Origin of the sequence: Paenibacillus naphthalenovorans, assembly GCF_900099895.1 — a bacterium.
GTDB lineage: Bacteria > Bacillota > Bacilli > Paenibacillales > NBRC-103111 > Paenibacillus_G > Paenibacillus_G naphthalenovorans.
Window position 1 is genome coordinate 1 of the sequence record NZ_FNDY01000006.1, and the last position, 115343, is coordinate 115343.

99 protein-coding genes, 3 pseudogenes and 1 other annotated feature (1 of these 103 running past the window's edge) are annotated in these 115343 nt (G+C 49.4%); of the genes and pseudogenes, 90 read left to right on the top strand and 12 right to left on the bottom strand.

Translation table 11 applies throughout. The features are described 5' to 3' along the window. Positions 1-89: 89 nt before the first annotated feature. The 9 genes and pseudogenes from BLT35_RS07815 to BLT35_RS07850 form a co-directional block, all read left to right on the top strand. A pseudogene (locus BLT35_RS07815) lies at positions 90-371 on the top strand (sigma-70 family RNA polymerase sigma factor); the annotation flags it as partial. Between the two features lie 402 nt (positions 372-773). Next, complete coding sequence (locus tag BLT35_RS07820) at positions 774-1253, top strand: DUF6530 family protein (RefSeq protein WP_054819366.1); 480 nt, start codon at positions 774-776, stop codon at positions 1251-1253. A gap of 2 nt (positions 1254-1255) precedes the next feature. Then, a pseudogene (locus tag BLT35_RS27510) lies at positions 1256-1404 on the top strand (MFS transporter); the annotation flags it as partial. After that, positions 1397-1750 (top strand): annotated as a pseudogene (locus BLT35_RS07825) (efflux RND transporter permease subunit); the annotation flags it as partial. The pseudogenes BLT35_RS27510 and BLT35_RS07825, both read left to right, overlap by 8 nt. A 423-nt stretch (positions 1751-2173) precedes the next feature. Continuing rightward, positions 2174-3448, top strand: a complete 1275-nt coding sequence (locus tag BLT35_RS07830) for a hypothetical protein (protein ID WP_074727472.1) — start codon at positions 2174-2176, stop codon at positions 3446-3448. Positions 3449-3525: 77 nt separating this feature from the next. Further along, entirely contained in the window at positions 3526-4251 is a 726-nt protein-coding gene (locus BLT35_RS07835) for an ABC transporter ATP-binding protein (protein ID WP_062409169.1), read from the top strand. After that, positions 4238-4990 carry an ABC transporter permease gene (locus BLT35_RS07840; RefSeq protein WP_074727473.1) on the top strand — a complete coding sequence of 251 codons (753 nt, stop codon included), beginning with the start codon at positions 4238-4240 and terminating at the stop codon, positions 4988-4990. Before BLT35_RS07835 ends, BLT35_RS07840 begins: the two co-directional genes overlap by 14 nt. A gap of 14 nt (positions 4991-5004) precedes the next feature. After that, the gene (locus BLT35_RS07845) at positions 5005-6438 is read left to right on the top strand and encodes a sensor histidine kinase (protein ID WP_074727474.1); all 1434 of its coding nucleotides are present in this window, start codon (positions 5005-5007) and stop codon (positions 6436-6438) included. Positions 6439-6455: 17 nt separating this feature from the next. Continuing rightward, positions 6456-7154: a response regulator transcription factor gene (locus tag BLT35_RS07850; protein ID WP_054819368.1), complete on the top strand. Its 699-nt coding sequence runs from the start codon at positions 6456-6458 to the stop codon at positions 7152-7154. A 94-nt stretch (positions 7155-7248) separates the two neighbouring features. Here the strand turns inward: BLT35_RS07850 and BLT35_RS07855 are convergent, their stop codons facing one another. After that, the gene (locus tag BLT35_RS07855) at positions 7249-7539 is read right to left on the bottom strand and encodes a DUF2178 domain-containing protein (RefSeq protein WP_235594124.1); all 291 of its coding nucleotides are present in this window, start codon (positions 7537-7539) and stop codon (positions 7249-7251) included. Beyond that, positions 7536-7763, bottom strand: a complete 228-nt coding sequence (locus BLT35_RS07860; RefSeq protein WP_062409165.1) for a helix-turn-helix transcriptional regulator — start codon at positions 7761-7763, stop codon at positions 7536-7538. Before BLT35_RS07860 ends, BLT35_RS07855 begins: the two co-directional genes overlap by 4 nt. A gap of 280 nt (positions 7764-8043) precedes the next feature. On the opposite strand from BLT35_RS07860, the gene BLT35_RS07865 reads away from it, so the two are divergent. Beyond that, on the top strand, positions 8044-8760 hold the full coding sequence (locus BLT35_RS07865; RefSeq protein WP_062409164.1) for a YebC/PmpR family DNA-binding transcriptional regulator: 717 nt from the start codon (positions 8044-8046) through the stop codon (positions 8758-8760). Between the two features lie 5 nt (positions 8761-8765). Here BLT35_RS07865 and BLT35_RS07870 read toward each other — a convergent pair whose 3' ends face one another. Then, positions 8766-10292: a GGDEF domain-containing protein gene (locus tag BLT35_RS07870; RefSeq protein ID WP_074727475.1), complete on the bottom strand. Its 1527-nt coding sequence runs from the start codon at positions 10290-10292 to the stop codon at positions 8766-8768. 631 nt (positions 10293-10923) lie between these two features. Between BLT35_RS07870 and BLT35_RS07875 the strand changes: the two genes are divergently transcribed. From BLT35_RS07875 to BLT35_RS07950, 16 genes are all read left to right on the top strand, one after another. Then, a complete protein-coding gene (locus BLT35_RS07875) occupies positions 10924-11934 on the top strand; it encodes an ABC transporter substrate-binding protein (protein WP_062409162.1) in 1011 nt (336 codons plus the stop codon). Further along, the gene (locus BLT35_RS07880) at positions 11927-12835 is read left to right on the top strand and encodes an aliphatic sulfonate ABC transporter substrate-binding protein (RefSeq protein WP_062409161.1); all 909 of its coding nucleotides are present in this window, start codon (positions 11927-11929) and stop codon (positions 12833-12835) included. Before BLT35_RS07875 ends, BLT35_RS07880 begins: the two co-directional genes overlap by 8 nt. Beyond that, complete coding sequence (locus BLT35_RS07885; RefSeq protein WP_054818773.1) at positions 12832-13977, top strand: LLM class flavin-dependent oxidoreductase; 1146 nt, start codon at positions 12832-12834, stop codon at positions 13975-13977. Before BLT35_RS07880 ends, BLT35_RS07885 begins: the two co-directional genes overlap by 4 nt. Before the next feature lie 33 nt (positions 13978-14010). After that, positions 14011-15003, top strand: a complete 993-nt coding sequence (locus BLT35_RS07890) for an ABC transporter substrate-binding protein (protein ID WP_074727476.1) — start codon at positions 14011-14013, stop codon at positions 15001-15003. A 331-nt stretch (positions 15004-15334) separates the two neighbouring features. Continuing rightward, positions 15335-16147 (top strand): alpha/beta hydrolase family protein, encoded by an 813-nt coding sequence (locus BLT35_RS07895; RefSeq protein WP_074727477.1) that lies wholly within the window; start codon positions 15335-15337, stop codon positions 16145-16147. 122 nt (positions 16148-16269) lie between these two features. Further along, entirely contained in the window at positions 16270-17868 is a 1599-nt protein-coding gene (locus BLT35_RS07900; RefSeq protein ID WP_074727478.1) for an FAD-dependent oxidoreductase, read from the top strand. Positions 17869-17873: 5 nt separating this feature from the next. Further along, positions 17874-18152: a 4Fe-4S dicluster domain-containing protein gene (locus BLT35_RS07905; RefSeq protein ID WP_235594348.1), complete on the top strand. Its 279-nt coding sequence runs from the start codon at positions 17874-17876 to the stop codon at positions 18150-18152. Positions 18153-18247: 95 nt separating this feature from the next. Beyond that, on the top strand, positions 18248-19102 hold the full coding sequence (locus tag BLT35_RS07910) for an ABC transporter ATP-binding protein (RefSeq protein WP_083351231.1): 855 nt from the start codon (positions 18248-18250) through the stop codon (positions 19100-19102). After that, the gene (locus BLT35_RS07915; protein WP_062409155.1) at positions 19092-19946 is read left to right on the top strand and encodes an ABC transporter permease; all 855 of its coding nucleotides are present in this window, start codon (positions 19092-19094) and stop codon (positions 19944-19946) included. Before BLT35_RS07910 ends, BLT35_RS07915 begins: the two co-directional genes overlap by 11 nt. Positions 19947-19967: 21 nt before the next feature. Next, entirely contained in the window at positions 19968-21026 is a 1059-nt protein-coding gene (locus BLT35_RS07920; protein ID WP_074727479.1) for an ABC transporter substrate-binding protein, read from the top strand. 265 nt (positions 21027-21291) lie between these two features. Next, positions 21292-22083 carry an IclR family transcriptional regulator gene (locus BLT35_RS07925; RefSeq protein WP_074727480.1) on the top strand — a complete coding sequence of 264 codons (792 nt, stop codon included), beginning with the start codon at positions 21292-21294 and terminating at the stop codon, positions 22081-22083. 190 nt (positions 22084-22273) lie between these two features. Beyond that, on the top strand, positions 22274-24676 hold the full coding sequence (locus tag BLT35_RS07930; RefSeq protein WP_074727481.1) for a xanthine dehydrogenase family protein molybdopterin-binding subunit: 2403 nt from the start codon (positions 22274-22276) through the stop codon (positions 24674-24676). Continuing rightward, positions 24663-25469 carry an N-acyl homoserine lactonase family protein gene (locus tag BLT35_RS07935; RefSeq protein WP_074727482.1) on the top strand — a complete coding sequence of 269 codons (807 nt, stop codon included), beginning with the start codon at positions 24663-24665 and terminating at the stop codon, positions 25467-25469. The genes BLT35_RS07930 and BLT35_RS07935 overlap by 14 nt, the downstream gene beginning before the upstream one ends. Positions 25470-25536: 67 nt before the next feature. Beyond that, positions 25537-26475, top strand: coding sequence for an FAD binding domain-containing protein (locus BLT35_RS07940; RefSeq protein ID WP_074727483.1), 939 nt, complete (start codon positions 25537-25539; stop codon positions 26473-26475). Next, on the top strand, positions 26476-26976 hold the full coding sequence (locus BLT35_RS07945) for a (2Fe-2S)-binding protein (protein ID WP_062409149.1): 501 nt from the start codon (positions 26476-26478) through the stop codon (positions 26974-26976). Between the two features lie 90 nt (positions 26977-27066). Continuing rightward, the gene (locus BLT35_RS07950; protein WP_074727484.1) at positions 27067-27285 is read left to right on the top strand and encodes a tautomerase family protein; all 219 of its coding nucleotides are present in this window, start codon (positions 27067-27069) and stop codon (positions 27283-27285) included. Positions 27286-27437: 152 nt separating this feature from the next. On the opposite strand, the gene BLT35_RS07955 is transcribed toward BLT35_RS07950, so the two are convergent. Further along, positions 27438-28604 carry an iron-containing alcohol dehydrogenase gene (locus BLT35_RS07955; protein ID WP_074727485.1) on the bottom strand — a complete coding sequence of 389 codons (1167 nt, stop codon included), beginning with the start codon at positions 28602-28604 and terminating at the stop codon, positions 27438-27440. Positions 28605-28991: 387 nt separating this feature from the next. Here BLT35_RS07955 and BLT35_RS07960 point away from each other — a divergent pair, with 387 nt between their 5' ends. The 22 genes from BLT35_RS07960 to BLT35_RS08065 all read left to right on the top strand — a co-directional run bounded on the left by BLT35_RS07960 (position 28992) and on the right by BLT35_RS08065 (position 56537). Then, a complete protein-coding gene (locus tag BLT35_RS07960; protein WP_074727486.1) occupies positions 28992-30344 on the top strand; it encodes an MmgE/PrpD family protein in 1353 nt (450 codons plus the stop codon). Positions 30345-30468: 124 nt separating this feature from the next. After that, positions 30469-32613 carry a hydantoinase/oxoprolinase family protein gene (locus BLT35_RS07965; protein ID WP_074727487.1) on the top strand — a complete coding sequence of 715 codons (2145 nt, stop codon included), beginning with the start codon at positions 30469-30471 and terminating at the stop codon, positions 32611-32613. Positions 32614-32615: 2 nt separating this feature from the next. Next, complete coding sequence (locus tag BLT35_RS07970) at positions 32616-34928, top strand: hydantoinase B/oxoprolinase family protein (RefSeq protein WP_074727488.1); 2313 nt, start codon at positions 32616-32618, stop codon at positions 34926-34928. A gap of 170 nt (positions 34929-35098) precedes the next feature. After that, positions 35099-36370, top strand: a complete 1272-nt coding sequence (locus BLT35_RS07975) for an ABC transporter substrate-binding protein (RefSeq protein WP_217634706.1) — start codon at positions 35099-35101, stop codon at positions 36368-36370. Positions 36371-36432: 62 nt separating this feature from the next. Continuing rightward, entirely contained in the window at positions 36433-37326 is an 894-nt protein-coding gene (locus BLT35_RS07980; RefSeq protein ID WP_201023556.1) for a branched-chain amino acid ABC transporter permease, read from the top strand. Further along, a complete protein-coding gene (locus BLT35_RS07985) occupies positions 37323-39152 on the top strand; it encodes a branched-chain amino acid ABC transporter ATP-binding protein/permease (protein ID WP_074727489.1) in 1830 nt (609 codons plus the stop codon). Before BLT35_RS07980 ends, BLT35_RS07985 begins: the two co-directional genes overlap by 4 nt. Then, a complete protein-coding gene (locus tag BLT35_RS07990) occupies positions 39145-39876 on the top strand; it encodes an ABC transporter ATP-binding protein (protein ID WP_074727490.1) in 732 nt (243 codons plus the stop codon). Before BLT35_RS07985 ends, BLT35_RS07990 begins: the two co-directional genes overlap by 8 nt. A gap of 13 nt (positions 39877-39889) precedes the next feature. After that, positions 39890-41077 carry an iron-containing alcohol dehydrogenase gene (locus BLT35_RS07995; RefSeq protein ID WP_074727491.1) on the top strand — a complete coding sequence of 396 codons (1188 nt, stop codon included), beginning with the start codon at positions 39890-39892 and terminating at the stop codon, positions 41075-41077. Positions 41078-41111: 34 nt separating this feature from the next. Further along, positions 41112-41912, top strand: a complete 801-nt coding sequence (locus BLT35_RS08000; protein WP_074727492.1) for an SDR family NAD(P)-dependent oxidoreductase — start codon at positions 41112-41114, stop codon at positions 41910-41912. Positions 41913-42052: 140 nt separating this feature from the next. Further along, positions 42053-42469, top strand: coding sequence for an acyl-CoA thioesterase (locus BLT35_RS08005; RefSeq protein ID WP_175471954.1), 417 nt, complete (start codon positions 42053-42055; stop codon positions 42467-42469). A gap of 23 nt (positions 42470-42492) precedes the next feature. Then, complete coding sequence (locus tag BLT35_RS08010; protein WP_054818802.1) at positions 42493-43095, top strand: TetR/AcrR family transcriptional regulator; 603 nt, start codon at positions 42493-42495, stop codon at positions 43093-43095. A 21-nt stretch (positions 43096-43116) separates the two neighbouring features. After that, complete coding sequence (locus tag BLT35_RS08015) at positions 43117-44079, top strand: thiamine pyrophosphate-dependent dehydrogenase E1 component subunit alpha (protein WP_074727493.1); 963 nt, start codon at positions 43117-43119, stop codon at positions 44077-44079. Positions 44080-44096: 17 nt separating this feature from the next. After that, entirely contained in the window at positions 44097-45095 is a 999-nt protein-coding gene (locus BLT35_RS08020; RefSeq protein WP_074727494.1) for an alpha-ketoacid dehydrogenase subunit beta, read from the top strand. 13 nt (positions 45096-45108) lie between these two features. Continuing rightward, positions 45109-46146, top strand: coding sequence for a 2-oxo acid dehydrogenase subunit E2 (locus BLT35_RS08025; protein ID WP_074727495.1), 1038 nt, complete (start codon positions 45109-45111; stop codon positions 46144-46146). Between the two features lie 11 nt (positions 46147-46157). Further along, on the top strand, positions 46158-47834 hold the full coding sequence (lpdA, locus tag BLT35_RS08030; RefSeq protein ID WP_074727496.1) for a dihydrolipoyl dehydrogenase: 1677 nt from the start codon (positions 46158-46160) through the stop codon (positions 47832-47834). A gap of 19 nt (positions 47835-47853) precedes the next feature. Then, the gene (locus BLT35_RS08035) at positions 47854-48639 is read left to right on the top strand and encodes an enoyl-CoA hydratase/isomerase family protein (RefSeq protein ID WP_074727497.1); all 786 of its coding nucleotides are present in this window, start codon (positions 47854-47856) and stop codon (positions 48637-48639) included. A gap of 20 nt (positions 48640-48659) precedes the next feature. Then, complete coding sequence (locus BLT35_RS08040; RefSeq protein WP_074727498.1) at positions 48660-50189, top strand: acyl-CoA synthetase; 1530 nt, start codon at positions 48660-48662, stop codon at positions 50187-50189. A gap of 17 nt (positions 50190-50206) precedes the next feature. Continuing rightward, positions 50207-51379: an acyl-CoA dehydrogenase family protein gene (locus BLT35_RS08045; protein ID WP_062409137.1), complete on the top strand. Its 1173-nt coding sequence runs from the start codon at positions 50207-50209 to the stop codon at positions 51377-51379. Between the two features lie 39 nt (positions 51380-51418). Further along, positions 51419-52186 (top strand): electron transfer flavoprotein subunit beta/FixA family protein, encoded by a 768-nt coding sequence (locus tag BLT35_RS08050; protein ID WP_054818805.1) that lies wholly within the window; start codon positions 51419-51421, stop codon positions 52184-52186. Positions 52187-52199: 13 nt separating this feature from the next. After that, positions 52200-53174: an electron transfer flavoprotein subunit alpha/FixB family protein gene (locus BLT35_RS08055; RefSeq protein ID WP_054818806.1), complete on the top strand. Its 975-nt coding sequence runs from the start codon at positions 52200-52202 to the stop codon at positions 53172-53174. Positions 53175-53246: 72 nt separating this feature from the next. Continuing rightward, complete coding sequence (locus BLT35_RS08060) at positions 53247-55277, top strand: (Fe-S)-binding protein (protein ID WP_074727564.1); 2031 nt, start codon at positions 53247-53249, stop codon at positions 55275-55277. A 72-nt stretch (positions 55278-55349) separates the two neighbouring features. Further along, positions 55350-56537 (top strand): acetyl-CoA C-acetyltransferase, encoded by a 1188-nt coding sequence (locus BLT35_RS08065; RefSeq protein WP_062409134.1) that lies wholly within the window; start codon positions 55350-55352, stop codon positions 56535-56537. Between the two features lie 198 nt (positions 56538-56735). Here BLT35_RS08065 and BLT35_RS08070 read toward each other — a convergent pair whose 3' ends face one another. After that, positions 56736-57806 carry a bifunctional 3-deoxy-7-phosphoheptulonate synthase/chorismate mutase gene (locus tag BLT35_RS08070; protein WP_074727499.1) on the bottom strand — a complete coding sequence of 357 codons (1071 nt, stop codon included), beginning with the start codon at positions 57804-57806 and terminating at the stop codon, positions 56736-56738. 54 nt (positions 57807-57860) lie between these two features. Further along, positions 57861-58108, bottom strand: a binding site (T-box leader). Between the two features lie 548 nt (positions 58109-58656). On the opposite strand from BLT35_RS08070, the gene BLT35_RS08080 reads away from it, so the two are divergent. Genes BLT35_RS08080 through BLT35_RS08095 form a run of 4 tightly spaced genes read left to right on the top strand, consistent with a single transcriptional unit; the run spans position 58657 to position 62154 of the window. Next, positions 58657-59391, top strand: coding sequence for a FadR/GntR family transcriptional regulator (locus BLT35_RS08080; RefSeq protein ID WP_062409132.1), 735 nt, complete (start codon positions 58657-58659; stop codon positions 59389-59391). A gap of 58 nt (positions 59392-59449) precedes the next feature. Further along, positions 59450-60439, top strand: a complete 990-nt coding sequence (locus tag BLT35_RS08085) for a 2-hydroxyacid dehydrogenase (RefSeq protein WP_062409131.1) — start codon at positions 59450-59452, stop codon at positions 60437-60439. Between the two features lie 34 nt (positions 60440-60473). After that, on the top strand, positions 60474-61352 hold the full coding sequence (locus BLT35_RS08090; protein WP_054818809.1) for a fumarylacetoacetate hydrolase family protein: 879 nt from the start codon (positions 60474-60476) through the stop codon (positions 61350-61352). Between the two features lie 16 nt (positions 61353-61368). Continuing rightward, entirely contained in the window at positions 61369-62154 is a 786-nt protein-coding gene (locus BLT35_RS08095; RefSeq protein WP_054818810.1) for an SDR family oxidoreductase, read from the top strand. 8 nt (positions 62155-62162) lie between these two features. On the opposite strand, the gene BLT35_RS08100 is transcribed toward BLT35_RS08095, so the two are convergent. Continuing rightward, on the bottom strand, positions 62163-62786 hold the full coding sequence (locus BLT35_RS08100; protein ID WP_074727500.1) for a FadR/GntR family transcriptional regulator: 624 nt from the start codon (positions 62784-62786) through the stop codon (positions 62163-62165). Positions 62787-62910: 124 nt separating this feature from the next. Here BLT35_RS08100 and BLT35_RS08105 point away from each other — a divergent pair, with 124 nt between their 5' ends. The 38 genes from BLT35_RS08105 (at position 62911) to BLT35_RS08290 (ending at position 107601) form a co-directional block, all read left to right on the top strand. Beyond that, positions 62911-63231, top strand: coding sequence for a UxaA family hydrolase (locus tag BLT35_RS08105; RefSeq protein ID WP_054818812.1), 321 nt, complete (start codon positions 62911-62913; stop codon positions 63229-63231). Next, on the top strand, positions 63221-64390 hold the full coding sequence (locus tag BLT35_RS08110) for a UxaA family hydrolase (RefSeq protein WP_074727501.1): 1170 nt from the start codon (positions 63221-63223) through the stop codon (positions 64388-64390). The genes BLT35_RS08105 and BLT35_RS08110 overlap by 11 nt, the downstream gene beginning before the upstream one ends. A 31-nt stretch (positions 64391-64421) precedes the next feature. After that, positions 64422-65435 (top strand): tripartite tricarboxylate transporter substrate binding protein, encoded by a 1014-nt coding sequence (locus BLT35_RS08115; protein WP_160327380.1) that lies wholly within the window; start codon positions 64422-64424, stop codon positions 65433-65435. Between the two features lie 73 nt (positions 65436-65508). Further along, positions 65509-65967: a tripartite tricarboxylate transporter TctB family protein gene (locus tag BLT35_RS08120; RefSeq protein WP_062409127.1), complete on the top strand. Its 459-nt coding sequence runs from the start codon at positions 65509-65511 to the stop codon at positions 65965-65967. 14 nt (positions 65968-65981) lie between these two features. Further along, positions 65982-67478: a tripartite tricarboxylate transporter permease gene (locus BLT35_RS08125; RefSeq protein ID WP_062409126.1), complete on the top strand. Its 1497-nt coding sequence runs from the start codon at positions 65982-65984 to the stop codon at positions 67476-67478. A gap of 26 nt (positions 67479-67504) precedes the next feature. Then, positions 67505-68785, top strand: coding sequence for a nickel pincer cofactor-dependent isomerase, group 22 (locus tag BLT35_RS08130; RefSeq protein WP_074727502.1), 1281 nt, complete (start codon positions 67505-67507; stop codon positions 68783-68785). Positions 68786-69058: 273 nt separating this feature from the next. Then, the gene (locus BLT35_RS08135) at positions 69059-70273 is read left to right on the top strand and encodes a CaiB/BaiF CoA transferase family protein (protein WP_062409124.1); all 1215 of its coding nucleotides are present in this window, start codon (positions 69059-69061) and stop codon (positions 70271-70273) included. Continuing rightward, complete coding sequence (locus BLT35_RS08140; RefSeq protein WP_074727503.1) at positions 70273-71058, top strand: enoyl-CoA hydratase-related protein; 786 nt, start codon at positions 70273-70275, stop codon at positions 71056-71058. Before BLT35_RS08135 ends, BLT35_RS08140 begins: the two co-directional genes overlap by 1 nt. 16 nt (positions 71059-71074) lie before the next feature. Beyond that, positions 71075-71485 carry a PaaI family thioesterase gene (locus tag BLT35_RS08145; RefSeq protein WP_074727504.1) on the top strand — a complete coding sequence of 137 codons (411 nt, stop codon included), beginning with the start codon at positions 71075-71077 and terminating at the stop codon, positions 71483-71485. 15 nt (positions 71486-71500) lie between these two features. After that, the gene (locus tag BLT35_RS08150) at positions 71501-72529 is read left to right on the top strand and encodes a tripartite tricarboxylate transporter substrate binding protein (RefSeq protein ID WP_074727505.1); all 1029 of its coding nucleotides are present in this window, start codon (positions 71501-71503) and stop codon (positions 72527-72529) included. A gap of 5 nt (positions 72530-72534) precedes the next feature. After that, the gene (locus tag BLT35_RS08155) at positions 72535-72978 is read left to right on the top strand and encodes a tripartite tricarboxylate transporter TctB family protein (protein WP_249929589.1); all 444 of its coding nucleotides are present in this window, start codon (positions 72535-72537) and stop codon (positions 72976-72978) included. Between the two features lie 21 nt (positions 72979-72999). Beyond that, a complete protein-coding gene (locus tag BLT35_RS08160; RefSeq protein ID WP_062409119.1) occupies positions 73000-74505 on the top strand; it encodes a tripartite tricarboxylate transporter permease in 1506 nt (501 codons plus the stop codon). 149 nt (positions 74506-74654) lie between these two features. Next, positions 74655-75329 carry a GntR family transcriptional regulator gene (locus tag BLT35_RS08165; RefSeq protein ID WP_062409118.1) on the top strand — a complete coding sequence of 225 codons (675 nt, stop codon included), beginning with the start codon at positions 74655-74657 and terminating at the stop codon, positions 75327-75329. A gap of 282 nt (positions 75330-75611) precedes the next feature. Beyond that, positions 75612-81212, top strand: a complete 5601-nt coding sequence (locus tag BLT35_RS08170; protein ID WP_074727506.1) for an S-layer homology domain-containing protein — start codon at positions 75612-75614, stop codon at positions 81210-81212. After that, on the top strand, positions 81209-82333 hold the full coding sequence (locus BLT35_RS08175; protein ID WP_062409115.1) for a HupE/UreJ family protein: 1125 nt from the start codon (positions 81209-81211) through the stop codon (positions 82331-82333). Before BLT35_RS08170 ends, BLT35_RS08175 begins: the two co-directional genes overlap by 4 nt. Before the next feature lie 232 nt (positions 82334-82565). Further along, a complete protein-coding gene (locus BLT35_RS08180; protein ID WP_235594345.1) occupies positions 82566-83243 on the top strand; it encodes a GntR family transcriptional regulator in 678 nt (225 codons plus the stop codon). A gap of 52 nt (positions 83244-83295) precedes the next feature. After that, positions 83296-84732 carry a gluconokinase gene (locus tag BLT35_RS08185; RefSeq protein WP_062409113.1) on the top strand — a complete coding sequence of 479 codons (1437 nt, stop codon included), beginning with the start codon at positions 83296-83298 and terminating at the stop codon, positions 84730-84732. A 20-nt stretch (positions 84733-84752) separates the two neighbouring features. Next, positions 84753-85688 (top strand): phosphoglycerate dehydrogenase, encoded by a 936-nt coding sequence (locus BLT35_RS08190; RefSeq protein ID WP_062409112.1) that lies wholly within the window; start codon positions 84753-84755, stop codon positions 85686-85688. A gap of 107 nt (positions 85689-85795) precedes the next feature. Beyond that, the gene (locus BLT35_RS08195; protein WP_137670237.1) at positions 85796-86803 is read left to right on the top strand and encodes a C4-dicarboxylate TRAP transporter substrate-binding protein; all 1008 of its coding nucleotides are present in this window, start codon (positions 85796-85798) and stop codon (positions 86801-86803) included. Positions 86804-86891: 88 nt separating this feature from the next. After that, a complete protein-coding gene (locus BLT35_RS08200) occupies positions 86892-87398 on the top strand; it encodes a TRAP transporter small permease (protein WP_074727508.1) in 507 nt (168 codons plus the stop codon). A 28-nt stretch (positions 87399-87426) separates the two neighbouring features. Beyond that, on the top strand, positions 87427-88710 hold the full coding sequence (locus tag BLT35_RS08205) for a TRAP transporter large permease (protein WP_062409110.1): 1284 nt from the start codon (positions 87427-87429) through the stop codon (positions 88708-88710). 34 nt (positions 88711-88744) lie between these two features. Next, positions 88745-89503 carry an SDR family NAD(P)-dependent oxidoreductase gene (locus tag BLT35_RS08210; RefSeq protein WP_062409109.1) on the top strand — a complete coding sequence of 253 codons (759 nt, stop codon included), beginning with the start codon at positions 88745-88747 and terminating at the stop codon, positions 89501-89503. Between the two features lie 174 nt (positions 89504-89677). Further along, positions 89678-90331, top strand: coding sequence for a GntR family transcriptional regulator (locus BLT35_RS08215; RefSeq protein WP_062409108.1), 654 nt, complete (start codon positions 89678-89680; stop codon positions 90329-90331). 445 nt (positions 90332-90776) lie between these two features. Continuing rightward, complete coding sequence (locus tag BLT35_RS08220) at positions 90777-91844, top strand: TRAP transporter substrate-binding protein (RefSeq protein ID WP_235594316.1); 1068 nt, start codon at positions 90777-90779, stop codon at positions 91842-91844. Between the two features lie 144 nt (positions 91845-91988). Then, positions 91989-92570 carry a TRAP transporter small permease gene (locus BLT35_RS08225; RefSeq protein ID WP_062409106.1) on the top strand — a complete coding sequence of 194 codons (582 nt, stop codon included), beginning with the start codon at positions 91989-91991 and terminating at the stop codon, positions 92568-92570. Further along, positions 92567-93847 carry a TRAP transporter large permease gene (locus tag BLT35_RS08230; RefSeq protein ID WP_062409105.1) on the top strand — a complete coding sequence of 427 codons (1281 nt, stop codon included), beginning with the start codon at positions 92567-92569 and terminating at the stop codon, positions 93845-93847. Before BLT35_RS08225 ends, BLT35_RS08230 begins: the two co-directional genes overlap by 4 nt. A gap of 58 nt (positions 93848-93905) precedes the next feature. Further along, the gene (locus BLT35_RS08235; RefSeq protein WP_062409104.1) at positions 93906-94916 is read left to right on the top strand and encodes a zinc-dependent alcohol dehydrogenase; all 1011 of its coding nucleotides are present in this window, start codon (positions 93906-93908) and stop codon (positions 94914-94916) included. A gap of 19 nt (positions 94917-94935) precedes the next feature. Further along, positions 94936-95697: an SDR family oxidoreductase gene (locus BLT35_RS08240; protein ID WP_062409103.1), complete on the top strand. Its 762-nt coding sequence runs from the start codon at positions 94936-94938 to the stop codon at positions 95695-95697. A 78-nt stretch (positions 95698-95775) separates the two neighbouring features. Beyond that, entirely contained in the window at positions 95776-97029 is a 1254-nt protein-coding gene (locus tag BLT35_RS08245; RefSeq protein ID WP_074727509.1) for an enolase C-terminal domain-like protein, read from the top strand. A 165-nt stretch (positions 97030-97194) separates the two neighbouring features. Next, on the top strand, positions 97195-98334 hold the full coding sequence (locus tag BLT35_RS08250) for a response regulator transcription factor (protein ID WP_074727510.1): 1140 nt from the start codon (positions 97195-97197) through the stop codon (positions 98332-98334). 11 nt (positions 98335-98345) lie between these two features. Next, a complete protein-coding gene (locus BLT35_RS08255; protein ID WP_074727565.1) occupies positions 98346-99341 on the top strand; it encodes a sugar-binding protein in 996 nt (331 codons plus the stop codon). 69 nt (positions 99342-99410) lie between these two features. Beyond that, positions 99411-100766, top strand: a complete 1356-nt coding sequence (locus BLT35_RS08260) for a sensor histidine kinase (RefSeq protein WP_175471956.1) — start codon at positions 99411-99413, stop codon at positions 100764-100766. A 171-nt stretch (positions 100767-100937) separates the two neighbouring features. Continuing rightward, positions 100938-101957 (top strand): D-ribose ABC transporter substrate-binding protein, encoded by a 1020-nt coding sequence (locus tag BLT35_RS08265; RefSeq protein WP_074727511.1) that lies wholly within the window; start codon positions 100938-100940, stop codon positions 101955-101957. 77 nt (positions 101958-102034) lie between these two features. After that, the gene (locus tag BLT35_RS08270; protein WP_074727566.1) at positions 102035-103555 is read left to right on the top strand and encodes a sugar ABC transporter ATP-binding protein; all 1521 of its coding nucleotides are present in this window, start codon (positions 102035-102037) and stop codon (positions 103553-103555) included. 20 nt (positions 103556-103575) lie between these two features. After that, the gene (locus BLT35_RS08275) at positions 103576-104607 is read left to right on the top strand and encodes an ABC transporter permease (RefSeq protein ID WP_062409096.1); all 1032 of its coding nucleotides are present in this window, start codon (positions 103576-103578) and stop codon (positions 104605-104607) included. 13 nt (positions 104608-104620) lie between these two features. Next, positions 104621-105586 carry a Gfo/Idh/MocA family protein gene (locus tag BLT35_RS08280; RefSeq protein ID WP_074727512.1) on the top strand — a complete coding sequence of 322 codons (966 nt, stop codon included), beginning with the start codon at positions 104621-104623 and terminating at the stop codon, positions 105584-105586. Between the two features lie 46 nt (positions 105587-105632). After that, positions 105633-106667: a zinc-dependent alcohol dehydrogenase gene (locus BLT35_RS08285; protein WP_062409094.1), complete on the top strand. Its 1035-nt coding sequence runs from the start codon at positions 105633-105635 to the stop codon at positions 106665-106667. A 58-nt stretch (positions 106668-106725) separates the two neighbouring features. Further along, complete coding sequence (locus BLT35_RS08290) at positions 106726-107601, top strand: SMP-30/gluconolactonase/LRE family protein (RefSeq protein ID WP_054819502.1); 876 nt, start codon at positions 106726-106728, stop codon at positions 107599-107601. Positions 107602-107668: 67 nt separating this feature from the next. Here BLT35_RS08290 and BLT35_RS08295 read toward each other — a convergent pair whose 3' ends face one another. The 6 genes from BLT35_RS08295 to BLT35_RS08320 form a co-directional block, all read right to left on the bottom strand. Next, on the bottom strand, positions 107669-109558 hold the full coding sequence (locus BLT35_RS08295; protein ID WP_074727513.1) for a sigma-54-dependent Fis family transcriptional regulator: 1890 nt from the start codon (positions 109556-109558) through the stop codon (positions 107669-107671). Between the two features lie 186 nt (positions 109559-109744). Next, positions 109745-110800 (bottom strand): 2,3-butanediol dehydrogenase, encoded by a 1056-nt coding sequence (locus tag BLT35_RS08300; protein ID WP_054819503.1) that lies wholly within the window; start codon positions 110798-110800, stop codon positions 109745-109747. Between the two features lie 37 nt (positions 110801-110837). Next, a complete protein-coding gene (gene lpdA / locus BLT35_RS08305; protein WP_074727514.1) occupies positions 110838-112217 on the bottom strand; it encodes a dihydrolipoyl dehydrogenase in 1380 nt (459 codons plus the stop codon). Between the two features lie 16 nt (positions 112218-112233). After that, complete coding sequence (locus BLT35_RS08310) at positions 112234-113466, bottom strand: dihydrolipoamide acetyltransferase family protein (protein WP_074727515.1); 1233 nt, start codon at positions 113464-113466, stop codon at positions 112234-112236. Between the two features lie 26 nt (positions 113467-113492). Next, positions 113493-114527, bottom strand: a complete 1035-nt coding sequence (locus BLT35_RS08315; RefSeq protein WP_054819504.1) for an alpha-ketoacid dehydrogenase subunit beta — start codon at positions 114525-114527, stop codon at positions 113493-113495. Positions 114528-114542: 15 nt separating this feature from the next. Next, positions 114543-115343: the 3' portion of a thiamine pyrophosphate-dependent dehydrogenase E1 component subunit alpha gene (locus tag BLT35_RS08320; RefSeq protein ID WP_074727568.1), read on the bottom strand. Its footprint extends 195 nt past the window's final position; the window shows 801 of its 996 coding nt (coding positions 196-996); the start codon falls outside the window, past its right edge; it ends in the stop codon at positions 114543-114545.

Sequence of the window (115343 nt, forward strand, 5' to 3'; positions counted from 1 at the left end):
TTACTTAAAAAACATATACACAACATATTAACACTGGGTGCATAATTTAAATTAACAGAGAACCATTATACTGATAACAAGTTAGTGTAAATGAAATTACATTGATTGACATTCTTGGCACAGAAACCGATGATGTCGTGGATAAAGTACAGTTGAAGATTGAAAAATCGAAAATTTACCGAAACCTCGATATATTGGATGAACGGGAGCGGGAAGTGGTTGTCGGCCGCTTCGGACTCGAGGCTGGAGGAGAGGAACGTACGCAGCGCGAAATTGCCAAGGAGTTGGGCATATCGCGTTCTTATGTATCGCGGATCGAGAAGCGGGCATTGATGAAGCTGTATCATGAGTTTTATAAACAGAAACGGTGAAGGAAGGGGTTGCCCTTCCTTTTAATGTTGCACTTATATATTGTCGCGAATTGAGAAGCAAGCGTTAATGAAGTTGATTACAAAGCGCGGATTCTCACCACAAAGCTGGTAGAAAGCGCCATCGATAAAGCGAGTCACCTTTCTCCGCTTACCAAGCGCTTATCGAGTTAAACTACGGTTGCGCGTCCATTTCTCAGGTTGATTCCGCTGTGTTCGATGCCTTATCCCAAGATTCCTATTTATTGCTGAGAAAGCTCATGTCCTGATACATGGGCTTTTTTCCCCTTTGGCCCAAATAACTGGTAACAGCCGAATACCGAATTGACTAAAGATAAAAAATGAAATACAATAAATTAGTGATTCAGTTAATTACTAATTTAGTAACAGAAAGAAGGAAACAAAATGAAAATTCCTACTACGTTAAAACATAAGCCTGTTGTCGTTTCTGAAAACTATGAGCAGGTTGACGGTCGACTTGCCGGAAATACAGATGCGAAAGGTCTTTCCTTGGGATTAGCTCAGTGGAACGATAGGGGAAAGGTCGATATTTCTGCGAAAGTATGGAGATATACAGGGGAAAAATGGTCGCGGCAATCCGAGGAGCTGCCTCTCCATCGCGTTCTTGATCTGTCTATTCTGATTTGCCGCTCCTTGGCGCATTTCCGCGAAGCCTACAGATACGAGCATCTATATGATCCGCATAATCCTGTCATCGACAGGGTTGGTCTGCAGGGGGATGCTATGACTGTGGCTGTTTGTACGGACAATGAAAAAATCAATGAAGATATCAAACTGTTCAGTCAAGCCCTGAGTGATGATGATGAGCTGATCGGTGAAAGGCTGCGCACGTTATCAAGAATGTTGAAGGAAATGGGGTATTAAAGCTGTTTTCCAATCCTTATGTTCGAACCATTACTCTTTCACGGGTATTGTTACAGTCGGAATTTGGATTCGAAACTATGCTGTTCTTCTTTATGTCACCCAGCTAACAAATAATAACCCGGTGTACGTATCGCTTATTTCAGTCGCCGAACACCATCACGCGCAACGAAGGCAGGATGGTCGTCGACATTAATGACGACATCACCACAAAAGATGTAGCGAAGGCATCCTCCGATCTTGAGGCAAAAATCGAAGACTTGGAGAAACCGGCGGACGTTGAAGTCAAATTCGGCGGCGTTACGGAACAGATCAACGAAACCTTTACCCAACTGGGTCTCGCGATGGCAGCCGCCGTTGCGATTATGTTCTCGCTCCCGTTTACGGTTATCGGTGGTCTTGTCGGACTTTTCGTCACGGGGGAGACGCTCAGTGTATCGGCCATGATGGGGGCGCTTATGCTGATCGGTATCGTAGTCACGAATGCTATCGTGCTGCTTTTGATCGTGCCTGTCGTTTATGAGTTCCTGATGAAACTCAGCGGCAAGAGTAAACGGAGATACCGTCTATCCATGGATGGCTCGGGTTAATTGTAAGGGAACAGGATGGATAAAGGGGAAAGTCTGTACTTTCTTGAAGTTCAATTTTTCGTGATTTACAGCCACTGCCAGTGGCTTTTTTTTGTTTGGCTACAAGTTCGGAGACTTACGTCTTATCCATTGAAATCGACATGTATCGTCTAATCGTTCCAGAAGCTTGTTCAGGGTGCGCTCGAGCGCCTACGGTTTGATATATTTTGCACCGGCATGAGTTTATAAATTGTTAATAGTTTCTTTAGAAGGATTCAATAAGCCCTGATTATAATGAAAGGTAAGGAAACGTTTCCCCAAGATGAAATAAAAGATAAATAAAGGAGATCCGAAATGAAACTTAGTAAAAATGCGATGACTGTCCTCTCATTTACGATCGGAGCGTGTGTCTTTATCTCCACAGCCTTTGCCGATATGGCGCTTGGCTCAGGCTATGACCGGTTTAAAGGTTCAATAAAAAATACCGCGGCGCAGATGGAGAAGGGATTGAACAACTACACCATCGAGGCGCTGTACACGCTGAAGGATAACGATCAAACCTTGCTTCAGGCTTCCCACTTCAATAAAATCGATAATGAAAAGCAAGTTTTTGAAAGCTCGGGTAAGATTCAAAAATCAAATGGCGAAACATCAACGGAATATTCGTATTCCGACCAGAAGCTTTCGATTTGGAAAAGCGGAACGGAAGACAAATATTATGTGACGGAATACCCCGACGATCTCAACAGGAAAATAGGGAACAGGTTTACCAATCCGTTTAACGAGAAGGGGGCGCCGGAGGTCGAAAAGATCGTTGACGCCATCGTCGGCACTTTGAAGGACTATGTGCAGGCTGAAGAAAGACCAGAGGGCGGACGAGTATACTCGGGAAGCTTGTCTGAGGCGCAGGTGCCTGCCGTAGTCAATGCCGTCTCTTCCTTCGGTATAAAGCAGTTTATCAGCTCCCAAAGCCGCGCGGATAAAAATTTGAAGCTGCCGGTTATTGATAGCGATGTTTTTGTTAAAAAGATTTCGGGCACGGCCGTTGAAAACAAAGCGGGATTATTGGAAAATGTAACGGGCGATGTGTTTCTTTCCGGGAAAGACAAAAACGGAGTCCAGCATAATTTATCGCTGAGCGTGGTTCTCAAGCTATCCGACATTGGAAATACGAAAATTACAAAGCCTGATCTGACAGGCGCAAACGTCGAGAAAGTGAGCCATTCCAGCGGATTTAGCAGCAAGTATGTGGGGAAATATAAAAATAACATCGTCCTCGAGAAAAACGGCAAATTCGTGAAAATCGGCGAGAGAATCCTTGAAATCACGAGCGTGGAAAATAATAAAGTGACGGGCAAATACTACGAAACTGTGAAGCCCGGATTCGAGTCCGACTATCCTGACAAATATAACTTTAATTTTGAATATAATCCGGACCAATCAAAGGCGATGTCCTTCTTTACTTATACCAATTCCAAAGGCGAGCAGGAAAACGGGCAGCTTCATCCGAGCAGCTCCGGTAAAATTTATCTCGACCTGAACATAGAAATCCTGGACGAAAACTCGTATAGATCCAATGCAAGTCACCCGTATTTCGACGGGGAATTTGACCGCGTATTTGAAGAGTAATCGAAAGGCTGTCCCTGAAGTGAACTTGAACTTCACTTCAGGGACAGCTATGTCATTTGTATTGGGGGATGTTATCTTTGACAAAAGCGATTGAAATCACAGACCTTACCAAAGTATATAAAAACGGCCGGGGAATCAGCGATTTGAATTTGGAAGTCGATCAAGGCGATATCTTCGGTTTTTTGGGACCAAACGGCGCGGGGAAGACGACCGCTATGAAAATGATGGCGGGACTCATGAAGCCGGACCGCGGCGACGTGAAGATTTTCGGCGCCAGCATTGTAGAGGACTATGTCAATGCGATGAAGCATGTGGGGTGTATTATCGAGACGGCGGAGTCGTATCCTTATTTAACGGCAAACGAAAACCTGAAGCTGTTTGCCAGGTTTTATCCGCAGGTGGACCAGCAAAGAATCGACGAATGTCTTGAAATCACCGGCATGTTAAAATATAAAAATGAAAAATCGAGAAAGTTCTCGCTTGGGATGAAACAAAGGCTTGGGGTAGCGGCAGCGATTCTTTCGAGGCCAAAGTTGTTAATATTGGACGAGCCCTTAAACGGACTTGATGTCGAGGGTATGCTGGATATGCGGAGGATGATCAAGCGGCTTGCCGAGGAAGAAGGAACCACGTTCTTTATTTCCAGCCACCTGATCCATGATGTCGAGCTGACCTGCACCCGGATCGGAGTGGTTTACGGCGGAAAGCTGGTCAATGTGGAATATACCCATAATATCCTTTCCAATTATTCGTCACTTGAAAATTATTTTGTTAGCGAGGTGGACCGGAATGGCAGGGTTTAAGGCTGCATTTATCAATGAAACCGTCAAGCTGTTGAAAAAGAAAAAAATGATTGCGGCCGCCACTTTATCCATTCTTGCCGTGGTGATCGGACAAGTTGCCGTTACGGCAATTAAGCATGGTCTTGGATTAAGAGTTGTAGGCAGCACCGAATTTCCTTTGGTGGTTCTATCGATGTTTTCTTATACGATCCTGCCTCTTTTTGCAACCTTTGTGGCCATCGATATGTTTAACGGCGAATTTTCGTCAAATACAATGAAAATCACGCTCACCAGGCCTGTTTCCAGATTCGGTGTATTCAGCGCGAAGGTTTTGAATTTAGCCGTGTTCATTGCTGTAAACCTGCTGTTTGTGATGATTCTTTCTTTGCTTGCCGGGTTTATATTTAATCCTTCGTCCGCCAGCCTGACGGGAATCGTAAGGGTCGTTTTGTCTTATGTCACAACGTTTTTTCCTGTTTTTGTATTTGGTCTTCTCGTGGTATTGCTGTCCAATATCCTTCGGGGCGGACTGGCGGTTTTTTTTCTCTCGATCATTATTTTTATCGGGTTTAACTTTTTAGGCATCGTTTTTTCCAATTTTTCGAGTTTCTTTATTACCTCCATGTTTGACTGGTATACGCTTTGGATTTCGGAAACGGTCAACGGTTTTAAAATTTTCCGCCAGATCCTGATCATGTCGGGCTGTGGTATAATGTTATTTACAGCGGGTTATTATTTGTTTGACCGCAAGGATATATAGAAAGGTATCTCCAAATGCAATTAACCAAACGCTTTTTTATGATGAATGCGCTGACCGTGCTGGTTTCCATTGCATTAACCGTTCTGGCTGTCATCATATTCGTTGCAGCTTATACGAAAGTGCTTGGTCCGGAAGCGGATATCGACGATTTCAAAAGGATCTTTGAAGTCCGATCAGGGATCGGCGAGATCAAGAGGGGGGCGCAGACCCTAGAGTTCGAACAACTGCTTGATAAATCCTATCAGCAGGAGCTGTCCGATCGGGTTAAGGCTTTGGGGGCGAATGCCGTTATTTTGAAAAACAGAGAGGTTGTATATACCACAAAAAAGTTTAATGCCATCGACATTGAAAAAAGCTTGATGTTGTCCGATAATATGCCCAATCTTGATACTTTGGAGCTGGAGGGCAAAACCTATATGTTTGCCAGAGCGGACTACAGCCTTCAATCGGGAGATAAGGGCGTTTTGCTGCTGCTTGCGCCGATCAAGCTGAAAACGGGCTTTTACCTGTTTCTCGGCATCTTTACGGTCAGCTTTTTTATTCTTTCTTTTTTGATCATGAACTTTTGGGTTTCCTACCGGTTCTCCCGCGGCATCATTACACCGATCGCCAGGCTGAGAGATGCCGCCGTTAAAATTAGTGAGGGCGATTTAAGCTTCGGGATTGCGGAGGAAGGCGAGGGAGAGGTCAGGGAACTGTGCAGGACGCTGGAGTTCATGAGGATTAAGCTGAAGGAGTCTGTTTATCTGCAGCAGAAATACGATGAAAACAGGAAATTTTTGATATCCAGCATCTCTCACGACTTAAAGACCCCTGTGACTTCCATTAAAGGATATATCGAAGGCATTATCGACGGGGTAGCCAACACACCGGACAAAATGGAGGAATACCTGGAAACGGCACGATCAAAGGCGATGCTGGTGAACGCCATGATTGACGATCTTCTTTTGTACTCCAAGCTGGATTTGAACCAAATCCCTTATCATTTTGAAAAAACAAATCTGGAGCAGTACTTCGAGGATTGCGTGTTTGACCATCGCTATGAATATGAAAAGGCGAATATCAAACTGGCGCTGATCAGTGAATTGAAGGAGCCCGTCTATGTGTTAATCGATAGGGAAAGGTTGAAACGGGTCATTCAAAACATTCTCGATAATTCTAGGAAGTATATGGAAAAGGTTAACGGACAGGTGGATATTATTTTAAGGGAAACCCGGACATCCGCTATCATAGAAATCAGAGACAATGGAAAAGGAATACCCGAGGTTGACCTTCCCCATATTTTTGAACGATTTTACCGTGCGGATCCGTCTAGAAAGAGTGTGGACGGCAGCGGCCTTGGGCTGGCTATTGCCAAACAAATTGTGGAAGGCCATGAAGGAAAGATCTGGGTCAGAAGCACTGTAGGAGAAGGAACCCGCATGATGATATCTCTGAAAAAGTATTAGCATTTTTGGAGGTTACGATGAAAAAAAAGATATTGATTGTTGAGGACGATCAAAGCATAGCCAATCTGCAAAAGGATTATCTGGTGCTGAGCGGCTTTTCCGTGAAGATCGTCAATAGCGGAACGGACGGTTTGAAAGCTCTGGAGGAGGAAACGTTTGACCTCATCATTCTGGATATTATGCTGCCGGGGATGGATGGATTCGAGGTTTTGAAAACGATCCGCGAGAAGGAGGATATTCCCGTGCTGCTGGTATCGGCCAGGGCGGAGGAAATTTATAAAATTAACGGTTTTGGCCTTGGCGCGGACGATTATATTACAAAACCCTTCAGCTCCGGCGAGCTGGTGGCCCGGGTTAACGCTCATCTAAACAAGTTTGAACGGATGAAAGAACGGTTCGGCCATGTTGACGAAGGCGGCAAGATCCGGGTCAGGGGGCTGGAGATCCAGAAGGAGGCCAGAAGGGTTTTTGTGAACGGGAAAGAAGTAACGTTGGCTCATAAGGAATTCGACCTGCTTCTGTTTCTTCTGCAAAATGCCAACCGGGTATTTGGCAAGGAAGAGCTGTTTGAACGGATTTGGGGGATGGATGCGCTTGGCGATGCGTCCACGGTTACGGTACACATCGCCCGGATCAGGGAGAAAATCGAGGAGAACCCGTCCAAGCCTCAATATATAGGTACGGTCTGGGGATCCGGGTACCGGTTTATAGTTTGACAAACGACGGTCCCCGCTTTAACAGGCGGCCTCCTCCCGCCCCCGCTGATTTTTGCCGGGCCGGTTTAATGGCTTGGCCGCAAATTCCCATATGCTAATACCGTCTTTTCAAACTTATTATCGTCATAGCATAAGACACGACAACGAATGCAAATAAACAAGTGAAGGCAAACGTATATTGTTCTCCATTTAGCGGCACGATCGTATTGATCATAAAAATAACCAAATAGCCTAACAAAAATGAAAAATAAACGACTATTCCTGCCATACCCAATATTTTATCCCCTCTTTCGTCTCCCCCTTCCTTTTTAATGAAATACGCTGAAAAGATGACCGCGGCAAGTCCGATAAAAGATAAAATGATACCGATAAGAGTAAACATCATGATTTCTCCTCGACTAATTCGTATTGAAAAACTTCCTGCAGCTCTTTATCAAAAACAAATGAAATCTCAAAGGCTAAAATCAGGGATGGATTATAGCGATTGGCTTCAATAGAAGCGATGGTTTGTCTCGAAACTCCGACTTTTTTGGCTAAATCTTGCTGTGTCCACTTTTTTTCAGCTCTTAGCACGTTTAGTTTATTATATAGTCTGCCGTTTTTCTGCATATTCGATTTATCGCCTCCTTTGGTGTATATGGTAATTTATTTTTGACATTTTGTAAACTATTTTTAACTTTTTACCTAAAGGCCTCCAATATCAAGAAGTGCGGGGGACGGTTTATATCCGACTGCCATCGGGTGGAATCATTCATTGGTATGGGGTTTCCACGATGTGAGAGCTTGTCCAGATATCGTTTTATTTAATATAATATAATTGAAGAGAGAATCCGTATGGCTTGTTTTGCTGCAAGCTGGAATAAAGTACAAAAAAGAAAGCAGGTAAAACATGGGGCGTAAGTGGAATAATATTAAAGAGAAAAAAGCGTCGAAGGATGCCAACACGAGCCGGGTCTATGCCAAATTCGGAATAGAGATTTATGTAGCGGCGAAAAAAGGGGAACCCGACCCGGAATCCAATCAAGCGTTAAAATTCGTGCTTGAGCGGGCCAAAACATACAATGTGCCGAAAGCCATAATCGACCGGGCCATCGAAAAGGCCAAAGGAAGCTCGGAGGACAATTATTCGGAGCTCCGTTATGAGGGATTCGGACCGAGCGGCGCCATGATTATCGTTGATACGCTTACGAATAACGTCAACCGCACTGCAGCGGACGTACGCTCGGCTTTTAATAAGAACGGCGGCAACATGGGAGTTAGTGGTTCTGTATCTTATATGTTTAGCCCGACGGCGGTTATCGGCGTTGAAGGGAAAACATCCGACGAAGTATTGGAGTTATTAATGGATGCCGATGTGGACGTTCGAGATATCACAGAAGAAGATGATTCCATTATCATCTATGCCGAGCCGGACCAGTTTCATGCCGTCCAAACCGCGCTTAAGCAGGCGGGCATTACGGAATTTACCGTGGCGGAACTGACCATGCTTGCGCAAAATTACGTGAATCTTGCACCAGACGAATTAGCGCAGTTCGAGAAACTGATCGATGCACTTGAAGATCTGGAGGATGTCCAGCGCGTTTATCACAATGTGGATGAAAAATAAGGCTTTCAAGCTTTGTTATACACGCTGAATGTATTTTTGCCGGTACGTTTTGCATGATAGAGCGCCTGATCTGCACAGTTATATAATTCGTCCGAGTCTTGAGCATGATCAGGAGCAAGAGCAATGCCGATAGATGCGGTAATGTTATACTCTTTTACGACATCCGCCCCTTTAATTTCGATGGGGCGCTTTAACTCTTGAATAATCTGAAGCGCAACTTTCGAGGCTGCATTTTCATCCATTACATGGTTAAGGATGATCACGAATTCGTCTCCTCCAAGACGTGCCGTGATATCGTTCGGATCATTAACAACGGAGCGGATTCTCCTGCCCACTTCTTTGAGAAAATAATCGCCCGCTTCGTGTCCAAGCGTATCGTTGATCTTTTTGAAATTATCAAGGTCTATGTGCAATAACCCTGTTTTTCTTCCTTTTTTCTTGTTTTTTTCAACGCTTGACATAAGCGAATTTTCGAAAACTGCGCGATTTGAAAGGCCCGTTAGCAAATCATGTGATGCCAGGTACATTGGTCTTGCAACCAGCCTTGTAATAATGTAGGAAATCATTAAGGCACAGGCGATGGTAGCAAATAGCTGAAGCAAGAAGATTTGATTATTTTGCTTTAGTTTGTTTTTTAAATCTTTTTCGTTGTAAACAATTTCAATAATGCGTTGATCCGTATGCTTAGCCATATCGGTTTCAAATTGAACGATATATGGGACATAGCGATAAGTGACAGGATCGCCATGTATCGTTCTTTTTACTTTTTGCACTATTTTATCATGGACCGCTTTGTTGAAGATTGGCCTGTTTTCGTCGGCGACCAGGAGCGACTTTCCATCTTCGCCTGATTTGCCGATGGCTTTTCCCGAGGTTGTATACACAGTGATGTCATTGATATAGCTGTATTTTTCTTTCAGTTTACTGCTGATTTCAAGGAAGTTAAAGCTCTTGAAAATCGGATTATTTTCTTGGTACAAGCCAAGTTCGATCAAATATTTATGGTCATGCGTGGGGACGTAGCTGTATTTTTTTAATTTGCCCGTATTGGTTTCCTGATCCAGGCCGTCCGCTACGAATTGGTTTCCTTTCAGCCTTTCTCTTAAGAGCTGTGCGAATGGACCCAAGGTGCCGTCTTTTTCTCTGAAATTCAATCCTACATCCTTGGTAAAACTGCTGTATAGGATCGTTTGCGTATCATCTATGATATAGATGTCCATCCCATCCAATTCATTTTTCAGTGCTTGGTAGTCCCATGATTCTACATTCGGGTTTTCCCGGTATTTGTTTAACAGCCGGTCTGAATAGTCGCTCATCTTTTTCTCGATATCGCTGTCCAGCATTTGAAATGCTTTGTCGGCGTCCGAGACAGCGTTGACGATGATGTCTTCAACCAAAGAGACCTCTCTCATGTAGCTTGTTATTAAATTATCCTTCCAGCGGTGTTGGTTCACTAACGACACACTGAGTGTCAATACAATACTGAAAAAGCCCATGATCATCATCAATTTAGTTTTGAAACCACGATGCACTGAATTACCTCCTATAGGATGTTCATGGCTGTCAAAAGAATAATTGGATAATTGAAGGTCTCCTTTGCTGAAAAGAGACCAGGAATGTTTTTACTGATTCATATATCGGTAAGTGCGCTGCATTTGTTTACAATTTTGTGGTGCGCTTATTCAGAAGGAATCGAACAAACCGTGTCCGGTAATGGGGTAGTGGATGCTTGATACTGGAAGGTTGTCTAATTTATTGACAGAAGTTCCAAGCAATAATTATAATCATAATACCAACTATATAAATAAGAAATATAGGATTGCTAACCATTCGTATGGAGGCCTCGTTGCCAGCAAACATTTGCTGACATCGAGGTTTAATTTTTTTAGCCGGAATGAAAATCGAAAAGGATGCGGCAACCACTGCCTCGGAACGGCAAATATAAGATGGGGTTTATAAGGAGGCTAAAAGCCCGATGGTATATATCCATTGGTATTCTTTCGGTATTTCTCGGACTGGGGACGATTTGAATCATGCGGAAAGCGACCAAAAGAAAGGAGGTGTCCGACAGAAAAGAGGTAGGGCATGTGCTCGTTCGGATCCGATCGGTTGATGTGCAATGACTGGGATCTGTATACAAGTAGAATTCAAGGAGGATACGTCATGTCCAGTAAAAAAACGACAGTCGAACGTATATCGATTACACGCTGTCCGGTTCCGACGGCAAGCAGCGTTGCGTTTGACCGCGGATTTCTGCAAAAGGAGCTTGCGAAAGCGGGGATTCTTGCCAGTGTGCTGCAGGATGAAAAGGATGCTGCCATGCACGGGGCACACTTTGACCACTCGCTTCCGTTCCTCGTCCGCGAAGGGGGCAACATTCCGGCTCTGTGGGCGCGCTCGACGGGACGTGACACACGGCTGGTGGCTCTTGTCTGGGTCGATGAGTACCAGACGATTCTTGCGCTCCCTGACGCCAATATTTCCGGACCTGCCGATTTGCGAGGACGCCGTATCGGTATCCCCCGTCACCGTTATTTAGAGATCGACTTCCGGGCAGCGCAGGCACTTCGGGGGTTCCACAGCGCACTGTGGCTAGCCGGACTCACGCTTGACGATGTCGAACCTGTCGATCTTGAGGCTCCCTCCGCCGGCCGCCGTGATTCCTGGGACACCGAGATCGACGCGCTTCGTCGCCGCGAGGTCGATGCCATCTTCGTAAAAGGCGCAACCGGTCTCCAGGCAGCCCGCACGTTGGATGTACGCGAGGTCGCAGATCTCGGGTTTCACCCGGACCCGCTTGTGCGGGTGAATAACGGTGTGCCACGAGCTGTGACGGTCGATGCGGAACTGATCGAGCACTCTGGTGTCGTTGAGCGCGTTCTTACAGCTCTGCTTCGCGCTGCCGACTGGGCCGCCGATCATCGCGGTGATCTAACCCGGGTCATTGCCGCCGAGACGGGCGCTTCTCCTGAATTTGTCGAGACGGCTTATCGGAACGGATCTCTTCGGCCCGCACTGCATGAGAACTTGCTCGCTGCTCTTGACGCCCAACGTAAATTTCTATTCGAACACGGTTTCCTTGCTGGTGATTTCAACGTCCGGGAGTGGGTCCACGCCGGACCGTTGGCCGCCGCAGAAAAAAATTACTATGAAGGAGTGTCCAATCATGACTAACATTGCTGGCGCCGACGTTAAGATCGGCGTGCATCCGAATAACCATTCACTGTTCGTGCTGCGCCGCACAGGCATTTTAGAGGGCATTCTCCAGGAGCATGGCGCAGCGGTCGCCTGGGTTGATTATGAAGACGGGGCGGGAACCCCTCAAAAACTGGCGGCGGGAGAGATCGATTTCGGCGGCACGGGTGCTACTCCGCCGTTAACCGGGCAAGCTTCCGGCATTGACCTGGTTTATGTCGCCATCTCGGAACCGCGCCCCGCAAGCGGAGCGCTTGTTGTTCGTACCGACTCGCCTGTGAACTCGATTGCGGACCTGAAAGGCCGGCGTGTTGCCCTTGCCGAAGGCTCGTGGCAGACCAGTTTTCTCATCACCGCGCTCGATCAACATGGTTTAGCCTACAAAGACATCGAGCGGATCGATCTGAGTCGCGGAGGGGATGATGCGCTGGTGGCCGGGGAGGTCGAGGCATGGATTGGAAACGATCCGCAGCTTGCAGCACTTCAGCGTGACGGTGCGGTTCGCACGCTTCTCCCTGTCGCCCCCTTTATTTCTCACCGATCTGTATGGTTCGCCAGTCGTGACTTTGCAACGAACAGGCCGGAGATCCTCGACGCGGTCGTCAGTGCATTGCAGCGTTCGGATGCATGGGTTCGGGAGCATCATCGTGAGGCTGCCGAGATTTTTGCCCGCGACCTGCCCGATTGGCCTTCTATCGATGCTTGGGAGGACGCGCTCCGGCGGCGGCCATGGGGTCTTCACCCTGTCAGTCAGGATTTTGTCTCCGAGCAGCAGCGTGTAGCTGATCTCTTTGCCCGTCAAGGCCTCCTCTCCCGGCCGATTACGGTTGCAGATGCGGTTTTAGCACCCACGGCTGCGCTTAGGAGGGTGACGACATGACGGCACACAAGGATGGGGTGGAAGTATTATGGTACCTCACCGCACCTGACGGGCGTAATCCGTGGACGCCGAACGGTGCGCGGAAAATTGACCTGCCATATCTGCGGCAAATCGCTTCCGCCATAGATCATTTGGGCTACACCGGCGCTTTGCTCGCAACGGGGCCGCACGACACCTGGGTGCTCGGTTCATCGCTTATTACGAGCACGGAGCGGATGCGATTTTTGATCGCCGTTTCCCCGCCGCTTATTTCTCCGGTGCTTGCGGCAAAAATGACACAGACGTTCGATGAGCTCTCGCAGGGGCGAGTATTATTGAACATCATTAACGGCAACTCAACACAGATGCGTGCATACGGTTCAACGCTTGAGCATGACGAGCGCTACGCGTACACCGATGAATGGATTACCGTGTGGCGCAAGGCAGTTGCAGGCGAGAGGCTGGACTTTCATGGCAAGTATATTACCGCGGAGGGACAGGCATTGCAGCTTAAACCGGTGCAGATGCCGACGCCGCCCCTTTGGTTCGGCGGTTCGTCGCAGGCGGCGCATGAAACCGCGGCAAAGCACATAGACACCTATTTAAGCTGGGGTGAGCCCCCTACCCAAGTCGCAGAGAAGATTAGAGATCTTTCAGCGCTTGCCGCTAAGCATGGCCGCACTCTCCGCTACGGGATTCGACTCTATCTTATCGTTCGGGACACCGATGAGGAGGCTTGGGAGGAAGCAAACCGGCTTTTGGGCACCATGGACGAAGCCACGGTGAGGCACACGCAGGCTCTGCTTCGCGGCACGGATTCCGTGGGCCAGCAGCGCATGCTCAAATTCCATAACGGCCGCATTCCGGACGATGCACGAGAGCTCGAAATCTATCCGGACTTGTGGGCTGGTCTCAGTCTTGTAAGACCCGGACCAGGCACGGCCATCGTCGGCAGTCCCCAGACCGTCCTTGCGCGAATCCAGGAGTACCGGGATGCCGGCATCTCGACATTCATCTTTTCAGGTATCCCGCTGCTTGAGGAAGCTTACCGCGTTGCGGAACTCATCCTGCCTCACCTTCCGGTAACCTATGATACCGGGTTGGCCAGGAACGTGGAAGCCCAGCGCGATACCGTTTTTACTTGGAACCAAAGCATTCCGTAAACAGCTATTTTATCTCTCTAAGGAAGTGACCCGATGCGGAAAGTTAGTGCGATTTTGCTCTCATTAGCCATGGCCGCAGGTTTAGCGGCATGTGGCAACCAAGCGGAACCCGCGCAAAAAAGTGATGTTACCGTCCGTGTTGGCATCCTGCGCGGTGCGGATCCGATGAACCTGGCGCAAAAGGAAGGCCCTCTTGAGAAACGGATAGAAGCCGCTGGTGCTAAGCTCGAAAGGTCGGGAAGCTTCCCCGCGTTTGCGCCCGCAATCGAAGCTTTGACCGCTGGATCAATCGACATCACCGTTGGATCCATTACAGCGGGAATCAGTTCTCTCGTAGGCGGTACCTCAGATTTTAAGATCTTCGCTCGGCAGGAAAGTGACACCAATAATACCGGTATCGTTGCGAGGCCGGAATCGGGTATCCGCGGTCCGTCCGATCTCAAGGGCAAGAAGGTAGCCGTGAATCGCGGCGGAACAGGTGAATACCTGCTTTTTAAGGCCATAGACAAAGCAGGGCTCCAACCCGACGACGTTGAGTTTGTGTATCTTCCTCCAACCGAAGCCGGCCCGGCGTTCGGAGCCGGAAAAGTGGATGCGTGGGCCACATGGGGAGCATTCACGTCGCTTGCGAAGGAGCAGCACGGTGCCCAGCTCGTGATCCCGGCGTCAGTGATCGATACGCAAAATGATGTGATTTACGTTGTGCGAACCGCATTTCTGAATGAACATCCGCATTTGGTGCGGGAGTTCTTCGAGGGTTTGCGCGAGGAAGTAAATTTATCCGCCAAAAACCTTGATCAAACGACAAAACTGATCCAGAATATTCAAAACGTTTCCGAGCAAGTCGCCCGCCAACAAGCGAAAGAAGGCGTTATCCCGGTCGATCCGGTCGATGACACGATCCGCGACCGGTGGCAGGGTATTGCGGACTACGTTTTCGGCAAGGGGATCATCCCGAAGGCCGTCGATGTGAAGTCGCACACGGTGGACGCACAATCGATTGAAGCGGACAACCTAGCATCTTAGCATGCCATGGGCTAATCGATATGAGTTTGTCTCAGGGGTTTCGGGCAGGCCATTTCGCTTATGTTGGGGAATCCGGTATAACGGTGACCGCGTACTTCTATGTCTACTATTCAGTCCAATTGCATAGGGTTGACAGCATAAATATCCCATGATAAAGTGAGAAAACAAAGTAATTCGCTTTAATTAATCAGGTTTACAACCGACTATACTATTAGAGGTTTGTTTAATTCAACGAACGTTGAAGTTAAACAAGCCTCTTTTTGTTTAGTCGGGCAAATGACTCCATAGAAGGATGCAAGCGACAAACGATTCTGAGTGAGGAGATGATTTTATGGGAAAAGAAATTGCAGTCGAAAGCTTCAGTATCCAGCAAGCCAATGGCCTGCCCTTGAAGGGTGAGGTACGCACGCAGATCGATGGCTCCGGGAAGCCGGTCTTGATTGTCAGCCACGGGTTTCGGGGACATCGGAATTGGGGGTTTTGGCCGGATGTTGCGAGTCGTTTTGCGGAACTGGGTTATTACACGGTGAATTTTGATTTTACCCGGATTGCAGCCCGTCATCTTCAAGTTGAGGAGAAGAAACTGGCCGAGGCCAGCACTATCACTCAAGAACTTCATGATTTAAATGCGGTTCTGTCGAATGTGCTTGAAGCAAAGCTGCCATTGGCAGGCGAAGCGGATCGCAGCCGTGTGAGCTTGTTGGGACACAGCCGTTCGGGAGGAAGCAGCATTATACTCGCCTCCGAGCAACCGGATGTTCGCGCAGTCATTGTTTGGAACGGCGGTTCCGGACCTGTTCGGTCCAATGGTGCAAACGGCTCTTCCCAAACCTTGATTGAGAAAGCTGTGAATGAGGATGTATCGTTGAATACTGAACGTTTCGACATTGTGAAGCATTTTAAAGAATTGCGTATTCCGGCTCTTGTGATACAGGGCGATGCGGACAATGAGAGATTGCTCCAGCGAAATAAAGAACTGAAAGCTGCGGCCCCCCATCAGAAATTTAGCGATATCGCCGGCGGAGATCATACCTTTGGAGTCGCGGATCCTTACCAAGGGTCTACATCACAACTGGACCAAACGGTTGAAGAAACCCATCGTTTTTTGCAGCTGGCTGTTACCGTTAAAGCCCCAACTTCATGATGGTTGAAAGGGGAGAACCGGAATCGCGGCATAACCCCGGGAGTTAATGACCTGTTGAAAAAGATCTGTCGACAAAACGCTCGGACCTGCGAAATACTTTCAAATCACAGGAGGTATGAAAGATGGGTAACAGAGAAGAACTGAAGCTGGATACGGATGTACTGGTCATCGGCGGCGGTCCCGCCGGAACGTGGGCGGCGCTGACAGCCGCGGAAAGAGGAGCGGATGTGGTGCTGGTCGATAAGGGGTATTGCGGCACAAGCGGCGCAACGGCTCCTTCGGGAACAAGCGTATTATATGTCAATCCCGAACCCAAGCTTCGCGAGCAGGCGAGAACGGCGAGAGAAGCATTAGGAGGATATTTATCCGATGATGAGTGGTCGCATCGCATCATGCATCGTACATATGAGAATGTGAATCGTTTAGCGGACCTAGGGTATCCGTTCCCCGCCGTATATGAAGGATATGCTTATCGAAGCCAATTGCAGGGCCCTGAATACATGCGGCTGATGCGAAAGCTGGTCAAACGTGCCGGCGTTCGTATCCTCGATCATAGTCCCGCATTGGAATTGATCGTAGACGAGCATGGCGTCGGAGGCGCCAGAGGCACACAACGGGATTGGACCATTCGCGCGGGAGCCGTTGTGATTGCCGCCGGCGGCTGCGCCTTCTTGAGCAAGGCTCTCGGGTGCAACGTGCTGACCGGCGACAGTTACTTATTGGCCGCCGAGAGCGGAGCCGATTTATCCGGGATGGAATTCTCCAATCACTATTCATTATCTCCCGCGTTCAGCAGCGTTACGAAAGGCCGGTTTTTCAATTATGCGACATTCTACTATGAAGACGGCACAGTGATTGAAGGCGCAGGCTCCCAAAAAGGACGCTCCCTGATCGCGAAAACCCTGCTCAATCAACCGGTTTATGCGCGTTTGGATCAGGTGGAGGAATACATGAAGGAATGGATGCCGAAAGCGCAGCCCAATTTCTTCCTCCCGTTCCGCCGCAAGGGCATCGATCCGTTCCGCGATTTGTTTCCGGTCACATTGCGCCTGGAAGGGACGGTGCGGGGCACGGGAGGCATCCATTTGACGGACGAATCCTGTGGAACGAAAGTGCCGGGACTTTATGCTGCCGGAGACGCCGCTACGCGTGAGTTGCTGTGCGGAGGATTTACGGGAGGAGGCAGCTATAACGCCGCCTGGGCCATTTCTTCCGGGTATTGGGCCGGGGAAGGTGCGGCGTTGTATGCGAAGCGGCTTGGCCCCAACAAAACCAAACGGAATCTGACCGGCGCATCCGGCGCAGCTTTGAAAGGATATTCCGCTTCAACCGATGTTGCGAACAGCCGTGAAATTGTCAAGGCCGTCCAAGACGAAATTTTGCCGTATGACAAAAACCTGTTCCGGACCGAAGAGACGCTTACCGAATCTTTGCGTCGGCTCGACCACATTTGGTCGGAAATCAAGCGCGGAATCGGAGGAGTCCAAAACAATCTCGATCGGGTTCGGGCAAGAGAAGCGGAAGCGATGGCCGCAACGGGCAGATGGATGTATACGACAGCGTTGGAACGCAAAGAAACACGCGGTATGCATAAACGTCTGGATTACCCCGAATTGGATGAAACAACTCCTCTTCACCGTTTGATTACTTCGGGAACCGATCAGATCGAAGTGTCCCGGGAATACCTGAAAACCGGGAAGAAGGAGGCTGCTGCGGTTTGATTGAGGTGTTAAACGAAGAAACTTGTATTTCCTGCAATATATGCGTATCGGTATGTCCAACGAATGTATTCGATCGCAAGACAGACGGCGTTCCCGCAATAGCGCGTGTAGACGACTGTCAGACATGTTTTATGTGTGAAGCGTATTGCCCTGTTGACGCCTTGTACGTTGCGCCCGATGCCGAGCAGCTGACGGGAATCCGGGTAACGGACTTGCCGGAAGACATTATTGGCGAATACCGCAAGCAAGTGTTTAAACATGACAAGATTCACGCTTCAAAATAACAGAATATAGCTAACTGGATCACTGGAGGCTGGATCAAAACACAAGATTGAGCCTCTTTCTTTTTTACATTTGTAAAGAAGGAGGGAAACGTACCATGTCATTAGCCGTCGGGCAAGTGGTTGCAGAGGGGATTTCTTCCAATCAGGAACAACCACAGCCAAAGCTGTCCGTTGAAAATCTAATGATTTCCTATGAAAACCATAAATCCGGTGAAACCACGGAAGCGGTTCATAACGTATCCCTGGACATCAAGCCCGGAGAGTTCGTGACGATCGTCGGCTTAAGCGGCTGCGGGAAATCGTCGTTTCTTAATGCCGTTGCGGGATTGCTCAAGGCGTCCGGCGGAACGATCCGGATAGACGGCAAACCGGTTCAACGTCCCGGCCCCGATCGTGCGGTTGTCTTCCAGAAAGCGTCTCTGCTGCCCTGGCGTACGACGCTTAAAAATATTACGTACGGACTCGAAATCATGGGCATACCGAAACGGGAAGCCGTAGAAAGAGCCAGAAAGTACATCAAAATGGCCAAGCTCGAGGACTATGAAAACTTTTATCCTTCTGCACTTTCAGGAGGCATGCAGCAAAGAGTGAATCTGGCAAGAGCGCTGGCATGCGAGCCGCAGGTGCTGCTGATGGATGAGCCCTTCTCGGCGCTTGACGCCATCACCCGCGAAGGTCTGCAAAATGAATTGCTGTTATTATGGGAGCTGACGAAAAAAACCGTACTCATGGTCACGCACCAAATCGACGAAGCCGTACTGTTGTCAGATCGGGTCATCGTATTTTCGCCCCGGCCGGCTGTAATCGTAAAGGAGATTCGCATTGATCTGCCAAGACCGCGAACGCCGGAAGTTAAACAAAATCCGTATTTTGATCAATTGACCCAGCGGGTATGGAGCGCCATCAATAAGTCGGCGGGAAAAAGGGTGAACCAGGACTATGAAATCTGAAGGAGACATTTTGACGAAATCCGCGATTTCTCTAACGGAACGAAAGCATCGGATCCATAAATACAAAATGGTGCTCAGAAAACTAAAGCAGACGGGAATCAGTCTTTCGTTAGGCGGCGGGGTGATCCTGCTCCTGCTGATGATATGGGAGATTTTTAGCATTTCGGGATGGGTCAAGCCTCAATTTTCGAGCTCGCCGACCCGGGTTTTGAACAAAGGACTGGAGATGGCAGCGAGCGGCGAATTATGGAAACATACGATTGCCAGCGGTCAGATCTTTATTATCGGTTATGGATTGGCTGTCCTTGTCGGCGTACCGATCGGGATTTTGCTGGGTTGGTATAAACGGCTAAACCAGGCGTTCGGTCCGGTGGTTGCTGCCATGTACACGACGCCAAGAATCGCACTGATGCCCTTGTTTATCATCTGGTTCGGATTGGGATCAAGTTCCAAGATCGTTCTGGTCTTCCTTAGCGCCATATTTCCGATCATTGTCAACATGGTTATGGGGATGAGAAGCATTGACGGGGATTTGACTAAAGTGGCGAAATCGTATAGTGCGTCACAGCGACAAATTTTCTGGACGATTGCGCTGCCGATGTCCGTGCCTTTCCTGATGACGGCTTTGCAGCTTGCGACAGGCAGGGCTTTGATTGGCGTAATCGGCGCCGAAATATTCGGATCGAAAGCAGGTCTCGGTTATATGATTATGTATGCCGGCGCTACGTTCCAAACCGACATCGTATTTTTGGGTGTGTTCATCATTGCGGCTTTCGGAATTGCGATGGATCGCTTTTGGTTTTATTTGAGTCAACGGTTTGACGCCTGGCGCGGCAATGACTAAGCAAAGGGGGCGTACAAAAAAATGAAGGCGATAAAATGGTTCGCTTGGATTGGCTCGGTATTTGTCTTGATCATGGCGTTATCCGCATGCGGCAGCAGTCCATCGAACGTAAACGGGGGGACAGCGAAAGAGTCCGGCAATCCTTCCAGTGGAGCGGAGCAAAACGCTGCGGAAACAAAGAAGCTTACCAAAATCGTATATGTGCAGTTAAAACCGGATTTAACGGATATTCATACTGATTTTGCCAAGGAGAACGGAATATATGAAAAGCATGGCATCGACCTGGATGTGATCCACTTTGACGCGGGAGGACCGGAAGCCTTGGCCGGAGTCGCCGGCGGGGATATCGATATGGGAAACTTCGGAACCCCGATCTTGACCGGCATTTCCCGCGGTGTCCCGATTAAGGTGGTGGCATCTCCAGCGATCAGGGAAAATCCGTTTGTGTTGGTCGGCGGAAGGAAGGTGGAAAAGGTTGAAGATGTGAAAGGCAAAGTGTTGGGAACAGGGGCGCTGGGCGGCGGAAACCACCAAGCCGCAAAAAATATTTTAAAAGAGTACGGAGTCCCGGAAACGGAAACCGATTTACGGCCTGCAGGCGGAGTCGACGCATATCTTTTGTTGGAGCAAGGTGTCGTTGACGCGGTTGTGGCGACGGAGCCGGCCGTCTCCAGAATTGAAAAGGACGGCATCGGAAAAACCATCGTGAAGGCCGCCGACATCGAGGTTTACAAAAACTATCAGCACAGCTTTGTGTTTGCCAGCGACGAATTAATCAAAACCAATCCCGATGCGGTTCGAGCGGTATTGGCGGGTCACAAAGAAGCGATTGAATATGCGAAGGAGCACGTTGAAGAGTTGATTGCGTACGCGTCCGAAAAGCTGGGCTATGAAGAAGATTTGGTTCGCGATTATTATCAAAAGATAATCCCCACCTGGATCGTGGACGGCAATGTCAATGTAGAAGGGACGCTAAATGCTTTCGAAATTTTAAAAGATCTGAATGAGCTGGACAAAAACTTCGATACCGCTCAGGAAAATTGGCTGAATCTGAGTTTTTTACCGGGCAGCGGCAAGTAACGCAATAGGCGATCTCGCTCATGTTGGAATATCATCGTAATGGACAAGAACACAGACTTGACCTGTGCATTTGAGTTGCATATTGTATGCATTCATGCCAGGCAAGTCTTTTTTTGTCTAAGTAATTTGTGGCATATATTCATATTCCGCTTGCGTATAATAGGCTGTGAATGGAATAACGTTCCATTTACACCCAAGTGAAAAATCGGCATTCATACCCGGCAGCTGGCAGCAATCCTCATGAAGAAAGGAGTGAATCGTCATTTTGGAAGGGACTGAGCATCAACAGGTCAACTCTACCGTGGAGCGCGCCTTAATCCTCTTGGAATTGGTATCCGAGAAGGGCGAAGGAGTAGCTCTTGCGGAATTAGTGAAGGAGGTCGATTTACCCAAGACTACGATCTATAGGCTTTTGGAAACTTTAAAAAGCCGGAATTACGTTCAATTCGATCCGAGTACGGACAAATATTCGATTGGTTTGAAGACGCTGGAGATCGGAGTATTCGGACTGCATAAAATGCAAATCGTAGAAGTCGCCTCCCGTCATTTGCGTGAATTGTCGGAGATTACCGGGGAAACTTCTTTTTTTGCGGCCTATCATAGCGGTGAAACCGTCTACCTTTATAAAATTGAGGGTTCAAGATCAATTAGTATAAGGGCTGAGTTAGGCATGAGGAGACCTGTTCACTGCACCGCCGTAGGAAAAGCCATACTGTCCACTTATTCAAGAGAAGAAGTGGACCGGATTATTCAAGAAAAAGGGATGGCCCGATATACGCCAAATACCATTGTGGATCTTGAACAGCTGCATGAGGAGCTAAGAAACATACGCAAAGCCGGCTATGCAATGGACCGTGAAGAAATCGAAGCGGGCCTAACCTGTTATGCGGTTCCCATCTACAATTACACCGGACGATCGGTAGGAACGATTAGTCTGGGCGGTCCTTCTTTCCGCATGGTGGAAAATAAGAACGAATTAACCCGCGAGCTAATGGAAGCCGGATTGCGCATTTCCCGGAGACTGGGGTTTGTTCCAAGGATCGGTTCCATACTCTAAATGCAGCGTAACGTAACTTCATCCGTTAGACTGCATGATGGATTCCCCGGAAATCATCCTGAAAGACTAACGGAACTGTCTTTTATTACAGAATGAAACCGTTTACATCGGACTGCATCTTGTTTCATATTTGCCGGCGGGTCATCAGGATCAGGAATTTCAATGCAAGTTCTGAGGAGGCGATGTTGTCATGACAGAAACGAAAACCGGATTGGGAGTCAGTTATAAGCGGAAAGAGGACCCGAGATTGTTAACCGGTTATGGCCGTTTCACGGATGACATTGAATTGAAAGGGATGCTTCACCTGGCGATCTTGAGAAGCCCTCATGCTCATGCTTATATTCGAAACATTGATACAAGCCAAGCGCAAAAATTACCGGGTGTGGTTGCCGTTCTGACGGGTGAGGAGTCGCTGAAATATACAGGGAGATTGGCAACGACGATTGATATATTCAATAAAGTTCCGGAGGTATATCCGATTGCGCACCGGAAGGTCCGCTTTGTCGGTGAGGCCGTTGCTGTAGTTGCGGCGGTTGACCGGTATATTGCGGAAGATGCGGTTGATTTGATCCAAGTGGATTACGAGCCTCTTCCCGCGGTTGTGACGATCGAAGACGCCTTGAAACCTGCTGCCCTTCTTTATGAGGAGTGGGGCGATAATATCCAACAAGATTGGAAAAGTACCATCGGCGACATTGAGGAAGCCTTTAAGAACTCGGCATACGTATTTGAAGAGACCATCACCCACAGTCGCTATACCGGGACCCCGATTGAATCACGCGTTTGTATAGCGGATTATAACCCGGGTTCCCGGAAATTAACCGTCACCTGTTCGACGCAAGCTCCGCATCAGGTACGTACACTGATCGCCCAAACGTTAAAGATGCCTGAACACCATATTCGAGTCATTGCACCTGATGTGGGGGCGGGATATGGGACCAAATTACAGGCCGATGCCGAAATCATCGTTTGTATTATGGCGCGCAAGTTGGGCAAGCCGGTGAAATGGACCGAAGACCGGGTGGAAAATATGTTGTCCGGCATGCAATCGCGCGACTATTCCTGCACAATAAAGATCGGTCTTGACCAGGATTATCGGATCACGGGTCTTCAAGCCAAATTGCTTGCAAACATAGGTATGGACGGAACTTGCCACGGCCCGGGTACACCGGCCCTGCTGGTAGCCGGATCGTATTTTCCCGGAGCCTATAAAATTCCTGTTTATGATGTTGAAGTGCTTGGGGTTGTCTCCAACAAAGGGCCTTATGGCGCCCATCGCGGCTACGGTAAGGATATCGCAAGCTACCCTGTGGAACGCATGATGGATATGGTGGCCCAGTGTCTAAAGATTTCTCCAATAGAATTACGCAACCGCAATTTTATTACGAAGGATGAATACCCGTACCGGAATATTGCCGGCCCGATTTATGACAGCGGTGATTTTGATCAATTAATGCGTCTTGCCCTGGAGAAGGCCGGCTACGATCGTTTGAAAGAGCGGCAAAAAGAATTGCGCAAGCAGGGCAAATATATAGGAATCGGTATTTCAGCCATGCTTGAGCCTTCAGGGGCTGCGGTATTTAACGGGATCTTTAACGGTTTCCAGGCGGCTACGGTCCGCATGACCCCGGAGGGAGGTTTTCAAATCCTGACGAGTCATCAAAATATAGGGCAGGGCGTTGAAACTACATTGCCGCAAATCGTATCCGACATTATGAAAGTAGACATTGATCATATTACGTTCTTGTACGGAGACACCGATGTAACACCTTATGGATTGGGACCTTTCTCATCCCGCGGAGCAACGTTCACCGTATCGGCTGTACATGAAGCGGCTAAGCTGCTGCGGGATAAATTAATCAAAATTGCCGGACATCTTCTCCGGATAGATCCGAGCGAGCTTGAAATGGATAACGGTTTCATAAGAAAAAGAGGAAGCAGCGCTCAAGAGGAATCCATCCGTCTCAAGGATCTTGGAAATAAAATTCATCTGTGGCCTGGGCCATACGGCACGATTCCCGAGGGATTGGATGTGAATTTGGAATGCACCTACACATGGACCAGTCCGTCGGTCACATGGGAACCAGACGAGAACGGCCGGGTCAATCTGTATACGACCCATCCGACAGGAGTGTTTATTGCCGTAGTAGAGGTGGATGTTCAGACGGGGCAAATTAAAATCGAAAAATTTGTAGTTTCCCATGACTGCGGAACCATTATTAATCCCATGATCATCAACGGACAAATTGCCGGCGGTATTGCTCACGGAATCGGCGGCGCCCTAATGGAGGATTTGGCGTATGATTCAAGCGGTTCATTAGTCAATCTTGATTTCCAAACCTATTTGTGTCCAACCGCGATGGAAGTACCGGTTATCGAATCCCATCATATTCAATGTCCTTCTCCTTTTACTCCGCTAGGTACCAAGGGAATGGGGGAAGGCGGGGCCATCCCGTCGCCTGCCGCCGTCGCCAATGCGGTCGAGGATGCCTTGGAGCCATTCGGTGTAAGGGTGAAAAACCTGCCGCTTTCGCCGGAGAAGGTATTGCAATGGATTAAACGAGGTGAGAGAAACGCTTATGCCAAATCCTGACTGGAAAATCTACCCTTTGCTTGTCGGAGAAGCCGATGTGCCGCAAGTTCTGGACGCGTTCTGGTCGCTGTCCCGTGAAAAGTCGCTTGTAAGCGTTCCAATTACGGCATGGCTGCTGGTACCTCAGCACGGAGGCGAACCCATTCTCGTCGATACCGGTTTTCGTGACGCGGAACGTTGTGTGCAGCTGCAAGGTCTGGGTCCGCATCGATCCAAGCCTGAATGGACGCTGAAGGCGCAGCTGTCCAAGTACGGCTACAGTTTGGAGGATATCCCAACGGTCATTTTCACGCACCTCCACTACGATCACGCGGGGGGATGCGGGCTGCTGCCTCGCGCCAAATTCATTATTCAGCGGACGGAATTGCAGGCGGCGGCAGCTCCCATGGTTTCCCGCGAGCTCGATTTCGGCGGCGGCGCTCTTTTCTATGATCGTAAAGACATTGCGGAATTAATTGATCCGTTATGGTCCAGAGTACACTTGATTGATGGGGATGAAGAAATTGCTCCAGGCGTCAAATGCGTTTTATTCTCGAATACGCACACCCCGGGAAGTCAAGCCGTCTACGTCCGGACTTCTGCGGGTAACGCCGTGATTTTGGGTGATATCGCCCGAAAAGTGGAGCTAAATGTCAACAAGGGGATCCCGCCGGGCCTGTTTTACGATTTGGAGGCCGCGTACCGCGCGATGAAGAAGATCAAGAGGGGTGCCGATTTTGTTCTTCCTTCCCATGACTATGAGGAGCTTAGGAAGTATTCGGAGGGACTCCCTTTTGGAGAAAAGCAAGCATGAGGAAGAATCGGCAAAGCCAGCTAGCCAATTTCTGGATTATTTATCCGGGAAGGACAGGTGAATCAGGATGAAACCCGCTCCATTTGAATATGTGGTTGCCCACAGTGTAACTGAAGCCATTCATGCCTTACAAAAATACGGAGCAGATTCCCGCATTATTGCCGGAGGTCAAAGCCTTCTTCAAGAAATGAATATGCGTCAAACCAGACCCTCCTATATTGTAGATATCAATGGCATTACCGATTTGGACTATGTTCGGCTAACCTCGGACAGTTTGGCCATTGGAGCGTTGACCCGCCATCGTACGATTGAACGTTCGGACCTGGTAGAGTCTCATTGCCCTATTTTACGGAAAGCGGCTGAGCATATAGCGCATTTTCAGATTCGCAATCGCGGGACAATCGGCGGAAGTCTGGTTCAAAATGCGCCGGGGGCTGAATTTGGAGTCGTTGCCCGTTTGCTTGACGCCGAGATGGTCATTGCAGGACCGCAAGGCGAGCGAACCGTCCCGGCAGCAGGCTTTTTTCAAAGCCATTTCACCACCGTACTCAATCCGAATGAAATGTTGACCGAAATCCGGTTTCCGCTGCTTTCAAAAACGACCGGCTATGCCTTCCTGGAAGTGACCCGGCGTCACGGCCATGTCCCTATCGTGTCTGCAGCTGCCACGCTTGACCTGGATGATAAGGGCACCATTATCGATGTGCGGGTAGCTCTGGGGAATGTGAGCGGCGAAGGCGTGCCTTACCGTGTCCGGGCGGTAGAGAAATGGCGCGGCTTAACGTTCGGTCATGAATGGGTTGAGCAGCTCCAAAAAGACATTCAAGCGGAAGTCAATCCGGATGAGGAAGCGGATAAACAGGCGGCATTTGTCAAGCAATTTTCCGATATCAAGGGCCGGAGAGTATCGGAGATTGCCAGTGCTGAATACAGGAAGGAAGCGGCGGCCGTTTTAAGCGGCAGAGCATTAAAGATGGCTTACGAACAATGGAAGGGAGTAAAGTAAATGGCTGAGGCGGTGGGCACACAAAAAATATCCGTGACGGTTAATGGAGTAAAGTACGAGCGGGAAGTAAATGTCCGCACGCTGCTGACCGATTTTATTCGCCGGGAATTGGGGCTGACAGGCACCCATGTAGGATGTGAACAAGGGGTTTGCGGCGCTTGCACGATATTGCTGGATGGCGACGCCGTCCGGTCCTGCCTGACTTTGGCCGTACAGGCAAACGGCCGGTCGGTGACTACGATCGAAGGGTTGGGCTCGCCTGAACAGCTTCATCCCATTCAAGAGGCCTTCCGGGAGAAGCACGGATTGCAGTGCGGGTTCTGTACACCCGGATTTATAATCACTGTCTCCGCCTATCTTGCCGAGAATCCTGACCCGTCGGAACACGAGATCCGTGAAGCGTTATCCGGCAATATATGCCGCTGCACCGGGTACCAAAACATCATCGAATCCGTCATCGAGGCAGCGCAAAAAATGAAAGCAATCGAACCGGCGACTTAAATTGATACCGGAAAGCTTGGGGCTTCCTGGGAAAGGTGCAAGTGGAAGCAGGCGGCGTAGTTGTACATTAGGGATCGGAGGAGATTTCACATGCCCTATATTGAACTGAAATTGGTGGAAGGCCGGGATTTGGAAACGAAAAGAAAGCTGGTTGCCGGAATCACGAAGGCTTGCTGCGAGGCCTTATCCGTCACGCCGGGTGATGTGCGGGTCGAATTGATCGAGCTTAAAGCAGACTTGTTCAGCATAGCTGGGGAATTGGTTTACGATACGAAGAGAAAAAACGATAGCGGAGGTAACGATCAATGAAGCTTGGCAGCAGCTATAACGGCATCGCTAAAGTTAAAGCCTCTACGCTGTAACGGAATATAGATTAAAGGAGCTGTCCTTCCAATCGGAAGGCAGCCCCTTAGATCAACCGAAGTTTTTGGATTGCCTTTTTGGTGTAGCCTATGAAGAAATTAGAACGTTACGTCTTCGCCTTTAAACGCGGCGATGTACAGTTTTTTCATTTCTTCTACAGACGTTTCACGCGGGTTCGTACCTGTGCATGGATCTTTCACGGCGTTTGCCGCCATGCTGTCCATATGCGCGTTGAAGAGTTCTTCGGACACACCATACTCTTTCAGCGTGCTGGGGATACCCATATTACGGTTCAACTCACGGACCCAAGCTACCAGCGCATCTACCAGCTCATCCGTCGATTGGCCGTTAAGACCGATCCGTTTGGCAATGGCCGCATAGCGGTCGGCGACAACCGTACGGTTAAACTGGATGACGTACGGCAAATAAATCGCATTGGCACAGCCGTGCGGAATATCGAAGATCGGGCCGCTTTTGTGGGAAAGGCTGTGAACATTACCCAGCACTGCGTTGGCGAAAGCCATACCGGCCATACCTTGGGCGATATGCATCGCTTCGCGCGATTGCGGATTGCCTTCGTACGAGTGAAGAAGATGCTGTTTCACCAACTCGACCGATTCAATCGCCAGCGCATCGGTTAGTAGAGTGCGGGGCTTGGCTACATATGATTCAATCCCGTGAGTCAGCGCGTCCATGCCGGTATAGGCCGTTATTTGTTTAGGCATAGATTCTACCATCGAAGGATCGATGATCGCCAGATCCGGTGTCAGCTCGAAATCGGCGAGGGGGTATTTGATACCCGTTTTCTCGTCAATGACGACCGACAGATTTGAAATTTCCGAGGCGCTGCCGCTTGTCGTCGGAATACCGATGAATTTGGCTTTGGTCCGCAATTTAGGCATGGTAAACGGACGGCTTGCCTCTTCGAAGGTAAGCTGCGGATGTTCATAGAATACCCACATGGCTTTCGCAGCATCCATCGGTGAGCCTCCGCCAATGCCGATCACCCAGTCCGGCTGTAACTCGTTGAGGGCTTTGACCCCTTCCATGACCATCGCGACGGTCGGTTCCGAGATTATCCCTTCGATGACCCGTGTTTCTATGCCGGCTTCCGCAAGCATGCTTTCAATTTGGGCGAGTTTGCCGCTCGCTTTGACTGAACCTCCTCCGATGACAAGCACGGCTCTTTTTCCCTCTAATGTTTTGAGGATTTCCAAAGCGCCATGCCCATAATATATATCACGTGGAATTGTAAATCGATTCATACTAAGTGTTCACTCCTTTTTCTGTCTTAGGTTGTATATGTGTCCGTCGGCCACAGGAGTTATATTAAACCCAAAGTTTTTAAAAAGGAAGTACGCACTTTAATGTTATGTAGTGACTTATAGCATACTATTGAAAGGAGGCTGATAATCATGGCGAGTGAGGTAAAAGACCGAATTAATAAAGGGAGATGAGTGGCAAGAAGGAATTAACGCTTGCAGTCACAGGCGGCAAGTGGAAGTTGATCGTACTTTTTTATACCGAAAAACTTTTTCAGCTCCCCAAACGAATTAACGTTGACTGTGGAAATGAAGCGGTGATATAATTCAGAACATACAGACTATTCCAACAACTAACGATTGATTTTTCATTTTGAAAGGAGAGGAGAAATGTCTCAAACCGTTAGTGAAACACTGGCTTCGTTCGTCCATCGTCTGCGTTTTGAGGAAATTCCGGTTGAAGTTGTGCAAAAAGCCAAAACCTGCCTTATCCACGGAATCGGTGTTGGTCTCGCTGGTTACGACACGGATTTCCCGCGAATTGCTGCGGAAATCGCCGGCGTGAACGGCAGAGGAGCACATGAAGCGACTTTATTGTACAACGGCTCCAAATGTACGGTTATGGAAGCCGCTTTTGCAAACGCTGTCATGCTTCACAGCCGCGTTCAGGAGGACACGCATAATACGGCACACTTGGGTACAATCGTCATTCCGGTTGTATTGGCGTTGGGAGAATCAAGGGGGGCCAGCGGAAAAGAAATCCTGACAGCGCTCATAGCGGGCTATGAAGTTGGAGGTGCCCTTAGCAGGCACTACACTTCCCAGTCCACGCCGCGAGGATTCAGGGCGAGCTCGGTGTATGGCATTTTGGGAGCGTCCGCCGCAGCGGCCAAGCTTCTTCATTTAACGGAAGAACAGACCGCCCATGCTTTAGGCTTTGCAGCAAGCTTTGCTTTCGGAACTTTGGAAGCGTTTGCGGCCGGAACTATGGAATGGAGGTTTGAGAACGGGCTGGCAGCCAAAAACGGAATATTATGCGCTTTATTAGCTCAAAGCGGCGCTGTTGCCACCAAATTGGCTTTCGAAGGAAATGCGGGCTTTTTACATGCTTTTGCCGGAAATCATAAAGATCCGTTAAAGTGTGTACAGCATTTGGGCAGTAGGTATGAAATCTTAAATGTGACCTTCAAGTTGTATCCGGTTTGTGCCTTCAATCAATCTCCTGTGATCAACGCTCTTGAGATGAAAAAGGAATTTGATATCCAGGTGGAACAGATTCAAAGCATCGTAATCGAAATGAACGATTATGAAGCCAATTATCCGGGAATGAGTTCCAAAGGTCCTTTTCAAAATATCAGTCAGACGTTGATGAGTGCCCCTTTTTGCGTCTCGTCCTCTTTGATGGATGGTGAAATGACGCTAGCAAACCTCAAAAGATTCGAGCATGAAACGTTAAATCAGTTAATCGGCAAAACGACCATAATCCCTGAAAAAAACATGAATCCTCTATGCAACAAAATCTCTGTAGAACTCAAAAACGGCCAAAAATTGGTCAGAGAAATGAATATTACACAGGACTATTATAATTTGGAGACCGAAAGAGATATTGAAATCATTCGCGATCTTAGAAATGAGATGCAGATTTCATCGGAACAATTGGAGCAGTTAATCCATGAGCTGCTTTCTCTCGAGAACAAGCCCAATCTTTCGGCCCTTATACCCAATACGACAGCAGCGGGCTAAAATATGTATGCCATTAAAATACCGTCTAGTCGGTTTTTTTGATGGCAATTCTTTAACGAATAAAAATACCATCTGGTCAGTATGTTATTACAAAATAACAACACTTGAAAGGATGAAGGTATGTATGGAGAGCTCGAAGCTTGACTTGATCTGTTCTGTCGACATTGGCGGAACATTTACGGATTCCGTACTTGTTGCAAGTGATGGGACGGTTGTTGAAGGAAAAGCCCTGACCACCTACCATGATAAATTCAACTCCGGTTTTTTTAACAGCATTGAATCCGCAGGCGAGAAGCTCGGTTTAAGCCCGGCGGAACTTTATCGAAATATCAGCATGATTTCACACGGCTCTACCGTGGCAACCAATACGGTAGTGGAGAATAATGGATCGCGCGTAGGATTGCTGACAACCTATGGTTTTGAGGATACCATCAACATGATGCGCGGATTGGGACGTGTAACGGGAGAGCCGTCGGAAAATATACTGAAGGTGACCGAGACGGTCAAGCCAAAACCTCTGGTACCCAAGGAGCTCATCATTGGGGTGACCGAGCGAATCGATTCGCAGGGCGAAGTGATTGTACCGCTAAATGAAAGTCATGTAAGGGAAGCCGCCCGTAAGTTATTGGAGCAAAACGTGGATGCCGTCGCGATTTCATTCCTTTGGTCGTTTAAAAATCCGGAACATGAACAGCGGGCCAAAGAAATAATTCACGAAATGGACGATTCCGTCTTCGTTACTTGTGGACATGAGGTGACAAAAACGTTAGGAGAATACGAACGGACGGTGGCGGCGGTCATCAATGCTTATGTCGGGCCGGTTACTTCCAGGTATTTGGAGGAAATCAGCGGCAGTCTTCAAACGAAAGGCGTTAAAGCTCCTTTGCTGATCATGCAGTGTCACGGGGGAATGATCCCGCTCGAACGAAGCAAGCAGCTGCCTGTTCAAACGATCGGTTCGGGTCCTGTCGGCGGTATCATGGGCTGCGTGAAGATCATGAAGGAATTAGATATTCATAATCTGATCGGCACCGATATGGGCGGCACCAGTTTTGATATCGGGATTATTCGGGACGGACAGCTGCTTTCCGCCGAAAAAACCGTTTTAGAGAAGTATCAATATAACGTGCCCAATGTTGAAATCATTTCTATTGGTGCCGGCGGCGGAAGCATCGCGTGGATTGATCCCTACAGCAAGGCCATGCGGGTAGGGCCGAAAAGCGCAAAAGCAAACCCTGGTCCCGCGTGCTACAGAATGGGCGGCACAGAACCTACTGTAACCGATGCGGACCTTCTGTTAGGGTATATTGATCCGGAAGCGGTGTTTGGATTCGGAAAGGGTCGCGGACTTAAACCAAGCGTGGAGTTGGCGGAAAAAGCCATGGGTAACATTGCCGAGCAGCTTGGCATTTCCACCATTGAGGCCGCATTGGGGACGGTGGAGATTGTCAATGCGAAAATGGCGAATCTGATCGAAAACGAGGTTATCGGAAGAGGCTTTGACCCACGGGATTTTGCAGTCGTCGCATACGGGGGAGCCGGTCCTATCCATGCTGCGGCTTATGCGCGTGATTTGGGAATCCAAATGATTATTGTTCCTGGTGAAACTTCCTCTGTTTGGTCGGCGTTTGGTATATCCACAAGCGATATCCGCTATGAACTTGAAGGAGAAGTTGGGCTTCTTTCGCCCTTTTCTCCGGAAAGTCTCGAAAAGCCATTCCTCGAACTGGAAAAGAAAGGAGCGGAGATTGTCGCAACGGAAGTCGGCGAAGATATACCCGTCCACTTTTCACGCTATGCGAAAATACGCTATCAATGGCAGCGGCATGAGTTGGAAATCAAGGTTCCGACAGGAAAATTGGATGAAGCCGTGCTGACGGATCTACTTACTGAATTTTCGCGTCAGTATGAGGAGCGGTACGGCTCGGCCGCACTTCTGCCCGAAGCAAGGATTGAAATTGTTTCTGTCCGCTGCGAACCGATGGTAGAAGTACGTAAGTTTGACAGAAAAGCGGATTTACATAGCAGCAAATCTCCAAGCGATCAAGCCAGGAAGCCCAGCCGGAAAGTATACTTTAGCCGTCATCGTCCGCCTGTGGATGCCGATATTTACAATGGGAGTTTACTGACAAGCGGGAATGTGGTGGCAGGACCGGCCGTCATTGATTTGCAAGGGACTTCTATCGTGGTGTACGAAAATCAAACCGTGACCAAAACGGATCATGGCGACTACATGATTCGGATCAATTCCAATTCGGAGGAGGAATAGCCATGAAATCACTGCAGGAGCAGGAGCGGCATCGTAATTTTTGGGACGGCGTCCAGCGGGCGTACATCCCGATCGACCCCTTGCAAGTCCCCCCTTCAGTAAGCCTTCACAACGAATATGATGAAGAGATTGATCCGATTACGTATGAAGTGGTTCGTCATAATCTTTGGAATGTCAATTTGGAACAAGGCAAGATTGTGGAAAATTTGGCGGTATCTCCGATCACTTTGGAAACTAGGGACTTCCAAACCGCCATTTTTACCGAGGATGCAGAAATTCTTTTTTTCGGCCCTTATCTTCAATATTTCGGTGGTATGCTGGATATCATGATCAAGTATGTCATAGAGAAACGGGGGGAAGAACCGGGCATTCATGACGGGGATGTGTTTTTGCAAAACGATCCATGGGTCGGCACAGCGCATCAACCGGATGTAGGTATATTTGCTCCTGTATTCTGGGAAGGTCAGATCTTCTGCTGGGTTGCCAACTGCCTGCACCAAAATGACGTGGGAGGAACGACTCCGGGAAGTTTTTGTCCGAACGCTCAAGACATTTACTTTGACCCGCCGGTATTTCCGCCAGTCAGAATTGTGAAAGAAGGCAAGCTGGATACTGAAATTGAAGCGGCCTTCAGACGGCAATCCCGCACTCCGGCAAATGTAGCATTGGACTTGCGGGCAGCAATCGCCGCCTGCCATGCGTCACGTGCAAGAATCCTGGGTCTGATTAAAAAGTATGGACCCAAGACAGTGAAGGGCGTCATGAAAAAGGTGCTGAATACAAGTGAAAAGGCGCTGCTCGATCGTCTTTCGACCATACCGGATGGAACGTGGAGAGAGCGTGCCTATCAGGAAGTGGCGGTTACAGGGGATCGCGGTGTGTACCGGATCGAACTGTCGATTTCGAAGAAAGGTAACACATTGACCGTTAAAAATGAAGGAACCGACGGGCAAGCGGGTGCGATTAATCTGCCGTTTGCCGCCTGGCGAGGTGCCATTCTCTCGGCTTTCAACGTGATTTTATTGGCCGACCAAATGGGGGCCGGCGGCGGAGGAGCGGCCCGACACTGCGAGTTTATACCTACCACCGGCACAATGACTTGTCCTGACTATGGAGTCGCGGTAAGCCCGGCGGGCATTTACGCAACGGAGCTTGGGATAGCGATGGCGAACTCGGTTGTAACCAAAATGCTGCTGTCGTCCAGCGATCCGGAGCTTCATAAACTGGCTTTGAGTACCACAAACGGCCAATGGCAAATCCAAATACATGCAGGAACAAACCAGCGCGGAGAGTATTATGTCGGACCGATGCTGGATACGATGATCGGCAGCAGTGGAGCCACTCCATACCGTGACGGTTCATTCGCGGACGGACAATGGTGGATTCCTGAAGGCCAAGGGCCCAATGTTGAAGGCTATGAACGCGATTGGCCGATTTTATATCTCTACCGCAAGGAACATCAGGATTCGGCCGGAGCAGGAAAATTTCGCGGTGGCAATGGCGGTATCCTCGCTTATATGCCGCACAAAGGCCAGGTCGGTCTGGGCGTGTACACTGCCGAAGGCATTCCCAAAACCTCCGGCATTTTGGGAGGATCTCCGGGGACTCGCGGTGAGACGGTATTAATAAAATCGTCAAACATTAAGGAAATTCTTCAATCGGGCCGTCTCATCGACAAGGTGGATGAACTCACTGGCGAGCGGCCTTCGTTAACGGGAAAAGGACCTGCTCTGGCACTCGGCGACTCGGATGTTCTGGAATGGAACTGGGGCTCTTGCGCCGGTTATGGTGACCCTTTACTTCGCGATCCTGAGCGTGTGCGGCAGGATGTGCTGGCTGGTACTACATCCATCTCTTTTGCCGAAACGGTATATGGCGTTATTTTCACCGAGGACATAACGGTCGATGAGATAAGCACGGAGCGGCGTCGGCTGCAAAACCGGAAGAAGCGCCTTGAAGACGCCGGAGCTCCAGTCTCCGCCCATTTGGAGTTCAAGCTTCAGGAATTTCATGTTCCACAAGGCATGTTGACATTAGGCGATAACTTTTGGTTCAACAAAAAAAATGGCGCCACGGAAATTTGCTGCTCCCATTGCGGGGAAGTGCTCGCAGCCGGCGATCAGAATTACAAGTCCCGTGTCCCGGTTCGCAAAAGCGATGTGGGAAAGATTGGTCTAAAAAGCGTCGATGTAAAGCGCTTCGTCGATGCGCAAGTTTGGTATCATGAATACTTCTGCCCGACCTGTGCCACGCTTCTCTCAACAGAAGTCGTTCGAGAGGGAGATGAACCTCTACACGAATTTTTACTAAGTTAGTGTGCCTGATTCCGTCTTCCCGGCAGGGGGATACTTGCCGGGAAGGATATAGTTGCAAGCAGATCAATCGACATGCCATCCGAACGATATTGATTGTGTGCAGTGTTGTGCGCACCATACAGCCTGATCCGGTCTTATTCATTTTTTGTAAAATGGGGGGGAATCGTGAAATGAAGAAGAACATGAACACATGGAGAACATGGTTGAGTCTGTTGCTTGCGTTCGCTATGTTGGTTGCTGCCGCATGTGCCAATTCAACCGACGTTGAACCGCAAAAAAGCGCATCCGACGGGATAATATCAGGCGGAGCAAGCGGAGGTACAATCAAAATCGGTATGACTTCTGCATTGACCGGACCTTATAACGAATATGGGGAGGGGAATAAACGGGGGGTCGAATTGGCCATTGAAAAGTGGAACCGGGAAGGCGGGATTCATGGAAAAAAGATCGAACTTATCGCTTTGGACGACCAGCTTGTTCCCGATAAGGCGGCAAACAACATGCAGCAGCTTCTTGACGATAAAAGCATTGTCGCGATCATCGGCCCTGCCGGCAGCGGTCCGGCATTAGCTACCGTACCTTTAACGGAAGTTTACGGAATCATTCAAATTAACCCCGTGGCCCAGACGACCGACGTTACGTATCCTAACGGTGTAAATAACCCGCCGAGAAAAACGGTTTTTTCCTTCGCGCTGCAAAACGATGTGGAAACGGAAGTGCTCGCTACATTCGCGGGAGAGCAGTGGAAAAAGATCGGTCTCATTCACGAAAGTACGGCATACGGCAAATCCGGTATGGAATTGGTAGAGAACATATTGAAGGAGAAATACAACATCGTTCCGGTCGGACGTGAACAATACAACCAGAAAGCGCCGGATATGACGGCCCAATTGGCCAAACTGAAAAAGGAGGGAGCGGAGGTCATCGTCTGCGTCGGTTTAGGCGCCGATCTCGCCAACATTCGTAAGGGAATGAGCCGTCTGGACATGAATGTACCTCTCGTTGCGACGAATGGCGCCCTTTCCAACCCGTATAAAGAAGGCGCGGGCGATCTGGTCGTCGGCACGATAGGTACGATGATCAAAGCGTTCGGTGAAAACCCATTGTCCGCTCCGGCCAAGGAATTTGCCGACGCCTATATGAAAAAATACGGGAAAGACCGGTATTGGGGAGATGGAGATACGCCCCAGTTGTTCATGTCTTTGAACGTCACCAATGCCTACGATGGAGCCATTGTGCTGTTTGAAGCGATGAAAAAAGCCGACAGCACGAAGACACCCGATATTATTGCGGCTTTGGAATCCATGAAAGACTACCAAGGGGTAAATGCCATTTATACGTTTAGCGACAAGAAGCATCACGCTATTGGCACTGACGGTCTTGGATTATTCCAGTATGTAAAAAATGGAGACGACATCCAAATGGTCCCTTATCAGCAATAAAATGCGGGAGGGTCGACATTTGGCGGTTTACCCTCCGCATCTATCTTTGAGGAGGAAACAGGATGGGGAATATTCAATTTTTGCTTGAATTAATTTTTGCCGGCGTCTGTGTAGGCTCCGTTTATTCCCTCGTAGCTCACGGGTTCAACATGACATTTTGGTCCAGCAAGGTTCTCAACTTCGGTCATGGGCCGTTTATTATGTTCTGTTCCATGCTCATTCTATCATTTCTTAATATGGGAATTTCCTGGGCAGTCGCCATTGTGCTTGGACTCATTTGCATTTCATTGCTGGGAATGATACTGGAGAGGGTATCGATTCGTCCCTTAATCAAATATCCTTCCAGTATGGGATGGATCGTGTCCACCCTGGGGATCGGACTGTTTTTGCAGGCTCTGGCATCGAAAATCTGGGGATCACAGGCGATAGCGTATCCTGCATTTCTGTTCACAAGCACGGATTACGTTTCGCTGTTCAGCGTCAAGTTGTCATCCCAATACCTGCTCGTCTTGTTCGCTGCGCTGTTTATCATGCTGTTCATGGAAATGGTCATGCACAAGACGATATGGGGGAAAGCAATGAAAGCAGTCTCTTACGATCCGACATTAGCCCGCATTATGGGAATAAAATCCAAGCTCGTCATTACGTATTCCTTTATTTTGAGTGCGATTTTGGCTGGTATCGCCGGCTTCCTGATCGCACCGATCTACGGGACGGTCAGCCCTGACTTCGGGATGAACATTATGGTGCTTGGCTTTGTCGCGACCGTACTTGGCGGGGTGGGAAGCTCGAAAGGCGCTTTAACAGGCGGCATTCTGGTCGGCGTTATTGAAAAGCTGGTTGGCGGGTATCTGTCCAGTTCCGCGGAGCACGGGGTTGCCTTTGCTATTTTGATCCTCATTCTCGCGATAAAGCCCGAAGGCTTGTTCGGGTCCAGGGCGGTGTTGAAAGTATGACGACAATGAGCATGCAAAAAGGCGTTCAGCCTGTATTGACGATCATCCTTGTTCTGCTGGCTGCCGCAGCTCCATTGTTGATGTCACCTTCTAATGTGCAGCTGTTTATTTTTTGGGGAATCAATATTTTGTTAGCGCAAAGTATTAACCTGCTGAGCGGTCTCGGCGGTCAAATCTCTCTCGGCCATGCGGCGTTTTATGCGATAGGCGCTTATGTTTCCGCCATATTTATGGTACGTTTCGGTTTTCCTCTGTATATTACGATTTTACTGTCGGCTGTTGTCAACGCATTGGTAGGCTTTCTTGTATCATTTCCGGCTGGAAGAGTCAGAGAATTTTACTTGGCGATGATGACCTTGGGCTTCGGTTTCGTGATCGAGGAGATCATCAAAGAATGGTCCAGCGTCACCGGCGGGGTTATGGGATTAAGCGGAATCCCTTCACCCAAGCTGGGCACCATGCATTTGTTCGGCATACAATTGAATCTGCTCCACTATTATTGGATCGTATTTCTGGTTGTCGTGTTGATGGTGTGGATGCTGCGGAATTTCGTCCAGTCGTACTACGGCCGTTCCTTTCTGGCTATTCACCGGAGCGAACTCTCCGCATCCAGTATCGGCATCTCTCCGGGCCGGGTCAAGCAGCTCGCCTATACGATGAGCGCTTGCCTGGCGGGTATTGCCGGTGCGCTGTATGCGCATCTGATGGCTTACATCGGGGCGAATTCTTTCGGCATGATGCAATCGATTGAAATTCTGGTTATGGGCATACTTGGCGGATTCGGAACCATTATCGGTCCCATACTCGGCGCCGGATTTTTAACTTTTATTGCAAACAAGCTGCAGTTTATTAAAGATTATCAGCTGATGATTTATTCGCTTCTTCTCGTCATTTCCTTTCTGTTTATCCCCAGAGGCTTTGCCGGCTTATTGGGGATCCGTACGGCACTTAGCAAGGAGAAACGTCTCCAAAAGGTAAAGCCGATTTCTGAGGTTTCTGAGGTTAAGCCTGTGCGCATTCCCGGGAGGGAGGCACGCACGCTTTCCTACGGCCCTCATCACAAAGTGTTAAAGGTGGAAGGCGTGATCAAGGATTTTGGCGGACTTCGCGCGCTGCAGCATGTGAGCCTGGAGCTGGGGCAAGGTACCATTCTGGGCTTGGTAGGTCCTAACGGTTCGGGGAAAAGCACATTGGTCAACGTGATCAGCGGCGTTTACCCGGTGACTGAAGGCAAAATCAGTTTCGGCAAAACGGAAATTACCCATATGCCCACGCATGCCATTGCCGGTCAGGGCATTATTCGAACCTTTCAGGATCCGCACAATGTCGGCAATATGACGGTCAAGGAAAATCTGCTGTTAGGCAGACATCAAAAATACCGATCCGGCATTGTGTCCTGCGTTCTCAATTTGAAAAGCTCTCTGCTTGAAGAACAGGAAAATCTGGTCAAAGTTCATGAAATGGTGGAGCTCTGTTCATTGGCGCAGTACTCGGAAGAAATGGTTGAAAATTTACCGTACGGCGTGCAGCGAATGGTAGAAGTGGCCAGAGCGATTCTGGCTGAACCTGAACTGCTGCTTCTGGATGAACCGGCAGCGGGATTGTCCGAGCATGAAATGCAGGAATTAAGCAAGCTTATCCGGTATGTCAAGTCGCGGGGGATCCCGGTCATCCTCATTGATCATCATATGGAATTTCTAATGGGTCTTATCGATGAGGTGATCGTATTGGATTCCGGTAAAATGATCTATTCGGGCGATGCGCAGGGCATGCAAACGAATCAACAGGTGATTGAAGCCTATTTGGGGGTTGCGAATCATGCTTAGTGTGCAGAATGTACATGTCAGTTATGGTCCAATCAAAGCCTTGAAAGGGGTTTCCCTTGACATTCGAAGCAAGGGGATTACCGCCATCATTGGCGCGAACGGTTCGGGGAAAACGACCCTGCTTCATTTCATCAGCGGGTTGGTAACGCCCGAGGAGGGGGACCTGCTGTACGAAGGAATCTCCATTGCAGCGTGGCCTACGGAAGCACGTGTCAAACAAGGCATCGCTCACGTAATGGAAGGCCGCCGTTTATTCAAGGACCAAACGGTCTACGATAATTTGCGTCTGGCCGCACATTTTCGTACACCCAGGCTTGAGAAGAAAACGATAGCCAACAAGATTGAGCAGGTGTTTCAGCGGTTTCCGATTCTGGAAAGCAAGAAGCATCAGCTGGCAGGCACGCTCAGCGGGGGACAGCAGCAGCTGTTGATTATATCGGCGGCTTTGCTTTCGGCTCCTAAATTGCTTCTGCTCGACGAGCCGTCTTTGGGTTTGGCTCCGGTAATTATCGACGAGGTATATTCCTTTTTGCAAGAGCTTAAACAGGCGGGAATGACTATATTTATTTCGGAACAGATGGCGGCTCTCGCGCTGCGCATCGCCGACTATGGCTATGTGCTGGATCGCGGCGCAATCGTGAAAAGCGGGGACAGCGCTTATTTGAAAGCTTTGCTCGCTTCCGACGATCTTTCGTCCATCTATTTGGGTAAAGGTAACCATTAGAGGAGTGATGTTCATGTCAAGCTGCTACCGGTTTATTCCGGTTGAGAAAGTGTTCCATGGTGCTGGCGTCATTGAAAATTTGCCTGCGGAAATCGATCGTTTAGGCGCCAGGAAAGCTGCATTGCTTACCAGTAACAGCCTGTTCGCTTCTCCGGTTATCAAACGCTTGGAACAGCTGTTGGGAAGCCGTTTGGAGGTTGTCCTCTCGGGTACCGTGCAGCACGCGCCAAGCCAGTCGATTTTCGAAATCGCTTCCAGGCTGAGGAACCGGGGTATCGACCTGTTAATCAGTTTAGGTGGCGGCACGGTCATCGACTCTGCAAAGGCCATCGCTTTAGTATTGGGAGAGGGCCTCGATGAGCCGCAGCAATTACAATCGTATTCGGTCAAATTCGAGTATCCCGATAAAATCGAAATTCCTCAAGTCAAGCAAAAATTAATACCGCACATCGCCGTTCCAACGACGTTGTCCGCAGCCGAGTTTTCCAACATTATCGGCATTACAGATGAGCACAGGAAGGTAAAGGAACTGTACATCGATGACCAATTGACGCCGAAAGTCGTATATATGGATCCGGAGCTCTGCACGCACACGCCGGCCTGGCTGTGGTCGGCCACCGGGATGAGAGCGCTGGATCATGCCATTGAAACCGTTTATTCCAAGCAAACTCACCCCATCACCACGGCGCTCGCGCTCCAATCGATCCGGCTGCTGAGCGAATATCTTCCGAGATGTAAAAAAGATCCAGCGGATTTGCAGGCGAAGCTGCAATGTCAAATGGCTGCCTGGATGTCGTTCTTTGGCGTGAGCAACGTGATGATGGGACTCAGCCACGGCATCGGACACCAAATAGGAGCCCATGCCAACGTTGCCCACGGCGTAACTTCTTGTATTATGCTTCCGCATGTCATGCGCTTTTCGCTGCCTTTTACCTTGGAACAACAGGCCCTGATCAGTGCCGCCATGGGCGGCGAAGTAAGCGGCAGGAGTGTGGAGGAGGCCGCCGCAATGGCTTCGCAACTGGTGACCAAACTGGTGGCTGATTTGCAGCTGCCGCTAAGGCTTCGCGATGTCCAGGTGCGCAAAGAGCAGTTTCAACCGATTGCGGAGGACGCCATGAGAGATCTGGTCGTGGCAAGCAGCCCCCGACCTGTACAAGGAACCGGCGAGATTGTAGCTCTTCTCGAAGCCGCATGGTAGGGAAGCGCAATTCATGATAAGAGGTGAGAGACGAATGCGGGGAAGACTGGCGGGGAAAGTGGCGCTTATTACCGGTGCCTCGAGAGGTCTTGGAGCGCTGGAAGCCGTTATGTTCGCCAAAGAAGGAGCGCAGGCCGTTATCGTGTCCGATGTCAGCAGGCCGGCTTTGCAGGAAACGGTGAAGGCGGTGGAAGAATTGGGCGGAGCGGCGGCTGTTATTCCGCTTGAACTGAATGTCACCCTTGAAGAAGATTGGATTCAGGCTGCAATCTCGATCGAGAAACGGTTTGGGAAACTGGACATTTTAGTCAACAACGCGGGAATTACCAAAAGGGAACGGTTTGTCGACTGCTCTTTGGCCGATTGGAATCAGGTGATTGCCGTTAACCAGACCGGCGTATTTCTTGGGATGAAATATAGTGCGCCGCTGCTCCGAAAGTCAGGCCGCGGGTCGATTATTAATATGTCGTCGATCGCCGGAGTGACCGGTTATTTTGCAGCTCCCTATACCGCGAGTAAATGGGCGGTGAGAGGCATGACCAAGGCCGCTGCGCAGGAATTTGGCGGTTGGGGAATCAGGGTGAATTCGGTTAATCCCGGCTTCATCTGGACGCCGCTTACGTTACCGGCCAAGCCAATGGTAGAGGCTTTTAACAAAGTGAACGCCCTCGAACGGGCGGGTGAGCCGGAGGAAGTCGCCCAGGCCGTTATTTTTCTCGCTTCCGACGAATCCTCCTACATGACCGGAGGGGAAATAACGCTCGACGGGGGAATGACGGCAGGCGGCGAAATTCGGCTGATCGCCAAGGAACTCGGCATTTATCGTGATGAGTAATCCGTCCTGCCGCTGAACGTTCAGCGTCTCCCTTCCAAGCAGCAAAGAAATGAACCAGGTATTGCCAAAATACCATCCGGTCGGTATAATTATCATAAGGTTAATAAATACCGACTGATCGGTATGTTTCTTGGGGGAAGGTGAAGCGGTTGGTCCATCTTACAGAAATACGCACCCGGTATTGTGAATCGGATGCACTCGGTCATATTAACAATGTCAGCTATTTTATTTATTTCGAGCAGGCGCGCGTCGATTTTATGCTGGACACCGGCATGGTGCTTCCATCCGGGAAGTTCCCGTTCCTCGTTGCTTCACTGCATTGTGAATATAAGAAGCAGATCTACATCCATCAGACCTTGACAATCCACACCTATGTCATGGAAATCGGCAGATCCAGCTTCAAACTGGGACATGAAATCCATGATAAAGATTCGAACGAGCTGTTGGCGGTAGGCGAAGCCGTCCTGGTGAGTTATGATTTAATTGTACAGCAAACGACCCGGCTAACCGATGAGCTGCGTTTGAAGCTGGAAAATTACGTTCGAATCAAAAATTAATAACAGTAAAGGTGTGAAATCAAGTGACGTTTGACGGATCTTCAGTGAACCGCAGGCAGGGAAGCGACACAAAAACGGAAATATTGGATATCGCGTTGTCTCTGTTTGTTAAGAAAGGGTACCATGAAACCTCCATGCAGGATATAGCCGACACAGCCGGTCTAACCAAAGGCGGATTATATTACTACATTAAGAGCAAGGATGACGTGCTGTTTTTGCTTCACGACCGCTTTATTGTCGAAGGGTTAAGACGGTTGCGTCTGGTAGAGGCCGAAGCGCTAGAGCCTGAGCATAAGTTGATCGAACTGCTGAAAATGCACCTGCAGATCATTGACCAATTTAAGGACGACATTACCCTGTTCTTTAACTGTATGAAGTATTTAAGCGACGACAAAAAGCAGGCCGTGCAGGTGAAGCGGGATGAATATGAAGACATCTTCGTGCGCGTCTTGGAAGAAGGCAAGAAAAAAGGCGTCTTTAAAGTCGAGGACAGCCATATCGTCGTGCTGTATGTTCTGGGAGCCTGCAACTTTATGCATACCTGGTATAAGCCAGGCAAAGGAAAGTCGATCGAGGAGCTGTCGGATATCTTTATTACTCTCATCACCAAAGGCTTATTTCAGTAAAACCGAAAAGGGGACGGTAACGTGAAGATAAGCAAAGAGCGGCTGCTCGAACTTTATGAAACGATGATGAAGATACGAAAATTCGAAGAGAGAGTCTCCGGGCTGTTTGCCGGCGGGCACATTCCCGGATTCCTCCATCTCTATGTCGGGCAGGAAGCGGTGGCGGCCGGTGTTTGCGCCAATCTTCACAGGGACGACTACATTACCAGCACCCACCGGGGACACGGACACTGCATTGCAAAAGGCGCCGACGTCAAACGGATGATGGCCGAATTGTTCGGCAAACGGACCGGTTACTGCAAAGGAAAAGGCGGTTCCATGCACGTTGTCGACGTCAACCTGGGGATCCTTGGCGCCAACGGAATCGTCGGTGCGGGCATGCCGATCGCGGTGGGGGCGGCTTTTTCCGCCAAAGCCAGGGGCACCGGCCAGGTTGCCGTAGCCTTCTTTGGAGAAGGTGCGACAGGAACGGGCTATTTTCACGAATCGTTGAATCTGGCTGCCGTTCTGAAGCTGCCCGCCATCTTTGTATGCGAGAGCAATCAATATGCCGAATTCACTCCGCGGGAAAAACATTTGCCGGTGAAAACCGTGGCGGAACGAAGCAAAGCGTACGGGATCGAAGGCTATGATCTGAATGGAAATAATGTGGTGGAAATATTTGAAGCGCTGTCGGCCATTGCGGCAAAGGTTCGTGAGGGAGGAGGACCTGTCATTGTGGAATGTTTCACCCATCGTTGGAGCGGTCACTATGAGGGAGATCCGCAAAAATACCGTCCGGCCGGCGAGGCCGAGGAGTGGAGGAAGAAGGATCCGATCCTCCATGCGGAACAAGTGCTCCGTGAGCAGTATGACGCCGACATAACGGAACTTGCGGGGATTAAGGACCGGGTCGAGCGCGAAATCGATGAAGCGGAGCGGTTTTCGATGGAAAGCCCGCTGCCCGAAGGCGAAGAAACTCTGCAGGACGTTTATGCTTCTTAACTTGGGAGGTGGAAGTTTTGGCGGTACTGCGTTACAACCAGGCCATTAATTTAGCACTGAAAGAGGAAATGCAAAGGGACGAAAGCGTCATTTTGGCCGGAGAAGATATTGCGGCCTCCGGCGGATCGTTCGGCGTTACGCGCGGCTTGCTGGAGGAGTTCGGCGAAGGTCGGGTTGTCGACACGCCCATCAGTGAAGGCGCTATTGTCGGCATGGCCATCGGTTCCGCCGCCAGTGGTCTCAGGCCGGTCGTCGAAATCATGTTTATGGACTTCATCGGTGTCTGCTTTGACATGATTATCAACCAAACGGCGAAAATGCGGTTTATGTCCGGCGGACAAATGAAAATGCCGCTCGTCATTCGTACGCAGGCCGGGGCGGGATCAAACGCGGGGCCGCAGCATTCGCAAAGCCTCGAAGCGCTGCTAATGCATATTCCCGGACTGAAAGTAGTGATGCCCTCGAACCCATACGATGCGAAGGGCCTGCTCAAAGCAGCGATACGCGACGATGATCCCGTTATTTTCATTGAGCACAAGATGCTGTACGGCTTGAAGGGAGAACTCCCCGATGAAGAGTACACCGTCCCGCTCGGTCAGGCGAAGGTGGTTAAGGAAGGCCGCGATGTGACCATCATTGCGCTTGGCCAGATGGTCAACAAAGCGGTGCAGGCGGCACAGGTGCTGGAGGAGTCGGGCATCAGCGTGGAGGTGATTGACCCGCGGACGGTTACTCCGCTCGACAAGGAAACGATTCTCGAATCGGTGAAGAAAACGGGAAGGCTTGTTATCGTTCACGAAGCAGTGAAAATCGGCGGCATCGGGGCCGAACTGGCCGCAATGGTGCAGGAGGAGGCGTTCGACTACCTGGATGCCCCCATTCAAAGGGTCGCTGCCCCGTTCTCGCCTGTACCCTACAGCAAGCCGCTCGAACATTACTATATGCCGAATGAGAATAAAATGATCGAAGCGGTTCAGCGAATCTGTGTGGGCAGACAGTTCGCAGCTGCGAAGTAGGGAGGGGGACGGAATGACAAGCGTCAGGCGGATATTCGCTTCTCCGCGTGCAAGAGCTCTGGCGGCACAGCGGAACATCCCGATAGCTGAAGTGGCGGGAAGCGGGCCTTCCGGCCGAATCATTGAACAGGATGTGCAGGTTTATCGTTGGCAGCGTGCAAACATGTCCAGCGGGCCCGCCAGAGATCCAGACATTCGGCCGGATAAGAAGATTCAGGCCACTCCGCTCGCCAGAGCGATCGCTCAGTTGGAAAACATCGCCCTGTCCACGGTAGCGGGATCCGGTGTGAGCGGCAAGATCAGGAGCTCCGATGTAAGGCCGCGGAAAGGGGAATCAGCTTCAGCCGGTCTTTCTGCAGAGCGCGTCCCCCCTATGAAAGCCGTTCCGATGACGGGAATGCGTAAAATCATCGCGGAACGGATGGCCTACAGCAAGCAGACGGCTCCCCATGTCACGCTTACAGTGAAAGCGGAGGTGACCCGGCTTGTGGAGCTTCGAAACCAATGGATGCAGGACGGCATGAAGGTGAGCTATACGGATCTTTTGGTAAAAATCGCAGCAAAGAGTTTGCGTGCGCATCCGCGTGTCAATGTCTCCATGGAGCAGGACGGGATCGTCAGGCATCCACAATGCGATATCGGCGTGGCCGTCGCTTTAGAGGAAGGCTTAATCGTCCCGGTCATTCGTGATGCCGATCGAAGGAGCCTGCAGGACATTTCCAGGGACCTGGCGGATAAGATCAAACGCTCCAAAGAAGGCAAGCTTCGGCGGGATGAAGTGCAGGGCGGACGGTTCACGATCAGCAACTTGGGCATGTATGAGGTGGATGCATTCACTCCGATTATCAATCTTCCTGAAAGCGCTATCCTTGGGGTGGGAAGAGTGATCGAGGATTTGATTGTACATAACGGGCAAATGCACATCGGGAAAACCATGGTTCTGTCGCTCTCCTTTGACCATCGGGTGATGGATGGCGCACCTGCGGCTTTGTTCTTAAAAAATATAAAAGAGTTGCTGGAGAATCCGGAAGCTCTTCGGGACTCTTTGTAGGAGCAGTGAAGATGAAAAAGGAGATTATCGTTCCAAAAGCGGGACTCACCATGGCGGAAGCGACCGTCGGACTCTGGCTGGTCTCTGAAGGGGATGCGGTTGAGAAGGACCAAGTCGTTTTGGAACTCGCCACGGACAAAATTACGGTTGAAGTCACCGCCCCTTGCGACGGAATCATTGTCTCTATTCTGCACCAGGAAGGGGAAACCGTTGCGACCGGGGAGTGTCTTGCCATGATGGAGACGGAAGCTGCGGAGGCGGAACGGCCTTCAGCCTCACAAGCGGCATCCGGCGCAACCGGAGAAGAAAAGGTGTACGATGTAGCGGTGATTGGAGCGGGTCCCGGCGGGTATGTCGCCGCTATACGTGCTGCTCAGCTTGGCGGCAGGGTCGTTTTGATCGAACGGAACGATTTGGGAGGCACCTGCCTGAACACGGGCTGCATTCCGACGAAGACGCTGCTGCGGGCTGCGGAATTCGTCAAAATGCCGAAAATCGCAGCGGAATACGGCGTTTTCTTCGAAAAGCCCCAAGTCGATTACTCGCGTTTGATCGATTACAAGGATCGGGTCGTCCGAAAGCTGCAGAACGGCGTCGCCGGACTGCTGCACAAAAATAAAATCGAGCTGCTCAAGGGGCTAGGCACGCTGGTCGATCCGCACACCATAGAAGTGCGGTCGGAAGACCGGAAGAGCCATAGGATCGAAGCGAGACATATTATCGTGGCGAGCGGTTCCCGGCCGCACATTCCGGAGATTCCGGGGCTGAAGGAGGCTGGCCCGATGACCAGCACCGAAGCGCTTGCCGGAAAAGAACGGCCGAGAAGCGTGGCCATTATAGGTGCCGGAGCGATCGGGTGCGAATTTGCCGGCATGTATGCCCCTTTGGGTACAGAAGTTACCCTGATTGAAAGCGCCGATCAAATCCTGCCCGGGATGGACCGGGATCTGGCCCGCGTTCTCGCGCAATCCCTGCATCAAGAGCAGGTGCGTATTCTGACCTCTGCAACCGTTACCCGAATCGGTATCCATGGCGGCCGAAAGATCGTACATGTAGAAACCGGTCAGAGTTCACAGACCATTGAGGCCGATGCCATTCTTGTCGCGACAGGAAGGAGACCGGATGTGGAGCAGATGCGGGAGCTCGGGGTCCGGCTGGAGGGCGGAAAAATTGCCGTAGACGATCAGATGAGAACGAGCATCCCTTCCATCTACGCCGTAGGGGACGTCACGGGAATCGAGTTCCTGGCCCATGCAGCCTCCGCTCAAGGAATCGTCGCAGCCGAAGCCGCCATGGGGAGGCCTTCCACAATGGACTACCGCACGGTTGCCCGCTGTATATACACGTCTCCCGAGATCGCATCCGTAGGCTTGAACGAACGGCAGGCCAAAGAGCAGGGACGGGAATACCGGATCGGCAAATATGCTTTTGAAGCCAACGGAAGGGCAATGACTTACGGGGAAACCGCAGGCTTTGTAAAAGTACTGCGCGATACCCGGTACGGTGAAATTCTCGGTATCCATATCATCGGCCCGAACGCATCCGAACTTATCGGAGAGGCGATCATGGCCGTCCATCTGGAGGCAACCGCAGAGGAATTTGCATTAGCCATTCACCCGCATCCTGCGCTGTCGGAAGTGCTGCTCGAGGCGATTCTTGCGAGCATGGGACGCGGCATCCATTCTTAACCGTGAAGGAGAGATTTGTATGCAGTCTTTTCAATATCTCAGGTTCGAAAACAGCTCAGGGCTCGCCACGATTGTCCTGAACCGCCCGGAAACCTTGAACGCCATAAACGACGCGGTTCTGGATGAGCTGGATCAAGCGTTCACGATGCTGGAGCGGGACGATCAGACAAGGGTGGTGATGATTACCGGCGGCGGGGATAAAGCGTTTGTTGCCGGCGGGGATATTGCTGCGATGCGGCAGATGAGTGTTCTGGAAGGCGAGAAATTTGTGTACCGCGGACAGGAAGTATTGAAGAAAATAGAAGACTCGCGAAAAGTCGTCATTGCGGCGCTTAACGGCTATACGCTCGGGGGAGGGCTGGAGCTCGCTCTGGCCTGCGACATCCGAATTGCCTCGGAGAAAGCCAAATTAGGGCTGCCGGAAGTATGCATCGGCCTTTATCCCGGATGGGGCGGCACCCAGCGGTTGGTAAGGCTCGCCGGCAAAGGAATTGCCAAAGCACTGGTCTTTACCGGAGAGCGCATTTCCGCCGAAGAAGCCAGGGAACTCGGAATTGTGAACAAAGTAGTGAAGCATGAAGAATTGATGACCTACTGCCGGACGCTGGCCCAAAAAATAATGGAAAACAGTCCGATTGCTGTCATGCAGGCGAAAAAAGCGATTAATCAAGGAAGCGAAATTTCTCTGGACCAGGCCCTGGTTCTGGAAGCGGAAGCATGGCTTGTCAACTTCAGCACCGAGGACAGAGTAGAGGGTTTAACTTCTTTTCTTGAAAAACGCAAGCCCCATTATCAAGGCAAATAAGCAGAAGGCAGGGTTGATTTATGAAATATATCGGAAATAACAATTTTTCATCTATTGTAACCCGAGGCGCTTTAAACAACCCGAACAAAGAAGTCATCACCTTCAAGCAGCAAAGAATGACATACCGAAAGCTTCAGGAGCGAGTCAGCGCCTTAGCGCAAGGGCTGCTGGACCTCGGAGTAAAGAAGGGCGATGTGGTGGCGATTCTCTTATTTAACCACACCGAATATTTTGAAATTATTTTTGCCGCTAACCGGATCGGGGCGATCTTTTTGCCGCTAAACTTCCGCCTAGCCGCTGATGAAATCGCATACATTGCAGACAATGCCGATGCCAAAGTTATTTTTTCAGAAGACTCCTTCCATGAAACGTTGGATTCCATTCGGGGGAATGTGCAGCAGCTTCAGCATTATATTACGCTGTCCGCCGATGAACTGTCCGGGTGGATCCGATACGAGCAAATAATAGAAACGAACCGGGGAGCCGAAGTTCCGGATGCGCACGTCGAACTGGACGACCTGCACCGCTTGATGTATACGTCCGGCACGACTTCCCGGCCCAAAGGCGTCATGATTACCTATGGGAATCTGTACTGGAAAAATATCGGCCATATTTGGGAATTCAATATTACACCCGACGACAAAACGTTAATCTCCGGTCCGCTGTATCACGTCGGAGCGCTCGACTTGACGGCAACCGGCACCCTCTATCGCGGCGGCAGCATCGTCATTATCAACAAGTTCAACACGGTCGAAGTGCTGGAAACGATCCAAAGAGAAAAGCCGACGAACCTCTGGCTGGCTCCCGCCATGGTCAACATGATCCTGCAGGAACCGACCACGGATCAGTATATACTGGATTCGATCCGCTACATTATCGCGGGCGGGGAACGAATGCCGGAGCCGCTCATCCAAAAAATCCAGCAGTTGTTTAGAAACGCTTGGTTTTGCGACGCGTACGGCTTAACCGAAACGGTGTCGGGGGACACCTTCATGCCGAGGAGCATGACGATTGAGAAGCTCGGATCGGTCGGACGTCCCTGCCTGCATCTCGATCTGAAAATCGTAGATGAGCAGGGAAAGGAAGTTCCGCCGGGCGAGGTAGGCGAAATCGTTTTGCGCGGACCGAAAATCTCAAAAGGATATTGGAAAAACCCGGAGGCTACCGGAAAAACGTTCAAAGACGGCTGGTTTTTTACAGGAGACATGGGCAGATTGGACGCGGACGGCTTCCTGTTTATCGTAGACCGCAAGAAAGATATGATCATCAGCGGCGGAGAAAATATCGCATCGCTGGAGGTGGAGCGCGTTCTCTATGAACTTCCTACCGTACTTGAAGCTTCTGTCATCGGGATACCGAACGAAAGATGGGGGGAAGTGCCTAAGGCGTTTGTAGTCGTGAAGCCGGGTGAAACCCTGACCGCAGAAGAAATTCGAGTGCATTGTATGTCCAGACTGGCCAAATTCAAAGTGCCGAAAGAAGTGGAATTCATAGATAAACTTCCGCGGAATCCGTCCGGTAAAGTTCTTAAAAGACTATTGAGGGAATAGAAGGAGGCTGAAACCGAATGAATTTTGAAATAACCGACGAACAAAAGATGATGCGCGACGGCGTTCGACAAATCGCCGAGGATTTCGGTTTGGACTATTGGCGGGAAAAGGATGACAAGCACGAATTCGTCCATGAATTGTGGAGCGAACTCGGCAAAAACGGTTATATCGGTGTGGCCGTTCCGGAAAAATTTGGCGGCGTCGGACTTGGAATGATGGAAATGACCATGGTGATCGAGGAGCTGGCTAAAGGAGGGGCTGGGTCCACGGTAGCACAGCTGTTTATGCTCACTCCCGTTTTCGGCGGGGTGACGATCGATCTTCATGGCAGCGAAGCGCAAAAGGAACAGTATCTGACGAAGATGTCCGCCGGTCAGCTTAATTTCTGCATGGCGCTGACGGAGCCGAACGCAGGCAGCAACTCGCTTGAAATCACGACGACTGCCAGGAAAGAAGAAGATCATTACGTGATCAACGGTCAAAAAATTTGGATCTCCGGCACCGATGTGGCCGATAAAATGCTTATCGTCGCCCGGACGACAAAGCGCAGCGAAGTGCAGAAAAAAACCGATGGAATCAGCCTCTTCCTGGTGGATACCCGGGACCCCGCCATTACGCTCCAGCCGATTGAAAAAGTGGGAACCCACTGTGTACGGTCCGATACGGTATTTATAGAAAATTTGAGAGTGCATAAAGACAACCTGATCGGAGAAGAAGGCAAAGGCTGGTCTTACCTTCTGGATACGCTTAACGCGGAACGGATTGTGACGACAGCCGGGCTTATTGGGACGGGACAGCTCGCTTTGCAGCTTGCGGTGAATTACGCGAAAGAACGGGTGGTGTTTAACGATACGCCGATCGGCGCTTATCAGGGCATCCAATTCCCGCTTGCGAAAATTCGGGCCGAACTGGAGCTGGCGCAGCTGATGAATTATAAAGCCGCATGGCTCTATGATCAGAAGAAGCCGAACGGCACCGAAGCGAACATGGCCAAATTAATCGCGGCCGAAGCCGCCTTCCATGCCTGCGACCAGGCCATGCAAGTCATGGGAGGGTATGGCTATGCGAAAGAATACCACATTGAACGGTTGTGGCGCGACGTCCGACTTTTCAAAATCGCCCCCGTATCTGAAGAAATGATTTTGAATTATATCTCGCAGCATGATCTCGGTCTGCCACGGTCTTATTGACTTTCGTTTTCCTGATTGATTGCGGAGGAGGGGTGAAGGATGGACATCTTGGTTTTGCTGAAACAGACATTTGGCACGGAAGAAAAAATTTTCATCGAGAACAGGAAGATCAAAGAGGACGACGCGGAATTTGTGATCAATCCTTATGACGAATATGCGGTGGAGGAAGCGATCCGCTGGAGAGACGAATTCGGCGGTGAAGTGACCTTGCTTACCGTGGGACCGTCCAGAGCCGAAAGCGCGCTGAGGACTGCGCTGGCTATGGGGGCGGACCAAGCGATACATGTGATATCCGAGGAAAGCCAGGATGATGAAGCGGTGATTGCCGGCATCATCGCCAAAGCCATCGACGGGAAAGCCTACGATTTGATTCTTGCCGGAAATATGGCCATTGATTCGGGAGCCGGCCAGGTTGCCGTACGTGTCGCCGAACGGCTCGGGATTCCCCACGTGTCGACGATTACGAAACTAACCTTCAACGGCAATCGTGCCGCCATTGAGCGTGATGTAGAGGGTGACGTAGAGGTAGTGGAGGTCGACCTTCCTTTTCTGGCGACAGCCCAGCAAGGATTAAATGAACCTCGTTATCCGTCTCTTCCCGGCATCATGAAGGCGAAGAAGAAGCCGCTTCAACAGCTGACCGTCGCCGGTCTGAATATGCAGCCGGAAGAATTGCAGCCGTATACCGAGGTTGTCGATCAATATTTGCCTTCCCCCAAGCAGGAAGGTCGCATGCTCCAGGGAGAGTTGAAGGATCAGGTGAAGGAACTGGTACATTCGCTGCGCAGCAAAGAAAAGATCGTATAGGGAGAGATTGATGATGGGCAGAAAAGTGCTGGTAGTCGGGGAAATAAAAGACGGGCATTTGCGAAATGTAACCTTCGAAGCTTTGACGGCCGGAAGAAGAATAGCGGACGGCGGACCGTTGATAGCCGCACTCTTTGGGTCAGACGCTGAATCGTATGCTGAGGAATTAAGCAAGTACGGCGCAGAACAGCTTTATGCGATTTCCGGTGCAGGCGCCAATCCGACTAACGAATACTGCACCGAAGCACTTTCTCAACTCATTCAGGAGATACATCCCGATGCCGTGCTGATGGGACATACGTCCTCAGGCAGGGATATCGCTCCCAGACTCGCGGAGCGGATGGGTGTCGGATTGATCTCCGATTGCATTGGATTGGAAGTGGCGGGAGAAGACATTTTCTTTACAAGGGCGGTCTATTCCGGTAAAGCGTTCCAAGTAAAGACATTCCGCAGCGGAACGATCTGTGCCACTCTGCGTCCGAATAACGTTGACGTCTCCGAAGCTCCCGCCCAGACCGCTGCGGCGGTTTTCTACCCGGACGTCAAAGATCTGAAAGTGCTGGTCAAAGACATCGTTCGCAAAACGTCGAGCGGCGTGGATTTGAGCGAAGCCAAAATCATTGTTGCCGGAGGCCGGGGAGTGAAGAGTGCAGAAGGCTTCGAACCGCTTCGTGAGCTCGCAGATGTGCTGGGAGCTGCTGTGGGCGCCTCCCGGGCGGCATGTGATTCGGGATTCTGCAACTATGCGCTGCAAATCGGTCAGACGGGTAAAGTGGTAACCCCGGATTTGTACATTGCCTGCGGCATCTCCGGTGCGATTCAGCACCTGGCCGGCATGTCCAATTCGAAGGTGATTGTCGCCATCAATAAAGATCGCGAGGCCCCGATATTCAAGATTGCGGATTACAGCATCGTGGGCGACCTGTTTGAAGTTGTCCCTATGCTGACGGAGGCCTTTAAGCAAACCCTGATCGATGCGGCGGGTTGACCGCTGACGGAAGACCCGGATGTAAAAACAATCGGCGACAAGTAGGTACCCGCAGAGGATGGGGGAATGATCATGCTGTCACTTTTAAATTTCATAGCCTTTCTCGCTGTAACCGGATATGCGTTGTACCTTGCCGCTCATGTCATATACAGCCGCATCATGTTCATTCAACTAGGTAAAAAATCGAACCTGCGAAAAGATACCGCGGTCCGGCTCAACGAGTTTCTCGTTCAGGTATTCGGGCAGCGAAAACTTTTCAAGGACGCCAAAAGCGGCATCATGCATTTTATTCTGTTTTACGGCTTTATCATCCTTCAGTTCGGGGCTGTCGAGCTCATCCTAAAAGGATTGATCAAAGGCTTTGAATATCCGATCGGGGAATTTCATCCCTATTACAACGTTCTCCAAGAAGTCACTGCGCTGCTCGTCCTACTTGCTGCGCTTTATGCCTTTTACCGCCGTTATATCGAAAGACTGACGCGGTTGAAAAGGGGGTTCAAGGCGGGCCTTGTCATCCTTTTCCTCACGATTTTGATGTTCTCGGTCTTGATGAGCCTGGCTTTTGAGCATCTTTGGCTCGGGAATACGGGAAGCCCCCATGCTCCGGTTTCTTCGATTATCGCGGGTTGGTTTGCCGGTGTCAGTCCGGCTGCGGCGGGCGTATGGTTCTATGTGTTCTGGTGGATTCATCTGCTCACCCTGCTGGCGTTTGCTGTCTATGTCCCGCAGTCCAAGCACGCGCATATCATTTTTGCGCCTGTGAACGTCTATCTGCGGGATACGAAACCGGCTGGAAAGCTGACTTCTATCCATTTTGAGGATGAAACGCAGGAAACCTACGGGGTTGGCAAAATAGAAGAGTTCCGCCAAAACCAGTTGATGGATCTGTATGCCTGTGTCGAGTGTGGGCGCTGCACCCAGATGTGTCCGGCTGCGGGTACGGGAAAAACGCTGTCGCCGATGGACGTCATCACCAAGATGAGGGATCATTTAACGGAAAAGGGAGCGGCGATCACCTCCCGGACAGCGTGGATGCCTGGTTTCGTCTTCAAAGACACCGGAGCGGATACGCAGGTCAAGAAGGCGGAGACGGCGAATCTGGTCGGAGAGGTGATCACCGAGGAGGAACTATGGGCCTGTACGACCTGCCGGAACTGCGAAGATCAGTGCCCGGTGGCCAATGAACATGTCGAAATGATTATCGATATGCGCCGTCATCTCGTATTAACGGAAGGCCGCATGCCGTCAGAAGCGGTCCGTTATTTCCAGAACGTCGAGCGGCAGAGCAATCCGTGGGGAATCAGCCGGACAGAGCGGATCCTATGGCGTGAGGGGCGTGAGGATATCGTCGTCCCGACGGTGAAGGAAGTGGATGAATTCGAGTATTTATTCTTTGTCGGCTCGATGGGCTCTTACGATCAGCGAACGCAGAAGGTGGCGCAGTCGTTCGCCAAAATCATGAATGCGGCTGGAATTCCATTTGCTATTCTGGGAAATGAGGAGCACAATTCGGGGGATACGGCCCGCCGGATGGGCAATGAATTTCTATTCCAGCAGTTGTGCGAGAAAAATATCGCCAATTTTAAAAAGTATGGGGTGAAGAAAATCGTAACGATCTGCCCGCATACATATAATACGTTCAAGCATGAGTATCCGGAATTTGGGCTGGAAGCGGAAGTTTATCACCATACGGAGCTGATCTGGACCTGGATGGAAGAAGGGAGAATCAAACCGTCTCAACGGGTCAATGAAGCCGTCGCTTATCACGATTCCTGTTACCTCGGCCGGTACAATGGCATGTATGAGATTCCGCGAAAAATACTTCAGTCCATTTCGGGTGTGAAGCTGCTGGAGATGGAGCGGAACCGGCAGGATTCGATGTGCTGCGGGGCCGGCGGCGGCATGATGTGGATGGAGGAAACGCAGGGTACACGCGTCAACCTCGCTCGGACCGAGCAGGCGCTGCGCATGAGCCCGACAGCGATCGGAAGCAGCTGTCCGTACTGCTTGACGATGATGAGCGATGGCGTCAAAGCCAAAGAAGCGGAAGAGCGGGTCGCGACACTGGATATTTCGGAACTCGTGGAGCGTGCTCTCGCATAAACGATTCCGGTTCAAGCGCTGAATGGAAACGGCGGATTTTTTATGTTGGAGTAATGGAGAGGAGGGTACGCAATGACGGGAAGGGACGCCGTTATTGTGAGCGCCGTTCGTACGGCCATCGGCAGTTTTAACGGGAGCTTAGCCGCTGTACCGGCTACGGAGCTTGGATCGGTTGTGATCAAAAGCGCGCTTGACCGCTCAGGAATCGCTGCCCATGAAGTGGACGAAATTATCATGGGAAATGTATACCAGGCCGGACTGGGACAAAATCCCGTCCGTCAGGCTGCGGTCAAAGCCGGCCTGCCTGAAACCATTCCGGCGATGACCATCAATAAGGTATGCGGTTCAGGTCTGAAAGCCGTGCATTTGGCGGCACAGGCCATTTGGGCTGGAGAAGCCGAGGCCGTTATGGCGGGTGGAATGGAAAATATGAGCAGAGCGCCGTATTTGTTGGAAAACGCTAGAAGCGGCTTCCGGATGGGGGATCAGCAGGTGGTCGACAGCCTCATTCGCGACGGATTATGGTGCGCTTTTCATGACTATCACATGGGTATCACGGCAGAGAACCTGCGCGAGAAGTACGCCATTTCCCGGGAAGAGCAGGATGAATTCGCAGCCTGGAGCCAGCAAAAAGCGGAAACGGCAGCAGCACAAGGGAAATTCAGGGATGAAATCGCTCCTGTTCTGATTCCGCAAAGAAAAGGCGACTCCCTTGTCTTTGAAACGGATGAATTTCCCCGTAAAGGCGTAACGGCTGAGGAGCTCGGCAAATTAAAACCGTCATTTTTGAAGAATGGAACCGTGACCGCGGGCAACGCCTCGGGCATCAATGACGGAGCCGCATGCCTGCTTATAATGAGCAGGGAAAAGGCGCAAAAGCTCGGAATACCTCCACTGGGAGTGATAAAAGCCAACGCTTCCGCAGGGGTTGAGCCAAGTGTCATGGGGCTCGGTCCCGTGCCGGCCACACGGAAAGCGCTGCGAAAAGTAAGTCTCACCCTCGAAGACATAGACTTGGTCGAAGCGAATGAAGCTTTTGCCGTGCAGGCCCTTGCCGTTGACCGGGAGCTCAAATTCAATAGAAACAAGCTAAATGTAAACGGAGGTGCGATTTCGCTGGGACATCCCATTGGCGCGAGCGGCGCCCGGATTCTGGTTACCCTGCTTTATGAAATGAAACGCCGGTCCTCCCGGTATGGTCTTGCTACGCTGTGCATCGGCGGAGGCCAGGGCATAGCAACGATTATTGAAAGGGAATAAACCGATCCTTGTTCCCCTGTGATGGGTAAACATTAGCCCGGAATGCCCTGGCGAAGACCGATGCAGAAGAGAGCGAGCAGCGAAGTGAATTTCGCAGGTGTCCGGCGACAGCAGCATATGCGTATGAAGATCCCCGCTCGTCAAATTGGGACGGGGACATCGTTCGATATAGGGCATCGCCCTTTGTATTAGTGCTGCCTAGAGCAAGCCGGATTGCTTGACCTCTGCGTAGAAGCGGTTAAATTCGTCGATGTCAAGCTGCTGTGCCGCGTCGGACAAAGCGGTGGCGGGATCCGGATGAACCTCGACCATAACGCCGTCGGCTCCTGCGGCCAGCGCCGCTTTTGCGCATGGAGCCAGGATGTCTTTTCGTCCTGTAGAATGGGTCACATCGACAAGAACCGGTAGATGGCTTTCCTGTTTGAGAATCGGTACGGCAGAAATGTCGAGTGTATTGCGGGTCGCTTTTTCATAAGTGCGGATGCCTCGTTCGATCAGCATAACTTGTGTGTTGCCTCGAGATACGATGTACTCCGCTGCATGAAGGAACTCATCGATTGTGGCGGCCATTCCGCGTTTTAACAGGATCGGTGTGCGTACATCGCCCGCCGCTTTCAGCAATTCGAAGTTTTGCATATTTCTGGCCCCGATCTGAATGACGTCAATATAGCTGCCGGCTAGCTCGATATGGGCAGGATCTACGATTTCACTGATCGTTTTAAGGCCGAATTCGCTTGCTACTTCTTTTAAAATTTTTAGACCTTCAATCCCCAGGCCTTGGAAATCATAAGGCGATGTTCTGGGCTTAAATGAGCCTCCGCGCAAGACGGTGATGCCGGAAGCTTTTAGAGCGGCAGCTACTTGGCGCATTTGCTCGTAGCTTTCGACAGAGCATGGGCCCGCAATGATCAACGGCTTGCCGCCTCCAATGGTAATATCTCCTAAGGGTACAACCGTATTTTCCTTTTGCTTTTTGCGGCTGACCAGCAGCTGCTTTTTGTTTTCCGTTTGCTGCAGCTTTAATGACGCTTGAAAAATTTGTTTGAACAGGTGACGAACCGTCTCATGATCGAAAGGTCCGTTATTGCGGGAAACAAGCTCCTCCAGCATATTTTTTTCACGAACGGGATCAAATTTGGGCACCCCTTGCTTTTCTTTCTCCTGCCCGATCTCTTGAACTATGTGCGCCCTTTTCGACAGCAGTTCTAAAAGCTGAATATTTATAGAATCCAATTGTCCTCGTAACTGTTCTAATTTTCCCATGCTCATTTTCATTCGCTCCTTTACAAAATTGAGTATGAAAATACAAAAAAGCCCCCCATCGCAAGGGACGAGGAGCCGTGGTACCACCCTTATTAGAAATGTTCTCGCCTGTAACGGAGTACATTTCTCACTTTCAGCCCTATAACGCAAGGAATACGGGTATCCCTAAGGGATGCCAAAGGACAGGCAGCCGTTCAGGAACCAGCTCGGGAGTGAACTTCGGCAGACGTTCGTTCGGGTGCTTCCAGTCAGCGGCACGCCTTCCCTGTAAACGATAATCTGCTTACTCTTTCCTTCATCGCTTGTACTGAGATTCAGTTAATGTTTGATTAAGCAGTATTATATAATACGCTGGGAAACATTTGCAAATATGTGAATTAACGCGAGATTGCTTTCTGGTGTTAACGTGTTATCGCATCGAATATCGGTTTGCAATCCATTGAATGACTTCGCTATCGTTAAGGATTGCTTGGGCAATTGCGGACTATGTTACTTGGAACGTTTCGTTAAAGTGGAGGATATAATTATAGCTATTAGGGACAATGAAAATTTGTCGGAGCAGTTAATGCATGTGTTGGAATCATGAAGTTATTCCTGACGATAAGCGGTTTGGCTTATCGTCTTATTTTTAGCTTGATCGAGGTCTTTTTGATTTTAACGAAATAAAGCGCTTGTGCGTCGACACGAACATACATCCTGTTTAGTCTATAATGGACGTTGGTTCGTTATTCTAGTTTTATTAATATGGTCATCTCTGAAGCTATGTCCGATGAAATAATGGTTGACACATTTTGGAATTCGGGGTTTAATAAATATGATCCACAGGTCAGACCATCATAAATGTAAAGGTGATTCTATGGCTTTAAAGCCGATTAAGAAGAAGCGGCTCTTTGAAGAGATTATTGTTGCGATTGAACAATATGTACAGGAAGAAAATATCCAGCCGGGTGAAAAGCTTCCATCTGAGAACGAGTTGGCTTCCATTTTTAACGTCAGCAAAACGGCGGTCAGAGAAGCGATGAGTGTCTTGAACGCGAACGGAATTCTCGAAACCAGACCGGGTTCCGGCATTTATTTGAAGGATATTCATGGTGAATCCATCGTTGTGAGGGTAACCTCCAATTTGATGGAAAAAGGGGAGCTGCAGGAGATCCTTGATTTTCGCAGAGGGTTGGAGGTGGAAGCCGCCGGGTTGGCCGCCACTCGTGGTACGGAAGAGCAATTTGCGAAAATCAGGAAGGCGCATGAAGATATGGTCGAAGCAAACGGAGCGGGCATAATCGGGGTGGATGAAGACTATAATTTCCATGAGGAGATCATCCTTGCTTCCCATAATTCGATCTACAGGGATATCTTTAAAGCCGTATCGCCAAAATTGAAAGAAGCGATGCGCATCAGTAAAATGCAATCGATGAAAACGCCGGGATTGTTCCTGCAGGCTTATCAGGAGCATGAGGATATTATGGAAGCCTTGTTTAAGCGGGATTCGGAAGGGGCCTCCAGAGCGATGCGCCATCATCTGATCCGCAATGAGGAAAAAATATGGGCTAACTTGAGAGCGAATATTTCTTTTCCTCATAAAATGGTCTGACCATAATAAATCATTATTTTAATAATGATTATCATACCTTTGAGATTGGGGATAAGAGATGTCGAAGAAAAAAATTATTTATTTTGACCAGGTGTTTGATGAATTCAAGCAGCTCCTGGAGGAACACAAGCCGGCAGGCTTTGAATTATGGTACTGGGAGGAAATGAATCCGCAGGAGCAGCAGAATAAGCTGGCTATAGCAGACTATTTGCTGGTCGCTACCCGCCCATTGGATAAAACCATTCTATCCGGGGCCAGGAATGCCCGCTTTATTCAGAAAACGGGGGTCGGGGTGGACAATATCGACATCGAAGCGGCAACGCAATTCCACTTGCCTGTATCCAATACGCCGGGCGGCAATTCGACCGGAGTTGCAGAATTAACCATTTTGTTAACGCTTGCATTATACCGAAAGCTTCCGCAAGTCAATCAAGCCACCAAAAACGGGCAATGGTTGATGTGGGAACTTCGTCCATCCTCTTACGAGATGGAAGGAAAGACGCATGGTTTTATCGGCCTGGGCAATATCGGCAGAGAGACGGCCAAGCGTTCCAAAGCTTTCGGAACCGAAATCATATACTATGATAAATACCGGGTTTCCGAGGAGTTCGAACGGCAGCTGGGGGCAACCTATCTTCCGCTGGAAGAAGTATTGAAAAAGGCGGATATCCTGAGTTTGCATCTTCCATTGTTGCCCGAAACCAGGGGGATGATCGGTCTAAAGGAATTGCAATTAATGAAGCCGTCGGCGGTATTGATCAATGTAGCACGCGGGGGAATCGTCAAGGAAGACGAATTATACCATGCCTTGAAAGAAGGAATCATAGCCGGAGCAGGGATCGATGCGTGGGAATTCGAGCCGACCGATCCCGGTAATCCTTTATTAACGTTGGACAATGTGATTGCCAGCCCTCATCTTGGCGCAGGAACAAGAGATACGCTGAATAAAGTGCTTCATCTCGCGTTTCAAAATATAAAGCGGGTGGAAGAGGGGGATGCCCCCCGGTTTGTTGTGAATAACATAGAAACGGCAAGAATCGTAGATTAGCAGAATAGCATGATGAAAAAGGAGAGGATAAGCAATGCGTCTTGCAACAGTGAAGAAAAATGGAGCTGAAGTGGCTGCGGTTGTTACAAAAGCAGGGGTTGTACCGGTGGAAACCGTAAATCAAAGGTTCAACCAACATTGGTCCACCAGTCTTTTTGAAATCATTCAAACCAATCAATTGGACGAAATGAAACATTGGTATCAAAACGGAGGCAAGCAGCAGTTGGAAAGGATAGAAAGCGATGCGATTCCTGCGGATCAGGTGGAATACGGGCCGCTTTATCGCCACCCGCGAAAAATTTGGGGCATTGGACTCAACTATGTCGAACACGCCGCCGATCTTCATGAAAAAGCGCCAAATACGGAACCTGCCAGCTTTATGAAGCCGGATACTGCGATTATTGGCCCTGGCGATACCATCGAAATTCCATTCCAATCCGACCGTACAACAGCGGAGTCGGAATTGGGAATTATTATCGGCAAAGCATGTAAGAATGTATCCGAGGAGGAAGCGCAAAGCGTCATTGCAGGTTTTACGACCATTATCGATATGACAGCTGAAGATATATTGGCGCAAAATCCCCGCTATCTTACTCGTTCGAAGAGCTTTGACACCTTCTTCAGCTTCGGTCCGCATTTGGTGACTCCGGATGAAGTGGATGAAGTGCTCGATTTGAATGTATCGACTGTCATCAATGGCAGAATTCACCGGAAAAACGTAGTTTCCAATATGACTTTCCGTCCCTGGTACCTCGTATCCTTCCATTCCAAAGTCATGAAGCTGCTGCCTGGAGACATTATTTCCACCGGAACCCCGGGAGCTGTCGTTATTCGGGACGGCGATGTCGTAGAGTGCCATATTGACGGTTTTGAAAAATTGGTTAATCCGGTAACGGATTTGAAGGTCAAATAGGAAGGGGAAGAGCATCATGGATTTAAATTTACAAGGAAAAGCCGCTTTGGTCGTCGCCTCGAGCCAGGGCTTGGGAAAGGCGGTCGCCGCCGAACTGGTGAAAGAAGGCGCACACGTCATGCTGACAAGCCGTAATCCGGAAAAATTGCAGGCGGTTCATAAAGAACTCGAGCAGCTGGGAAAAGGAAAGGTGGCCTGGCAACCTGCCGATATTACCAGTGCCGAATCGATCAAAAATCTTGTCCAAGCCACTCGTGAAACATTCGGAAAAATCGACATTCTGATCAATAATGCAGGCGGGCCTCCCGGAGGATCGTTTGAACAGTTTTCTGATGAAGACTGGCAGAAAGCCTTTGAACTCAATCTTCTAAGCTATATCCGGATCATTCGGGAAGTGCTGCCCGATTTGAAGCAGGCAGGCGGACGTATTGTCAATTTGGCATCCTCTTCCATTAAGATACCGATTCCGGGATTAATTCTCTCCAATACTTTCCGTACGGGAATCGTCGGATTAACCAAGACCCTGGCCGAAGAACTGGCACCCTACCATATTCTCGTCAATACGGTTGCGCCTGGGCGTATTGCAACGGATCGCGTCGCTTTTCTCGATGAATTGAAGGCGAAAAAGACCGGACAAACTCGGGAGCAGGTAGAAGAACAGTCCAAGAAGCAAATTCCATTAGGCCGTTACGGTACCCCGGAAGAATTTGCGAAGGTGGTTGTTTTTCTGGTATCTGACGCCAGCACCTACATGACGGGCAGCTCCATCCTCATTGACGGCGGAATGATTAAATCGATCTAGGAAGCTGTTTACAGAAAGGATATATGTTCAGATAATAAATTTATTAGTTTTTTGAGTTTATGGATATCGGAAGCATGGTAAGCATCGATGATTTCCTGCATTTCAAAAGGCGCGCTTGTTTCGGGCAAATCTCCGGATTGCAGGACGAGCCCGAAGGTTTCGGAAAACAGAACAAAAAAGTAAGGATTTTCCAATGATTCCCCTAAACCGGTAATGAAAAACAGCAGGTTTTCCCAGAATGTTTTCCCGCTTAAAACGTTACTATAGCGGACGTGATGTTGAATCGACAGCATAAGAACGGTTTCCGCGCACATGAGGGCGATCTCATAATAATGGCGCAAAGCTTGTGGTTCAAGTTTTTGCCCGATCACCCGGTCAGGGATGAGAAAGGGAGGAGGATCGGATACAAAAGTTCCTTCCCCTTGCTTCGAATCCAGAAAACGGAGCAGCTCCAGCACCCGTATGCCTTCGCGCACAGAGGAACGGCTGACTTGAAGCAGCTCGCTTAACTGCCTTTCGGTGGGCAGCTTGGATCCCGGCTCCAACTGCTCTGCCTGAATATAATCGGCTATTTGCCTGGCAACTTGCTCGAACATCCGCGGTGAAGCTTTGACATTGTAACTTTTTTTCATATCGACATTACCCCGTCATATTAATGTAAATATAATACCATTGAATTGGATTTAATCCCACATGTCATTCTTTTGTTCATTCATAGGTCGGACCATCATAAATTATTCAGATAGGAGTAGGCGTATGGACGATGTAAAGCTTGCCGCAAGCCATGAAGAGAAAGCAGCGCTTGTCATAGACCCGAAAGACAACACAGCTGTTGCTTTGACGGATTTGAGCAAAGGAGATCTTTGCATAGTCAGAAAAGAGAACCGGGAGGAATCGATTGTTGTTCTTGAGGATATCCCCTTTGGTCACAAAATCGCTTTGCAGCCCATTGGCCGGGACGAAAGCGTTTATAAGTACGGCGAGGAAATCGGGAAAATGAAAGTTCCGGTTCCAAAAGGCGGTTGGATACACAGCCACAATATGTATTGCGAAAGGGGAATGAAGCATGGCCGATAAGTTTATGGGGTATTGGAGAAAAGACGGGTCCGTAGGGGTTCGCAACTTGATTGCGATCATCCCATCTGTCTTCTGCTCCGCGAAAGTGGCTGAAAGGATTGCCTATCAGGTGCCTGGAAGCGTTTACTTTCGTCATCCCGTCGGCTGCAGCCAGGTTGGCGAGGATTTGGAGATTACCGCAAGAACATTGATTCAAATTGGAAGAAATCCTAATTTTTCCGGCGTCGTTGTAGTGGGTTTGGGTTGCGAACGTTTTAGTCCCTACGAGTTGGCGGAGGGGATAGCCCCGGCACAAAAGATGTTGGAGACCGTGGTCATCCAAAAGGAAGGAGACTCTCTGGCAGCGATCCAGAAGGGCGTTAAATACGCCAGGAAAATGCAGCAAATGGCCTCCAGACAGCAGAGGGAGGAAGCGGATGTCAGTCATTTGATGATCGGTCTGAATTGCGGGGGGTCTGATATGACATCGGGATTGGTCGCAAATCCTGCATTAGGCATTGCCTCCGATATGCTGGTATCCCAAGGAGGCTCCTCTATTCTTGCTGAAATTACCGAGCTTCTCGGTACAGAGCATATTTTGGCGAGAAGAGCCGTGAATGAGCAAGTAGCGCAGGAGATCAAGGAGATCGTCTCCCGTACGGAAAAAAAGCTTGAGCGGCAGACTCGCGAGTCCAGCAATGTGAAGAGGACTCATCTTATTTCGACAGGAAATTATGACGGAGGATTGTCCAGTGTCGTGGAAAAATCATTGGGCAGTATGAAAAAGTCCGGGAATGCCCCGTTTAGCGGTACGATTCAGTATGCCGAAACGCCGAAAGTGAAGGGGCTTTTGCTGATGGATTCTCCCGGGCACGACGGGGAGGTCAGCACCGGGCAGGTAGCGGCGGGAGCGCAGATGATTGTATTCCCGACCGGCAGAGGGACGCCGACGGGATTTCCGGGCGTTCCCGTACTGAAAATTACAGGCAACCCCAAAACCTATGAAAAGATGAAAGAAAATATAGATATCAACGCGGGTGAAGTATTGCTTGGCAAAAAGACGCTGCAGCAAATGGGAGAAGAAATTTACCGCGAAATTCTCGAGGTGGCCTCCGGAAAAATGGTCAAGGCGGAAATTTTGGGGCATGATGAGCAGTTTTGCATTACCAGAATGACTTAATTTTAAAATTAGGAAAGCAGGGTGAATGGCTGTGAAAAAATGGATTAACCTGTCTTTGGCGGTCATTTTAACGTTAGCGCTTACATCTTGTGGCGGAGGCGGAAGCCAATCATCTTCCGTCCAAGGTTCATCCCCGGATCCGGAACCGCAAAAGGAAAAATGGCCGGATAAGCCGATCAATCTGATCATTGCTTATGCGGCCGGCGGCGGTACGGACGTCGGAGCGCGCATGCTTATGCCTTACGTGGAAAAAGAGCTCGGCGTGCCGATCAATATCATAAATAAGCCCGGCGGCGGCGGTTGGATCGGTTGGACGGAGCTGGCGAATGCCAAGCCGGACGGCTATACCATCGGGTATATTAATACCCCAAACCTGATGACGGGTTACCTGGATCCAAAGCAAAAACGCAAGGAGAATCTGAAAAGCTTCGCCCCGATCGCTAACCATGTTACGGATCCTGGGGCCATCGCCATCCGCAGAGATGAGAACCGTTTTACGGATATCAAAGGTTTAATTGAATACGCCAGGAATAATGAATTAACCGCCACTTCTACCGGAGTGGGTAGCGATGATCATTATGCCATATTGAAAATGAATAAGGCCTTGGGCACCAAATTCACGGCCGTGCATACCAAAGGAGCCGCAGAAAGCCAGACCGGAGTGATCGGCGGTCATGTGGATGTTTTATTCGCGAATGTCGGGGAAGTCACGTCGCTTCATAACAGCGGCGAGATCAAGGTCGTGGCCGTGATGGCCGAAAAACGTTCCCCCTTCTTGTCCGATATTCCGACATTGGAGGAAAGCGGATTCAGCGGGATTATTTCCGGTTCCGCCCGGGGAATTGCCGCTCCGAAGGACATCGATCCGCATAAGCTGGAAATTTTACGTGCGGCATTGGAAAAAGGCATCAAAAATCAGGAACAGATCGATAAGCAAGGCCAATCCGGCCTTCAAGTGGACTATAAAGACGGAAAAGATTATATGGATCTGTTGGAAAAAGATGAGCAGGATGTGCTTGCATTAAGAGATTTACTTGGATGGTAATCCCCCTTCAGTTGGAACGATAGTGTCACTGTCAGGTCAATCCTCGCTGGCCAAATCAAAGGAGACAAAGGACGTGAGAGAATTGAAAAATGCAGGCGTTTGGGTCGGTTTGGTCATTCTCATTATTGCCGGCACCCTCTTTTGGCAGTCATTATCCTATGACTATTACAGCAATTATGGACCGGGTCCCGGATTATTGCCCCTTTGGCTGAGCGGATTTTTAATCCTTCTTTCCTTGTTGTATATTGTGGAATCGATTCGAAAAGAAAGGATCAAATTAAGTGACATTTTTCCTAAAGGTGCGGGATTAAGGAAAGTGGCTTCGATATTTGCGGCCTTCATCGTGTTTCTGATTATAATACCCTACACAGGCTATACCATCGCGAGCATTGTCATGCTGTTCATATTGTTTTTCAGGGAATATAAGTGGTATTGGGGATTAGGCATTTCGGTGGCGGTAACATTGGCGATCTTTTATGTCTTCCAATCGTTATTAAACGTTCCCCTGCCTGAAAATGTATTCGGGTTATAAAGGGGGAAGCCGCGATGGAATATTTGCTTTCGGGATTTGAAACAGCTTTCAGTTGGTGGAATTTATTGTATTGTTTCATCGGCGTTACGATCGGGATGCTTGTCGGTGTCCTGCCGGGCCTGGGCCCGACCACCGGGACCGCTGTCCTTTTGCCGCTGACGTTTGGCATGGAGCCGATTTCCGCGATTATTATGTTGTCCGGGATTTATTACGGGGCGATGTATGGCGGGACGATTACATCCGTATTGATCAACACGCCGGGGGAAGCCGCCTCCGTCATTACATGCCTTGACGGCCATCCGTTGGCCAAGCAAGGCAGGGCGGGAACCGCCTTGGGTGTGGCCGGAATCGGCTCCTTCATCGGGGGGACGCTGTCCATCATCGGTCTCGCGCTCATTGGACCGCCCATTGCCCGGCTGGCGCTGCAGTTCGGTCCGCCGGAATTTTTCGCCTTAATGATACTCGGAATGACCATGGTCATCGGCCTGATGGGCAAATCGGTCATCCGCGGCATGATTGCCGCAGTCATCGGGTTAAATCTTGCCCTGATCGGATTGGATCCGGTAACGGGTGTCGTTCGCTTTTCCTTTGATCGAATGGAATTGATGAACGGCTTTGATTTTGTGCCTTTAGCCATGGGGCTGTTTGGGATCTCTGAAATTTTGATCAGCGCGGAAAAAAATTTGAAGGCGGAAAAACCGCCGAAGGTCAAAGGGCTTCTGCCGAGGCGGGAAGAATGGAAGCCGACGATAGCCGCCATTTTGCGTGGAAGCGGACTTGGCTTCATCATCGGTTTGCTCCCGGGGACGAATTCGGTGATTCCGGCGATCTTGTCGTATTCCCTTGAACAGAAGCTGGCAAAAGATCCGAGCCGCTTCGGGAAAGGGGCGATCGAAGGTGTGGCCGGTCCGGAAACGGCGAACAACTCGTATTGCGGAGGGGCCCTGATTCCCCTCTTTACCTTGGGGATTCCGAGTTCCCCGGTGATTGCCGTACTCCTTGGAGCGTTTATCATGCATGGTCTGACACCGGGACCGCAGCTTTTCCAGAAAAATCCGGACTTCGTATGGGCGGTTATTGCCAGCATGTTTATCGGAAATTTCATACTTTTGATCATGAACCTGCCGATGGCCGGATTTTGGGCCAAAATTACGATGATACCGTTCAAGCTGCTGTTCCCGATCATTTTGGCGGTGGCGGCCGTAGGGGCATACAGCGTCAGCAACAGTTTGTTTGATGTGGGTGTCATGGTGGCCTTTGGCATCGTAGGCTACATCTTCAAAAAAGTCGATATCCCGTTGGCGCCTATCGTACTGACGTTCGTTTTGGGGAAACTTATGGAAGATGCATTGATGCAGTCGCTGACGATCTATAAAGGAGACTTTTTCGCCTTGTTTACGAGACCTCTTTCCGGCACCCTGCTGATTCTTTCCATCGTGATTATGATCCTTAGTATTCTGGCCGGGTTCAAGAAGAAAAAAGAAGCACTATCGTCGGATATTGAAATGTAGGCTAACGATATTAGGAGGAGAAAAGCATGTCGATTAAAGCAGCTTCAATTAAACTTTATCCGATTCAGGTTCATTCCCAGACTCCGGTTGTCGGCGATATTTCACAATCGATAGAGCAGGCCGTAGAAAACATACTGCAAAACGACCGTTCCCGGCGTTTGAAGCCGGGAGCGTCGATCGCGGTAACGGCCGGAAGCCGCGGGATTGCCAATTATGCAGACATTTTGCGGAAGGTAGTGAGCGTACTTCAGTCCAAAGGATATCTCCCATTTGTCTTTTCGGCCATGGGCAGCCACGGGCGCGGGGAAGCCGAGGGGCAAAAAGAAGTATTGGACAGCATGGGAATTAAAGAAGAGGCTCTGGGCTGTCGGGTTTCCTGCTCCAGGGATGTGCAGTTGATCGACGAGTTTGAAGCGTTTGGACGGCAAATTCCGGTTTATTGTGCGAAAGAAGCGTTCGAGGCGGACGGGGTTGTGGTCGTGAATCGGATCAAACCGCATACCTCGTTTCGGGGTGACTACGAAAGCGGTTTGTTAAAGATGATGACGGTTGGCATGGGACGGGCGAAGGGAGCCGACATGTTCCACAGCCTTGGCGCCGGTCACCTGGCCGATATGATTCCTTTGATCGGCGGACGCATATTGGAGCATGCCCCGATCATCGGCGGGATTGGCGTCGTAGAGAATGCGAAAGAGCAAACGGCAATCGTGGAAGGCATACCTTATGACCGGATCTTTGAAAGGGAGAAGGTTCTTTTGGCACAAGCGAAAAGCTTTATGCCAAGCCTCCCTGCCGATCAGGCAGATTTGCTTATTGTCGGAGAAATGGGGAAAAATTTCAGCGGTACCGGGATGGATACGAACATCATCGGCCGGCTTCGTATTCAGGGCGTACCGGAACCGCAAAAACCTTACTTCACCTATATCGGAGTACTCCGTTTATCCGAACCGTCCCACGGCAATGCCACGGGGATTGGGCTTGCCGATTTGACAACGGAAGCGCTGGTGAAGGAAATGGATAAAACGGCTACTTATTTGAATTGCGCAACAAGCGGTTTCGTGATTCGGGCGGCTGTTCCGATGACATTTGCCGATGACCGGGCGCTTGTTGACGGGGCATTACAAATGCTGCGGGTCGATGATGCGGCCAAGCTGCGTATGATGGTAATCCGGAATACCCTTCATATCGAACATCTGTGGGTAACCGAAGCCATTTATGAGGAGATCAAAAATCAGCCACATATCGAGTTAAATCATGAGCCCAAGTTTCTTCAATTCGATGAACTGGGCAATTGGATTTGGGAATAGGAACGGGCATCCCGTTAACCGTACAAATAGGGAACTGGAGGAAGTGGGACGGTTAACGGGATGCCTTATCCAAGCCTCGTTTTATTGGTCTTACCATCATAATAAAAACTGAATACAGTATTAATTGTTGGATGCAGCCTTTTTTATCAATTTAATCAATTTATTTTATTGCAAAATATACTTTTGACCTGTGAGTCAGAAGTATATTTTTTTTGGATACGGAATACTGTATACAAAAAGAATTTTTTAACATTTTGAGGAGAGGTGATTTTGATGCTGCCTTTGCATGGAATGAAAGTGTTGGATTTGACCCAATTTTTGGCAGGTCCTTACTGTACGTTGATTTTGGCCGATCTTGGGGCGGAAGTGACCAAAGTGGAACGATTCCCGGGCGGCGACGATTCGAGGAGAGTCGGGCCTTTTAAAAATGGCGAAGGCTACTGCTTTGCTATGCCTAACCGAAACAAAAGAAGCATCGCGCTCGATTTGAAAAATGAAAAAGGGAAACACATTTTTATGCAGCTGGCTGAAAAGGCGGATGTGGTAATCGAAAATTTTCGTCCTGACGTCAAAACGAAAATGGGCATTGATTACAATGCGGTGAAAGCGGTTAATCCGGGGGTGATCTATTGCTCCATATCCGGGTATGGGCAAACGGGGCCATACAGCCAGAAAGGAGGTTTTGATATCGTTGCCCAAGGCGTTACGGGGCTGATGAGAATGACCGGCGAGCCCGGCGGACGTCCCGTGAAAGTCGGGATTGCCATTAATGATATCTCTGCCGGCATAACGGCGGCCTATGGAATTTTGGGCGCCTATATCCATAAGCTTAAAACCGGGGAAGGGCAGTATCTGGAAACGTCCCTGGTCGATGCCGCGTTGGCATGGACGTTCTGGGAATCAGCGGCTTACTTTGGGGCCGGGGAAATTCCGGCTGCAACCGGAGCGCGTCATAGACGGTCCACTCCTTATCAAGCCTACAAAACGAAAGACGGGTATGTCACGATTGGAGCCGGAAACGATAAGCTTTGGACCAACTTATGCAATAAGGTTTTAGGAAAACCGGAGTGGGTCGGCGATCCGCGGTTCATCGATTTACAGACAAGAATGAAAAATATCGACTTGCTGGAGAGCATGATAGAAGAAATATTGAAAGAGCAACCGACCTCGCATTGGGTGGAAAAATTGGATGAATCCGGCGTACCGGGAGGACCGGTCTACACTTACGAACAAGCGTTAAACGATCCGCACATTTTGGCCAGGGACATGGTTCTGGAAATTCATCATCCCATCCTGGGGGATATGAAAACCATAGGGTTCCCCGTCAAATACTCCGGGACGCCGCTTTCGATCCGAACGCCTGCGCCGTGGCTTGGGCAGCATACGAACGAGGTATTGAATGAGCTGGGATTGCAGGAAGAGGAAATCAAGGAGCTGTATAATGAAAATGTGGTATACAATAAATATCCGGAAAGGATGATCATCTGATGTCTACGAATCATGTTTATCTTGAGAAAAAAGGTGAAGTTGCCACGATTTATTTTAATCAGCCGGAAAAAAGGAATGCTTTGACCCACGAAATGTGGAAAACGATTCCTTCCCTGTTGGAAGATGCCGAGCAGGACAGGGGGATCAAGGTGCTCGTTTTGCGCGGGGCGGATGAAATGGCGTTTGCCGCCGGGGCTGATATCAGCGAATTCAAAACATTAAGATCGACTCCGGAAGGGGCGAAAATTTACAACGATGCTTGTCATAAAGCGGAAAGAAGATTAGCCCACTTTAAAAAGCCGACGATTGCGATGATTCAGGGACCTTGTATCGGAGGAGGGTGCGAGTTGGCGTTGGCATGCGATTTCCGTTTTTCCGATACGACCGGCCGTTTTGGGATCACCCCCGCCAAATTGGGACTGGTATACAGCCTTAACGCGACCAAACAATTGGTTGATCTGGTCGGTCCGGCCAACGCAAAGTATATTCTTTTATCCGGCAAAATTATCGATGTGCAGCGCGCATTCCGAATCGGCCTGATCGACGAAGTCTATTCCCCGGAAGAAATCGTAAGCAAAACTTACGAATTTGCGGAACTATTGTGCCAAAATGCGCAATTTACGGTACGCAGCATGAAATATATCATTTCGGAAATTATGAGAGGCGTGGCGGAAGATACGGAGGAGACGAAAAGACTCCGGCAGGATTCCTTCAGCACGGAAGACTATCAAGAAGGAGTCAGGGCTTTTTTGGAGAAACGTAAACCGGACTTCAAGTATTCCTAGAGAAGAAGGTATAAATATGGAACAGGCTAGGATCAAATTTGAAGAAGCCATGGCCACCCAGGCAAATGATTTTGAAACGTTTTTTCTGGCGCGTTTTTTTGATTTGAAATTCAAGTACGGGGATGAAGTTTGCATCGTGGAAGCCCCTGTCGAAAATTACATGTTCAATCCGCAGGGGACTTTGCATGGCGGGGTTATTTCCTTCATCCTCGACGTGTCTATGGGACATTTGTGCAAAAAATTTCTTGGTTCGGCGGTTACTCTCGAAATGAAAACCCAGTATCTGAGCGGTGTCCATGGTGGAATCGTTACATGCACAGCCGCTTTTTTGAAGAAAGGGAAGAAAATCGTCCAGATGGAATCGAGAATGACGAATCAGGACGGAAAACTGGTCGCCATGGCGACCGCCACCTTTTATCTGCTTTGAAAGGGAGAGTTTATTATGAAAAGTGGAGTATGGAAAATGATGTTGGCTGCTCTGACGGCTTTTTCATTAAGCGCCTGCGGGGGAGCGGGCGGAGGGAACGGCCAACCCGCCAACGGCGCTTCAGAGAATACACAAACGCAATCGAAAACGGAATTCAAATATCCGGAAAAGCCGCTTGACTGGACGATCGCCTTCGGACCCGGCGGAGGAAACGATATCATGTCCAGAACCATTATCGATATTTTGAAAAAAAACAAACTGTATACACCGCCGATTGTGGCTGAAAATCGTCAGGGCGGCAGCGGGGCCACGGGTTGGGGGTATCTGAACAGCCACAAAGGGGATCCTTATCAAATCAGTTCCACCAGCGGAAGCTTTATCACAACACCGCTGCTTTCCAATACGGGCTTTGACTACAAATCTTTTACCCCGGTCGCATTGATGGCAACGGACGACATGGTGTTTATTGTAAACGGCGACTCTCCGTACAATACGCTGGACGATTTCATCCAAACCGCAAAAAGCGGCAAAAAAATGAGTATCGGAGGGTTGGGAGCGGTGAATGTGGATTACATTATCCCCCGCATGCTGGCGAAAGAAGCCGGATTCGATTTTGAGTATGTGCCGTTCCAATCTGCAGGAGAAAGTACTTCGGGCCTGCTTTCAAAAAGCATCGATGCCATGATGGCAAATCCATCGGAAGTATTGGGGCAAATTAAAGCCGAAAAAATGAAACCGCTTGCATTTTCTGGTAATAGCAGGATACAGTCCTTATCGGACGTCCCCACCTTCAAGGAACTCGGCTACAACGTGAACCTGCCTATGCCGCGCGGAATTGTTTTGGCAGGCGGCGTTTCAGATGACGTTCAGAACTGGTGGATTGAGACGATGAAAAAAGTCGCGGAAACACCGGAATGGAAAAAGTACATCAGTGATAACAGCTTGACGGAAGATATACGATTTGGGGACGATTTTGCCCAATATCTTGAAGAGACAACCAACACCTTTAAGACACTTCTTAAAGAGACGGGAGCGATAAAATAGTGGGCATGATGAAACTGGGATTTTCCGCATTTCTCTTTTTGTTCACTTGGGTATTTTTTCTGTTAAGCCTTGAATTCGAATTTTTCACAAGCTCCGGCAAGCCGGGTCCCGGTCTGTTTCCCATCACGATTGGTCTTTTGCTTCTCATATTTACAGGCATTCGGGTGATGAACGATTGGCGGAACAGACGATCGGACGAAGGCAGCGAGGGGTATGCCGGCGATATAGGGTGGGTGATTCTTCTTACATTTCTGCTTGTTCTGCTCATGACTTATATCGGGGCCGTACCCGCAATGGCATTGTACATTTATTTCATTCTGTTTCGTTTCAACCGCAAACGATATGTGCAGAATGCGGTCATCAGCATCACGATTCCGGCGTTAGTCTTTGCTATGTTTGAGCTTTGGCTGAATGCGGGGCTGCCAAAGGGAATACTGGGATTTATGTAAAAGCTGTGGGAGGCGAGCAGTATGGAATTTTGGGATCATTTGCTATTGGGTTTTTCAATAGCAGTCACTCCTACCAATTTATTATTTGTAACCATAGGGGCGTTTATCGGCATGATTGTAGGGATCATCCCCGGATTCGGTCCATCAGCCGGAATCGCCATCCTTTTGCCGCTGACATTTTCATTGAATCCCACAACGGCAATCATTATGCTTGCCGGGATATACTACGGTTCCATGTATGGAGGCACGATTACTTCTATTCTGATTAATACGCCCGGGGAATCGGCAACCGTCGCAAGTACATTAGATGGGTATCCGCTCGCCAAACAAGGTCGGGCGGGCCCCGCGCTTGTCATGCAGGCGGTGGCTTCGTTTATAGGCGGTACACTCGGGGTCATCCTGATTTCCTCCATGGCCCCTTTTCTGGCCGATGTTGCCGTATCATTCGGCCCGTCGGAATATTTCATGCTGATGTTGATGGGTCTGCTGATGTTGACTTTTATGATGGGAGACAACAAGATTAACGGCATCATTTCGGCTTTGTTCGGTTTCGCCATTTCCATGGTAGGCGTTGACGTCGTATCGGGTCAACAAAGATTTACCTTCGGATCGGCCGAACTGATCAATGGCATCGACTTTATTCCCGTGGCCATCGGCCTTTTCGGTATCGGGGAACTTCTAAGTTCCGTCCATGAAGGAGCCCATCGGGAAGGAAAGAAAGAAATGATTGTTTTTTCCTTTAAGAAAAACTTCTGGCCCAATGCGAAAGATTATCTGGAAAGCAAATATACCTTTATCCGCGGGTCGCTGTTAGGATTTTTTGTCGGAGTGCTGCCGGGTGCGGGGGCTACGATTGCATCTCTGATGTCTTACTCTATGGAAAAGAAACTTTCCAGGACCCCGGAAAAATTCGGGAAGGGCGCCATGCCGGGCCTGGTCGGTCCGGAAGCGGCCAACAATGCGGCCTCGGCGGGAGCGATGGTGCCTTTGCTGACCCTTGGGATTCCCGGTTCGGGTTCCACTGCGGTTCTCCTTGGCGCGTTCATGATGTGGGGGCTGCAGCCCGGGCCGCTGTTGATGGACAGCAATCCCGATTTTGTCTGGGGCTTGGTATCCAGCATGTATTTGGGCAATGTCGTACTGCTGTTGGTGAATATTGTCGCCATCCCGCTATTTGTAAAGGTCATGCAGGTTCCTTACCGTTTGCTGCTTCCTATGGTCGTTGTCCTTTGCGTGCTGGGCACCTACACTCTTCATGCAAGTATCGTGGAAACCTGGATTATGTTGATCTGCGGAATCATTGGATACTTTATGAAGCGGAACGGATTTTCCCCCGCAGCAGCCGTCCTGGCTTTAGTCCTGGGGCCCATGGCGGAGAATACCTTGCGGCAGTCCCTGCTTTCTTCGCATGGAAGCCTGGATGTTTTCGTTACACGTCCTGTTTCACTGACGTTGTTCATTCTGATTTTATGCATACTGGCCATGCCGTTCGTCATGAGAATGATTAAAAAAGCTTGGAGAGGATGAAATTTGCCCTAAAACCGATCAAGGAACAGGGCGGCGATGAAGCAGAAGCGAAATGTAAGATTTTCCCTGACGTTATTGATTGTCGTTCTACTTATTGTTATGATTCCATTAATAAGCTTGTTTAGATAAAAGGGAGAGAACAAAAAGATATGATTCGGCCTAAAACGATCAGGGAAGTTGTATACGAGCAGCTGAAAAATAACATTTTAGCCGGGGTGTACCGGCCGGGAGAACGATTGATCGAAACCAATCTTGCGCAGGATTTGGAGGTGAGCCGCACCCCGATTCGCGATGCCCTGAACAAGCTGGAATCGGAAGGATTAGTGGAAACGCTGCCTCATCGGAGAATTTTCGTAACCAAACTGTCCAGGAAAAATATACTCGATTTCTATCAAACGAGAGCGGTTATGGAGGGCTTAGCCGCCAAACTTGCCGCCGAGAATGCAACCGAGGAGGAGCTGGCGGACTTTCACTCGTTTTTAAATGAAATGGAGGTTGTTTTTGAAAAGGAAAAAGAGCTGACCAATTATAAAGTGATTGCCGAAATCAACAACGAATTCCATTCTAAAATTTATTACATATCCAAAAACGAAGTGCTGAGAAAAATGCTGGAGAGCTTACAAAATCCGATTACTTTGATCAGGTCGACGGCTTGGACCAAAAACAGCACACGCAAGTACAGCACGTTGAACGAGCATCGGCTCATCGCCTCGGCCATTCTGCAGCGGGATGGAACAACGGCCCAGAAAAAAGCGGAAGAGCATATTTTCAATGCGTGGAAAGCGGCCGACCAGGCGTTGGAAGACGAGAACGCATCCGGGTAAAAATAGGCCGGGAAGAGTTGGATGACGCGCAAAAAATGAAACCGATTACTTTGGCCGAAATCGTTACGGCTTCGCTACGACTTGTCCTGAGTCACAATGCGACAACCCTCGCATTGTGGCTTTTTTGCGGGCTGAAATATTTCAGAATCTGTTTACTTTTTCTTAAAATTGAGATGATATTCCGCTTACAAACCTTCACTATAATCCATAAATACGCACACGTTTGAATGCGGGATCGTATGTTCTGGTTGTGCGGTAAATCATGATAAGGATGGGGAGAATGTGTTGAAACGGAAATGGATCAAATTGTTTTTAGCTTTCGCCGTCGCCGTATCCGGCCTTCCAATGGCAGGTACGGTTCCGAAGGTTGAAGCGGCGGCCGCACCTCCGTATGTGCTGATTACGGAAATTATGTTTAACTCCAAACAGCCTTCCGGGGTGTCTGCGGAGCCATATGAGTACATAGAGATTTATAATAACAGCAACAAGACGATCAATTTGAAGGATTACAAGATTATTTATGATTATTATGATAACCGGGCTCCGCTGGAATGGGATATCACGGAGGACAAGCCGCTGGCCCCGGGTGCAGTGATGGTGCTGTGGAATGTGACGGACCCGGCTAATAATGGCGGGATTACCGATGACCTGAGCAACTTTAATACGGCATATGGAACGAGCTTGACCGAATCGCAGGTGACCCGGTTTCATTCGGGAGGAATGGCCAATACGGGAGGTCGCAGTCTGTCCCTTGCGCTGGATCATGGCCTGAACCGGATCGTAACGGCAAGCTACAACGCTCCGAATTCTACCGACACTTCGGATTCCGCAGATGGCAAGACAGTTACGTATCAGCCGCCTGCGGCCGGAACCCATACGATGATCAAGCTTGGCTCGAAGGTAGCGCCAACCCCCGGGACATTAGCAGCCGGGCAAACTCCGGCAGCGCCTGTCCATTTGCCGGCGGACTATTGGGCTCCGTACATCGAGCATACGCCAACCGCTTCAGGAATTGAAGCGCAGAACTTCACCGTATCTGCTTCCGTCTATGAAGAGACGCAGCTAGTATATATAAAGCTGTTGTATCAAACGGACAAGCAGAGCAGCTTTACATCTCTGCCCATGACCGTCGCCGGAATGACCTATTCAGCCACGATTCCTAAGACGGAGCTGATTGACGCTTCCTCGTTACATTACTATTTCGAGGCGTCGGACGGGACGAATGTAACGCGTCTTCCGGAGCAAACCGATCAAACCTTCAGCTTGTCGGTTTACCCGGAGGTAAATTATAACGCGGTTCCGGATCTGCTCATTACCGAAATTGTGCCGAATCCCGATTCTCCACAAACCTATGAGTATGTGGAAGTGTATAATACAACAGACCGCCCGATCAACTTGAAAGATTACAAGCTGAAATATATTTATCCGAACAATACGTTTAAAGATTGGGATTTGGATGAAAACAAGCTGGTACAGCCTCAAAGCGCTATGGTGCTGTGGATTAACAATACGGCAAGCCAAGGGAAAACGACGGCGGACTTTAACGCAAACTTCGGCTCCAGTATTACCGATGACCAAATGGTCCGAACCGCCCCGAACGACGGCATGATCAATTCGGAGAAAAGAACGCTTGCGCTTATGACGGACACCGGTGCGGAAATTTCCCGCGCTTCCTATAACGATGGCGAGCAGGCTAATGAAGCCGTCAGCAAAAAAGGGATTGTGTACGAATATCCGAAAGACGGCAGCAAAGTCATGATGAAGAGAGCGTATGGACAAACGGCTACTCCTGCCGCTGTCATTGCCGGTCAAGTGCCGCCGCAGGCGAAATCCGCAGTGAACGATACAACGGTGCCGGTCATTGACCATACGATGCCGCTGCTGGCGACACCGCCGATTGATCTGACTTTGAAAGCAGGCATTACAGACGACAACCTAGTCAAACGCGTGACTTTTTACCGTAAGAACAAGGAAGAGGATACTTTTAAAGCCGAGAATCTGGAGAAAAACAGTGAAGGATTTTACGAAGCCAAGACCATTTCTTTATATGACCTTCAGAAAACGGAAGCGCTGGAATATTATTTTGAAGCGTCTGACGGTAACAATGTAGTTACGTCTATGGCTCAAAACGGAGGAAAGCCGTATGCCATTACCATTCAGCATGAGGCTGTCGAGCCGTTGACCCTGAATGTCAAAACAGGCGATTTCTTGTCGGGCACGCAAATGCTGCTGGGAGCAAGCAGTGACGAGAATGAAGCCACCTCTTTGTTTGTCGACGGCGTAAAGGTGCCGACCGTCAACAAGATGGTGCGCCCGGCTACGTTTGTCATGGAGGTGGACGGCTTTAATGCAGGCTACAAAAACGGATTGCTGGTCGGCAATAAAGTACTGAAGATTTTTGACGCCAATATTACGGGCAATCAAATCGTGACCGTAGAAATTCCGGCTGACGATTTGAAATCCGGCGCGAACGTCATTTCCGTTTCTTCGGGTAACCGCGTAGATCCGCTGGATACGACCGATAATAATGACGACTTCACGATTCAAAATGTACGCCTTGTCCTTCCGGACGGAACGATTATTCCGGTTGAATCGACCCAAATCAAGATGGGAGACGGTTCGTATGCAGCGGGACCAACCGGTAAAATCGCACTCGGCGACGGCTCGTTCAACGATGTAACGGCCAAAGAACGCGCAGACATGACATTTACCATTCCGGATGACAAGCTGACCGGCCGCACGTATGCCTGGGATACGACCCAAGTCGCGGAGGGTCCGCATACGGTTTCGATCCAGGTGGATGGCTCGGAACCGCTGAAGAAAGTTTCCGCGGAAGTAATTGTAGATAACACCAAGCCTTTCATCACAGCCTTGTCCATCGAGGAAAACAAAACGTATAAAGGCAGCATTTCATTTTCGATCAGTGCGGACGATGCGCTTTCCGGTATTGCAGCCGTGGAGGGCAAGCTGGACGGCAACGATTTGTCTTTGCCTGCCGTCGTGAATGCTTTGAATTTGACGCCGGGCACTCATGAGTTTGAAGCGATTGTAACGGATAAAGCTGGCAACGAGCTCGTCAAAAAGATTCCTTTCTCCGTGGTTGAGGAGCACCCGTACAAGCCGGTCAATCCGTCTCCGGCGCAGGGTGCAGCGGGAGTAGACTTAAACGCCTCATTGGCCGTTACCGTGAATGATCCGACCGGCGATCCGCTGGACGTGACATTCTACAAAGCCTATCAGTATGATTTTACTGACAAAACACCGAAGCAAGCCTTCTCGAACGGAGCGGACCGCGAACCTCCGCTGGAACTGGAACCTGCGGGGGAAACGCCGTTCTCCGGCGAGGCCGTCGAAGCGGTAAAAGCGATCGACGGACAATATTTTTCAACCGAATATGACGAGAAATTGCCTTATCAGCGTTTTGAATTTACGATTGCGGACGATTTGACGGGTATTGAGCAAGTAGAGGTGCAATGGCGAGGACATTCCAAGCCGGAACGGCAGGTGACGCTGTATACGTGGAACCACACCACCGGAAAGTGGCAGGCCGCAGCTTCGGGCATGGGTACGGAGGATTTCACCTTGAAAGCGAACGTAAGCGTCGCCGATATGGTGAAGGATCAAAAAATTCATGTTCTTGTGCAGGATTTGATCCCTTCTCCGGATCAGTACGATTTCTCGTTTGCTTGGATGAGTGACACCCAATATTACTCGGAAAGCTGGCCGGACACCTACAAAACGATGACCAAATGGATTGCGGACCACGCGCAGGAGAAGAAAATCCAATATGTCGTCCATACCGGGGACATTGTGGACGACTTTGACCAGCCGGATCAATGGGCGGCGGCAGACGCCAGCATGAAAACGCTGGATGACGCTCAAATTCCGTATGGGGTGGTAGCGGGTAACCATGACGTTAATCATAATGAGGCGGTATATAACGAATATTGGAAATATTTCGGGCGCCACCGCTTTGAGAACAATCCGTGGTATGGGGGAGACCTGGAAAACAACCGCGACCACTACGATCTTATTTCGGCAAAAGGCAATGATTTCATCATTCTTTATCTGGGTTGGCAGATTGACGACCAAACGATTCAATGGGCTGATGAGGTACTGAAAAAGTATCCTGACCGCAATGCCATTATTGCGACCCACGAATACATTGCGCCGGGCGGCTTCTATGCCGGTCAAGGCGAAGACTTGTGGAAAAAGCTCGTTTCCAAAAATCAAAATGTGTTCATGGTGCTGTGCGGTCATATACACGGGGTGGCTTACAACGTGAGGCACGGGGATAACGGCAATACCGTTATTGAGATGCTGGCGGATTATCAATCCGGGCCGCAGGGCGGTCTGGGGTATATGCGCCTGCTGCAATTCGATATGAAAAATAATCAGCTGATGGTCAATACGTATTCGCCGCTGCTCGACGATTACATTTACTTTGAAGACAAGCCGGAGATGGAAGAATTCAGCTTGCCGATCCATCTAAAGCCGATTGCCAAGCAAGTGGCGACCGATTATATCGGCGTCAACGTGTATACCAAAGAGAAAATCGGGGAAAGGAAAAATGTGCCTAGCGGCAGCCGTGCGGAAGTTCCTTGGCGGCTGAACAAGGGCTCAAGCATGTATTACTGGTATACGACACTGGAAGATGCGTACGGCGGATTTACGACCTCGGACATTTATGAATTCACAACCGGAACGGGTCCTGTAAGCAATGGGAGTGATTCCTCAAGCGGCAGCAGCGGAGGCGGTGCAGGGGGTGGCGCAGGCGGTGCGTTACCGGGGCGGAATTCGGGGACGGACGGCAGTCTGCAAGCCGTGAAGCCGGATGACTTGAAGGGTCAGAGCGGACCCGTCAGCATCTCTGTTGCGGACGGCCGGACAGGCGTTTCTTTGCCGGCCAATGCGGCTGAATACATTGGCGAAAACAGCTCCATTTCGATTCGGACAAGCGAGGTGCACCTGTCCATTCCGTCCGATGTACTGGTACAAGCAGCCAATTTGCTGCCCGCCGGGGAACGAGGCGGCAGTCAGATTATGGTCAAGATCGAACCTGCCGCAGAGAAGAGGGGCGAGCATCTCCTATCCCGAGGCCGGACGTATGATTTGACGATTGAAGTTATGGATTCGACCGGAACGGTTTCCCGTTTGACTGAGTTTGCCAAACCGGTTACGATTACGCTTCCGGCCGGGCATGTAACCAATCCGAGGCTGGCGGGCATTTACTATATCGATGATAATGGAAAATTCCATTTTATCGGGGGAACTTATGCTCAGGGCAGCTATACGGCGAATGTGAATCACTTCAGTGTTTATGGCGTATTCGAATATGTCAAAACTTATCAGGATGTGCCTTCCAGCCATTGGGCTTACTCGCTGATTCAGGAGCTTTCGTTCAAAGGCATTGCCGATGGCATATCCGACAGCTTATTTGCTCCGGAGAACCCTGTGACTCGCGCCGAGTTTGCGGCGCTGCTGGTACGGGCTCTTGGTTTGAAGGCTTCGCCGGGCGCTGCTCATTTCAAGGATTTGAACGGCGATGCCTGGTATACGGAGGCCGTTAATGCGGCCTATGAATCGGGAATCGTTCAAGGGACAAACGAGCTTAGCTTCGAGCCGGACCGGACCATCAGCCGTGAGGAAATGGCGGTGATGATAGTCAGAGCCATGGAGAAAAAATCCGGCAAACCGCTGGCCGAAGGGAAAGCGGACTTTATCGATGCGGGACAAATCAGCGCTTGGGCCCAGTCGGCTGTAGGCAAAGCAGCCGCGCTTCATATCATTGAAGGCCGCTCCGGCGGGCAGTTCGTTCCGAGCGGCAGCGCAACACGGGCGGAAAGCGCCAAACTCATATTGACATTGGTGAATAAGGAATGAGCAAGCGGCTTATTCGCATCATTGCAGCCTTTGTCCTGCTTATAGCCGTGCAGGCTGCGGGCATGCCGCTTATGGCCGAGGCGCACATAGGCACGATCGGTTATTCGGATATCCGGGCCGCCGGTAAAACAATAAACTATACGCTGTATTTGGAAGCCAGGGAAGTAGAGCAATGGGTGACCATCCGAACGAGGAAGGTGATTGTCCTCGATCCGGCAGCTTCCGCTCCGGCAGGACCCATCTGGACCGAGCAGGATCTGCAGCGGCTCATCGGCGAATCGCTTGAGGTCACCGGCAACGGTGAAAAGGGCCGGTTTATGCTGAAGAGCCATACGGTAGAGAAGAAGAACGGAATGGATTTTGTCCGCATGGAGCTGTCCAGCACCTTTGACAGGCCGGTTCAGGAGTACGGCATCCACTATGCGTTTTTTTTCGACCTGGATGATCCGCAGCACCAAAATTTCGTGACCGTCCATACGGGGAATCAGCCCGTTCAAATGGTGCTGAACGCTCAAATGCGCGACATCAGCGAGAAGATTAGCGATGGGAGCGGGAGGAGAACGATGGAAATAGCGGTTCCGGGCTGGTTATTTACCTTCAGAGATTTTCTCGTTACCGGCATGCTGCATATTTGGACAGGCTACGATCATCTTCTGTTTCTGCTCGGACTGTTGGTCGTAAAGCAGAAAACAAAGGCGTATGTTCAAATCTTAACGGCCTTCACGGTCGGCCACAGTATAACGTTGGCACTGTCGGCATTGGATATTGTACGGGTGCCGTTATCGGTTATTGAGCCGCTCATTGCGCTCAGCATCGTATTTGTCGCCATCGAGAACATTTGGTTGAAACGGCACGGCTATCGGTGGCTGGTTGCGCTGCTTTTTGGATTCATTCACGGCTTCGGCTTCGCAGACATATTGCACGGAGCGCTTGGAGAAGATTATTTGTTAGCCTTGTTCTCCTTCAATCTCGGCGTCGAAGTCGGCCAATTGGCAGTTCTGGCGGTGCTGCTGCCCGCCCTGATCTGTGCCGCACGGATATCGTGGTATCCCCGAATGGTGTACGGCATCTCCGGAATCATAGCTTTCATGGGAGCTGTCTGGTTTATGGATCGGATTTGAAACATATCGGCAAAATCCGCCGTCCAATTGCATTTTACTGCAAAAGGATGGCGGATTTTTATGTTTGCAGCTTCCTCTAATGCCAAAATCCGTAAAAATTTTTATTGATTACAAGGAATTTTTATGTACAATAGTAAATATATACAGATTTTAAATTTTAGATCTAAAACTTTAATCCGATAAAGTATTGCGCACATGGATGTCCTGGAAGGAGAACTACGGGTTGGATACGATGGATTATAAAACCGAAACGCTTGTAGATGTCGCCTATAAAGCAATAAAGAAAGATATTACGCAAAGAGTATTGGTTCCCGGACAAAAGATTATTATCAGAGAAATGTACGAACGCTACGGAATCAGCGAAACCCCCATCAAGCAAGCTTTGAACCGTTTGATCAGCGAAGGCTTGGTGGAAAATACACCCAGAAGGGGTGTGAACGTACGAAAAGTCAAATTGGAGGAAATCGAGGAACTGATCGACATCAGGCTGATGTTCGAAACGCGCTATATCGAGAAAGCGATCGAAAACTTTAACCGGGACGAGAAAATCCGGCAGAAATTTATCGAAAACCTGTCGGAGCATAAGCGTCTGATTGAAAACGTCTCCAACGTAAACGAATATTTTAAAAACTATTCGTTGGACCAGGAGTTTCATCAATTGTTCATGAAGTGCTCGGGCAATAATCGATTGCTGCAAATATATAATAATTTGGGTACGCACGCTTATGCCTATTACGTTTACGGCCGCCAGCCGAGAGAAAGCATGATCGAGGGAGTCCGGGAGCACGAGGCCATTTATCGTGCTTTGGCAGCCGGAGATCAGGCGGAGCTTCGAAGGTGCATTGAATTGCATATCATGAATGCAAAGAAAAACATTTACGAGATGTTCCAGAAGGATCAAAACAGCTGACCGGAGCAGAGCTAACGATGGTGAGAGGTGAAAGACCATACTTATTCTAGTCTTGGAAGCATCGACTGCGTCGGCCAAAGCTATGCTTTATCGAAACGGTGAAGGCGTAGTCGATATATTGCCGATCAACTATTCCGCCGATGCGGGAGATACGGTCACATTCGATGCGGACAAAATCATGGAAGAAACGATGCTGGCGGGTAAGCGGCTGCTTGCGCAAAACGGGATCCATCATGTGGATATGGTGGCTGCCTGCAGCATTTGGAGCCACAGTCTCGTTCTTCTGGATAAAGACAAACGACCCGTCTCCCGGCTCAGCACCTGGGCCGATACGGCGGCATCCGCAACGACGGACAAATACAGGAAGGATTCGGACCTATTCGCCTCTCTTTACCGGCGTACGGGGTGTCCGATTCACACGACTTATACGTTTTGGAAATATATGCACGAGAAAGAAACGGGCAATGCGGCCCGCGTTTCTTATATCGCTTCCATGCCGGAATATCTGTATTTGAAGCTTACCGGGGAGTTTGCCGTATCCAGGAGCACCGCATCGGCCGGAGGGTTCCTGAACCTTCATACGCTGGAGTGGGACGAGGAAGCATTGAGACTGGCAGGGATCGACGAGGGCATGCTGCCGACATTGGTCGGTTCCGAATATACGTCTCCTTTATCCGAAGGAGCGGCTTCTATGCTGGGAATTAAAGAAGGCACGCCGGTCCTGATCACAGGCGCGGACGGCTGCATGAACCAGGTGGCTGTCGGCGGTTTTGGAGATAACATTATGTCTATCTCCGTAGGTACGAGCGCTGCCATACGCATATCGACGGAAAAACCGGTGCTTGCCGATTCCCCGTCAACCTGGTGCTATGTCGGCGTTGAAGACATGTGGATCGCCGGATGCGCCACCGCCGGTGCAGGCAACACCGTCGATTGGATGGGCAAGAAAATTCTTGGAGCCCATGGCGGCCTCAGTTTGAAGCAATTGGATCAGGGAGCTGTGAAATCGCTAAAAAAAGGTGATGCACCCATTTTCCTTCCATTTCTGGCAGGGGAGCGCTGCCCGGGCTGGGACGATACGAAGAGTGCCATGATGTTCGATATTAAGATCAACCATGACAGCTACGATTTGTACTACTCGACGTTAGAAGGCGTGCTGTTCAATTTGAAGCAATGCTATGAGATTACGCTGCCCATCGTAGGACAAGCGCCCAAGCTGATCAGCATCTCGGGCGGGATCGAGCAGTCGCCGTTTTGGCTGCAGATGGCCGCTTCCATATTCGAATTGCCGGTTTATGCAGACCGTCTTTCGCATGCCTCGCTTCTCGGAACGGCCTATATGGCTCTGAAGGCGGCAGGCGAAATCGCTACAGTCAAGGAGATCAAGCCGCAGCTGAAAAGAAGCTGGCTGCCGGACGGCAGCAGCCGGGAGTTCTTTGCAAGACGGTTTGACAAATACTTGAAATATTACCATCAGTATTCGATATAAAGTAAAGGATGGGTCTCGCGATGAAAATATTAATTACGCCAAAGTCGTTTAAAGACTACAAAGCGCAAACCTTCCCTCTATTGGAAGAGTTGGGCTATGAAATCATCGCAAACGATACGGGAAAGACATTTACCGAAGAGGAGATCATCGGGCTGGCCGGAGAGCAAGTGGTCGGTATAATCGTCGGCGTGGATCCATTGACGGAAAAAGTGCTGAGCCGCTGCCGGGATTTGAAAGCGGTATCGAAGTATGGCGTCGGCGTGGATAACATCGACTTAAAAGCTGCCGAGAAGCTGGGGATTTCAGTTGAGAGTGCTGTCGGAAGCAATAATATATCCGTCGCGGAGCTGGCCATTGCGCTGATGTTTGAAGCCGCCCGCAAAGTTTCCGTCTTGAGCGCCAATGTAAAAAACGGGGGTTGGGACAGAGTTCAGGGGATCGAACTGACCGGGAAAACCATCGGCGTTATCGGCGGCGGACAGATCGGCAGGGAGGTGGCCAAACGCGCCAAAGGACTCGGCATGTTTGTCGTGCTGTATGATCCCTATTTTAACGATTCGGAATTTCTCAGGCAGTATGGGATCGTGCTGTGCGATTCTTTGAAGGCTGTATTGGCCATGTCGGACCTGATCTCTCTTCACCTTCCGCTTACGCCGGAGACCAAATACATAATCAACAGCGATACGCTGAAACTGATGAAGCCGTCATCGATATTAATCAATACCTCGAGAGGGGAATTGGTCGATGAAGAGAGTCTCTACACCGCCTTGAAGGAGAAAAGGATTGCCGTTGCAGCGCAGGATGTTTTTTCCAAAGAACCGCCGTCCCCGGATGAAAAGCTCCTGAAACTGGACAATTTCATCCTGACCCCTCATGCGGGCGCTTATACGGCGGAAGCGGTAGAGAGAATGGCGCTGTATTCAACGCAAAATCTGATTCGTATGCTGAAGCATTGAAATTGCTATCACTATAGACGGGAGGTGAGTCGCTCAGTCGGTTTACGGAATGGTTGCCGGTATGGATGAATTAAAACAATTCGTGTGAAAAAGGGAGGAGAAGTTCTTTGAAAAAGGCAAAAAGATGGGTCAGTCTCATGATGGTGATGGTGTTGGTTTTCCTGGCTTCGGCTTGCGGCAAATCGGAAGAAGGTTCCAATCAGAAGTTTGTTTTAAAATTTAACCACGTGCTGGCGGAGTCCGAGCCCTTTCACCAAGGATTTTTAAATTGGGCGCAGGCGGTGAAGGAGAGAACGAACGGCAACCTGGAGATTCAAGTGTTCCCGAGCGCCCAGTTGGGTGTGGAAGAGGACATCATCGAGCAGTTGAAGCAGGGCGTCAATGTAGGTCAGAATACCGACTCCGCGCGTCTGGGCATGTATGTTCCCGACATCGCGGTGATGAACGCGCCCTACTTTGCCGAAACGATTGAAGATGTGGAGAAGCTAAACGATTCTCCAACAGTCAAGCAATGGCTGAAGGATCTGGAAGACCAGCACGATATTAAAGTGCTGTCGTTTAACTGGATTCAAGGCTTGCGGCACATGGTCACGAACAAGCCGGTCAAATCGCCTGCGGATCTGCAGGGTCTCCGTATCCGGACCCCGGGCGTACCGGTTTGGCAGGAGTCCGTACGCTCGCTTGGCGCGGCTCCGGTAGCGCTTCCGTTCGGTGAAGTCTATATCGGCATACAGCAGGGCGCGATCGACGGCGCCGAACTCGTGTATCGGAATGTGACGGGAGGAAAGCTGTATGAGGCCGCCAAATATGTAAGCGAGACTTCACACATCATGCTGATCAATTTCCAGGTCGTCGGCAAGAAATTTTTCGATAGCCTTCCTAAAGAGTATCAGGATATTCTCATCGAGGAATGCAACAAAGCCGGGCTTGAAATTTCCAAAAAGATGGAGCAGGAAACGGAACAGCTCAAGAAAGAAATTGCCGCCCACGGCGTAACGATCATTCCGGCCAACGAGATCGACATTGCAGCGTTCAAAAAAGCCGGCGAGGCAGCTTACACGAAATTAAATCTGGTTCAAGCCAGAGATACCGTTTTTAAAGAAATGGGCAAGTAACCAGGAGCTGAAATCGTAATTCTTATTTTCCGGCCTGCCCGCAAGGGCAGGGCTGGAAAATAAGAACGTGATGCGGAGGTGTGGAACCATGAAAAAACTGTATGATTACATCGGCAAAGCAGAGGTTTTTATCGTCAAAACGGCGTTGGCGATCATAACGGCATTGGTTTTTGCCACAGCCATCGCAAGAACCATTGGTCACCCTATCTCATGGGCTGTGGATGTAGCAACCTTTCTGTTTGCGTGGTGCGTCTTTCTAAGCGCCGATATGGCGATGAGAAACGACAAGCTAGTGAGCATCGAGCTGGTTGTAAGCCGCCTGCCGGTAAAGGCGCAGTTTTACCTTAAAATCATGAACCAATTCTTGATTATCTTATTTTTGGCGGTACTTATCGGCTTTGGCTTATGGCTCTCCTATACGACACGGCTCAGAACGTATCAGGGAATTCCGGGCTTCAGCTATACCTGGGTTACGCTGAGCGTGCCCGTCGGGTGCATGTTGATGTTAAGCACCACGATCGTGAAAATCAAAGAGCAAATCGCCAGAGGCTATCAGAGTGTTCAAACGACGGAAAGCAATAAAGAATTTCTGTAATCACTTTAATGGAAAGGAGGCATAAAACGTGTTATTGGTCACTATCGTGTTCTTATTACTGATGATTCTGGGCATGCCGGTAGCCTTTGCGATAGGGATTTCGGGGTTCGTTTTCTTCTTGCAGCAGCCGACACTGTCGTTCACGATGCCGGTCCAGCTTGTGCTAACTCAGACACAAAGCTTTGTTCTGCTTGCGATTCCTTTATTTGTATTCGCGGGCAACCTGCTGAACGAAACCGGCATTACGCATCGGCTGATGAAGCTGGCGTCCGTGTTGGCGGGACATATGCGTGCGGGGTTGGCACAAGTGAACATGGTGCTGGCCACGATGCTGGGCGGAATTACGAGCTCGGCGATCGGCGACGCCACCATGCTTGGACGCGTTCTGGGACCGGGCATGATCGAGAAAGGGTATTCCAGAGGATTTGCGGCGGGAGTTATCGGTACCAGCTCGATGATTACGACAATGATACCGCCGGGAATCGGTCTTGTTCTTTACGGAAGCATAGGCGAAGTTTCCATCGGCCGGCTGTTTGCCGCAGGCATTCTTCCCGGTCTCCTCATGATGGTATTGTTAATGGTCGCGGTCTCCGTTACCGCACGGAGTAAAGGTTATCAGCCGGAACGGGCAAAAGTGGCTCCTCCCAAAGAAATCTGGACGACTTTCATCGATTGCATATGGGCGTTTCTCTTTCCGATCCTGCTGCTGGCGGGCTTGCGAACGGGCATATTCACGCCTTCCGAGGCCGGCGCTTTTGCCGCCATTTATGCGATCGTGATCGGTCTGCTTGTTTACAAAGAATTTACCTGGAAAAAATTTGTGAGGACGTTGGAAGATACTGCGCTCGACATCGGCATGATCATGCTGTTAATCGCGCTGTCGGCGATCTTCAGTTACGGCTTAACCTGGGAACAGATCCCGCAAAAAATGGCGGCCTTGCTGCTGAACATTTCCGAAACGCCATGGATCATCATGCTTATTCTCATCGTGTTCCTGCTGATCGTGGGCATGTTCATGGACTCGACGGTCTTGATCCTGTTGTTGACCTCCATTCTCATTCCGGTCGCCGTACAGCTGAACATCGACCTCGTTCATTTTGGCATTGTGATGGTTTTGACGCTGACGATCGGGCTTTTAACGCCGCCGGTCGGAGTGGTCATGTATATCGTTTGCTCCATCTTTGAAACCTCCTTCTGGAGATTCATAAAAGAATCCTGGCTGCTGCTGCTAAGCGTATTGCTGGTCGTCATTGCGGTTATTTTCATTCCGGATTTAACGTTGTTCATTCCAAATTTAATCTTCGGCAAGTAAATATTGTCTTTCCGTGATTAGGAGGATTCTAACATTGGATTTTTCGAAAAAAGTGGTGCTGGTGACCGGAGCAGGATCGGGGATCGGACTTGCCGCTGCCGTACAGTTTGGCAAATATGGCGCTAAAGTGGCAGTGAATTCCCGTACGGCCAGCCATGGGGAAGCAGCTGTAGAGCTATTGAAAAAGGCGGGGGCTGAAGGGATATTCGTCCAAGGCGATGTCTCCAATCCGGCCGATGCCGAACGTATTGTAAAGGAAACCGTCCAAGCCTTCGGCAGAATCGACATCCTGGTCAACAATGCGGGGATTGTACTGCCCGGCAGAGTAGACAACATGTCGGAGGAAGATTTCGATAAAACCATGCAGGTCAATGTAAAGGGGACATTTCTGGTTTCGAAATATGCCGTACTGCAAATGAAGAAGCAAGGCGGCGGAGTGATTGTCAATAACGGTTCTGTCGCGGCATTGAAAGGCCACACCGACAGAAGTGCCTATTCCGCATCGAAAGGAGCCGTGGTATCGTTGACGAAAGCCATGGCGGCCGATTATATCAATGACAACATCCGGGTAAACTGTGTCTGCCCCGGCACGACATATACGCAGGCTATTGAGGAAAAGATCAGAAATGCCGCCGATCCGGCGGCAATGGAAGCGATGTTTACCGCAAGACAGCCGATGGGACGTCTCGGCAGGGTGGAAGAAATCGCGCATGCGATTTTATTCGCCTGCTGCGATGAGTCCGCATTCATGACCGGCAGTCTGATTACGATAGATGGCGGAATGACCATGTAAACGCTTGAACGCATAGAAGCTGTACCTGATTGTAGTTCGTCTACAACGGGTACGGCTTTTTTATACCCCGAAAAAATATAAACATTGAAATTCATTCGGGTATTTATATATAATAAAATTAATTATATATAATAACAGATTTTTTATAAAAAATGATTGAACAGGAGTGAGAAGATGAATCCGATTAATAACCAGTCAACTCGATTGGTTTCTCTAAAAGATGAGATCAAACAGAAACTGAGAGAGGACATTATCTCGAATACATTAAAACCTGGACAGCGTATAGTAGAAACAGAAATTGCAAAAAATCATGGTATTAGTCAGGTTCCTGTCCGTGAAGCGTTAAGGGGATTGGAAGAGGAAGGATTAGTGAAAACAGTTAAATACAAAGGAGCCTTTGTTACTGAGATCAATCAAGTCGAACTTTATCATATTTTCTCTTTACGTACCGAAATAGAAACCAGCGTACTTGAAATTGTTGTCCCCAAATTAACAAGACGGGATACAGGGGAACTGTACGATATAGTTGAAAAGATGAAAAGCGGAACTCCGGACTATTTAACACAATCAGGCTTCGATATGGATTTTCATTCTAAAATTATTGAATGGTCTCAAATTGAAATTTATAACAGGGTATGGGGAATTTTGAACACTCATATTCGAAGGTATATTGCATACCTCCATCCAACTATACAAATAAAACCTGAAGAAGTCTATAAATACCATTTAGAGCTCGTTGAAGTATTGGAACAAGGCGATGTAGAAAAATCAAAGGCAGCATTTAGAGAACATATCATGTCCTTTTGTAATGAAACAAGAATAAAATGAGTGATATAAATGGCTTTTCCTTTAGGAAATTCACAAGGAGAAGCCATTTTTTTATTTAGAAGAAAAAAAACATTATATATAATGTTTAATTTTATATATAAATATCTTGACGATTTTTGTTATATTATATATAATCCGTATTAATATATATAATAAATAGGAGATGGATTGAGAATAAGAAACGGGGGAGACAGACGCTAGACTGACTATAGTTATGATTTGGGGGAGATGCTTCATTTAAACTGCACTTCAATCGATTGAAAGCGCTATATTAACCTCTGCCATTTCATGGGAGAAGGCTTGGAAGAAGAGTAAGAATAAGCGGCCGCTAAACAGAAAACATGTAAATGTGTATGTCTAAACAATAATATGTAACCGCCATCATGAATGATGATTTGTATTTCAATATCTTAACAAGATCAATTTTGTGAGAGGAGCATTACAAGTGAAAAGTTTATGGAAAAAAGCGATTTCCGGTCTGGTCGTCTTTGGTCTTCTTATTTCGGTAATTGGCTGCGGGGGAGGTCAAAATAACAATACTACAGTTCAATCCGGAACCTCTGAAAACAAGGGAATCAGTGAACGTAAATTTAAACTTTCTGTCGGGTTAACCGAGGATCATCCTGAAGGCGTTGGCGGAAAAAAGTTCAAAGAAATCGTTGAGAAAAACAGCGGAGGAAAATTTCAAGTAAACGTATACTTTAACAACCAATTAGGTGATGACAAAAAGGTTTCCGATTCCCTTCAGTCAGGAACCGTGGAGTTGGGGATTATTTCGACCTCGCCACTAACAGCAAGTGTGAAAGAATTCGGTATTTTCGACCTGCCGTTTATATTCAACAATGAAAAAGAAGCCGATGCCGTGTTAGATGGTACGGTAGGAAAAACTTTGCTGGATAAATTGCCGGCCCATAACTTAATCGGGCTCGGATATTGGGAAAACGGGTTCCGTAACCTGACGAATAGTAAGAAGCCGGTAGCTACTCTAGAGGATTTCAAGGGATTAAAAATTAGGACGATTCCAAACCAAGTCCATCTCGATGTATTTAAAGCTTTAGGTGCCAATCCAACACCGATGCCTTTCTCGGAGTTGTTTACAGCAATGGAGTCGAAAACCATCGACGGACAGGAAAATCCCTTGACTGCTATTCAATCAAGTAAATTCTATGAAGTCCAATCCCATTTGAGCCTATCCAAGCATTTGTATACACCATTTATTTTCATGGCCAGTAAGAAATTCTGGGACAAGCTCAATGATCAAGAAAAGAAAATTTTACAAGATGCGGTCATTGAGGCGGGAAAGTTTCAGCGTGAGCTAAACCGGGAAGAAACGAAAAAGTCACTGGAGTATTTGAAAAACAAAGGCATGCAGGTAAGTGAATTTTCAAATGAGGAAACAAAAAAGATTCAAGAAGCCGTTAAACCAGTGATTGACAAGTACTCTAAAGAGCTTGGAGAAGAGCTTGTAAAGAAAATGTTCGATGAGATTCAAAAAGTAAGAGGAGAGAAGTAAACAAGAAAGCCCTAGCTTTTTAGAAGGGAGGATTAGGGTGGATGTGAAGCGGGTGTCGTGAGCATCTTTCATTAGTCCTCCCCATTTCGTCACGGCTGCGATTGATTAACAACTTGATTAAACAACTGGAAAGGAGTGATCACCGTGGTAAAGTTGATCGACAGAATCAGTGGCCTGCTCAATTTTTTTATCGTTTGTTCTTTATCATTGATGACCATATTTGTGTTCGGGAACGTTGTTTTACGGTACGTTTTTAATACAGGGCTCACTTGGTCAGAGGAACTATCAAGGTTTTTGTTTATTTGGATGATTTTTTTAGGATCGATTCTTGGCCTTAAGGATAATGAGCATTTGGGTGTCGACATGATGGTGAAGAAGCTTTCGTATAAGGGTAAGAAGATATGTTTCGTGGTCAGTAATCTATTAATATTAATTACACTTGTGTTCCTGTTTGACGGAAGCTGGAAGCTGACCATCATTAATTTAAATCAAACGGCTCCAGCTTCAGGCCTGCCCTATTTTTTCATCTACGGCATCGGACTTGTTACAAGCATTGGAATGATGGTTATTGTTTTCGCGAATCTATATCGTATTTTGTTCAATAAATATAGCGAGAAAGATTTGATTATGACGACAGACTCGGAAGAACTGGTAGGGCAAGCTGGATTCGGGCATATGAATGAGCGGCGAAACACCGGGGACAGAATAGGAGGCGGAACATCGTGACTCTGGTTGTATTTGTAGCTTCACTGCTAGGAATAATGGCATTGGGTACCCCAATTGCGTTCGCTCTGTTAATTAGCGGTTTAACGCTCATGCTAGTTATGGATAATTTCGATACGCAAATTTTAGCATCCAACCTGATTGATGGTGCCGACAATTTTGCTCTTATGGCGATCCCCTTTTTTATTCTGGCAGGAGAGGTTATGAACGCAGGAGGCATTTCCAAACGGATCATCGCGTTAGCGATGGCTCTCGTTGGCCATGTCCGCGGTGGGCTTGGATACGTTGCCATTATCGCCAGCCTTTTGTTTGCAGGTTTGTCCGGTTCGGCAGTGGCCGATACGGCGGCTCTGGGAGCTATATTAATCCCAATGATGGCAAAGGCGGGGTATGACCGGAACCGATCGGCTGGCTTAATTGCCGCAGGGGGCATTATCGCACCTGTTATTCCGCCAAGTATTCCTATGATTATATTCGGGGTAACGAGTGGTGTTTCCATTTCCAAATTGTTCATGGCAGGGATCGTGCCCGGTATTCTTCTTGCAGTGGCTTTGACCATTACCTGGGCATGGATTGTGCGAAAAGAAAAAGTGGAAACACAGCCGCGAAAATCAGCCAAAGAAATGTGGCTCGCAACCCGGTCTGCCATCTGGGCCTTGATGCTTCCTGCAATTATTATTGGAGGTTTGCGCGGGGGAATCTTTACACCTACGGAAGCGGCAGCAGTGGCTGCGGTGTACGCCTTGTTTGTTGGTATGGTGGTTTACCGTGAGTTAAAGTTTGACCAGCTATACAAAGTAGTGTTGGCTGCTGCCAAAACAACAAGCGTGGTTATGCTTTTAGCGGCTGCCGCTATGGTGTCCGCTTGGTTAATTACAATAGCGAACATACCGGGGCAAGTGACCGCACTTCTCGAACCTTTTCTGGATAACAAGGTACTTCTTTTGCTCGCTATAAATGCATTAGTATTTTTGGTCGGTACGGCCATGGATTTAACGCCTACGATCTTGATTCTTACCCCCGTGCTGATGCCGATCATTGAACATGCAGGTATAGATCCTGTCTTTTTCGGATTGCTCTTTGTGCTGAATAACTGTATCGGACTACTAACCCCGCCAGTCGGAACAGTGCTCAACGTAGCAGCAGGTGTAGGGAAAATTGGAATGGACGATATCATAAAAGGCGTAGTGCCCTTTTTAATTGCGGAAGTGTTGGTTCTGCTCTTGTTAACCATTTTTCCTCAAATCGTTTTGGCTCCTTTAGGGTGGTTGCATCAGTAACCAAGAACCTAAAATAAATGAAATTCTTATTGTAAAAACTCATTTGGAGGCGCATGCAATGAAAGCAGGAATGTACATTGCCGAGAAAAAAGTTCAAACGGAATCCATCGAAAAACCCGTTGCAGGGGAAGGCGAAGCACTGATTAAAGTTGCCTATGCAGGGATTTGCGGTACGGATATGATGATTTTTGCAGGGAAACATCCACGGGCTAAGGCTCCGGTAGTTTTGGGTCATGAGTTTAGCGGAACGATTGAGTCCATTGCGGACAATGATCACTTCCACCGGGGGGATCGCGTAACCGTCGAGCCTTATTTAACTTGCGGAACATGCGCTGCTTGTCTTGCTGGACAGTATCATGTATGTGCAACATTAAGATGCATCGGTATTGATAAGGACGGGGGATTCGCCGAATACGTTGCCGTACCCATTCACCGTCTTCATCATCTGCCTAACAACGTGTCTGATGAAGAGGGTGCGCTGACAGAGCCGCTTGCTATTGCCGTACATACGGTTAGGCGATCGGACCTGAAGGTTGGGGACAGCGTAGTTATTTTGGGAGCAGGCCCGATCGGGCTGCTTATTGGCCAGGTGGCCAAACAGGCGGGCGCAAGCGAGATCTTTATTTCGGATATCAGTCCTTACCGTCTGCAGGTCGCAAAACAAATGGGCTTTACGGCAGTTCATGCGAAAGAAGAGGACATTAAAGAAGCGGTGCTTTCTTTTACTAAAGGTGTTGGTGCCGATATCGTATTTGAGGTTGCGGGAACTCAGGCTACAGCCAATCAGATGATTCAATGTATCAAATACCAGGGCAAAATCGTGGTCGTAAGTGTGTATAAGCAAGCGCCAACCATTGATTTAGCCGCCATGCACTTCAGAGAAATATCTTTGACAACGACAAGATGTGCAAATTCAAACGATTTTGCTATAGCAATTAGACTTATGGAGAAAAAAATTATTGATGTTGCTTCTCTGATTTCCCATAAGCTTCCGCTGGATGATATTCAGCAAGGTTTTTCAACTATGGAAAATACGGATATTTCTTTGAAAGTATTATTTCACCCGTAAAAATAGGAGCGAGAACCCCATGACCATGAATGAATTTAGTCTAAAAGGAAAAGTAGCTGCAATCACTGGTGGAACCCGCGGCATTGGCCGGTCCATTGCTATAGGGATGGCAGAAGCGGGAGCGGATATTGCATTACTGCAGCGCTCGCCTGATCAGGTTTCCGTCAAACAAGAGATTGAACAGTTGGGCGTGAAATGTTCTATTGTTCCATGTGATTTATTTGATCTGCGTCAAGTGAAAGAAGCTATTCCTGCGGTAGTCAATACCTTTGGCAAGATCGATATCCTGGTTAACAATGCAGGTATTCAACGGCGCTCGCCTGCCGTTGATTTTTCAGAAGAAGATTGGGATGACGTTATACAAGTCAATTTAAAAGTGGTATGGCTGCTTTGTCAACAAGCGGGTAAATATATGGTTCCTCAAAAAAGCGGAAAAATCATCAATATCGCTTCCCTCGTATCGTTCCAAGGAGGTATTCTTGTTCCGGCTTATGCTTCCGCAAAGGGGGCTGTGGCTCAATTAACAAAAGCGTTAGCTAACGAATGGTCCCCGCACGGGGTTAATGTGAATGCGATCGTGCCGGGTTATATTGCCACGGACATGAATGAGGCTTTGATGAATGACCCTGTCCGGAGCAGGCAAATTCTCGAACGTATCCCTGCTGGAAGGTGGGGAAATCCAGACGATTTTAAAGCTCCTGCCGTTTTCCTTGCTTCAGAGGGGGCCAGATATGTTCATGGACACTTGCTTGCTGTTGACGGCGGCTGGCTTGGGCGCTAGCTGCGCAGAAAAAAATACGCCTCTGCTTTTCAGAAGAGCTGCAGGATAACTACACCCGTTAAAAGGAGGTCCATCAAGATGCTCAATTTGAAAATTGAAGATGTAAAAGTCATATTAACCGCTCCCGGCGGCATTGATTTGGTAGTAGTGAAGGTCGAAACGAATAAGAAGGGCTTGTATGGGCTCGGCTGCGCTACGTTTACCCAACGGATTTACGCTGTTCAATCTGCGATAGAGAATTATTTGAAGCCTTTCTTAATCGGTAAAGACCCATCTAGAATAGAGGATATATGGCAGAGTGCAAACGTAAGCGGCTATTGGAGAAATGGACCGATTATGAACAATGCTCTTTCTGGAATCGATATGGCTTTATGGGACCTTAAAGGGAAAATAGCCGATATGCCGGTCTATGAATTGTTAGGCGGCAAATGCCGTGACGGGGTTGCGTTGTACCGCCATGTTGATGGCAGCAATGAAATGGAAGTGGAGCGAAATGCCAGACAGCTCATGGATGAGGGATATCAATATCTCCGCGTTCAGATGGGGATGTACGGCGGAAGCGGGACGGAAGACACACGTTTGATTGCCAAAGTCATTTCACGGGCATCGAATATTCAGTCTAAGCATTCGCCGGAACATGTTCAACCCGGGGTTTATTTCGACCCGGAAGCCTACGCGAAAAGTATTGAACATTTATTTGCGCATCTGCGTGCAACCCTTGGATACAACATTGAACTGATCCATGACGTTCATGAAAGAATCGCACCGATTGAAGCGGTTCGATTGGCCAAGAAGCTGGAGCCTTACCATCTGTTCTATTTAGAAGATCCGACATCTCCTGAGAATTTGGATTGGATCGAACTGATTCGTCAGCAGACCAGTACACCGATCGCTATCGGGGAGCTTTTTACAAACGTGAACGAATGGAAGCCATTAATAGCCAAGCGTCAGATTGATTTTATTCGTGCCCATGTAAGCGCGATAGGGGGAATTACGCCCGCCAAAAAATTGGCTGTTTTTGGGGAGTTTTACGGTGTTAGAACAGCTTGGCACGGACCAGGAGATATTTCCCCTGTTGGCGCAGCGGCAAACTTGCACTTGTCTATAAGCACCCCCAACTTCGGTATTCAGGAGTGGACGCCGCTTAATGAGCAGCTGCAAACCGTTTTTCCAGGCTGTCCGATTGTTAAAAATGGATATGCTTACTTGAGCGACCGGCCTGGGCTTGGTATAGATATCATCGAGGAAGAGGCGATCAAATACCCTTGTCAAGGGACGATTCCAATGTGGACGTTAGCACGTACGCCGGACGGCACAGCGGTCAAGCCTTGAGTCTAACTGTTCATACCCATGCCTCCCTGTGCACGTAGTATATGTTTAGATAAGGACCTGGCCAGCGGCCAGGTTTTTCTTATTTTCGCTTGCAGAAAATGGTGTATAATCAAAGTGTGAATAGTAAAATATTTCCTAAAACTCTTGTATGTTAAGGAGGTTGCAATGGCTGAAACTTGCTTTATTGTGGACGATGAGCCCATCGAAGCAAAGGCACTCGAATGGATTTTAAAGGATGCCTTTCCTGAGCTTACAGTGTATCGGGAAACAAGCGGAAGAAGGATACTGGAATTGGCGGAAGCCTGTAAACCGGACTTGCTGATTGCAGATATCCAGATGCCCGGGATTAATGGCCTGGACTTGATTTACGAATTAAAGGATTCGTTTCCTAAATTGAAAGTGATCCTGATTTCGGCGTACGAAGAATTCGAATATGCCCAGCGTGCGATCCAACTGGAGGTCAAACATTATTTGGTCAAGCCGGCCGGCAGGGAAGAAATCGTGAGGACGGTTCGAAGCACATTGGATGAATGCAGAAGGGAACGGAAAGTACGAACGGAACACATCTTGAACCGGGAACGGTTCCAGTTAACGAACCATTTTTTGCAGAAGGAATTATTCAATGGACTGATCCAAGGAACCTTAAATGATGCCAATTTTCAGGAAATGAGACAGTTGCTCGGCATCGATGAAATGCCCGGATACCTGGTAACGTTCAAGCCAATGGGCAGCAGCGGGATGGAGGCGGCCCAAGAGCTCATTCGAAAGTGGAAAGTGCTGTTTCCTGTTGTGCTGGAATTGGCTTTGGGGGAAATGAAGCTGGCGCTGATCTTCTCATCCGAACTTCCTTTGCAGGTAACGGCTGAGCTTGACAAAAATATAAAGCGCTTCCAAAACCAAAAGCAGCCGGGTCTGGTATGGGAAATCCAGCCTGTCGGAACTGAGCTGTCGGCAGTAAGAGAAGCTTTTCGCAGGGTGCTGCTTCAGCTGCGGGGAGACAATCAATTGAAGCTGAAAGTGGAGGATTATATCCGGAAAAACTATCACCGGGACTTGAGGGTGGAAGAGATGGCGGCGTATGCCCGGTTCTCCGTAAATTATTTCAGCAAGTGGTTTAAAAAAAGCTTCGGAGAGACGTTTTCCGAATATCTTACGGCATACCGGGTCGAGCAGGCGGCCGCTTTATTGAGACTAAAAAACGGAGCCAGTATTAAAGAGGTAAGCTTTCAGGTAGGCTTTCATGATCCGAATTATTTTAGCCGCGTGTTTAAAAAAATCAAGGGGAAGAACCCAAGCGAGGTCTGATGGAGATTAAAGTGAAACAGATCTGGTTTCTGTATTTCGTTTTGTTCGCGGCGTTGTTGTCAGGCTCATTCTGGTTAGGGATATCCTTTTATCAATCGTGGGAATTGGCGAAGGATGCGAGGCGGCACTTCACGGAGAATGCGAATCCGGTCAAGCAAAAGCAAATTTTACTGGTATCCGAGGAAGCCAAGCACCCCTACTGGGATGTGGTTCTTAAAGGGGCGCAGGCGGCCGCGGGAGAGGATCTGCGGATTGATCTGCAGGGGCCCTACCGGGCAAGCATCGAAGAGCATCGTCTTCTCATTGAGAGAGCGATCGCTTCTAAAGTGGATGGCATCATCACTCAGGGGCTGGATGACGTGTTTGTTCCCGTCATCAATAAAGCGGTGGAAGCCGGCATTCCTTTGATTACGATTGACACGGACGCCCCCCAGAGCAAGCGATTGGCATTTGTCGGCACGGACAATTATCGGGCGGGCGTGCAAATCGGAAACTACCTGAAAGCGCACCGGCATGATCCTGCTCATATCGGCATCATTTCGGGAAATCCCGAAGGGCAGCATATGAAGCTGCGGATCGAAGGGTTCAAGGAGGCCATCAAGGACCGCAGGGACTTTACGATTGTCGCTTTGGAGGGTTCGCAAATCAGCAAGCTGGAAGCGGTAAAAAAGGCATACGAGATGTTGAAGGAGCACCCGGACATTAATGTGATGTTCGGTGTAAGCGCTTTAGACGGTCCGGGAATTGCGCAAGCGGTGAACAAGTACTTTCCGGCACGCCAGATCGATATCATTGCTTTTGATGATTTGCCGGAAACCGTAGAGCTGATTAAGCAGGGCGTGATTCAAGCGGCAGTCCAGCAGAAGTCATATTTGATGGGCTTTAAAAGCGTGGAATTGATGAGAAGAATTATACATCGGAAGCCGGTATCCCCGATGAACTTTACGGAATCGTTCATTATCGACCGCTCGTCCATGGATGCCTATTTGCAGACAAGAGAGGAGTGAAGGCCTATCCGGATTTACAAAAAGGTATTTATCTATGTGATTATTTTCAGCGCCTTTTTTAACGGGCTGATGTTTATCATTTATTATAATTTCACACAGCATCTCGATAATTATGAAATGATCTTAAGAAGCTTTGTCCGAATGAACGACATTGCCAATACGGTGGAAGCCACGCAAAGCTCTTTGAATCAATATTTAAGCAGGGGCTACGAGAAAGATCGTGATGATCTCACAGCCGGGCTCCGTTTGCTGAACGATTACGCAGCAACCATGGAGCAAGAAACGTTTTTGCACAACAGCCAATTCCAGCTACTTCAATTGACCCATTTGCTGGATCGTTTTCAACAGGAGGTGGAAGTGAGCGTCACATATTATGATCGGCAGGAGATTGATGCCTATACGGCGCATTATGATGAATCGTTCAAGCTGGCCGGATTTATTATGGACAACACGAGAAATATAACAAGCTCTGAATTGACCTCCTATCGGGAGCAGTTTGTTAAAATTACAGAAAGCAAGCATTTGTTTCAGATCATGGGAAGAACCATGTTTTTCGTTTCCATTGTGATAAGTATTCTGTATTCCCTGTTTATTTTTCACGGTGTTTCTTTGCCGTTGAGAAAATTGGCGGCGCGCTCCCGCAAAATATCGTCGGGCGATTTTAATGTAAGCGACATTTCTTTGGAACGAAAGGATGAGATCGGCGAATTGATGGCGGCCTATGTGGTCATGGGCCACAATATCGAGCGGCTGCTAAGAGAAGTCAAAAGCCAGGAGGAATATAAAAGGCTGCTGCAGGAGATGGAGTTAAAAGCGCTGCAAAGTCAAATGAATCCTCACTTTCTGTTCAATACGTTAAATATTATATCCCGGCTGGCCTTCATGGAAAAAGCCTATAAAACGGAAGATTTGATGATGAACCTGTCCAAGCTGCTGAGATATCATCTGAAAAAAGTAGAGAGCCGGGTAACGCTGCGGGAAGAACTGGATATTATCCATAAGTACCTTTATATTCAAAAAGTCAGATTTCAGGATCAGATTGACATTCAATTCGAAGTGGATGAAGCCTGTCTGGATATTGAAATGCCGTCGTTGACCCTTCAGCCCATTGTCGAAAATATTTTTGTTCACGGTATTCAATCTGCGGAAACGATCACCCGAATCCGAATTCACATTTATCGGGACGAGGGCTGCGAAAAGATCGAGATCCATGACAATGGAGCGGGAATGTCCCGCGAAACCATTGAACGTTTGCTGAATGTAAATTCCGAATCCTATGGCTTGGGACTTGGTATTCAAAATGTCATCCGGCGTTTGCGTATCTTTTACCAAACGTCTGACGTCATCTCCATTCATAGTGAAATGGGATCGGGAACCTGCATCAGGCTGAATTTGCCTCGTCATCGGCATTATCAGATCGTTTAAAGCCGCGTAAGCGGCTTTTTCCTATTGGAACAAAAATCCAGAGCGTGGCAAATAAATGCTAGAAAAGGGTTGGAATAGTCAGAATATTGGAACAATCGTGTAGAGTCATTTTGACCGGGCTTTGATACATTGAATTCAGCAATGAAAACATGATATGAGGGGTGTGCCATCATGAAAAACGGATTTACCACTATGCTCATTTTATTGCTCGTATTTCTAACGGCTTGTTCTGGTTCCGCTCCTTCCGGGTCCAATGGAAGCGCAACCAACCAACCTCCAACGCCTGCGCCTCAAGGCGGCGGTACTGCGGATAAGAAGCTCGTCATCGGAACGTCGGTGCCGTCGCTCGAATTTACGTTCTTTGTAGCCGCCCAGAAGTCATGGCAGGAGACAGCCAAGGAATTAGGCGTGGAAGCGCCCTTCTACAATGCAGAGAATAATCAGGCGAAGCAGAACAGAGATGTGGAGGATATGATTGTCAAAAAGGTAAATGCCATCGTTCTCATTCCGATTACAACCGAAGGCGTAACCCCGGCGATCAAAGCGGCCAATGAAGCGGGCATCCCCGTCTTTACGGTAGACCGCAGCGTCACCTCCAAGGATGCCAAGGTTGTCGCGCATATCGGGACCAACCATGAGGATATGGGGGAAAATGCCGCCAAGCTGTTCCTCAAGGGATTGGAAGAAAAATATCCGAACGAGCCGGTATGGAATGTGGCTGAGCTTCAAGGTACACCCGGTTCGTCTGCGGCGATCGAGCGCGGGAAAGGGATTCACAATATACTCGAAAACAATCCCAAGGTGAAGATTGTAGCCAGCTTAAACGGAGAATTTCAATCCACCACTGCGATGCGGGCTGCAGAGAATATCCTGACCGCCAATAAAACTTTGCACGGTTTCATTGCTCATAACGACATGATGATTGAAGGGGCATGGCAGGCGGCCAAGGCGGCAAACCGCGATACGCAGCTCATTATGGTAGGGATGGATGGCCAGAAATCGACCGTAGAAAAAATCAAGTCGGGAGAAATATACGGTTCGGCACTGCAATATCCAAGCATGCTCGGGGACGGGTTAAAGACAGCAGTGAAGCATTTGAATCAGGAGAAGGTGGAGGAGCAGGTATGGGTTCCTACAGATCTTATCGATCAAGCCAATGCGGATGACATGCTGAAAACAAAGGCTTGGTAATCCATGCGGGGAGCTCTATCGGGGGCATGGTAGAGCTTCCGCTTTTATTGAAAACGATCATGGAAAGGGGAGCGGGAATGTCCCGACGGGTAGAAAAGGAATGCGCGCTGTTTACAAAGCATATTGGCAAGCAGTTCAACGGGATAACGGTGCTCCAGGATATCAATTTATCCATATACAAAGGCGAGATTCATACACTATTGGGTGCCAATGGCGCCGGGAAAAGCACTTTGATTAAAATTATCGACGGGATTTATACGGATTACGAAGGGGAAATCTATGTCAACAACCGGCGGGCCGAGATGAAAAACAGCGAGGATGCGAGGCTGCTGGGCATCGGCATGGTTCATCAGGAGCTAAGCCTGATCCCGCAGCTGAATGTGGCTGAGAACATCTATCTTGGGCGCTTGCCGCGAAATTCGATCGGCTTGGTCCATTACAAAAAGCTGCACGAAAATGCGCAGCAGCTTCTTGCTCTGCTGAATTTAACGATCTCTACCAATGATTTGGTCGGCCGGCTAAGTATTGCTGACCGGCAAATGGTCGAGATCGCCAAGATGCTTTCCATGAATGCGGAAATCCTGCTGCTGGACGAACCGACCTCCGCTTTAAGCGACAAAGAAGTGACCCGATTGTTTGAAACGCTCCGTCAGCTGAAGGCAAGCGGCAAAGCGATCATATTCATCACGCATAAGCTGGAAGAAATTTATGCCATATCTGACAAGGTGACCATTATGCGTGACGGACAACAAATCGAAACCTTGGATTTATCCGTTAAAAGTCCGGATCTCGAAAAGAACCTGATTTCTTTAATGACGGGTACGGAGCATCATGAAGAAACGATATATCCCGGGAAGGGAAACGTGCAAGAAGAGATTGTTTTTCGAATTGAGCAGTATACCGGACGAAACTTTCATCATATTTCACTGGAGGTTCGCAAAGGGGAAATCCTGGGGATTGCCGGCTTGAACGGGGCAGGCCGTACGGAGCTGGCGCGTGCGATTTTCGGAGCAGACAGGAAGGACTCGGGAAATACGTATCTCAACGGCCGGCCCATTGTCATTAAAAGCCCTATGGATGCGATTAAACAGGGAATTGCCATGATTACGGAGGATCGTAAAAAAGAAGGCTTCATCGGCTGCCTGGGGGTCAAGGAAAATATTAATTTAACGACGATCCGCGATACGGTCAGGCATCTGCTGCTTCATCGCCGTCTGGAAATACAAAAGGCCAAAAAGTATATAAGCAAGCTCAATATTAAAACCTTTTCCGAGCATGTTCCGGTCCGCAATTTGAGCGGAGGCAACCAGCAAAAGGTCATTTTGGCCAAATGGCTGGCGCTGGATTGCAAGCTGATGATTTTGGATGAGCCCACCAAAGGAATTGATGTCAAAGCGAAATCGGAGATCTATCAACTGATGAGGGAGCTGGCCGAGCAGGGGATCGCCATTATATTTATTTCATCGGAATTTACGGAGCTGATCGGCATGGCGGATCGCGTATTGGTCATGAATCACGGAAAGATCGTCCATGAGCTAAGGAATGAACAGATCACGAAGGAAAATATAATGAATCATATCTTCAAGGATGTGGTCTAGCTGGGAAAGGGGGATAACAGATGGCTGTATCGAACAAAGAAAGTAAGCTGAACCAACATCTCCAACGGTCTTCGGAAGTCCCTCTCGGGAGCAGAGGACTTCGGCAGCTGGATATGACAACGATAGGTCCGTTAATCGGCTTGTTCCTTATTATCATCGTCTTTTCCATCCTTGCCGAAAGCTTTCTTTCTGTAGCGAATATCCTTAACATTTTAAGACAGTCGGCGATTATCGGCATTATGGCCATTGGGGTAACCTTTGTCATTATTACGGCTGAAATTGATTTAAGCATCGCGAGCATTATGACATTCAGCGGTTTAGTTGCGGGCGCTCTTAGCACCGGAGGCTTTGGATTAGGCGTTGCGCTGCCGGTTTGGCTTGCGATCATCTGCACATTGTTCATCGGGGCTATGGTCGGGGCGGTTTCCGGATTTGCCAACGCCAAATTAAAAATACCTACCTTTATGGCAACGCTGTCGATGATGTTTATCGTGGACGGGATCAGCTTATGGTTTTCGGGCGCTCAACCGTTGTACGGCATTCCCGACCGTCTCCAATGGTTCGGTTCGGGCAAAGTATTCGGCATTCCGTCCATTGTCCTTGTTTTTGCAGTGATCTTTGTGATCAGCCACATCATCTTAAGCAGGACGGTGTTCGGAAGAAATGTTTACGCGATCGGGGGCAATGAAGAAGCGGCGAAAATGTCGGGGATCAACGTCGCCAAATATAAAGTACTGGTGCTAACCATCAGCGGCATATTGGCTGCTCTCGCCGGCATTCTCATGCTCGGGCGGATCGGGAGTGCTCAGGTGACAGCCGGGGTCGGTTTGCAGCTTCCTCCGATTGCCGCGGTCATCCTGGGCGGAACCTCGCTGTTCGGCGGAGTGGGCAGCATGTGGAGGACGCTGGTCGGCGTATTGTTAATGGGCGTTCTGGTCAACGGATTAAATCTGCTAGGGGTTGGGTCCGCCGGGCAAAACCTGGCTACGGGCATCGTCTTGTTTGTCGCGGTGGCGGCCAATGTGATGGGCTCCTCCAAAACTAAAGGATAGGGAAGGGATACGAATGAGCAAGCATCGGATAGGTTTCATTGGGACAGGGGCGGTGGCCGAATTGCATCAGCTGTCCGTTGATAAGCTGGAGCATGCGGAATTGGCCGGAATAACGGATTTGAATCAAGAGCGGCTGAGCAGAAGGGAAAAGGAATGGCAGGCCAAGGCTTATCCCGATGCCCGTGCGCTGATTGAATCCGATGAAATAGACATCATCTATATCCTGTCTCCGGTGGAGGCCCATTATGAACAGGCTGTTCAGGCTTTGAAAGCCGGCAAGCACGTACTGATCGAAAAGCCCGTTGCCATGACCGTAGAGCAGATCCGCGAGATCGGTCGGGTGGCGCAGGAAATGAACCGTATATGCTTTCCCGCTCACAATTATATCTACCATCCGGAAATGATCAAGATGAAGCGCTACATCGAAGAAGGGGCGCTCGGGCAAATATGCAGCGCCTGGTTCACATTTATCATTCATCATAGCGAGGAGCTGGCTTCACACTATCCGGGCGTGATCCGGCAAATCATGACCCATCACCTGTATACGACCCTCTATTTGCTGGGGAAGCCTGAGGCGATGAGCTGTTCCGCGACGAAACTGCACTATCAAACACTGGAACGCGAGGATCAATCGGTTATGCTGCTGGAAATGCCGGGCGGCGCACAAGCGGTTCTCTTTTCAAGTTTTGCTTGTGACGACGATACGAGCAGTCCGTGGACGTACCTGGTCAAGGTGTTGGGTACCCAGGGAGGAATGAATTATTCCTGGAGAGATGTGCTGTACAACCGGGCGATCGGTACGCTTGGCAAAGCCTATCCCAAATATGAGGAATTGTTTTTCTATGAGTCTGAATACTTTATTAATGAATGCATCGACAAGGGGAAGGCTCCGTTATCTACTTTGCAGGATGCGGCGGTGGTTCAGTACATGGTTGAGCTGGCCGAAGCCAATTTGGGCAAACATATGATCTCCTGCTGATGAACGGATAATAAGCGGCATGGAAACAGGTAGAGAGGAGCTTGGCATGAGATTGGCGAAAACGATGCAAGCGGTGCAAATCACAGGTCCGAGAATCATTCGCTGCGGCGAACTGGAAGTGCCTGTCTGCAGGGAGGATGAAGTTCTGGTCAAAGTCCATTGTTTAGGCGTCTGCGCTACAGATTTGGAAATCTATCAAGGGACGATGGTCTATTTTCAAACGAATCAATCCTCCTTTCCCGTCATTCCGGGTCATGAGTGGTCGGGGGAAATCATCGCCTTAGGCAGCGAGGTACAGGATTTTAATGTAGGTGACCGGGTCGTTGGGGAGACAACGATAGCGTGCGGGCATTGCTCTTATTGTCAAAAGGGGAGGTATAATCTGTGCCCCAAACGATTGGAAAACGGAGTGCTGGGCAAAGACGGAGCGGCTGCGGAGTACATGGTTTATCCCGCCCATGCGCTTCACCGTTTTGATGCTTCTCTTTCGTATGAGGAAGCTTGCCTGATCGAGCCTGCGGCCGTGGCCTTCCGTGGAGTAAGCAAAATATCGATTACTCCCGAGGATACGGTGGCGGTGATCGGGGCGGGCCCTGTCGGGCTGCTTGCCGTACAGATGGCGAAGGCGTTCGGTGCGAAAAAAGTGGTTCTCTTCGATATCCGCCACCGCCGTTTGGAAATGGGGTTACGCCTCGGTGCGGACGAAACGATGAATGTAAAAGACGGGACAAGGACGGATTTATTTACGGCGGTGGTGGAAGCGACCGGAAATGCTTCCGTTGTGGAATCGCTATTGGACTATATCGTGCCGGGAGGGCGGATTAGTTTGCTTGGATTGTGCGGAGGTAAACGGGCTGCTTTTGACGTGGATCAGTTCGTAACCTACGATCTTGAAATGCATGGGTCATTAGGCAGTCCCGGCGTATGGAAAACCGTGATCGAACTGCTGCAGTCCGGTAAAATAAATACGGCGCCGCTCATCAGCCACCGGTTTGAACTTCACGAATTGGAAAAAGCATTCCAGCTCATGGAGAATAAGGACCCGGATATATTAAAAATCGTGCTCAACGTGGCACGCTGAAATGAATGGAGGCTCGGATAGGGATCGCCGATGTTCATTCTGGAGAGGAGAGGATACGATGCATGCAGCAGAACTGGTGCTTGATGTGAAGAATACGCTGGGAGAAGGTCCGGCCTGGGATCATGACAGACAACTTCTGTATTGGGTAGATATCATTGAAGGCAAGATTTGGAGCTTTGATCCGGAAACGAACCAAAGCCGTTTCATTGAAGTAGACCGAATGGTTGGCGCCGCAGTTCCGAAAGCTTCGGGGGGATTCATTGTGGCTGCACAGCATGGCTTCTACAGGCTGAACCCGGCTTCGGACTCATTGATCCCGATCGCCGAGCCGGAAACCGGTCGGCCCAACAACCGCTTCAATGACGGCAAATGTGATGCAAAGGGACGTTTTTGGGCCGGCACGATGGATCATAACCAGGAAGAAATTAGCGGAGCGCTTTATTGTCTGGATCAGAATCTCCAGGTAAGAAAAGTACTTGATGGCGTGGGGATCTCCAATGGCTTGGCCTGGGATAAAGAAAATAAAACGATGTTTTATATTGATTCGGTAACGAAGCAGGTGGCCGCCTTCGATTATGATCTGGAGAGCGGCTCCATTCGTAACAAGCGGACGGTCGTCACCATACCGGAGGGAGAAGGCATACCTGACGGAATGACGATTGACGACGAAGGGATGCTGTGGGTGGCGCAATGGGAAGGCGCTCGAGTTTCGCGTTGGAATCCGGCTACCGGGCAGAGATTGGACTCGATTGCATTGCCTGCTTCCAAGGTCACTTCCGTTGTATTCGGGGGAAAGCATCTGGATGAGCTGTATATTACAACGGCAAGAGTAGGTTTAAGTGAAGAAGAATTGGAGAAGCAGCCGCATGCGGGGGGACTTTTCCGCGTCAAGCTGGGCATCAAAGGCTCGCCGACCTATCGTTTCGAGGGGTAGGCGGGAAGCAAAGCAGCCGCCCCTGGTGTGGAAACGGAGGCGGCTGCGAATCTGTTTTTGGCGCCAATCATATATTAAACTTCCGAAGTCTTTTATAAAAAGTGCTCCGGGGTATACCTAATAATTGAGCGGCCATCGTTACATTGCCTTTCGTTTTTTGTAAAGCTTCCGTCATCTGCTCCTTTTGGATTTGATCACGCAAGCTGCAGGGTGCCGGTTCATTTGCCGGGATATGGGTGTTGTTTTGTTCCAGTGAAGGATTTGAAGATAGAGCTCCGCGGATATTTAATCTGTCCAGAACATGCATTGTTTCCAAAGGGGCGATCTCTTCACCCTGGGATACAATGTGCAAACGTTCAAGCACATTGATCAGTTCCCGTATATTGCCGGGCCAATGGTATTCCAATAACCGCTCGAATAATGCCGGATGCAAGGGGATGTTCCATTGATGCTTGCCGCAAAAATATCGGACCAGGTAAGGTATGTCTTCTTTCCTTTCACGCAAAGGCGGGACATCGATCGGATAAACATGGAGACGATAATACAAGTCTTCACGAAATTTCCCATCCTTAACAAGCTGGCCAAGGTCGCGATGCGTAGCTGTAATGATTCTGATATCGACAGGAATCTCTTTGGCGCTTCCAAGAGGAACGACTTTTCGTTCCTGGAGAACGCGTAAAAGCGCAACTTGCATCGAATGGGGAATTTCTCCAATCTCATCGAGAAATAAGGTCCCCTGATTCGCTTGTTCAAATTTCCCCTTATACCCATGGCGCCGTGCGCCTGTAAAAGCTCCTTCCGCATAGCCAAACAATTCGCTTTCCATCAGATCCTTTGGAATCGCTCCGCAATTTACAGCCACAAAGGGTCCGTTTTTCCGAGAACTGTTCTCATGGATGGTTCGGGCAATGACTTCTTTTCCAGTTCCTGTTTCTCCTGAAATATAAACACTGGTGTCGGAGGGGGCCACCCGTTTCATTTCGTCCAGTGTGCGTTGAAAAGCTTGGCTTATACCTTTTTCTCCTTTAAATTCAAACGGGGTAGAGGGAACCTGAGAGATGAAACACAGGGGGGCCGGCTTTATTTTCGCCTCTATGAAATGGACGGCACTTCCGATGATTCCGTTATGAACATTGGAATAGATGGGGATCTCCATTTGAAGCGCGTATCCATATTCCATGAAGTCATGAGGTTTTGACCCTATCCATCCCGGCATGTTATGACGAATCGGTTTGCTGGCGCATACCACGACTTGCTTATTGTTGCAAATGACGACAGGCCGATCCGTTTCAATGATATCCATGGAACGCTGGATGAGCTCCATCTCATCCTTATGATGGCGTATACTGATTTCACGTTCAATCGAATAAGCAACGGAAGTCACCATCCCGAGCATATAAGGATGGGCACGGTCGACCGGACACGAAACATCGAGGATGCCGATGAGCTTTCCGTCATCGTGGCGAATGGGAGCGGCAGAACAACTCCAGCGATGGGAAGCCACCGAATAGTGTTCCGTACCCGTTACCATGATGGGTTCTTCCGTCGATAAAGCTGTACCGATGGCATTCGTGCCGACTTCGCCCTCCGTCCATCGAACTCCTTCGACAAAATTCATTTTGGATGCGGCCATTTGAACATCTTTATTGCCCGAAATGGATAGAACATAACCTTCCGGATCAATCAATAATGCGATCATGCCCAAATCATTCGCAAAGGAATTCATTCGCTGCAGATGAGGCAGAGCGATATCCTGAAGCAGTGCATTTTTGGCCATTTGGCAGCGAAGCAGATCATTGTTTAAAATCGATCTGCCCTTATCCAGATGAGGATTCACATGCGCGTTCCTGGAACGGTACCAAGATTCAACGATCCTTTGATTGAGGCGCGATGAATCAAGCACACCTTCCCGAACGAAGCGATTCCAAATATCAAGGTTGAATGCGCTTTCAAACATTTTACCCGCTCCTCTGAAATTATGTCGCAGCATATAACTTCAAAGTTTACGTAGGCATGGTTGGTATTCTCCTATTATAACCTTAAAATGGTTTCGCTTACAACGCCGGAATTACAAATTTATCCTCTGTCTGCGCCCGACAACGATTCGCCTCCCGGAAGGAAGCGAATCGCTGTCAGGCATTCACTAAACCAATGACGGTGAAACCAGAATTTTGATGTGCTCCTTACTTCGGATCAGTTCTTCAAATCCTTTTTGCGTTAAATCATTGAGGGAGATCTTCCTTGTAATCAATTGATCGACCTGTAATCTTCCTTCCGATATGAGGTCGATGACAGCCGGGAAAATATTGCGGTAAGCCAGCACGCCTTTGATCTCCCGTTCCTTTAGTACGAGGTTGTTTGGAAAAATGGACGCCTGCTTTTCCCAAATGCTAACAATGATGATTTGACCGTCGGTTTTAGCGCAATCTATGGCATCATTCAAGCAGCGGTCAACCCCTGTGACCTCAAAACAAATATCGGCACCGCCGTTGGTGAGCCGGTGAACGGCCTGGATCGCATTTTCTTTTAACGGATGGATGATATGATGGGCTCCCAGGGCCTTGGCCATCTGTTGGCGTTCTTCTGAAACCTCTACAGCAATAATACGGCTGGCTCCTGCCGTGCGGGCCGCTTGGATCACCAGAAGTCCGATGGGACCCGCCCCATAAACAACACAGCTGTCGCCGGCTTTTAATTTGCTTGTGCGGATGGCATGCAGGGCAACGGCAGCCGGTTCGACCAGGGCTCCCTGCTCATAAGACATAGGATCGGGCAGCCGGTGAACCATACTCTCTTTCACCATGGTAAATTCCGAAAAGCCGCCTCCGCCTCCGCTTAAACCATGAAACCCTAATGTGTCGCAAACGTTGTATAATCCTTTTTGACAAGGAATGCAGGAGCCGCAAGCCAATATCGGTTCAACCGTGACACGGTCCCCAACCTTGACCCTGGTTACCCCTTGGCCGACTTCAACGACTTCGCCGGCAAATTCATGGCCCAAAATAACAGGAGCCTGTTGATGGGTAAGGGCATGCGGTTGATCGGGGATAAAGATGGGGCCCGCCATATATTCGTGTAAATCCGTGCCGCATATGCCGCACCACGCCACCTTGATGTTAACCATTCCCGGTTGAACGACCGGGGCAGGAATTTCATCGATACGTACATCACGGATACCGTACCAAAAAGCAGCTTTCATTTGAACCCCGCCCTTGCAATGAATTTGTCGAAGGCATTCAAGCATGTAAAGCTGGGCCGATGGCGCTGAGCAGAGCCTCGTGAACGGCTTCGGATAATGTCGGATGGGCGGCAATCCAATGCTCCATGACATCCGCAGTCAATTCCGCGTGCAGCATGACCGCGCCTTGCCCGATCAGTTCCGTGGCCCGGGGTCCCACGATAGACATGCCGATAATTTCGTTAAATTCAGGCTCGACCAGCACTTTGACCTTGCCGACAGGCTCATTTAGAATGAGCGCCTTTCCATTCGCAGTGAAAGGGAATTCCCCGATTCGAATATCTCCGTATTGCTGTCTTGCCTGATTTTCGGTCATTCCTACGCCGGCAATTTCAGGCGCTGTATAAATGCAGCGGGGAACCGCCCGATAATTCACTTTTGCATCGCCTCCGCAAGCATGCATCGCAGCTACGGTCCCTTCATGAAATGCGACGTGAGCGAGCTGAATGCCGCCGATGACATCCCCGCATGCATAGATATGAGGAATGTTGGTTTGCATATGTTCATTGACCTTGATGCCCTGCTTGGAAAATTCAACCAGGGTATTTTCCAGGCCCAGCCCTGAAGTCCGAGGCCTTCTTCCAATGGAGACCAGCACATAATCGGCGCTTAGCTCATAGACGCCGCTACTGTTTTCGAGCCTGGCCTTTTTGTCATGGGAATCCAAATGATGCAGGATCGTTGAAGTATGGATCGTCACACCCGAGTTTTCCAATTGCTGCCGCAGGATAGCGGCAATATCCGCATCTTCGCCCGGAATAAGCTGATCCGCCATCTCAACCATCGTTACTTTGGTGCCCATCCGGCTGTAAATGCTTGCAAATTCGCAGCCGATAACGCCGCCGCCGACAATGAGCAGGGAAGAGGGGATTGCAGGGAGAGCCATGGCTTGGCCGCTATGAACCACCCATTCGCCGTCAAATGGCGCAAACGGAAGGCTAACGGGCTCTGAGCCGGCGGCAATAATGATTTTATCCGCTTCAACGAATACTTGTTTGCCTTCCTGCTCTACACATAAACGGCGATCCGTTTCAAAGCTTGCTTTTCCTTTGAGGACCTTGATTTTATTTTTTTTCATCAAATATCCGATCCCCATGACAAGCTTTTTTACAATATCGTTTTTGTAGCCTTGAACACCGTCCCAATCGATTTCCGCTTCATGGGAGGGGAGGCGTACGCCAAACTGTGCGGCATGTTTGATTTTTTCGGCCGTTTCCGCGCTCTCTAACAAAGACTTTGTCGGCATGCATCCCTCGTTTAAACAAGTGCCTCCCAAATCCTTTTGCTCGATAAGGGTGACTTCTTTACCCTGCCTGGCGGCGACGATCGCCGCCACATATCCTGCAGGTCCCCCTCCAATAACAGCTATTGTTTTCATGAAATTTCCCTTCTTTCTACAGAACCAAACGCAAAGGATTTTCTAAAAAGCTCTTAAGCGTTCGAAGAAACTCAGCAGCCGGCGCCCCATCCAATACCCGATGGTCGAAGGTAAGGCTGAGCGGGAGGAGACTTCTGCGCTGCAAAGCTTCACCCAGGTAGACAGGCGTATCCTGAACGGCTCCAGTCCCGAGGATTCCGGCTTCAGGCGGGTTCAATACAGGAGTGAAATGCTCGATGCCGTAAGCGCCGAGATTCGTAATGGTAAAGGTTGAACCCTGCATATGCTCGCTGCCTAACTGGCCGTCGCGCGATTGCTGAGCCAAGGATTTGATGAGTCGGGACAAATCTGGCAAAGAGCGTTTTTCGGCATGGCGTATGACAGGGACGACCAGGCCTTTATCCAGGGCGACAGCGATGCCGAGGTGAACGTGGCTGTACGTAAGAATTCGATCGTCGATATAAGCGCTGTTCATTTGTTTGTGCTGCAGCAGAGAAAGGACGGCTGCGCGGGCGATAAAATCGGTTATTGTCAGCTTGACCTCATATTGCTGCCGGATAAATTCGCTGATCTGTTTTTGGAGCGCCAAAAGCTCAGTGACATCGGCTTTTAAGTTGAGCGTGAGTTGGGCGCTATGGCGCAAGCTGTCAAGCATCCGGGTCGCTATGACCTTGCGGATGCCGGTGACCGGCGATTGCACGGTTTGCTCTTCGTCTTCGGATATATCGGGTTCGGACTGCCGGGCCGGTGTGGCGGAGGATTTGTTCGAAATTTCACGTTCGATATCCTCTTTCGTAATCCTTCCCTGCGGGCCGGTTCCTGAAATAGAAGCGATATCCAATCCGGCGGCCTCCGCCATTTTTCGAGCGATAGGGGAGATCCTGATCTCCCCTTTCTTTTGAGATCCGGCGGCCTCCGCTGAAGCGGCCGTTTCTACACTTGCAGCGGGAGAGTTTTGATTTTGGGCTGCGGGTTGGGCCGTAGCTGCAGCAGGTCTGTTCACTTTTTCATCTGGATGGCCGATATAGCCGATGACTGCTCCCGGAGGAACACCCTGCCCTTCGGGTACAACGATCTCCAAAAGAACTCCGTCTGCAGGGCACTCCAGTTCCATCTCGATTTTCTCCGAACTGATATCGGCAATGATTTCTCCTTTGGCAACCGTATCTCCGGCTTGTTTATGCCAAATGGAAACCGTTCCTTCTTTCATTGCCATTCCTAATTTAGGCATTACAATGTCTACAGCCATTGGTTTTCCCACCGATCATGTTGAAATTAGACGCTTTGCAGCGATTTGTCCCCCAAAAGCTCAGCCACAACGGCCAGTACCTTTTGCGGTGTCGGCAAGTAAATATCCTCCAGCGGAGGAGAGAAGGGGACAGGGGTATGGGGTGCCGTAATCCGTTTAATCGGCGCGTCCAGACTATCGAATCCTTTATCCGCGACCAATGCGGCGATATCCGTCGCTATACTGCATCGGGGATTGGCTTCGTCAATGACAATAAGCCGGTTGGTTTTGCTTACCGAGGCCAGTATCGTATCTTCATCAAGCGGGGACAAGCTTCGCGGATCGACGACTTCCGCCTCGATCCCTTTGCCCGCAAGCTGTTCTGCGGCCTTTAATGCCGTGTGCACTTGTTTGCCGATCGCCACAATGGTCAGGTCGGAGCCTGCCCGTTTAATGTCCGCTTGGCCTAACGGAATCGTATAATACCCTTCGGGAACCTCGCCGGTCGCATTATACAGCGTCTTATCCTCAAAAAAGACCACGGGATCGTTATCTTCAATAGCGGCCAGCAGCAGGCCTTTCGCATCGTAAGGGGTAGAGGGAACGACAACCTTAAGCCCCGGAATGCTCGTAAAAAGCGCGTACAGGCTTTGAGAGTGCTGTGCTGCCGCCCGGAAGCCGGCGCCATACGTCGTACGTATCGTGACGGGCACCTGCGTTTTGCCCCCGAACATATAGCGGAATTTAGCGCCTTGATTAAGGACTTGATCCAAACAGCTGCCAATGAAATCATTAAACATGAGCTCGGCGATCGGTCTTAATCCTGTAGCGGCCGCCGTCATCGCGGCTCCGATGAATCCTGCCTCGGTAATGGGCGTATCGAGAACCCGTTCGCGGCCGAATTCCTGGACCAGGCCCTTCGTAACCCCCAATACACCGCCCCAGGCTTCATCATTTTGCAAATGGTCAACGCCGCCTCCGCCCGCCACGTCTTCGCCAAGCAAAATGACATTTTCGTCTTTACGCATGGCAAGCTTCATCGCTTCATTAATTGCCGATGACATACTCAATTTTCTGGCCATCTTGGTATCCCCCTTTTAATAAGATACATAAACATCGGTTAGCAGCTCGGATTCGTCAGGGAAGGGGCTTTGTTCCGAATATTCGATAGCCGCCTCGACCGCTTGATCTATGGATGTTTCGATTTCAGCCAGATCCGCTTCTGTAAACAGCTGCTGATTCAGCAAATAAGCTCTGAATTGCTGAATGGCATCCTTTTCATTTAGATGCTCTTTTTTCTCCTCTTCTTTTTTATATTTTTGGGCATCTCCTTCAAAGTGTCCGTAGTTGCGGTAGGTGACACATTCAATTAGTGTCGGGCCCTCGCCTCTGCGCGCTCTTTGTACGGCTTCCTCCGCAGCTTGATAGACGGCAAGCACGTCCTTTCCGTCGACCCGGATGCCCGGAATGTTGTAAGCGATTGCACGTTCGGCGATCGTTTTGCAGCTAGAGGCCATATGAAACGGGGTTGCTTCCCCATAGCCGTTATTTTCCGCTATGAACACAACAGGCAGCTTCCAAATGGAGGCCAAATTGATCCCCTCATGAAAGGTTCCCTGATTATTCGCGCCGTCGCCGAAAAAGCATACGCTTACCGCATTGGTTTTCTTATATTTGGCGGTTAATGCAGAACCGCATGCCAGCGGATACCCGCCGCCTACGATCCCGTTTGCGCCCAGCATGCCTTTATTAAAGTCGGCGATGTGCATGGACCCGCCTTTTCCTTTGCAGAGCCCGGTTGCTTTTCCGAACAGTTCGGCCATCATGCCATCCAAATCGCAGCCTTTGGCAATACAATGGCCATGTCCGCGGTGTGTGCTGGTAATACTGTCCTTATC

Coding starts and splice junctions, on each gene's coding strand:
- BLT35_RS07820 (WP_054819366.1), top strand. CDS start 774: ATGAAAATTCCTACTACGTTAAAACATAAGCCTGTTGTCGTTTCTGAA.
- BLT35_RS07830 (WP_074727472.1), top strand. CDS start 2,174: ATGAAACTTAGTAAAAATGCGATGACTGTCCTCTCATTTACGATCGGA.
- BLT35_RS07840 (WP_074727473.1), top strand. CDS start 4,238: ATGGCAGGGTTTAAGGCTGCATTTATCAATGAAACCGTCAAGCTGTTG.
- BLT35_RS07845 (WP_074727474.1), top strand. CDS start 5,005: ATGCAATTAACCAAACGCTTTTTTATGATGAATGCGCTGACCGTGCTG.
- BLT35_RS07850 (WP_054819368.1), top strand. CDS start 6,456: ATGAAAAAAAAGATATTGATTGTTGAGGACGATCAAAGCATAGCCAAT.
- BLT35_RS07855 (WP_235594124.1), bottom strand. CDS start 7,539: ATGATGTTTACTCTTATCGGTATCATTTTATCTTTTATCGGACTTGCC.
- BLT35_RS07860 (WP_062409165.1), bottom strand. CDS start 7,763: ATGCAGAAAAACGGCAGACTATATAATAAACTAAACGTGCTAAGAGCT.
- BLT35_RS07865 (WP_062409164.1), top strand. CDS start 8,044: ATGGGGCGTAAGTGGAATAATATTAAAGAGAAAAAAGCGTCGAAGGAT.
- BLT35_RS07875 (WP_062409162.1), top strand. CDS start 10,924: ATGTCCAGTAAAAAAACGACAGTCGAACGTATATCGATTACACGCTGT.
- BLT35_RS07880 (WP_062409161.1), top strand. CDS start 11,927: ATGACTAACATTGCTGGCGCCGACGTTAAGATCGGCGTGCATCCGAAT.
- BLT35_RS07885 (WP_054818773.1), top strand. CDS start 12,832: ATGACGGCACACAAGGATGGGGTGGAAGTATTATGGTACCTCACCGCA.
- BLT35_RS07890 (WP_074727476.1), top strand. CDS start 14,011: ATGCGGAAAGTTAGTGCGATTTTGCTCTCATTAGCCATGGCCGCAGGT.
- BLT35_RS07895 (WP_074727477.1), top strand. CDS start 15,335: ATGGGAAAAGAAATTGCAGTCGAAAGCTTCAGTATCCAGCAAGCCAAT.
- BLT35_RS07900 (WP_074727478.1), top strand. CDS start 16,270: ATGGGTAACAGAGAAGAACTGAAGCTGGATACGGATGTACTGGTCATC.
- BLT35_RS07910 (WP_083351231.1), top strand. CDS start 18,248: ATGTCATTAGCCGTCGGGCAAGTGGTTGCAGAGGGGATTTCTTCCAAT.
- BLT35_RS07915 (WP_062409155.1), top strand. CDS start 19,092: ATGAAATCTGAAGGAGACATTTTGACGAAATCCGCGATTTCTCTAACG.
- BLT35_RS07920 (WP_074727479.1), top strand. CDS start 19,968: ATGAAGGCGATAAAATGGTTCGCTTGGATTGGCTCGGTATTTGTCTTG.
- BLT35_RS07930 (WP_074727481.1), top strand. CDS start 22,274: ATGACAGAAACGAAAACCGGATTGGGAGTCAGTTATAAGCGGAAAGAG.
- BLT35_RS07935 (WP_074727482.1), top strand. CDS start 24,663: ATGCCAAATCCTGACTGGAAAATCTACCCTTTGCTTGTCGGAGAAGCC.
- BLT35_RS07940 (WP_074727483.1), top strand. CDS start 25,537: ATGAAACCCGCTCCATTTGAATATGTGGTTGCCCACAGTGTAACTGAA.
- BLT35_RS07945 (WP_062409149.1), top strand. CDS start 26,476: ATGGCTGAGGCGGTGGGCACACAAAAAATATCCGTGACGGTTAATGGA.
- BLT35_RS07950 (WP_074727484.1), top strand. CDS start 27,067: ATGCCCTATATTGAACTGAAATTGGTGGAAGGCCGGGATTTGGAAACG.
- BLT35_RS07955 (WP_074727485.1), bottom strand. CDS start 28,604: ATGAATCGATTTACAATTCCACGTGATATATATTATGGGCATGGCGCT.
- BLT35_RS07960 (WP_074727486.1), top strand. CDS start 28,992: ATGTCTCAAACCGTTAGTGAAACACTGGCTTCGTTCGTCCATCGTCTG.
- BLT35_RS07965 (WP_074727487.1), top strand. CDS start 30,469: ATGGAGAGCTCGAAGCTTGACTTGATCTGTTCTGTCGACATTGGCGGA.
- BLT35_RS07970 (WP_074727488.1), top strand. CDS start 32,616: ATGAAATCACTGCAGGAGCAGGAGCGGCATCGTAATTTTTGGGACGGC.
- BLT35_RS07975 (WP_217634706.1), top strand. CDS start 35,099: ATGAAGAAGAACATGAACACATGGAGAACATGGTTGAGTCTGTTGCTT.
- BLT35_RS07980 (WP_201023556.1), top strand. CDS start 36,433: ATGGGGAATATTCAATTTTTGCTTGAATTAATTTTTGCCGGCGTCTGT.
- BLT35_RS07985 (WP_074727489.1), top strand. CDS start 37,323: ATGACGACAATGAGCATGCAAAAAGGCGTTCAGCCTGTATTGACGATC.
- BLT35_RS07990 (WP_074727490.1), top strand. CDS start 39,145: ATGCTTAGTGTGCAGAATGTACATGTCAGTTATGGTCCAATCAAAGCC.
- BLT35_RS07995 (WP_074727491.1), top strand. CDS start 39,890: ATGTCAAGCTGCTACCGGTTTATTCCGGTTGAGAAAGTGTTCCATGGT.
- BLT35_RS08000 (WP_074727492.1), top strand. CDS start 41,112: ATGCGGGGAAGACTGGCGGGGAAAGTGGCGCTTATTACCGGTGCCTCG.
- BLT35_RS08025 (WP_074727495.1), top strand. CDS start 45,109: ATGACAAGCGTCAGGCGGATATTCGCTTCTCCGCGTGCAAGAGCTCTG.
- lpdA (WP_074727496.1), top strand. CDS start 46,158: ATGAAAAAGGAGATTATCGTTCCAAAAGCGGGACTCACCATGGCGGAA.
- BLT35_RS08035 (WP_074727497.1), top strand. CDS start 47,854: ATGCAGTCTTTTCAATATCTCAGGTTCGAAAACAGCTCAGGGCTCGCC.
- BLT35_RS08040 (WP_074727498.1), top strand. CDS start 48,660: ATGAAATATATCGGAAATAACAATTTTTCATCTATTGTAACCCGAGGC.
- BLT35_RS08045 (WP_062409137.1), top strand. CDS start 50,207: ATGAATTTTGAAATAACCGACGAACAAAAGATGATGCGCGACGGCGTT.
- BLT35_RS08050 (WP_054818805.1), top strand. CDS start 51,419: ATGGACATCTTGGTTTTGCTGAAACAGACATTTGGCACGGAAGAAAAA.
- BLT35_RS08055 (WP_054818806.1), top strand. CDS start 52,200: ATGGGCAGAAAAGTGCTGGTAGTCGGGGAAATAAAAGACGGGCATTTG.
- BLT35_RS08060 (WP_074727564.1), top strand. CDS start 53,247: ATGCTGTCACTTTTAAATTTCATAGCCTTTCTCGCTGTAACCGGATAT.
- BLT35_RS08065 (WP_062409134.1), top strand. CDS start 55,350: ATGACGGGAAGGGACGCCGTTATTGTGAGCGCCGTTCGTACGGCCATC.
- BLT35_RS08070 (WP_074727499.1), bottom strand. CDS start 57,806: ATGAGCATGGGAAAATTAGAACAGTTACGAGGACAATTGGATTCTATA.
- BLT35_RS08080 (WP_062409132.1), top strand. CDS start 58,657: ATGGCTTTAAAGCCGATTAAGAAGAAGCGGCTCTTTGAAGAGATTATT.
- BLT35_RS08085 (WP_062409131.1), top strand. CDS start 59,450: ATGTCGAAGAAAAAAATTATTTATTTTGACCAGGTGTTTGATGAATTC.
- BLT35_RS08090 (WP_054818809.1), top strand. CDS start 60,474: ATGCGTCTTGCAACAGTGAAGAAAAATGGAGCTGAAGTGGCTGCGGTT.
- BLT35_RS08095 (WP_054818810.1), top strand. CDS start 61,369: ATGGATTTAAATTTACAAGGAAAAGCCGCTTTGGTCGTCGCCTCGAGC.
- BLT35_RS08100 (WP_074727500.1), bottom strand. CDS start 62,786: ATGAAAAAAAGTTACAATGTCAAAGCTTCACCGCGGATGTTCGAGCAA.
- BLT35_RS08105 (WP_054818812.1), top strand. CDS start 62,911: ATGGACGATGTAAAGCTTGCCGCAAGCCATGAAGAGAAAGCAGCGCTT.
- BLT35_RS08110 (WP_074727501.1), top strand. CDS start 63,221: ATGGCCGATAAGTTTATGGGGTATTGGAGAAAAGACGGGTCCGTAGGG.
- BLT35_RS08125 (WP_062409126.1), top strand. CDS start 65,982: ATGGAATATTTGCTTTCGGGATTTGAAACAGCTTTCAGTTGGTGGAAT.
- BLT35_RS08130 (WP_074727502.1), top strand. CDS start 67,505: ATGTCGATTAAAGCAGCTTCAATTAAACTTTATCCGATTCAGGTTCAT.
- BLT35_RS08135 (WP_062409124.1), top strand. CDS start 69,059: ATGCTGCCTTTGCATGGAATGAAAGTGTTGGATTTGACCCAATTTTTG.
- BLT35_RS08140 (WP_074727503.1), top strand. CDS start 70,273: ATGTCTACGAATCATGTTTATCTTGAGAAAAAAGGTGAAGTTGCCACG.
- BLT35_RS08145 (WP_074727504.1), top strand. CDS start 71,075: ATGGAACAGGCTAGGATCAAATTTGAAGAAGCCATGGCCACCCAGGCA.
- BLT35_RS08150 (WP_074727505.1), top strand. CDS start 71,501: ATGAAAAGTGGAGTATGGAAAATGATGTTGGCTGCTCTGACGGCTTTT.
- BLT35_RS08155 (WP_249929589.1), top strand. CDS start 72,535: ATGATGAAACTGGGATTTTCCGCATTTCTCTTTTTGTTCACTTGGGTA.
- BLT35_RS08160 (WP_062409119.1), top strand. CDS start 73,000: ATGGAATTTTGGGATCATTTGCTATTGGGTTTTTCAATAGCAGTCACT.
- BLT35_RS08165 (WP_062409118.1), top strand. CDS start 74,655: ATGATTCGGCCTAAAACGATCAGGGAAGTTGTATACGAGCAGCTGAAA.
- BLT35_RS08175 (WP_062409115.1), top strand. CDS start 81,209: ATGAGCAAGCGGCTTATTCGCATCATTGCAGCCTTTGTCCTGCTTATA.
- BLT35_RS08180 (WP_235594345.1), top strand. CDS start 82,566: ATGGATTATAAAACCGAAACGCTTGTAGATGTCGCCTATAAAGCAATA.
- BLT35_RS08190 (WP_062409112.1), top strand. CDS start 84,753: ATGAAAATATTAATTACGCCAAAGTCGTTTAAAGACTACAAAGCGCAA.
- BLT35_RS08200 (WP_074727508.1), top strand. CDS start 86,892: ATGAAAAAACTGTATGATTACATCGGCAAAGCAGAGGTTTTTATCGTC.
- BLT35_RS08215 (WP_062409108.1), top strand. CDS start 89,678: ATGAATCCGATTAATAACCAGTCAACTCGATTGGTTTCTCTAAAAGAT.
- BLT35_RS08235 (WP_062409104.1), top strand. CDS start 93,906: ATGAAAGCAGGAATGTACATTGCCGAGAAAAAAGTTCAAACGGAATCC.
- BLT35_RS08240 (WP_062409103.1), top strand. CDS start 94,936: ATGACCATGAATGAATTTAGTCTAAAAGGAAAAGTAGCTGCAATCACT.
- BLT35_RS08245 (WP_074727509.1), top strand. CDS start 95,776: ATGCTCAATTTGAAAATTGAAGATGTAAAAGTCATATTAACCGCTCCC.
- BLT35_RS08250 (WP_074727510.1), top strand. CDS start 97,195: ATGGCTGAAACTTGCTTTATTGTGGACGATGAGCCCATCGAAGCAAAG.
- BLT35_RS08260 (WP_175471956.1), top strand. CDS start 99,411: ATGTTTATCATTTATTATAATTTCACACAGCATCTCGATAATTATGAA.
- BLT35_RS08265 (WP_074727511.1), top strand. CDS start 100,938: ATGAAAAACGGATTTACCACTATGCTCATTTTATTGCTCGTATTTCTA.
- BLT35_RS08270 (WP_074727566.1), top strand. CDS start 102,035: ATGTCCCGACGGGTAGAAAAGGAATGCGCGCTGTTTACAAAGCATATT.
- BLT35_RS08275 (WP_062409096.1), top strand. CDS start 103,576: ATGGCTGTATCGAACAAAGAAAGTAAGCTGAACCAACATCTCCAACGG.
- BLT35_RS08280 (WP_074727512.1), top strand. CDS start 104,621: ATGAGCAAGCATCGGATAGGTTTCATTGGGACAGGGGCGGTGGCCGAA.
- BLT35_RS08285 (WP_062409094.1), top strand. CDS start 105,633: ATGAGATTGGCGAAAACGATGCAAGCGGTGCAAATCACAGGTCCGAGA.
- BLT35_RS08290 (WP_054819502.1), top strand. CDS start 106,726: ATGCATGCAGCAGAACTGGTGCTTGATGTGAAGAATACGCTGGGAGAA.
- BLT35_RS08295 (WP_074727513.1), bottom strand. CDS start 109,558: ATGTTTGAAAGCGCATTCAACCTTGATATTTGGAATCGCTTCGTTCGG.
- BLT35_RS08300 (WP_054819503.1), bottom strand. CDS start 110,800: ATGAAAGCTGCTTTTTGGTACGGTATCCGTGATGTACGTATCGATGAA.
- lpdA (WP_074727514.1), bottom strand. CDS start 112,217: ATGAAAACAATAGCTGTTATTGGAGGGGGACCTGCAGGATATGTGGCG.
- BLT35_RS08310 (WP_074727515.1), bottom strand. CDS start 113,466: ATGGCTGTAGACATTGTAATGCCTAAATTAGGAATGGCAATGAAAGAA.
- BLT35_RS08315 (WP_054819504.1), bottom strand. CDS start 114,527: ATGGCCAGAAAATTGAGTATGTCATCGGCAATTAATGAAGCGATGAAG.